The organism is Sulfitobacter sp. 1A10359, assembly GCF_043558145.1.
GTDB classification, from domain to species: Bacteria; Pseudomonadota; Alphaproteobacteria; order Rhodobacterales; family Rhodobacteraceae; genus Sulfitobacter; species Sulfitobacter faviae.
Map to the genome: position 1 here is coordinate 113284 of NZ_JBIFGB010000005.1, position 95982 is coordinate 209265.

The 95982-nt window shown below is 62.9% G+C and carries 89 protein-coding genes (1 of these 89 only partly in view); 49 read left to right on the forward strand and 40 right to left on the reverse strand.

All coding sequences use genetic code 11. The features are described 5' to 3' along the window. Nucleotides 1-1910: the 3' portion of a catalase gene (locus ACGYK2_RS12830; RefSeq protein ID WP_271690225.1), read on the forward strand. The gene continues 154 nt to the left of window position 1, outside the view; 1910 of the gene's 2064 nt are visible here — the last part of the coding sequence; its start codon lies off the left edge, out of view; it ends in the stop codon at nt 1908-1910. A gap of 39 nt (nt 1911-1949) precedes the next feature. Here ACGYK2_RS12830 and ACGYK2_RS12835 read toward each other — a convergent pair whose 3' ends face one another. Continuing rightward, nucleotides 1950-2732: an IclR family transcriptional regulator gene (locus ACGYK2_RS12835; RefSeq protein WP_271690226.1), complete on the reverse strand. Its 783-nt coding sequence runs from the start codon at nt 2730-2732 to the stop codon at nt 1950-1952. 164 nt (nt 2733-2896) lie between these two features. Here ACGYK2_RS12835 and ACGYK2_RS12840 point away from each other — a divergent pair, with 164 nt between their 5' ends. From ACGYK2_RS12840 to ACGYK2_RS12870, 7 genes are all read left to right on the forward strand, one after another. Further along, nucleotides 2897-4414, forward strand: a complete 1518-nt coding sequence (locus tag ACGYK2_RS12840; RefSeq protein ID WP_067265130.1) for an ABC transporter substrate-binding protein — start codon at nt 2897-2899, stop codon at nt 4412-4414. 114 nt (nt 4415-4528) lie between these two features. Continuing rightward, nucleotides 4529-5446 (forward strand): ABC transporter permease, encoded by a 918-nt coding sequence (locus ACGYK2_RS12845; RefSeq protein WP_136720362.1) that lies wholly within the window; start codon nt 4529-4531, stop codon nt 5444-5446. 1 nt (nt 5447) lies between these two features. Continuing rightward, nucleotides 5448-6350, forward strand: a complete 903-nt coding sequence (locus ACGYK2_RS12850; protein WP_271690227.1) for an ABC transporter permease — start codon at nt 5448-5450, stop codon at nt 6348-6350. 3 nt (nt 6351-6353) lie between these two features. Then, a complete protein-coding gene (locus ACGYK2_RS12855; protein WP_271690228.1) occupies nt 6354-7352 on the forward strand; it encodes an ABC transporter ATP-binding protein in 999 nt (332 codons plus the stop codon). Then, the gene (locus tag ACGYK2_RS12860; RefSeq protein WP_271690229.1) at nt 7349-8344 is read left to right on the forward strand and encodes an ABC transporter ATP-binding protein; all 996 of its coding nucleotides are present in this window, start codon (nt 7349-7351) and stop codon (nt 8342-8344) included. The genes ACGYK2_RS12855 and ACGYK2_RS12860 overlap by 4 nt, the downstream gene beginning before the upstream one ends. Before the next feature lie 4 nt (nt 8345-8348). Continuing rightward, nucleotides 8349-9938, forward strand: coding sequence for a gamma-glutamyltransferase (locus tag ACGYK2_RS12865; protein WP_271690230.1), 1590 nt, complete (start codon nt 8349-8351; stop codon nt 9936-9938). Continuing rightward, the gene (locus tag ACGYK2_RS12870; RefSeq protein WP_271690231.1) at nt 9935-11329 is read left to right on the forward strand and encodes a M20 family metallopeptidase; all 1395 of its coding nucleotides are present in this window, start codon (nt 9935-9937) and stop codon (nt 11327-11329) included. The genes ACGYK2_RS12865 and ACGYK2_RS12870 overlap by 4 nt, the downstream gene beginning before the upstream one ends. A gap of 36 nt (nt 11330-11365) precedes the next feature. On the opposite strand, the gene ACGYK2_RS12875 is transcribed toward ACGYK2_RS12870, so the two are convergent. From ACGYK2_RS12875 to glpD, 9 genes are all read right to left on the reverse strand, one after another. Beyond that, nucleotides 11366-12493, reverse strand: a complete 1128-nt coding sequence (locus ACGYK2_RS12875) for an iron-containing alcohol dehydrogenase (protein ID WP_394374311.1) — start codon at nt 12491-12493, stop codon at nt 11366-11368. Between the two features lie 8 nt (nt 12494-12501). Continuing rightward, nucleotides 12502-13998 (reverse strand): glycerol kinase GlpK, encoded by a 1497-nt coding sequence (glpK, locus tag ACGYK2_RS12880; RefSeq protein WP_271690233.1) that lies wholly within the window; start codon nt 13996-13998, stop codon nt 12502-12504. 76 nt (nt 13999-14074) lie between these two features. After that, nucleotides 14075-15787 carry an ABC transporter substrate-binding protein gene (locus ACGYK2_RS12885; protein ID WP_271690234.1) on the reverse strand — a complete coding sequence of 571 codons (1713 nt, stop codon included), beginning with the start codon at nt 15785-15787 and terminating at the stop codon, nt 14075-14077. Nucleotides 15788-15857: 70 nt separating this feature from the next. Then, a complete protein-coding gene (locus tag ACGYK2_RS12890; RefSeq protein WP_067268456.1) occupies nt 15858-16130 on the reverse strand; it encodes a DUF2160 domain-containing protein in 273 nt (90 codons plus the stop codon). A gap of 15 nt (nt 16131-16145) precedes the next feature. Beyond that, nucleotides 16146-17033 (reverse strand): carbohydrate ABC transporter permease, encoded by an 888-nt coding sequence (locus ACGYK2_RS12895; protein ID WP_271690235.1) that lies wholly within the window; start codon nt 17031-17033, stop codon nt 16146-16148. Beyond that, nucleotides 17033-17905: a carbohydrate ABC transporter permease gene (locus ACGYK2_RS12900; RefSeq protein ID WP_067268460.1), complete on the reverse strand. Its 873-nt coding sequence runs from the start codon at nt 17903-17905 to the stop codon at nt 17033-17035. The genes ACGYK2_RS12895 and ACGYK2_RS12900 overlap by 1 nt, the downstream gene beginning before the upstream one ends. After that, complete coding sequence (locus tag ACGYK2_RS12905) at nt 17902-18987, reverse strand: ABC transporter ATP-binding protein (protein ID WP_271690236.1); 1086 nt, start codon at nt 18985-18987, stop codon at nt 17902-17904. The genes ACGYK2_RS12900 and ACGYK2_RS12905 overlap by 4 nt, the downstream gene beginning before the upstream one ends. After that, nucleotides 18987-20072, reverse strand: coding sequence for an ABC transporter ATP-binding protein (locus ACGYK2_RS12910; protein ID WP_271690237.1), 1086 nt, complete (start codon nt 20070-20072; stop codon nt 18987-18989). Before ACGYK2_RS12910 ends, ACGYK2_RS12905 begins: the two co-directional genes overlap by 1 nt. A gap of 13 nt (nt 20073-20085) precedes the next feature. After that, on the reverse strand, nt 20086-21675 hold the full coding sequence (glpD, locus tag ACGYK2_RS12915) for a glycerol-3-phosphate dehydrogenase (protein ID WP_271690348.1): 1590 nt from the start codon (nt 21673-21675) through the stop codon (nt 20086-20088). A gap of 220 nt (nt 21676-21895) precedes the next feature. Here glpD and ACGYK2_RS12920 point away from each other — a divergent pair, with 220 nt between their 5' ends. Then, the gene (locus ACGYK2_RS12920; protein ID WP_271690349.1) at nt 21896-22663 is read left to right on the forward strand and encodes a DeoR/GlpR family DNA-binding transcription regulator; all 768 of its coding nucleotides are present in this window, start codon (nt 21896-21898) and stop codon (nt 22661-22663) included. 9 nt (nt 22664-22672) lie between these two features. Here the strand turns inward: ACGYK2_RS12920 and ACGYK2_RS12925 are convergent, their stop codons facing one another. The 3 genes from ACGYK2_RS12925 to ACGYK2_RS12935 form a co-directional block, all read right to left on the reverse strand. Then, entirely contained in the window at nt 22673-24076 is a 1404-nt protein-coding gene (locus ACGYK2_RS12925; protein WP_271690238.1) for a trehalose-6-phosphate synthase, read from the reverse strand. A gap of 163 nt (nt 24077-24239) precedes the next feature. Beyond that, the gene (locus ACGYK2_RS12930; protein WP_271690239.1) at nt 24240-24836 is read right to left on the reverse strand and encodes an exopolysaccharide biosynthesis protein; all 597 of its coding nucleotides are present in this window, start codon (nt 24834-24836) and stop codon (nt 24240-24242) included. A 93-nt stretch (nt 24837-24929) separates the two neighbouring features. Further along, on the reverse strand, nt 24930-25904 hold the full coding sequence (locus ACGYK2_RS12935; protein WP_271690240.1) for a DNA topoisomerase IB: 975 nt from the start codon (nt 25902-25904) through the stop codon (nt 24930-24932). A 198-nt stretch (nt 25905-26102) separates the two neighbouring features. Here ACGYK2_RS12935 and otsB point away from each other — a divergent pair, with 198 nt between their 5' ends. Together otsB and ACGYK2_RS12945 are read left to right on the forward strand one after the other, a co-directional pair. Then, complete coding sequence (gene otsB / locus ACGYK2_RS12940; protein WP_271690241.1) at nt 26103-26849, forward strand: trehalose-phosphatase; 747 nt, start codon at nt 26103-26105, stop codon at nt 26847-26849. Nucleotides 26850-26894: 45 nt separating this feature from the next. Beyond that, nucleotides 26895-28670, forward strand: a complete 1776-nt coding sequence (locus ACGYK2_RS12945) for a glycoside hydrolase family 15 protein (RefSeq protein ID WP_271690242.1) — start codon at nt 26895-26897, stop codon at nt 28668-28670. Here the strand turns inward: ACGYK2_RS12945 and ACGYK2_RS12950 are convergent. The 7 genes from ACGYK2_RS12950 to ACGYK2_RS12980 all read right to left on the reverse strand — a co-directional run bounded on the left by ACGYK2_RS12950 (nt 28667) and on the right by ACGYK2_RS12980 (nt 36332). Further along, nucleotides 28667-29269: a LysE family translocator gene (locus ACGYK2_RS12950; protein WP_271690243.1), complete on the reverse strand. Its 603-nt coding sequence runs from the start codon at nt 29267-29269 to the stop codon at nt 28667-28669. The two genes, ACGYK2_RS12945 and ACGYK2_RS12950, sit on opposite strands and share 4 nt — an antisense overlap. 123 nt (nt 29270-29392) lie before the next feature. Continuing rightward, entirely contained in the window at nt 29393-30934 is a 1542-nt protein-coding gene (locus ACGYK2_RS12955) for an indolepyruvate oxidoreductase subunit beta family protein (RefSeq protein WP_271690244.1), read from the reverse strand. Beyond that, nucleotides 30931-33081, reverse strand: coding sequence for an indolepyruvate ferredoxin oxidoreductase subunit alpha (locus ACGYK2_RS12960; RefSeq protein ID WP_271690245.1), 2151 nt, complete (start codon nt 33079-33081; stop codon nt 30931-30933). Before ACGYK2_RS12960 ends, ACGYK2_RS12955 begins: the two co-directional genes overlap by 4 nt. 9 nt (nt 33082-33090) lie before the next feature. After that, complete coding sequence (locus ACGYK2_RS12965; protein WP_276154480.1) at nt 33091-33570, reverse strand: MarR family winged helix-turn-helix transcriptional regulator; 480 nt, start codon at nt 33568-33570, stop codon at nt 33091-33093. A gap of 3 nt (nt 33571-33573) precedes the next feature. Then, nucleotides 33574-34365 (reverse strand): cyclase family protein, encoded by a 792-nt coding sequence (locus tag ACGYK2_RS12970; RefSeq protein ID WP_394374307.1) that lies wholly within the window; start codon nt 34363-34365, stop codon nt 33574-33576. 174 nt (nt 34366-34539) lie between these two features. Beyond that, nucleotides 34540-35502 carry a dihydrodipicolinate synthase family protein gene (locus ACGYK2_RS12975; RefSeq protein ID WP_271690247.1) on the reverse strand — a complete coding sequence of 321 codons (963 nt, stop codon included), beginning with the start codon at nt 35500-35502 and terminating at the stop codon, nt 34540-34542. A gap of 131 nt (nt 35503-35633) precedes the next feature. Beyond that, complete coding sequence (locus ACGYK2_RS12980) at nt 35634-36332, reverse strand: GntR family transcriptional regulator (RefSeq protein WP_271690248.1); 699 nt, start codon at nt 36330-36332, stop codon at nt 35634-35636. A 345-nt stretch (nt 36333-36677) separates the two neighbouring features. On the opposite strand from ACGYK2_RS12980, the gene ACGYK2_RS12985 reads away from it, so the two are divergent. The 17 genes from ACGYK2_RS12985 to ACGYK2_RS13065 all read left to right on the forward strand — a co-directional run bounded on the left by ACGYK2_RS12985 (nt 36678) and on the right by ACGYK2_RS13065 (nt 53841). After that, a complete protein-coding gene (locus ACGYK2_RS12985; protein WP_271690249.1) occupies nt 36678-37685 on the forward strand; it encodes an ABC transporter ATP-binding protein in 1008 nt (335 codons plus the stop codon). Next, nucleotides 37682-38791, forward strand: coding sequence for an ABC transporter ATP-binding protein (locus tag ACGYK2_RS12990; RefSeq protein ID WP_271690250.1), 1110 nt, complete (start codon nt 37682-37684; stop codon nt 38789-38791). Before ACGYK2_RS12985 ends, ACGYK2_RS12990 begins: the two co-directional genes overlap by 4 nt. Nucleotides 38792-38832: 41 nt before the next feature. After that, entirely contained in the window at nt 38833-40347 is a 1515-nt protein-coding gene (locus ACGYK2_RS12995; RefSeq protein ID WP_271690251.1) for an ABC transporter substrate-binding protein, read from the forward strand. Between the two features lie 66 nt (nt 40348-40413). After that, the gene (locus ACGYK2_RS13000; RefSeq protein WP_067264018.1) at nt 40414-41358 is read left to right on the forward strand and encodes an ABC transporter permease; all 945 of its coding nucleotides are present in this window, start codon (nt 40414-40416) and stop codon (nt 41356-41358) included. Further along, on the forward strand, nt 41358-42257 hold the full coding sequence (locus ACGYK2_RS13005) for an ABC transporter permease (protein WP_209219184.1): 900 nt from the start codon (nt 41358-41360) through the stop codon (nt 42255-42257). The genes ACGYK2_RS13000 and ACGYK2_RS13005 overlap by 1 nt, the downstream gene beginning before the upstream one ends. Nucleotides 42258-42268: 11 nt before the next feature. Continuing rightward, nucleotides 42269-44062: a gamma-glutamyltransferase family protein gene (locus tag ACGYK2_RS13010; protein ID WP_271690252.1), complete on the forward strand. Its 1794-nt coding sequence runs from the start codon at nt 42269-42271 to the stop codon at nt 44060-44062. A 3-nt stretch (nt 44063-44065) separates the two neighbouring features. Continuing rightward, nucleotides 44066-44827: a DUF1028 domain-containing protein gene (locus ACGYK2_RS13015; RefSeq protein WP_271690253.1), complete on the forward strand. Its 762-nt coding sequence runs from the start codon at nt 44066-44068 to the stop codon at nt 44825-44827. A 4-nt stretch (nt 44828-44831) separates the two neighbouring features. Further along, the gene (locus ACGYK2_RS13020; protein ID WP_271690254.1) at nt 44832-45674 is read left to right on the forward strand and encodes a sulfite exporter TauE/SafE family protein; all 843 of its coding nucleotides are present in this window, start codon (nt 44832-44834) and stop codon (nt 45672-45674) included. Then, nucleotides 45671-46384 (forward strand): FadR/GntR family transcriptional regulator, encoded by a 714-nt coding sequence (locus ACGYK2_RS13025; RefSeq protein ID WP_209219188.1) that lies wholly within the window; start codon nt 45671-45673, stop codon nt 46382-46384. Before ACGYK2_RS13020 ends, ACGYK2_RS13025 begins: the two co-directional genes overlap by 4 nt. A gap of 188 nt (nt 46385-46572) precedes the next feature. Next, nucleotides 46573-47553: a phosphate/phosphite/phosphonate ABC transporter substrate-binding protein gene (phnD, locus tag ACGYK2_RS13030; protein ID WP_271690255.1), complete on the forward strand. Its 981-nt coding sequence runs from the start codon at nt 46573-46575 to the stop codon at nt 47551-47553. A gap of 55 nt (nt 47554-47608) precedes the next feature. Beyond that, complete coding sequence (gene phnC / locus ACGYK2_RS13035; RefSeq protein ID WP_271690256.1) at nt 47609-48382, forward strand: phosphonate ABC transporter ATP-binding protein; 774 nt, start codon at nt 47609-47611, stop codon at nt 48380-48382. Then, nucleotides 48379-49173, forward strand: coding sequence for a phosphonate ABC transporter, permease protein PhnE (gene phnE / locus ACGYK2_RS13040; RefSeq protein ID WP_271690257.1), 795 nt, complete (start codon nt 48379-48381; stop codon nt 49171-49173). Before phnC ends, phnE (ACGYK2_RS13040) begins: the two co-directional genes overlap by 4 nt. Continuing rightward, nucleotides 49170-49979 (forward strand): phosphonate ABC transporter, permease protein PhnE, encoded by an 810-nt coding sequence (phnE, locus tag ACGYK2_RS13045; RefSeq protein WP_271690258.1) that lies wholly within the window; start codon nt 49170-49172, stop codon nt 49977-49979. The genes phnE (ACGYK2_RS13040) and phnE (ACGYK2_RS13045) overlap by 4 nt, the downstream gene beginning before the upstream one ends. After that, a complete protein-coding gene (locus ACGYK2_RS13050) occupies nt 49976-50881 on the forward strand; it encodes an HAD-IIA family hydrolase (RefSeq protein WP_271690259.1) in 906 nt (301 codons plus the stop codon). Before phnE (ACGYK2_RS13045) ends, ACGYK2_RS13050 begins: the two co-directional genes overlap by 4 nt. Before the next feature lie 115 nt (nt 50882-50996). Further along, a complete protein-coding gene (locus ACGYK2_RS13055) occupies nt 50997-51980 on the forward strand; it encodes a TRAP transporter substrate-binding protein (RefSeq protein WP_271690260.1) in 984 nt (327 codons plus the stop codon). Nucleotides 51981-52046: 66 nt separating this feature from the next. Next, nucleotides 52047-52565 carry a TRAP transporter small permease gene (locus tag ACGYK2_RS13060; protein ID WP_271690261.1) on the forward strand — a complete coding sequence of 173 codons (519 nt, stop codon included), beginning with the start codon at nt 52047-52049 and terminating at the stop codon, nt 52563-52565. After that, nucleotides 52558-53841, forward strand: a complete 1284-nt coding sequence (locus ACGYK2_RS13065) for a TRAP transporter large permease (RefSeq protein WP_271690262.1) — start codon at nt 52558-52560, stop codon at nt 53839-53841. The genes ACGYK2_RS13060 and ACGYK2_RS13065 overlap by 8 nt, the downstream gene beginning before the upstream one ends. Nucleotides 53842-53908: 67 nt before the next feature. On the opposite strand, the gene ACGYK2_RS13070 is transcribed toward ACGYK2_RS13065, so the two are convergent. Beyond that, entirely contained in the window at nt 53909-55405 is a 1497-nt protein-coding gene (locus ACGYK2_RS13070; protein ID WP_271690263.1) for an aldehyde dehydrogenase, read from the reverse strand. 180 nt (nt 55406-55585) lie between these two features. On the opposite strand from ACGYK2_RS13070, the gene ACGYK2_RS13075 reads away from it, so the two are divergent. Then, nucleotides 55586-56458 carry an NAD(P)-dependent oxidoreductase gene (locus ACGYK2_RS13075; RefSeq protein WP_271690264.1) on the forward strand — a complete coding sequence of 291 codons (873 nt, stop codon included), beginning with the start codon at nt 55586-55588 and terminating at the stop codon, nt 56456-56458. A gap of 10 nt (nt 56459-56468) precedes the next feature. Here ACGYK2_RS13075 and ACGYK2_RS13080 read toward each other — a convergent pair whose 3' ends face one another. Genes ACGYK2_RS13080 through ACGYK2_RS13115 form a run of 8 tightly spaced genes read right to left on the reverse strand, consistent with a single transcriptional unit; the run spans nt 56469 to nt 64774 of the window. Further along, complete coding sequence (locus ACGYK2_RS13080; RefSeq protein WP_271690265.1) at nt 56469-57194, reverse strand: SDR family NAD(P)-dependent oxidoreductase; 726 nt, start codon at nt 57192-57194, stop codon at nt 56469-56471. Beyond that, the gene (locus tag ACGYK2_RS13085; RefSeq protein ID WP_271690266.1) at nt 57191-57973 is read right to left on the reverse strand and encodes a cyclase family protein; all 783 of its coding nucleotides are present in this window, start codon (nt 57971-57973) and stop codon (nt 57191-57193) included. Before ACGYK2_RS13085 ends, ACGYK2_RS13080 begins: the two co-directional genes overlap by 4 nt. Then, a complete protein-coding gene (locus ACGYK2_RS13090; RefSeq protein WP_394374308.1) occupies nt 57970-59217 on the reverse strand; it encodes an SDR family NAD(P)-dependent oxidoreductase in 1248 nt (415 codons plus the stop codon). Before ACGYK2_RS13090 ends, ACGYK2_RS13085 begins: the two co-directional genes overlap by 4 nt. Next, entirely contained in the window at nt 59214-60383 is a 1170-nt protein-coding gene (locus ACGYK2_RS13095; RefSeq protein ID WP_271690268.1) for a thiolase family protein, read from the reverse strand. The genes ACGYK2_RS13090 and ACGYK2_RS13095 overlap by 4 nt, the downstream gene beginning before the upstream one ends. After that, nucleotides 60380-62005 carry an AMP-binding protein gene (locus ACGYK2_RS13100; RefSeq protein WP_271690269.1) on the reverse strand — a complete coding sequence of 542 codons (1626 nt, stop codon included), beginning with the start codon at nt 62003-62005 and terminating at the stop codon, nt 60380-60382. Before ACGYK2_RS13100 ends, ACGYK2_RS13095 begins: the two co-directional genes overlap by 4 nt. Further along, entirely contained in the window at nt 62002-62481 is a 480-nt protein-coding gene (locus tag ACGYK2_RS13105; RefSeq protein WP_271690270.1) for an aromatic-ring-hydroxylating dioxygenase subunit beta, read from the reverse strand. The genes ACGYK2_RS13100 and ACGYK2_RS13105 overlap by 4 nt, the downstream gene beginning before the upstream one ends. Continuing rightward, nucleotides 62478-63812 carry an aromatic ring-hydroxylating dioxygenase subunit alpha gene (locus ACGYK2_RS13110; protein WP_271690271.1) on the reverse strand — a complete coding sequence of 445 codons (1335 nt, stop codon included), beginning with the start codon at nt 63810-63812 and terminating at the stop codon, nt 62478-62480. The genes ACGYK2_RS13105 and ACGYK2_RS13110 overlap by 4 nt, the downstream gene beginning before the upstream one ends. An 11-nt stretch (nt 63813-63823) precedes the next feature. After that, nucleotides 63824-64774: a PDR/VanB family oxidoreductase gene (locus tag ACGYK2_RS13115; RefSeq protein ID WP_271690272.1), complete on the reverse strand. Its 951-nt coding sequence runs from the start codon at nt 64772-64774 to the stop codon at nt 63824-63826. Nucleotides 64775-64911: 137 nt separating this feature from the next. Here ACGYK2_RS13115 and ACGYK2_RS13120 point away from each other — a divergent pair, with 137 nt between their 5' ends. The 5 genes from ACGYK2_RS13120 to ACGYK2_RS13140 all read left to right on the forward strand — a co-directional run bounded on the left by ACGYK2_RS13120 (nt 64912) and on the right by ACGYK2_RS13140 (nt 69583). Beyond that, the gene (locus ACGYK2_RS13120) at nt 64912-65406 is read left to right on the forward strand and encodes a MarR family winged helix-turn-helix transcriptional regulator (RefSeq protein WP_067266533.1); all 495 of its coding nucleotides are present in this window, start codon (nt 64912-64914) and stop codon (nt 65404-65406) included. Between the two features lie 138 nt (nt 65407-65544). Next, complete coding sequence (locus ACGYK2_RS13125; RefSeq protein WP_271690273.1) at nt 65545-66564, forward strand: TRAP transporter substrate-binding protein; 1020 nt, start codon at nt 65545-65547, stop codon at nt 66562-66564. Between the two features lie 58 nt (nt 66565-66622). Beyond that, complete coding sequence (locus tag ACGYK2_RS13130; RefSeq protein ID WP_067266537.1) at nt 66623-67126, forward strand: TRAP transporter small permease; 504 nt, start codon at nt 66623-66625, stop codon at nt 67124-67126. Continuing rightward, nucleotides 67123-68436: a TRAP transporter large permease gene (locus ACGYK2_RS13135; protein WP_271690274.1), complete on the forward strand. Its 1314-nt coding sequence runs from the start codon at nt 67123-67125 to the stop codon at nt 68434-68436. Before ACGYK2_RS13130 ends, ACGYK2_RS13135 begins: the two co-directional genes overlap by 4 nt. Nucleotides 68437-68530: 94 nt before the next feature. Continuing rightward, the gene (locus tag ACGYK2_RS13140; RefSeq protein WP_271690275.1) at nt 68531-69583 is read left to right on the forward strand and encodes a M42 family metallopeptidase; all 1053 of its coding nucleotides are present in this window, start codon (nt 68531-68533) and stop codon (nt 69581-69583) included. A 29-nt stretch (nt 69584-69612) separates the two neighbouring features. Here ACGYK2_RS13140 and ACGYK2_RS13145 read toward each other — a convergent pair whose 3' ends face one another. From ACGYK2_RS13145 to repA, 4 genes are all read right to left on the reverse strand, one after another. Further along, complete coding sequence (locus ACGYK2_RS13145; RefSeq protein ID WP_271690276.1) at nt 69613-71583, reverse strand: cache domain-containing protein; 1971 nt, start codon at nt 71581-71583, stop codon at nt 69613-69615. Nucleotides 71584-71724: 141 nt separating this feature from the next. After that, on the reverse strand, nt 71725-72876 hold the full coding sequence (gene repC, locus ACGYK2_RS13150; RefSeq protein ID WP_271690277.1) for a plasmid replication protein RepC: 1152 nt from the start codon (nt 72874-72876) through the stop codon (nt 71725-71727). A gap of 178 nt (nt 72877-73054) precedes the next feature. After that, nucleotides 73055-74050 (reverse strand): plasmid partitioning protein RepB, encoded by a 996-nt coding sequence (gene repB, locus ACGYK2_RS13155; protein ID WP_271690278.1) that lies wholly within the window; start codon nt 74048-74050, stop codon nt 73055-73057. Then, a complete protein-coding gene (repA, locus tag ACGYK2_RS13160; RefSeq protein WP_271690279.1) occupies nt 74050-75225 on the reverse strand; it encodes a plasmid partitioning protein RepA in 1176 nt (391 codons plus the stop codon). Before repA ends, repB begins: the two co-directional genes overlap by 1 nt. A gap of 452 nt (nt 75226-75677) precedes the next feature. On the opposite strand from repA, the gene ACGYK2_RS13165 reads away from it, so the two are divergent. From ACGYK2_RS13165 to ACGYK2_RS13175, 3 genes are read left to right on the forward strand one after another with little or no spacing between them, the layout of a single operon-like run. Then, nucleotides 75678-76382 carry an ABC transporter permease gene (locus ACGYK2_RS13165; protein WP_271690280.1) on the forward strand — a complete coding sequence of 235 codons (705 nt, stop codon included), beginning with the start codon at nt 75678-75680 and terminating at the stop codon, nt 76380-76382. Beyond that, complete coding sequence (locus tag ACGYK2_RS13170; RefSeq protein WP_271690281.1) at nt 76379-77092, forward strand: ATP-binding cassette domain-containing protein; 714 nt, start codon at nt 76379-76381, stop codon at nt 77090-77092. Before ACGYK2_RS13165 ends, ACGYK2_RS13170 begins: the two co-directional genes overlap by 4 nt. Then, entirely contained in the window at nt 77089-77901 is an 813-nt protein-coding gene (locus ACGYK2_RS13175) for a substrate-binding domain-containing protein (RefSeq protein ID WP_271690282.1), read from the forward strand. Before ACGYK2_RS13170 ends, ACGYK2_RS13175 begins: the two co-directional genes overlap by 4 nt. 42 nt (nt 77902-77943) lie before the next feature. Here ACGYK2_RS13175 and ACGYK2_RS13180 read toward each other — a convergent pair whose 3' ends face one another. The 5 genes from ACGYK2_RS13180 to ACGYK2_RS13200 are packed head-to-tail and all read right to left on the reverse strand — an operon-like array spanning nt 77944 to nt 82409. After that, entirely contained in the window at nt 77944-78429 is a 486-nt protein-coding gene (locus ACGYK2_RS13180) for a DUF6505 family protein (RefSeq protein ID WP_271690283.1), read from the reverse strand. Then, nucleotides 78426-79142 (reverse strand): biotin/lipoate--protein ligase family protein, encoded by a 717-nt coding sequence (locus tag ACGYK2_RS13185; RefSeq protein WP_271690284.1) that lies wholly within the window; start codon nt 79140-79142, stop codon nt 78426-78428. The genes ACGYK2_RS13180 and ACGYK2_RS13185 overlap by 4 nt, the downstream gene beginning before the upstream one ends. Next, nucleotides 79139-80209 carry an iron-sulfur cluster carrier protein ApbC gene (gene apbC, locus ACGYK2_RS13190; protein ID WP_271690285.1) on the reverse strand — a complete coding sequence of 357 codons (1071 nt, stop codon included), beginning with the start codon at nt 80207-80209 and terminating at the stop codon, nt 79139-79141. The genes ACGYK2_RS13185 and apbC overlap by 4 nt, the downstream gene beginning before the upstream one ends. Then, nucleotides 80206-80418 (reverse strand): DUF6494 family protein, encoded by a 213-nt coding sequence (locus ACGYK2_RS13195; protein ID WP_271690286.1) that lies wholly within the window; start codon nt 80416-80418, stop codon nt 80206-80208. Before ACGYK2_RS13195 ends, apbC begins: the two co-directional genes overlap by 4 nt. Nucleotides 80419-80444: 26 nt before the next feature. Next, on the reverse strand, nt 80445-82409 hold the full coding sequence (locus tag ACGYK2_RS13200) for a 4Fe-4S binding protein (protein WP_276154482.1): 1965 nt from the start codon (nt 82407-82409) through the stop codon (nt 80445-80447). Nucleotides 82410-82790: 381 nt separating this feature from the next. On the opposite strand from ACGYK2_RS13200, the gene ACGYK2_RS13205 reads away from it, so the two are divergent. The 12 genes from ACGYK2_RS13205 (at nt 82791) to ACGYK2_RS13260 (ending at nt 93748) form a co-directional block, all read left to right on the forward strand. Beyond that, nucleotides 82791-83330, forward strand: coding sequence for a DUF3305 domain-containing protein (locus ACGYK2_RS13205; protein WP_271690341.1), 540 nt, complete (start codon nt 82791-82793; stop codon nt 83328-83330). Further along, the gene (locus ACGYK2_RS13210; protein WP_271690288.1) at nt 83327-83959 is read left to right on the forward strand and encodes a DUF3306 domain-containing protein; all 633 of its coding nucleotides are present in this window, start codon (nt 83327-83329) and stop codon (nt 83957-83959) included. The genes ACGYK2_RS13205 and ACGYK2_RS13210 overlap by 4 nt, the downstream gene beginning before the upstream one ends. Further along, the gene (locus tag ACGYK2_RS13215) at nt 83956-84564 is read left to right on the forward strand and encodes a molecular chaperone (protein WP_067266571.1); all 609 of its coding nucleotides are present in this window, start codon (nt 83956-83958) and stop codon (nt 84562-84564) included. The genes ACGYK2_RS13210 and ACGYK2_RS13215 overlap by 4 nt, the downstream gene beginning before the upstream one ends. A 65-nt stretch (nt 84565-84629) precedes the next feature. After that, a complete protein-coding gene (locus ACGYK2_RS13220; RefSeq protein WP_067266573.1) occupies nt 84630-84842 on the forward strand; it encodes a twin-arginine translocation pathway signal protein in 213 nt (70 codons plus the stop codon). A 101-nt stretch (nt 84843-84943) separates the two neighbouring features. Continuing rightward, the gene (locus tag ACGYK2_RS13225) at nt 84944-87931 is read left to right on the forward strand and encodes a formate dehydrogenase subunit alpha (protein ID WP_271690289.1); all 2988 of its coding nucleotides are present in this window, start codon (nt 84944-84946) and stop codon (nt 87929-87931) included. Between the two features lie 12 nt (nt 87932-87943). After that, nucleotides 87944-88537 (forward strand): formate dehydrogenase FDH3 subunit beta, encoded by a 594-nt coding sequence (gene fdh3B / locus ACGYK2_RS13230; RefSeq protein ID WP_067266580.1) that lies wholly within the window; start codon nt 87944-87946, stop codon nt 88535-88537. A 67-nt stretch (nt 88538-88604) separates the two neighbouring features. Further along, nucleotides 88605-89804 (forward strand): formate dehydrogenase subunit gamma, encoded by a 1200-nt coding sequence (locus ACGYK2_RS13235; RefSeq protein WP_271690290.1) that lies wholly within the window; start codon nt 88605-88607, stop codon nt 89802-89804. Nucleotides 89805-89838: 34 nt separating this feature from the next. Continuing rightward, nucleotides 89839-89964: a hypothetical protein gene (locus tag ACGYK2_RS13240; RefSeq protein ID WP_259950196.1), complete on the forward strand. Its 126-nt coding sequence runs from the start codon at nt 89839-89841 to the stop codon at nt 89962-89964. A gap of 17 nt (nt 89965-89981) precedes the next feature. Beyond that, complete coding sequence (locus ACGYK2_RS13245) at nt 89982-91337, forward strand: sigma-54 dependent transcriptional regulator (RefSeq protein ID WP_271690291.1); 1356 nt, start codon at nt 89982-89984, stop codon at nt 91335-91337. Between the two features lie 243 nt (nt 91338-91580). Next, entirely contained in the window at nt 91581-92339 is a 759-nt protein-coding gene (locus ACGYK2_RS13250; RefSeq protein ID WP_271690292.1) for an amino acid ABC transporter substrate-binding protein, read from the forward strand. A gap of 3 nt (nt 92340-92342) precedes the next feature. Beyond that, nucleotides 92343-93017: an amino acid ABC transporter permease gene (locus tag ACGYK2_RS13255; protein WP_271690293.1), complete on the forward strand. Its 675-nt coding sequence runs from the start codon at nt 92343-92345 to the stop codon at nt 93015-93017. After that, nucleotides 93014-93748, forward strand: a complete 735-nt coding sequence (locus ACGYK2_RS13260) for an amino acid ABC transporter ATP-binding protein (protein ID WP_271690294.1) — start codon at nt 93014-93016, stop codon at nt 93746-93748. The genes ACGYK2_RS13255 and ACGYK2_RS13260 overlap by 4 nt, the downstream gene beginning before the upstream one ends. A 249-nt stretch (nt 93749-93997) precedes the next feature. Here ACGYK2_RS13260 and dctP read toward each other — a convergent pair whose 3' ends face one another. Together dctP and ACGYK2_RS13270 are read right to left on the reverse strand one after the other, a co-directional pair. Further along, on the reverse strand, nt 93998-95086 hold the full coding sequence (gene dctP / locus ACGYK2_RS13265) for a TRAP transporter substrate-binding protein DctP (protein ID WP_067266589.1): 1089 nt from the start codon (nt 95084-95086) through the stop codon (nt 93998-94000). 19 nt (nt 95087-95105) lie between these two features. Next, nucleotides 95106-95982 (reverse strand): TRAP transporter large permease subunit (locus ACGYK2_RS13270; RefSeq protein WP_394374309.1); only part of this gene is annotated, 877 nt, incomplete at its 5' end.

The window sequence follows — 95982 nt, forward strand, 5'->3', positions numbered from 1 at the left end:
TATTCCGCGAGAAGATGTTTCACTTCGACCACGAGCGCATTCCAGAGCGTGTCGTTCACGCCCGCGGCTACGGCGTGCATGGGCATTTCGAGCTAAAGGAAGCGATCCCCGAACTGTCCTGCGCCGATATCTTCCAGCGCGTCGGCGAAAAGACCCCGACCTTCACCCGTTTCTCCACCGTGGCAGGCAACAAGGGCTCTTTCGATCTGGCCCGCGACGTGCGCGGTTTCGCGACGAAGTTCTACACGCAAGAAGGCAACTGGGACCTCGTCGGCAACAACATCCCCGTGTTCTTTATCCAAGACGCGATCAAGTTCCCCGATCTCATCCACTCCGTCAAACCCGCTCCTGACCGTGGCTTCCCGCAGGCGCAGTCGGCGCATGACAACTTCTGGGATTTCGTCTCGCTCTCGCCCGAGGCGATCCATATGACGCTGTGGCAGATGTCCGACCGGGCGATCCCGCGCTCGTTCCGCTTTATGGAAGGCTTCGGCGTGCATACCTTCCGGCTGGTCAATGCCGAGGGCAAATCGCATTACGTGAAGTTTCACTGGAAGCCGAAGCAGGGTCTGCAATCGGTGGTCTGGAACGAGGCGCTCAAGATCAACGGCGCGGACCCGGATTTTCACCGCCGCGACATGTGGGATGCCATCGACGCGGGCGACTATCCGCAGTGGGATCTGGGCATTCAGGTCTTTGACGATGAATTCGCCGATAACTTCGAGTTCGACATCCTTGACGCCACCAAGATCATCCCCGAAGAGCAGGTGCCGGTGCGCATCATCGGCACGCTGACGCTCGACGCCAATGTCGACAACTTCTTTGCCGAGACCGAGCAGGTGGCTTTTTGCACCCAGAACATCGTGCGCGGGATCGACCACACGAACGACCCGCTGCTACAGGGGCGGAACTTCTCCTACCTCGACACGCAGCTTAAGCGTCTCGGCGGGCCGAACTTCACCCATATCCCGATCAACGCGCCGAAATGCCCGTTCCACCACTTCCAGCAAGATGGCCATATGGCGATGCACAATCCCAAGGGCCGCGTGAACTACGAGCCCAACAGCTGGGGCGAGGATGGCGGCCCGCGCGAGAACCCCGAGATCGGGTTCAAAAGCTACCCCGAAGAGGTCGAAGGCACGAAACAGCGCGTGCGGTCCGAGACATTCGCCGATCACTACAGTCAAGCGCGGCAGTTCTACATCAGCCAGACTGAGATCGAACAGCAGCACATCGCGACGGCCTATACCTTTGAGCTGTCGAAATGTCAGGAAGAGCGCATTCGCCTGCGGATGCTCTCGCATCTGATGAACGTGCATGACGATCTGGCGAAACAGGTGGCCGAAGGCTTGGGCGTGACCGAGATGCCGGAACCCGCCAAACCCGCGCGGGAGCCGATCACCGATCTGCCGCCGTCGGATGCGCTCAGCATTCTAAAGAACGCGCCGAACAGCTTCGCGGGCCGCAAGTTGGGTCTGTTCCTGACCGAAGGCGCGGATGCCTCTGTTGTGGAAGCCTTGGAAAAAGCCTTTGCCGATGAAGGCGCGATGGTCGCCATCGTGACGCCGCATATCCAAGGGGTGACCCTCTCGGACGGCAGCATCCGCGAAGCGGATGAGAAGATCGACGGTGGCCCGTCGGTAGTCTTTGACGCGGTGGCCTTGGTCTTCGGGAATGAGAAAGCCGACAAGATCGCCAAGAACAAACCGGCGCAGGATTTCGTCTCGGACGCCTTTGCGCATAACAAGTTCATCGCATGGACCACAGCCGCCGATCCGCTGCTCAATGCCGCCGGGATCGAGAAGGACGAGGGCACGATGGAGGTCTCTGCCAATAATGCGGACGCGTTCCTTCAGACCTGCCGGAAACTTCGGTTCTGGCAACGCGAAGAAAAGCTAAACTGGGAATAAGAGAACACCGGGCCGGGGCGGCGATGCCCCGGCCCTTTTCTAGCGCCGATGCACCTGTGATGAGGGCGAAATCGCGTTCGCCGTGTCCTGAAGGCGCGGCAGAATCTCGGCCCTGATCCGCTCCCGCGTCCAGGTATGCGCCGAGACCGAACATTGCACCGCCGCAAAGGCCCGCCCATCGGGGCCGGTAATCGGACAGGCCACCCCGATCTCGGACAAAATCATCTGATCGCTGGAGATCGCATAGCCCTGCTGCACGGCCTCACCGATGCTGTTGCGGATCGTGGCGCGGTCCATTGTGGTGCGCGCGGTAAAGGGTTTGAGCGGCCAAGTCTCGATCGCGTCTTCCCGGTCCTCGGGCGAGAACGTCGAGATGATCGCCCGCCCCGCTGACGTCGAAAGCGCTGGCAGCCGCCGTCCGATCACCGTCGCCGCGAAATAGGTTCGCTGGCAGGGCAATCGGCTGACGTAGATGATATGATCGGTCGAAAGCTCGGCGAGGTTCACCGTCTCCCCGATCTCTTGGCTAAGATCGATCAGCTTGGGAATCGCCTGTCCGACCAATTGATCCGACCAGTAATAGGCATAGGCCAGCTCCAACCAAGCATGAGACGGGCGGTAGCGCCGCGTGGCCGGATCCTTTTCCAACATGCCCTCGATATGCAGCGTATTCGCCAGCCGCTGAACCGCGCTCTTGTCCAATCCGCTGCGGGAGGCAAGCTCAACCAGCGACAATTCCGTATGCGATTCATCGAAGGCGCGAAGCAGCCGCAGCCCCTTGGCAAGCGACCCGACGTAGAGGGTATTTTGCTTCTTTTCCAATCACCTACCCCGAAATCTAGCCCAATTGTTCAAACCGGGGCTTGACGTATGTCGATCTGATTGCGTTTATTAATCGTATTGCGATATCAAGTATTATTATATGATACGAGACGCAAGTCAAAAAGATACGGAACCGAATTCGTTAACCAGCAGGGGAGTTGACCATGAAATCCACGGTCCTGAAATCAACCATCACCGGGCTTGTCTTGGCCGCCGCCACGGGCGCGGCTTGGGCGGACAAAGCCAATGACACGCTGAATGTCGCCTTCACCAAAGAGCTTGAGAACGTCGACAGCTACTTCAACTCGTCCCGCGAAGGCGTGGTGCTGCAACGCGCGGTCTGGGATGGTCTGATCTACCGCGATCCGGTCACCAACGAATACATGGGCAATCTCGCCACCGAATGGGAATGGATCGACGACACGACCATCGAATTCAAACTGCGCGAAGGCGTGAAATTCCACGACGGGTCGGACTTCACCGCCGATGACGTGGTCTTTACCGTGAACTACGTCGCCGATGAAGCCAACGGCGTGAAAACGCAGCGCAACGTGAACTGGATGAAATCGGCCGAGAAAGTCGACGATTACACCGTGCGCATCATGCTGAAAGAGAAGTTCCCGGCGGCGATTGAATTCCTCTCTGGCCCCGTCTCGATGTATCCCAGCGACTACTACGAAGAAGCCGGCCCCGAAGGCATGGGCCTGAAACCCGTCGGCACCGGCCCTTACAAGGTGACCGAAGTCGTCCCCGGCCAGCACTTCAAACTGGAAGCCTATGAGGGCTACCACGACAGCCCCAAGGGCAAGCCCAGCATCAAGAACATTGACATCCGCACCATCCCGGATGTGAACACGCAGATGGCTGAACTGTTCAGCGGCTCGCTTGATCTGATCTGGCAGGTGCCTTCGGACCAAGCCGAGAAACTGGCCGAGCGGGATGAATTCCAAGTCTCCAACGAATCCACCATGCGCGTGGGCTATCTGACGCTCGATGCGGCAGGCCGCTCCGAGGACAGCCCCTTCACCGACGTGCGCGTGCGCAAGGCCGTGAACTATGCGATCAACCGTCAGGAACTGGTCGACGCGCTGCTCAAAGGCAAATCCAAAGTCGTCTACACCCCTTGCTTCCCCAGCCAGTTCGGCTGCGACGAAGACGCGGCGGTGAAGTATGAATACAACCCCGAGAAGGCCAAGGAATTGCTGGCCGAGGCGGGCTACGAAGACGGTCTGACCATCGACTTCTACGCCTACCGCGACCGCGAGTATGCCGAGGCGATCACCAGCTATCTGAACGCTGTGGGCATCGATACCAACTTTAAGATGTTGCAGTATTCCGCCCTGCGTGAGCAGAACATGAAAGGCGAAACCGCCGTGTCGTTCCAGACATGGGGCAGCTATTCGATCAACGACGCCTCCGCCATGGTCAGCCAGTTCTTCAAACATGGCTCGCTCGACTACGCGATGGACGACGAAACGCTCGAATACCTCAACATCGCCGACAGCTCGACCGATCCCGAGGTCCGCAAAGAGAACTACTCCAAGGCGATCGAACGCATCACCGAGGAAGCCTATTGGGCGCCAATGTTCTCCTACAACACCAACTATGTGACCACCAACGAGGTGGAATACACACCCACAGCCGACGAAGTTCTGCGCTTCACCACGGCCAGCTGGAAGTAAATCAACCGGCGGGGGCGCCGTCACCGGTGCCCCTGTCCTTCTCCCCTTCCGCACCCAACCCAGACCCACGCGGCAGGCCCTCGCCTGCGGCGCAGCCTCAAGGTAGTTGCACCCGTGCTTCAATTCATTCTCAAACGATTGGGACTGGCCCTTCTCGTGGCCTTCACCGTGTCGTTTATCAGCTTTAGCCTGCTGTTCCTGTCGGGCGACCCCGCTGCCGCTCTGGCCGGTGAAACCGCCAGCGGCGAAGATATCGAGGCCCTGCGCCGTCTCTATGGTTTTGACCGGCCCATGCTGGTGCAATATGGCGAATGGCTGTTCTCGGCCCTTCAGGGCGATTTCGGCGAAAGCTACTATTTCCGCCTGCCCGTCGCCTCGCTCATCGCCGACCGATTAAGCGTGACCATGACGCTCGGGGTCTGCGGGATCACCTTCGCGTTGCTGACCGCCGTGCCCTTGGGCGTGGTCGCCGCGATCCGCCCCAATTCGATCATCGACCGTGTGGCCCTGTTCATCTCGGTCGCCGGCCAAGCGATGCCGAGCTTCTGGTTCGGCCTCATCCTAATCGTCGTCTTCGCCATCCAACTGGGCTGGCTGCCACCTTCGGGCACCGACACATGGCGGCATTTCATCCTGCCGACCGTGGTGCTGGGCTATTACGCCATGCCCGCCATCATGCGCCTGACGCGCGCGGGCATGCTGGACGTGCTGAACTCCGACTACATCCGCACCGCGCGGGCCAAGGGTGCGAACGAGCGCCGGGTGCTGTTCCGCCACGCCCTGCGCAACGCGATCATCCCCGTGGTCAGCCTCGCCGCCGTGCAGATGGGCTTCATGCTGGGCGGCTCCATCGTGGTCGAATCGATCTTTGCGCTACATGGCGCGGGCTATCTGGCGTGGGAGAGCATCGCGCGCAACGACCTGCCCACCGTGCAGGCGCTGATCCTGATCTTCTCGATGTTCTACATTGTTTTCACCTTCCTCGCAGACGTGCTGAACGCATGGCTCGACCCCCGCATGAGGAGCAGCTGACATGGCCACGGCAAGTACACATGACAGCCTTTTGGACGAAATCACCGGCCCGACCCCCGGCCAGATGCTGCGCAAGCGCATCTTCGGGCACCAAGGTCTGCTGATCGGGGCGGTCGTTCTGATCATCCTCACGATCATCGCGATCCTTGCGCCTTGGATTGCCCCGCATGATCCCTATGCCCAAAGCCTGATGACCCGGATGGAGCCCCCCGTGTTCATGGGCGGCACATGGGAGCATCCCTTGGGCACCGACCATCTGGGCCGCGATTACCTGTCGCGTCTCATCTACGGTGCGCGGATTTCGCTGCTGATCGGGGCCGTGGCGGCGCTGATCTCGGGTCTGATCGGGACCGCGATGGGCGTGGCCGCGGGCTACTTCGGCGGCAAGGTCGACGCGGTCGTAACCTTCCTCATCAACGTGCGTCTCGCGATGCCGGTGGTACTGGTGGCGCTGGCCGTGGTGGCGATCCTTGGCGGATCGCTGCAAGTGGTGATCATGGTGCTGGGCCTGCTGCTGTGGGACCGTTTCGCGGTGGTCATGCGCGCCTCCACCATGCAGGTGCGGCGGCGCGAATATGTGGCCGCGGCACAGGTCATCGGCGCCTCCACCCCGCGCATCCTCTTGTCCGAGATCATGCCCAACATCGCCAACAACCTGATCGTCGTCGTCACGCTGGAGATGGCCCATGCGATCCTTCTGGAAGCGGCACTCTCGTTCCTCGGCCTTGGGGTGCAACCGCCGACGCCGAGCTGGGGGCTGATGGTCTCCGAAGGCAAGAACATGATGCTGTTCGAGCCGTGGCTCGTGCTGATCCCGGGCGCCGTGCTTTTCGTGCTGGTGCTGGCGATCAACCTGATGGGTGACGGTCTGCGCGACGTCACCGCCCCCGAAAACCGGAGCTGACCCATGACAGAACCACTTCTGAGCGTCCGCAACCTGCGGCTCGATATTCCCACGGGCGGCGGCACCCTGCATGCGGTGCGCGGGATCGACTTCGACCTCAACCGTGGCGAGACCCTGTGCATCGTCGGCGAAAGCGGCTCGGGCAAATCGCTCACCTCGCTGGCGCTGATGGGGCTCTTGGGCAGATCCATCAAGCGGAACGCAGATCGGATGACCTTTGACGGGATCGAGCTGACCACCGCCAGCCAAGGCCAGATGCGCAAGCTGCGCGGGGCGCGGATGTCGATGATCTTCCAAGAGCCGATGACCTCGCTCAACCCGGCCTACACCATCGGCGACCAATTGGCCGAGGCGCTGCTCTTGCACCGCAAGGTCAGCCGCCCACAGGCGCGGGACCGGGCGATTGAACTCTTGGAGAAGGTCGGCATCACCGCCGCCGAGAGCCGCTTGTCGCAATACCCGCACCAGCTTTCAGGCGGGTTGCGCCAGCGCGTGATGATCGCCATGGCGCTGATGTGCGAGCCGGAACTGATCATCGCGGATGAGCCGACCACCGCGCTCGACGTGACCATTCAGGCGCAGATCCTGCGGCTGCTCCACGATCTGGGGCGCGAGATGAATATGGCCGTGATCCTGATCACCCATGACCTCGGCGTGGTGGCCCGCGTGGCCGACAAGGTTGCGGTGATGTATGCGGGTGAATTGGTCGAAACTGGCCCGGTGGGCGATATCTTTAACGCGCCCTCGCATCCCTACACCCGCGGACTGCTGCGCTGCATCCCGCTCCCGGGCAAGACCGACCGCGGCGCGAAACTGGGCACCATCCCGGGCATCGTGCCCTCGCTGGTGGGCGAGGTTGAGGGCTGCGTCTTCCGTACCCGCTGCCCGCATGCCGTCGCAGAATGCCGTGGCGACATCCCCAAACGCGAGGACGGCAACCACGCCTTCCGCTGCATTTTCCCCGATGGCAAACGCCAGTCCGAGAAGGAGCTGACCGTATGAAGGACAGCGTGAACACACCCCCGGTGCTGGAGCTTTCCGGCGTCAGCAAGACCTACCGGGTGAAACAGGGCATGTTCGGCAAGGTCAAACCGCTCACGGCGGTGAATGACGTGTCGCTGCAATTGGGCAAGGGCGAGGTGCTGGGCCTCGTCGGAGAATCCGGTTGCGGCAAATCCACCCTCGCCAAGATCCTCTTGGGGCTGGAACAGCCCACCGCCGGTCACGTCAAGATCGACGGCGAAGAGATCACCGAACAGGGCCGTCTGGCGCTGGCGCGGCGGATCCAGCCGATCTTTCAAGACCCCTATTCCTCGCTTAACCCGCGCAAGAGCATTTATGACGTGATCTCTCTGCCGCTGCGGGTGCACAACATCGGTGACGAGGAAAGCCGCAAGAAAAAGGTCAAAGAGATCCTCGACGTTGTGGGCCTGCCGCAACGGGTGATCAACACCTACCCCAGCCAGATGTCGGGCGGCCAGCGCCAGCGTGTGGCCATCGCCCGGGCGCTCATCATGAAGCCCGAGGTGGTGATCTGCGATGAGCCGACCTCGGCGCTGGATGTGTCGGTGCAGAGCCAGATCCTCAACCTTCTGGGCGAGCTGCGCGAAGAGTTTGGCCTTACGTATCTCTTCATCAGCCATGATTTGGCGGTGGTCGAACACCTCGCCACCCGCGTGGCGGTGATGTATCTGGGCGAGATCGTCGAGCAGAACTCGGTCGCCGGTCTCTTCGACGCACCACGTCATCCCTACACCAAGGCGCTGTTGAAATCCGTGTTGACGCCCGAGCCGGGCTTGGGCGTGCCGGACACCCAGCTTGGCATGGCCTACCCCAACCCCATCGCACCGCCGCCGGGTTGCCATTTCCATCCGCGCTGCCCGCGCGCGACGGATCTTTGCAAACAAAAGGCACCGCGTCACACCCCGATCCCGCAGGGGCATGTCGCCTGCCATCTGCACGATCCGGAAACCCCCATGTACGAACAAGAGTAATCCCATGTCATCGAACCTGTCGCACAGCAGTCAAACCCGCAAAACCGTCATCGAAACCGAACATGGCGTTGTCGCCGCGCAGCATCGGTTGGCAGCAATCGCGGGGGCCGAGGTGCTTGCGGCAGGGGGCGACGCGGTGGATGCGGCTGTGGCCACCTCCTTCGTCATCGGCGTGTTGGAACCTTGGATGAGCGGCCCTGCGGGCGGCGGGGCGATGATGCTCTGGCGCGCCGAAGAAGGCCAAGCCCATGCACTGAACCACGGCATGCGCAGCCCCGGCGCGCTCGACCCGGCGAATTATCCGCTGAGCGGGCGGGGCAAGGCGGGCGATCTCTTCCCATGGGAGCATGTGGAGGGGGACCGCAACGTCCAAGGCGCCACCGCCATCGCCGTGCCCGGCGTCGTTGACGGGCTGGGCCAAGCCCATGAACGGTTCGGCAAGATGCCTTGGGGCGAGCTGCTTGCCCCGGCGGTCGATCACGCCCGCAAGGGTCTATTGGTGGATTGGTATGCCGCGCTGGTCATCGCCTCTTGCACGCGCGCCCTTGCGCAGGATGCGGATGCGGCGGACCTCTTTCTGGAAGACGGGCAATGGCCGACGATCAGCGGCTGGACCGCGCTGGCCGAAAAGCGGCTGGACCAGTCGCGCATGGCCGACAGCCTTGACCAGATCGCGCGGCACGGGGCGCGCGCGCTCTATGATGGTGACCTCGGCGCCACGATGGCGCGGGATGTGCAGGACAAGGGCGGCTGCCTCAGCCACGACGACCTGCAAGCCTACCGCGCCGAATTCAGCGCGCCGCTCGACTTTGCCTACCGCGACGCGCGCTTCCATGTCGTGCCAGGGCTGACCGCCGGGCCGACCTTCCGCGACACTTTTACCTCTCTCGCGACCGACGACCTCGGGAACGCCCCCGGCCCCGACAGCTATGCCGCCATGGCCGAGGCGCTCAAAGGCGCCTATGCCCGCCGTCTGGGCTCCATGGGCGATACCGGCGAAAGCCCCGAGGCACCGGGCTGCACCACCCATTTCTCGGTCGTCGACCGTCACGGGAATATGGTGGCGCAGACCCAGACGCTCTTGTCGATCTTCGGCTCCCGCGTCGTCTCGCCCTCCACCGGCTTTTTGATGAACAACGGCATCATGTGGTTCGATCCGGTTCAGGGCCGCCCGAACTCGCTCGGCCCGAACAAGCGCTGCCTGATGAATGTCTGCCCGGTGATCGGCGAACAGGGCGACAAACGCTTTGCCTTCGGGGCCTCCGGCGGGCGCAAGATTCTGGGCGCGGTGGCGCAACTGTCCTCCTTCGTCACCGATTTTGACATGTCGCTCGAAGACAGCTTCCACGCGCCGCGCATTGACGCTTCGGACGCCAACCAGCTCATCGCCGATGAAAGCCTGCCGCGCGATGTGCTCGACCGTCTGCGCGAGAACAATGAGGTCGCCGAGACCAAACGCACGATCTTTCCCTACGCTTTCGCCTGTCCCGCAGGCGTGATGCGCGCGGGCGGGCAGAATTCCGGCTGCACCGAGATCATGTCGCCTTGGGGCGACGCCATTTCTGAAGATATGACAAAGGACATTGAAGCATGACCCGCGATCAAGCGATCGAAGCGATCTCGACCTATTTCGATGAGGGGACGTTCCAAGCCGAACTGGCCAACCTCGTCTCCTACGAGACCGAGAGCCAGAACCCCGACCAAGCCACCGAACTGAAACGCTATCTGGTCGAGACGATGGAGCCAAGGCTAACGGCGATGGGCTTTGCCTGCAGCTTTCACGACAATCCTGACCCGCGCGGCGGCCCCTTTCTGGTGGGCGAGCGCCGTGAGGGGGATGACCTGCCGACCGTGCTGACCTATGGCCACGGCGACGTGATCCGCGCCCAGACCGACCAGTGGCGCGAGGGGCTGCATCCTTTCAAACTGGTCGAAGAGGGCGACAAGCTTTATGGCCGAGGCACCGCCGACAACAAGGGCCAGCACCTGATCAACATCGCCGCCATCGAAGCGGTGCTGAAAACCCGCGGCAAGCTGGGTTTCAACTGCCGCATCGTGATCGAGATGAGCGAAGAGACCGGCAGCGCGGGTCTGCCCGAGTTCTTTGCCGAACACCGTGAGGAACTGACCGCCGACGTGCTCATCGCCTCCGACGGGCCGCGGCTGCAACCCGAAGTGCCAACCATGTTCATGGGGTCGCGCGGGGGCGTGTCGTTTGATCTGATCGTCGACAAACGCGAAGGGGCGCATCACTCGGGCAACTGGGGTGGCTTGCTGGCCGATCCTGCGATGATCTTGGCGCAGGCGCTGTCGACCATCACCGACAAGCGCGGGCAAATCCAGATCCCCGAGTGGCGGCCCGACAGCCTGACCCCCTCGGTCCGCGCGGCGTTGAAAAACCTGCCGATCGAAAGCGACGATGGCCCCGCCATCGACACCGATTGGGGCGAAGAAGACCTGACCCCGGTCGAGCGCGCCTACGGCTGGAACAGCTTTGCCATTCTCGCGATGAAAAGCGGCGTGCCCGAGGCGCCGGTCAACGCGATCTCGGCCCATGCGACGGCCACCTGCCAATTGCGCTATGTCGTCGGCACCGATCCCGAAGACATCCTGCCAGCGCTGCGCCGTCACCTCGACAAAAACGGGTTTGAGGATGTGCGGATCGAGCCGCATGACCGTGGCTTCTTCCGCGCGACGCGGTTGGGTGCAGATCACCCTTGGGTGAAGTTCGTGGCCATGTCCCTGACCGAGACCGCAGGCAAAGCGCCGCATATCCTGCCCAATCTCGCAGGCTCACTACCCAACGACAGCTTCAGCGAAATTCTGGGTCTGCCAACGGTCTGGGTGCCGCATTCCTATCGAAGCTGTTCGCAGCACGCGCCGGATGAACATGTGCTGAAACCCGTCTGCCGCGATGCGCTGCGGGTGATGGCGGGCGTGTTCTGGGACTTGGGCGAAGGCAACACGCCGCCACGCAACGCGTAAAACCTGCCGGGCGGGGACCTTGTGCCCCTGCCCGTTCTACATCGCCGCGCGGATGCAGGCTTCGAGCGCTTCCGTCTCAAGCACGCAAGGATTGGCGCGCATGGAGGAAGATGCCGCCGCTTCGCGGGCAGTCTCACCAAGGTCCGCCTCTTCGGGAATCCAGCGGTCCAAACGGTCCAGCCCCCAGTTATCAAGCAGATCGGAAAGCGCGTCGAATGTGCCTGTCTGGGGCAGATCGAACCCGTCCGACAGCCACCTCTGCACTTCCGTGAAGCGGGCCGAGACCCCGAGCACATCCGCGTTCGCGGCCAGAACCGGCCCCAACAGCCGCCCGCAGATCAGCCCATGCGGCGCAGCGAAACGCCCGCCGATCACACCTGCCAGCCCATGCACGGCCCCGAGGCCCGCATTGGCCAGCGCCAAACCGCCCGATAGGCTAACATAGGCCAGCGCATCCCGCGCGGCCTGATCCTCTCCCGCAGCCAGACGTTTAAGCGCAGCGATGCCCTGCGGGATCGCGGCGCGGCAGAGGGCATCGGTCAGCGGGTTGGCCTTGCTGGACAGATAGGGCTCGATCACCTGCACCAAAGCGTCGAGACCGGAGCCCAAAGTCACCCCGCGTGGCGCGCCATCGGTCAACGCGGGGTCGACCAAGGCCAGACGCGGCAGCATACGGTCGTCGCGCAGGCTGACTTTTCGCGCGGCCTCCGGCACGGCGATGACGGCGTTTTTGGTCACCTCGGCCCCTGTGCCTGCGGTAGTGGGGATCGCGATCATCGGCAGGGGATCGGCCTGCAAGGGCTTGCCCGCGCCCACGACTTCAAGATGCTCCATCACGTCGCACTCCGACGGGATCAGCGCCGCTGCCGCCTTGGCAAGGTCGATCACCGCGCCGCCGCCCGCGCCCAGCACCACATCCGCGCCGCGCCCCGCCGCCACGGCGGCGCGCACGTCTTTGACCGACGGCTCGCCGCTGCCGCGCGACTGGGTCACCTCGCAGCCCGCCGCCGCCAAATCGCGCGCCAGTTCATCGACCCAAGCGACCGAGCCGCCGCGCAGCAAAAGCACCTGCCGCCCATAGGCCCGCGCGGCTGAGGCCGCTTCACCCGCGACACCGCGACCAAAGCGGATGCGCCCGGCGGTGGCGAAACCGAAAGGGGAAATCCTCTGCATCAGAACTGCAACGTCGCCTGAACAGCCCGCTGCCAAGCGCCGTATTTCTCTTCGCGCGCGGCCTCGTCCATCTCAGTTTCAAACCGCCGATCAAGCGCCCATTCGCGGGCGAAACCCTCCATATTGGGGTAGATGCCCGCCCGCTGCCCGGCCAACCATGCGGCCCCAAGTGCTGTGGTTTCCAGCACATCGGGGCGGTCCACCGAGGCGCCGATCACGTCCGAGAGGAACTGCATCGCCCAGTCACTGGCGCTCATCCCGCCGTCGACGCGCAGGGTCGCAATCTCGCCCGGTTGGCCTTGGGCGGCCCAATCGGCCTGCATGGCTTCCAAGAGGTCACGGGTCTGGTAGCCCACGCTTTCCAGCGCCGCCCGCGCGAGTTCCGCAGGGCCGGAGTTGCGCGTCAGCCCGTAGATCGCACCACGGCATTCGGCGTTCCAGTAAGGCGCACCGAGGCCCACGAAAGCAGGCACCAGCACCACGTTCTGATGCGGATCGGCCTGCTCGGCCAGCGCTTGGGTCTCGCCCGCCTCGCGGATCATTTTCAGCCCGTCGCGTAGCCATTGCACCACGGCCCCGGCGACGAAGATCGAGCCTTCGAGCGCATAGGTCGGTTTGCCATCAAGCTGGTAGGCGATGGTGGTGAGCAACCGGTTGGTCGAGGTCACCGCCGTCTCGCCCGTATTCAGGAGGGCGAAACAGCCGGTGCCATAGGTCGATTTCATCATGCCGGGCTGGAAACAGGCTTGCCCGATGGTCGCCGCCTGCTGGTCGCCCGCGACGCCGAGGATCGGGATCTCGCGGCCAAAGAGATCGGGGCGCGTGGTGCCGAAATCGGCGGCGCAGTCCTGCACCTCGGGCAGCATTTCGAGCGGCACGTCGAACATCTTGCAGATCGTCGTGCTCCACCGGCCCTTGTGGATGTCATAAAGCATGGTCCGTGCGGCGTTGGTCGCATCGGTCACATGGCGCGCGCCGCCGGTGAGCTTCCAGATCAGGTAGCTGTCGACGGTGCCGAAAAGCAGCTCGCCCGCCCGCGCCCGTTCGCGCGCGCCCTCGACATTGTCGAGGATCCATTTCAGCTTGGTGCCCGAGAAATAGGGATCGGCCAGAAGGCCGGTGCGTTCGGTGATGATCTTGTCGTCGCCGCTTTCGCGCAGCGCGCGGCAGAAATCGGCGGTGCGGCGGTCTTGCCAGACGATGGCGTTGTGGACGGGCGTGCCGGTTTTCGCGTCCCAGACCAGCGTCGTCTCGCGTTGGTTGGTGATGCCGATGGCGGTAATGTCATCGGGGCGCAGACCGGCCTTTTCGATCACCGCGCGGCAGGTGCCAGCCGTCGTCGACCACAGGTCGCCCGGATCATGTTCGACCCAGCCGGAACGGGGGAAATGCTGCGGAAATTCTTCTTGGGCCGTGGCCGTCACCGACATGTTGCCGTCAAAGATGATCGCCCGCGATGAGGTGGTTCCCTGATCAATGGCGAGGATATGGGTCATGGCGCGGCCCCCGGATGTTGGATGAAACGAAAAAGGGGCCGGAACGCTGCTGCGCCCCGGCCCCCGAAAGTTTGGCTTACTGCCAGGACTTGATCAACTCTTCGTAGCTGATGGTCTCGGGCTCGGGGTCTTCGTTGTCGAGCTTGGCAACGGGCGAACCTTCCTGCTCGAGCCAGTAGGAGGCTTCACGCTCCTCGTTCATTTTCGGACCCAGATCACCTTGGACGCCTGCGCGCTCAAGACGTTCCATGACCTTTTCCTGCTCGGCGCAGAGGCTGTCGAGCGCTTCCTGAGGTGTTTTCGCACCCGACATCGCGTCGCCGATGTTCTGCCACCACAGCTGCGCCAGCTTGGGGTAATCCGGCACGTTCGTCCCGGTGGGCGACCATGCGGTACGCGCGGGTGAGCGGTAGAATTCCACCAGACCGCCGAGCTTCGGCGCACGTTCGGTGAAGCTTTCGTGCTGGATGGTCGACTCGCGGATGAAGGTCAGACCGGCATGGGCCTTTTCCACGTCCACGGTTTTCGAGGTCACGAACTGCGCATAGAGCCATGCGGCCTTGGCACGGTCGACGGGCGTGCTTTCCATCAGCGTCCAGCTGCCCACGTCCTGATAACCAACCTTCTGGCCTTCTTTCCAGTAGGCGCCATGCGGGCTGGGGGCCATGCGCCACTTGGGCGTGCCGTCTTCGTTCAGCACGGCCTTGGCGCTGTCGTTCACCATGTCGGCAGTGAAGGCGGTGTACCAGAACATCTGCTGGGCGATGGCACCCTGCGCAGGCACCGGACCGGCTTCGCCGAAAGTCATGCCAGCGGCTGCGGGGGGCGTGTACTTCTCAAGCCATTCGATGGATTTGGTGATCGCATAGACCGCCGCCGCATCGTTGGTGGCACCACCACGGGTCACACAGGAACCGACGGGCTGCGAGTTTTCGTTGACGCGAATGCCCCATTCGTCGACCGGCAGGCCGTTGGGCTCACCCACATCGCCGCCGCCCGCCATGGAGAGCCACGCATCGGTGTAGCGCCAGCCAAGGCTCGGGTCTTTCTTGCCGTAGTCCATGTTGCCATAGACTTCGACGCCGTCGATGGTGCGGCCGGTGAAGAATTCGGCGATGTCTTCGTAAGCGGACCAGTTGACCGGCACGCCCAGGTCATAGCCGTATTTCTCTTTGAACTCGGCCATCAACTCAGGATCGGTGAACCAGTCCTGGCGGAACCAGTAAAGGTTCGCGAACTGCTGATCAGGCAGCTGATACAGCTCGCCATCGGGCGAGGTGGTGAAGTCGAGGCCGATGTAGTCATCGAGATCGAGACCGGGGTTGGTCACGTCTTTGCCTTCGTTCGCCATCCAGTCGGTCAGGCTGCGCGCCTGCTTGTAGCGCCAGTGGGTGCCGATCAGGTCAGAGTCGTTGATATAGGCGTCGTAGATGTTCTCGCCCGACTGCATCTGCGTTTGCAGCTTTTCAACCACGTCGCCCTCGCCGATCAGGTCGTGGGTGATGTTGATGCCGGTGATCGCGCTGAAGGCCGGGGCCAGCACATTGGCTTCGTATTCGTGGGTTGTGATGGTCTCGGACACGACTTTGATGTCCATGCCTTTGAACGGCTCGGCCGCGTCGATGAAGAATTGCATCTCCGCTTCCTGCTCTTCGCGGCTCAGCGCGGAGCGTTCGATTTCCTCGTCGAGGAACTTCTTCGCGGCTTCCATATCCGCGAATGCTGGCCCGGCGAGCAGACCGAGCGTGACCGCCAAAGCGGTACTCGATTTCATGACAGATCGTTTCATTATGTCCTCCCTAGACATTTGGTCGTGTCGTATGGCGGCCCCGGTTGCCCGGGGTCCGCCGTGATAGCGCCTAGACCCAGCGAAATACGGCTGCGGCATAGGCAAGGCAGACCAGCAGCGCATAGGGCTGCGGACCCGCCTCGAAACCCAGCCAGATCAAATTGATAAAGGCCGAGCCGAGAAGCGTGATGAACAGACGGTCACCACGGGTTGTCTCAATCCTGAGAATGCCTACACGGGGCGTCTCAGGGAATTTGATCGCGAGGATCGTGAAGGTCACGAGTAACAGCGCGATGACACCGAAGAAGATCGCGGTGGGCATGGTCCAAGCCATCCAAGACATGGGCGGTCTCCTCTCTTATACCCGCCCGAGGGCAAAGCCCTTGGCGATGTAGTTGCGGACGAAATAGATTACCAGCGCACCCGGCACGATGGTCAGCACACCCGCCGCGGCCAAGACCCCCCAGTCGAGGCCAGAAGCGGAGACGGTACGGGTCATGGTAGCGGCGATGGGTTTGGCATCGACCGAGGTCAGCGTGCGCGACAGCAGCAGTTCCACCCATGAGAACATGAAGCAGAAGAAGGCCGCGACCCCGATGCCGCTGGCAATCAGCGGGGTGAAGATGCGGATGAAGAAACGCGGGAAGGAATAGCCGTCGAGGTAGGCCGTCTCGTCGATTTCTTTCGGCACGCCGCGCATGAAACCTTCGAGGATCCAAACCGCGAGCGGCACGTTGAACAGGCAGTGTGCCAGCGCCACGGCGATATGCGTGTCAAAGAGGTTGACCGAAGAATAGAGCTGAAAGAACGGCAGCGCGAAAACGGCGGGCGGCGACATGCGGTTCGTCAGCAGCCAGAAGAACAGGTGTTTGTCGCCCAGAAACGTGTAGCGCGAGAAAGCATAGGCCGCCGGCAGCGCCACGGCGAGCGAGATCACCGTGTTCATCACCACATAGATCAGGCTGTTCACATAGCCCATGTACCAGCTCGGATCGGTGAGGATCTTGGCATAGTTCGCCAGCGTCAGGTCCCGCGGATAGAGCGAGAAGGACCCGAGGATTTCGGCGTTGGTTTTCAGGCTCATATTAATGAGCCAATAGATCGGCAGCATCAGGAACAGCAGGTAGAGCGTCATCACCACCACAGACCCTTTGGGCCGGAAGCGGCCGCGTCGGGCGCGTTTGGCGGTGGTCACGTCGCCCGGAATGGGCGCGGCGCCGGGGGCTTGCACGGTTGTGTCGGTCATCACACACCATCCCTTTTGTCGAGGTTGACCATCACGGTGTAGAACACCCACGAAATCAACAGGATCACGAGGAAATACATCAGGCTGAACGCCGCTGCGGGGCCGAGGTCAAACTGGCCGATGGCCATTTTCACCAAGTCGATGGAGAGGAAGGTCGTGGCATTGCCCGGCCCGCCACCCGTCACGACGAATGGCTCGGTATAGATCATGAAGCTGTCCATGAAGCGCAGCAGAATGGCGATCATCAGCACGCCCGCCATCTTGGGCAGTTCGATGTAGCGGAACACGGCCCAACGGCTGGCTTGGTCGATCTTGGCCGCCTGATAGTAGGCGTCCGGAATGGATTGCAGACCGGCATAGGCCAAGAGCGCCACGAGAGAGGTCCAGTGCCAGACATCCATGACCACAACCGTGATCCACGCCGAGGTGATGTCTTGAGTGTAGTTATAGGTGATGCCCAGCTTGTCGAGCGTATAGCCCAGAAGCCCAATGTCGACGCGACCAAAGATCTGCCAGATGGTGCCGACCACGTTCCACGGGATCAGCAGCGGCAGGGACATGAGGACAAGGCAGAAGCTGGCCCAGAACCCGTTCTTGGGCATGTTCAGCGCGACGAAAATGCCAAGCGGAATCTCGATCGCCAGAATGACCCCCGAGAAGATCAACTGACGGCCAAGCGCGTCCCACATCCGGTCGCTGTCGAGCATGTCGGAAAACCACTCGAGCCCGGCCCAGAAGAATTCGTTCCGGCCAAAGGTGTCTTGCACAGAGTAGTTGACCACGGTCATCAGCGGGATCACGGCCGAGAAGGCCACGAGGATCAGCACCGGCAGGACAAGGAACCATGCCTTTTGGTTGACGGTCTTGTTCATGCGGCCTCTCCCTCTGCGCTGATGCGCCAGTCGTCGTCATAGACGTTGATGCCCGCCGGATCGAAACTGATCGCGGTGTTTTCGGTCGGCACTGTCGCGCCCTCCTCAGCGATGGCGCTGACCTGCTGGCCTGCCACGTCGAGACGGATAATCTTGTGACGGCCCACATCCTCGACACGGGTCACCTTGGCCGGAAGGCCCAGACCTTCGCCATTGATCCTAACGAATTCGGGCCGGACGCCCAGTTGCGTTTTCTGGCCCTTGGGGGCGTAGGTCTTGTTCAAATTGACGCTCGTGCCCGCGACCTGCGCCGCATTGCCCGCGATCTGCGCGTCAAAGAGGTTCATCCCCGGCGAGCCAATGAAATAGCCCACGAAAGTATGGGCAGGCCGCTCGAAAAGCTCCTGCGGCGTGCCGATTTGCACCACGCGGCCATCATACATCACCACCACCTTATCGGCGAAGGTCAGCGCCTCGGTCTGGTCGTGGGTGACGTAAATCATCGTGTGGCCGAATTCGTGATGCAGCGATTTGAGCTGCGTGCGCAGTTCCCACTTCATATGGGGGTCGATCACCGTGAGCGGCTCGTCGAACAAGAGCGCGTTCACGTCCTCGCGCACCATGCCGCGGCCCAGCGAAATCTTCTGTTTGGCATCTGCTGTGAGGCCCCGCGCCTTGCGGTTCAGCTTATCCTCCATGCCGATCATCTTGGCGATCTGCTGGACCCGGGACGCGACATAAGAGGCATCCGCGCCACGGTTGCGCAGCGGGAAGGCCAGATTGTCATGCACGGTCATCGTGTCGTAAACGACCGGGAACTGGAAAACCTGCGCGATGTTGCGCTCGGCTGTCGGCGCATGGGTGACGTCTACGTCGTTGAACAGGATGCGCCCCTGCGAAGGCTGCAAAAGCCCCGAGATGATGTTGAGCAGAGTGGATTTGCCACAGCCCGAGGCGCCCAAAAGCGCATAGGCTTCGCCGTCGATCCAGTCGTGGTTCAATTCCTTGAGGGCGAAATCATCCTCACCGCTGGGATTGGGCAGATAGGAATGGGCGAGGTTATCAAGCGTGATCTTGGCCATTATGCCGCCTCCGCATAGGGCGCGGCCGAGACGAGCGCCCCGTTCGCGTCAAACAGGTAGATATGCGCCGGGTCTAGATAGACCGGCAGCGGCTGGCCGGGCTGCAAATGCTGGATGCCATGCACCAGACCGACCCATTTCGCACCGTGGTAATCGAGGTGGATAAAGGTCTCCGACCCCGTGATCTCGGTCACGTTCAGCACGGCGTCAAAGCCGATGGCCTCGGGCGCCTGCGCGCTTAGCGTGAGGTGGTTGGGGCGGAAACCGGCGGTATATTCGCCGTCGCGCAAGCTCGCCATCGTTGCGGGCGCCGCCATCTCACCGCCGTCGAACCGCAGCGTATCGCCCAATTTGGTCATGCTGAGGAAGTTCATCGGCGGGTCAGAGAACACCCGCGCCGTGGTCGCATTCTCGGGCCGGCGGTAGACACTCGGCGTCGGGCCGAATTGCGTAACGCGGCCTTCCCAGAGTGTCGCGGTATTGCCGCCCAGAAGCAGCGCTTCTTCCGGCTCGGTCGTGGCATAGACAAAGATCGACCCGGCCCGTTCAAAGATACGCGGAATTTCGGCGCGAAGCTCTTCGCGCAGCTTGTAGTCGAGGTTGGCCAGCGGCTCATCCAAGAGCACCAGCCCGGCATTCTTGACCAGCGCCCGCGCCAAGGCGCAGCGCTGCTGCTGGCCGCCCGAAAGCTCCAGCGGTTTGCGGTCAAGCATCGGGGTTAGCTGCATCAATTCAGCGGTTTCGCGGACGGCGCGGTCGATCTCATCCTTCGACTTGCCCACCAGCTTCATCGGAGAGGCGATGTTGTCGTAAACCGTCATCGAGGGGTAGTTGATGAACTGCTGATAGACCATGGCGACCTTGCGGTCCTGCACCCGCATGCCGGTCACGTCTTCGCCGTTCCAGATCACCTGCCCCGTGCCCGGCACATCGAGCCCCGCCATCAGCCGCATCAGCGACGTCTTGCCCGAGGATGTAGGCCCCAAAAGCACGTTCATCGTGCCTTTTTCCAAGGTCAGGTCGGTCGGGTAGATATGCGTTTGGCCGCCTACCGTCTTCGACACGTTCTTCAGGATCAAACTCACGTTCGACCTCCCCTCATTCCGCCGCAGAGGCGGCTTGTTTCGCCGCGCGCATCTGCATCCATTCATCAAGACGCGCGATCTGCGTCTCGTCCATTCGCAGGCCCAGCTTGCTGCGGCGCCAGACGACGTCCTCTGCGCTGAGGGCATATTCCTTGTTCATCAGCCAAGCGACCTCGCGCGCGGTGAGCGTGGCCCCGAAATGCTCGCCCATATCCGCCAGAGTCTTGGCCTCGCCCGCCATCGCCCAAGCATCCGTACCATAGGCCCGGATCAGCCGTGCTGCCCAGCTTTCATCCAGAAAGTCATAATCCGCTTTCAGCCGCGCGATCAACTGCGCCACGCCGTCCACCGGGAAATCACCGCCAGGCAGGGCAACGCCCGCGGTCCAATGGCTCGACAGCCCGTCGAAATGCGGCGCGATCAACTCCAGCGCGTCTTCGGCCAGCTTGCGGTAGGTCGTGATCTTGCCGCCAAAGACATTGAGGATCGGCGCGCCGCCGGTTTTGTCGACCTTGAGCGTATAATCCCGCGTCGCCGCCGTGGCGCTGCTGGCCCCGTCGTCATAAAGCGGGCGCACCCCGGAATAGGTCCAGACGATATCTTTGCGGGTGATGTCCTGCTTGAGATAGCCGTTCACGAAGTCGATCAGGTAGTCCTGCTCTTCGGGCGTGCATTCCGGGGTGACGGACGGATCGGGGTGATCCGCGTCGGTGGTGCCGATCAGGGTGAAATCCTGCTCATAGGGGATCGTGAAGATGATCCGCCCATCGGTGCCTTGGAAGAAATAGCATTTGTCGTGATCGTAGAGCCGCTTGGTCACGATATGGCTGCCGCGCACCAGCCGCACCCCTTCGGAGGAGTTCAGCCGCGCGGTGTTATGGATGATGTCGCCGACCCACGGGCCACCCGCGTTGACCAGCATCTTGGCGTGGATCACCTCGCGCCGGCCATCCGCGCCATGCTCTACCGTGACCGCCCAGCCATCGGCGCTGCGGTCGGCAGAGACGACTTTGGTCCGGGTCATGATGCGCGCGCCGCGCAGTTCGGCGTCGCGGGCGTTCAGCACCACAAGGCGCGAGTCTTCGATCCAGCAATCGGAGTATTCAAAAGCCTTCTCGAACCGATCCTCCAGCGGCGCCCCTTCGGGCGTACCGCGCAAAGAAAGGCTGCGTGTGGCGGGCAGGATTTTTCGCCCGCCGAGATTGTCATAGAGGAACAGGCCCAACCGGATCAGCCACGCCGGGCGGCGGCCCCGCATCCACGGCATGAACAACCGCAGCAGCTTAGAGGTCGGCGTGTCGCCCTCGAACCGCATGTCGCGGTGATAGGGCAGCACGAAACGCATCGGCCAAGAGATATGCGGCATCGCCTTCAGCAGCACCTCGCGCTCGGTCAACGCATGGCGCACAAGGCCGATCTCAAAATACTCAAGGTAACGCAGCCCGCCGTGGAAAAGCTTGGTCGAAGCGGAAGAGGTCGCCGAGGCGAGATCGTTCATCTCGGCCAAGGTCACGCTCAGACCCCGGCCTGCAGCGTCGCGCGCGATCCCGGCGCCGTTAATACCACCACCGATGACGAATAGATCGACCGGGGCAGCGGCCATATGGCTATCGGGCTGTTGGTTCACGATCCGGCCCTCCCCCAGCTCAGACTGTCCAATTTGGGGCAGTGTTACGAAACGACTCTCATCTGCACAAGAATTATTTTCGTTTATGTTCGTTTCACCAGCATAGCGAACATGTTAAACGTGTCTTGCTGCGCGATTGCTTGCGTTAGCCAAAACACTGGAGATAATGCGCCAACAGCAGGCAGGAGCGACGCCCATTTCACAGACATTCCGCCATCCCGACATCCTTGAAATCGCCCGGCGCGAAGGCAAAGTCACCGTCGATGGGCTGGCCGAACATTTCGGCGTGACCCATCAGACCATCCGCCGTGACCTTACGGAACTGGCCGACAGCGGTAAGCTTGAGCGGGTCCATGGCGGTGCGGTGCTGCCCTCGGGGGCCAGCAACATCGGCTATGCCGAGCGGCGCAATCTGCATGAAGAGGCCAAGAATCGCATCGCCCGCGCCTGCGCCGAACATATCCCCGACGGCTGTTCGGTCTTTCTAAATATCGGGACCAGTACCGAGGCAGTGGCCCGCGCCCTGCTTCACCACCGCGATCTGATGGTGGTAACGAACAACATGAACGTGGCCAATATTCTGGTCGACAACCCCGAATGCCGCATCGTGCTGACCGGCGGCGCACTGCGCCGGATGGACGGCGGTCTGGTCGGAAACTTGACGATCGAGACGATCCGCCAGTTCAAATTCGACATCGCGGTGATCGGCTGTTCGGCCATGGATGCGGATGGTGATCTGCTCGACTTCGACATCGAAGAAGTGGGCGTCAGCCAATGTATCATCGCGCAGTCGCGCAAGACTTTTTTGGTGACCGATCATTCCAAATTCAAACGCTCTGCCCCCGCGCGCATCGCCTCGGCGCGGGAGGTGGATATGTTCTTTACCGATCTGTCGCTGCCTGCGGGCCTCGCCGAGAAATGCAACGGTTGGGAGACTGCAGTGGTCTATGCGCCGGAAGAGTGACCCCCGCCGCTAGGCGTCTGTCCATTCCCGCGCCCGGGGCTTGACCACGAGCGTCGGCTTGCAGGCTTTCAAAGCGTCGACGAAATGCTGGCTCCAAAGGTTCACATCCGTGGCCCGCACCTGCGCCATGCAGCTTGCATGGCGGCGCTTGCGCTCTTCCAGCGGCAAGGCGAGCGCGGTCTTGAGGGCCTCGCTCATGTCTTCGATGTCATAGGGGTTGACCTGAATCGCATCCGCAAGGTCCTCGGCAGCGCCGGCCATATGCGACAGGATCAGCACGCCGGGGTCTTCGGGGTCTTGCGCGGCGACATATTCCTTGGCCACAAGGTTCATCCCATCGGCGAAGGGCGTCACGATCCCGACCCGCGCCCGGCGATAGAGGCGGGCCAAAAGGTTGCGATCAAGGTTGCGGTGGATATAGCGCAGCGGGGTCCAGTCGATCTCTCCATGCTCCCCGTTCACGCGACCGACAAGCTCTTCCAACTCGTAGCGTAACTCGCGATAGGCGGCGACTTCCTCTCGGCTGGGCGGGGCGATTTGGACCATGCTTACCCGGCGTTCCCGCTCATCCCGGGTTTCGAGATAGCGGCCAAAGGCGCGGAAGCGGTTGGGCAGACCTTTGGAGTAATCGAGCCGGTCGACGCCGATCACGATGTCACCCGCCATATCGTCGGCCAAACGGTCCTGCGCGCTGCCGCCCTGCGCGGCCTGCACAAAGGTCTCCACGTCGATGCCGATGGGGAAAGACCGCAGCGCCACCGCGCGGGAGCCGCATTTGATCGTGCCATCCATCAGGAATTCGGAATCGGTCTCGGCCCGGAACATCTCAAGACAGCGGGCCACGTCGGCGCGGGTTTGCAGGCCTACGAGGTCATAATCCGCCAGCCAATGCGCCAGATTGGCCTCCCGCGGGAGTGCGCCCATATCGCCCAAGGCGGGAAAGGGAATATGCAGGAAAAACCCGATCTTGCCGGTGAAACCCAGCTTGCGCAGCTCTGTAGCGAGAGGGAAGAAATGATAGTCGTGAACCCAGATCATATCGTCGGGCTCGGCCACCTCCATCACCTGCCGGGCAAGGCGGGCGTTGACGGCGCAATAGCCCCGCTCGAACCCGCGGTCGAGCTTGACCAGATCGCCGCGGCGGTGACAAACAGGCCAAAGCACGGAGTTCGAGAAGCCGAGGTAGAAATTCTTGTAATCTTCGGGGGTTAGGCTAAAGCTCAGCCGGGTGTAATTGCCCTGATCGCCATATTCGCTGAGACTGTTGGCGGGGGTATCCGTGGTTTCGGGGTGCGACCCGATCCAGATGCCGCCGATCTTGCGCAGGGTTTCATGCAGCGCATAGACCAGCCCACCGGAAGGGGCGGCCTCCGATGGGATGCGATTTGAGATTACAATTAATCTGCCAGCCATTTTATGCCTCGGGAACAATCATTTTCGGTCGCCGAGCCTGATTAGGCGGAACGCCGACCACCACTAACGGTTTAATGGTTTAGGTCGGTAAAGGTTCCCAGCTTGAGCGCCTTTGGTCAAATCTTTTGCAGGTGCAGCATGGCCAAGGGCGGGAATTATTTTCTCAGCGCCCAAGAAAGAACCACGCGACCCCCACAGGCAGCAGCGACATCAGGATCATCGACAGGATGACCACCCGCCCGTCGCGCATCAGATAGCCCGCCGCGAAGACGGCGATCATCGCCGACGCGATGGAGCCGGAGGTGGGCACGACCTCCATGAAGGGCATAAACATCGACAGGGCCATCACCATGAACAGGGGCAGGTAAATCCACGGGCGGTGCAGGATGAAGGTCGAGCGCTCGTGCAGATAGCGGTCCACGAAATCCACCGGGCGGCGCAGCCACCGCACCCCCTCGCGGAGTTTTTTTGCCGCGATGTCGCGGCGCATGACGAAACCGGGCAGCCAGAGGCTGTCGCGGCCAAAGATCATCTGCACCACCAGAAACAGCACCACCAAACCGATGAAAGCCGTGATCCCCGGAATGCCGCTGGCCGGCGAGGTTGAGATCAGGCTGAAAGCGAGGATGGTTGAGGCAAAAGAATGTTTGCCCAGACAATCGATGATCTCTTCCACGGTGATTTGCCGATCCGCGCCGCCGGAAAGATGCTCCATCTCATCTAGGACGCCGCTGAGGGTTGGCCGACCTGTATCGCTCATGAAATTCTAGTCCTTCTAACGTCGGGCGATAGCGCTACTCATGTTAACAATGCGTGAGCGCGGTGAAAGTTCACCCGAATTGTCAGTTCAAGTTCACGTCTTCGCGCGCAGAAAGGCCAGCAGCCCCCGTTCGGCTTGGGTCATATCGTCGATATCGGGCGGGTCCGGCAAGTCTTGCGGGGTCTGGGAAAGTTCGATCACCTGCGGATGGATATAGCTGTTACGCGCGATGGTGGGCGTGTTGTGCAACCGTTCGGCGGCGGCTTCGGCCATGGCTTTGATGCTGGGCTTGTCCTCCTTCAGCGCAACGTCGAAGGCGGCGACGGACCCGGCCCAAGTGCGAAAGGTCTTGGCCGAGAAGCCTTCGGTGCCAGCGGCCTCGGCAATGTAGTCGTTCAGCGCGGTGGAGGTCAGACTGCGCGGCTGCCCCTCTTCGTCGAGCCATGTCAGCAGGTCCGCGCCGGGCAGGTCGCGAATTTTCTCAAGCGCGCGCATTAGGGTGCGGTTGGCGATCTGGCGGCGAACCCGTTTGCCGCCCTTCGCCATGAAGGACGCCTGCAACTTGCCGTCGCGCAGGACCAGATGCCGCCGTTTCAGGGTCAGCGTGCCATAGGTGCGGTTGGTTTCGGCATAGACGTGATTGCCAACGCGCAGCGACAGCCGGTCGATCATCGCCACGGCGGCGGCCAGCGCAAAATCACGTTCGCCCAACTCCTCCTTGAGATCACGGCGCACGCGGCGGCGGATGCGCGGCAGAGTCTCGGCAAACTCGGGCAGACTTGCGTATTTCTCCTGCGCCTGCGCCTCGGACCAGAGCGGATGGTAACGGTATTGCTTGCGGCCCCGCGCATCGAAGCCGGTCGCCTGAAGGTGCCCATTGTCATAGGGGCTGATCCAGACCCGCTCATAGGCCGGGGGCACCGCCAGTTTCACCAGCCGCGCCCGCTCGGCCTTGTCCTTGATGCAGCGGCCATCGGGCGCGTGATAGGAAAACCCCCGCCCGCAGCGCCGCCGAGCGATGCCGGGTTTGCTGTCGGGGTAGTACCTGAGCGTCGACGGTGCGGTCATCTGGGCTTCCGATTGCGATAGGCGGGGTGGCGCCTGGGGCCTGCCCCCGTTTTGATCAACGCGGGCGCATCGGCTGGGTTCCCGCGGCGCACATCGCGCATCTCTGCGCAGTTGCAGCATAAATCCGTTGATTTCGCTGCGCTGGCGCATAGGTTTCTGGGGGAACGCCCGTGCAACGAAACGGATAGACCGGACCCTATGGATACCGCCCTGTCGCCCCGCAATCTGCCGCCCGTGATCCCGGTCGAGCGCCATGCGTTCTTCCTTGATCTCGACGGCACGCTCGCCCCCATTGTCGACAACCCCGAAGACGCCTGTCTGCCGGAGGCGACGCGCCATCTTCTGACCCGTCTCGTCGCAAAGACCGATGGGGCGGTGGCGGTGATCTCTGGCCGGGCCATGGCGGATGTGGACCGTATCTTGGGCGCGCTGCGCCTGCCGGTCTCAGGATCGCATGGGCTGGAGCTGCGGCTCAGCACCGCTGAAGATCACGCGCCGGAGCAGAGCGCGGGCATCCCCACCCCGGTCATCGACCGGGTCGAGGAATTCGCCGTACTGCATGGGGTAACATCCGAGCGCAAGCCCGGCGCGATCGCGCTGCATTACCGCAAGGCCCCGGAGCAAGAAGACGCCTGTCGCGGCTTCGTCGATACGCTGATCGGCGAAGACTCCAGCCTGCGCGGTTTGCATGGCAAGATGGTCAGCGAGGTCGCCTTGAAAGGTGTCGACAAGGGCGGCGCGGTGGCGCGGTTCATGGCCTCCCCCGCCTTCGCAGACCGTCTGCCCGTGATGGTCGGCGATGACGTGACGGACGAAGACGGCTTTCGCGCGGCGCAGGCCATGGGTGGCTTTGGCATCAAGATCGGCCAAGGGCCGACCGAGGCCCAACATCGCATCGAAGACGTGGCCGGTTTTGCCGATTGGCTGGAAGAGATTTTGCGCTGATCCGGCCCGCCCGGCAGTCGCATCATGAATAGAAAAGAGGGACTTATGGATCTGGGTGTCATCGGGAATTGCGCGGTTGCGGCGCTGGTCAGCCGCGAAGGGGCGATCAACTGGTTCTGCCTGCCGCGTTTCGACGGCGATCCGGTCTTTCACAGCCTGATGGGCCATGGCGCGGGCGAAGAGGGCGACGGGGAATTTGCCGTCGAACTCGAAGATATGACCGAGAGCGAGCAGAGCTACTTGCCCAATACCGCGATCCTGCGCACCATCCTGCGCAGCCCCAAAGGCGCGGTCGAGATTGTCGATTTCTGCCCCCGCTTCACGGCCTATGGCCGCAGTTTCCGCCCTCAGATGCTGGTGCGGCAGGTGCGGCGCACTGAAGGGTCACCCCGTGTACGGATGCATCTCAAACCACGCTTTCAATGGGGGGAGGTCGCCCCAACCCTCACCCGCGGCTCGAACCATGTGCGTTTCGTCGGGCCAGAGCAGAACATGCGCCTGACCACCGACGCGCCGATTGACCATGTGCTCGACGGGCGGATGATCAACCTCGAAGGTGAGATGACCTTCATCCTCGGCCCCGATGAGACCCTGTCGGACAGCCCTGAGCAGATCGGCACCACCTTTCGCACCAAGACGACCCGCTATTGGCAGCGCTGGACGCAGCGTTTGGCGATCCCTTTCGAGTGGCAGGAGGCCGTCATCCGCGCCGCGATCACGTTGAAACTGTGTAGCTACGAGGCCACGGGCGGGGTGATCGCCGCGATCACCACCTCCCTGCCTGAGGCGCCGGATTCGGGGCGCAACTGGGATTACCGCTATTGCTGGGTGCGCGATGCGTTTTTCACCGTGCGCGCCCTCAACAGCCTCGCCGCCACCCGCACGTTGGAGCATTATTTCCAATGGCTGATGAACGCTGTGGCCGATGCCGAGGGCGGGCATATCCAGCCGGTGCTGGGGCTGGGGCTAGAGACGGCGCTGACCGAACGTATCTCGCCCAGTCTACAGGGGTTCCGTGGCATGGGGCCGGTGCGGATCGGCAATCAGGCGCATGAGCATTTCCAGCATGACACCTATGGCAATATCATCCTCGGCGCCGCTCCGGCGTTTTTCGATCACCGGCTGCCGATGAACACAGGGCGCACCGCCTATGAGCAGTTGGAGCCCCTCGGCGAACAGGCGTGGGAGCTGCACGACCAGCCCGATGCGGGCATTTGGGAATTGCGCAGCCGCGCGCGGATTCACACCTCGTCGTCCCTGATGTGCTGGGCCGCCTGCGACCGTCTGGCCAAAATTGCGCGGCATCTGGACTTGGACGAGCGCGCCGCTCTTTGGGCCGAGCGGGCCGAGGTGATCCGCGACAAGATCCTCGACAACGCATGGTCCGAGGAACGCGGCGCCTTTGTCGAAAGCTTTGGCGGCAGCACCCTCGACGCGAGCGTTTTGCTGATGGGCGAGGTCGGCTTTCTGCCGCCGAAAGACCCGCGATTCATCGCCACGGTCGAACGTCTATCCGAAGTGCTGGGCCGCGGCCCCTTCATGCTGCGTTACGAAGAGGCCGACGATTTCGGTGTGCCGGAGGTGGGCTTTAACGTCTGCGCCTTCTGGCGCATCGACGCGCTGGCACGGATTGGCCGCGAAGAGGAAGCACGCAAACTGTTCGAAGAGTTGCTGGAGGCCCGCAACCACCTTGGCCTGATGTCCGAAGACACTGCCTTTGCCACTGGTGAGGGCTGGGGCAACTTCCCGCAGACCTACTCCATGGTGGGCATCATCAACGGCGCCATGCGCCTGTCGCGCCGGTGGGAGGCCGAGCTTTAACGCGCAAGCAGCAGCCGCAGCCCCAAAAGCCCCAGCACAGCCGAGGCAATGCGGTCGAAATAGACCTTCGCGCGCAGGTAGCCTTGGCTGACGGCGGGGCGGCTCATGCCGAAGGCCAATGCGGTGTAGAAGGCCAGTTCGATGATCAGGTGATTGGCGACGATCAAGAGGTTCTCGCTCAGCCGCATCCCCTCGGGGAAGATGACGACCAGCACCGCGGCGGCGAAAAGCACCGATTTCGGGTTCAGGATGTTGATCATCAGCCCCTGCCGGAAGGCATGGCGGGCGGGTGTCACCGTGCTGGTCACCGGTGCCCGCGCCCCGCGCCACATGCCGTAGGCCACATAGAGAAGATAGGCCGCGCCCACGGTTTTCACGATGGCATAGGCCCATGGGAAGGCGAGGAAGACAGCCTCCAACCCCAAGAGCGCGGCGAGGGTCCAGAACGACGCCACAAGGCCGAGGCCAGCCCCCACGGCAACGCCCACCTGCCGCCCCGAACTCAGCGTTGTTTTCAGCGCGATCAGAAAGGCCGGGCCGGGGCTGAGGATTGACGCGATGAGCGCGATGTTGAAGGCAATGAGATGCGATAGTTCCATGGCGGCGGTCCCCTGTGACTGCGCCCAGCTAGGCGCGGTGCTGGCCCATGGTCAACTGGGATGCAGGCGACCGGGGCCGCTCGGTGCGTGTTCGGCCCTGCGACCGCTTAAAAAGCGGGCACCTCAGACGAAGGAGCGCACCGTGGCGATGGCCCCGTCGAGCGCCTTGCCTTCCGCATCCTGCAACGCCGCCTCGCGCAGCCGCGCGATCCACTCCGCCGCGTCGTCGCGCCCGCGCAGCAGGTCGGCGGCATCCATCACGCGGTCGAACTTGCCCAGACCCCGCGCATGGGTGTCGGAGTAGCCCTTGATCAGGCGGCGGCATTTCACCAGTTCCACGGCGAGGGCGTAGTCACTCTCCACCTCCGCAAGGCAGCGGCTGAGCCAGTCCTCCAGATGCGCGACCTCAAGGGCATGGCGATGGGTGCGCAGCCGGTAGCCCTTCAGGCCGCCGAGGAAATGCAACATCAGGAAGGCGGGCAGCCGGTCGGTACGCAACCGGCGGCCCTTGTCGAACCAGCGGTTCAGCCGGGCCATCCACGTCTCGCTCGCCTCCACCTTGGCGCCGAGCCGCGCGGGCATGAGCCCTGCGATCTCTTCCGCGCGGGGGTGGAAGTACTCGGTCAGTTGCAGCAGGTTCTCGTCGCCCGCGCGCATCTCTTGACGGATGTGCGACAGACGCGGGGCGCGGGTCTTGAGGTCCGCCACGCGAATGATGTCGTCATAGGCCATGGCATTGGCGATGTATTTCGCCGCCGCCGCCGAGAGCGCCCAGCCCTGCGCGGCGTCATCGCGGGCCAACACGGTATCGAGCCGGTCGAGATAGAGCGCGCCATAGGCGCAGTCTTGAAAGTTCACCACCTTGGCGAGCCCGGCGAGCGCGAGGTCACGCACCGGCTCAGGCAGACGGTCGGCCCGGTCCACCAGCGCGGCCCATTCGGCCTGCAACTTCTCCGGCCCGACAAGGCTGAACGGTTTGATCTCTTCCTCGGGCGCCTGCGGTGATTCGGGCAGCTTGCCCTGTGCCGCGTCAAAGCCCACAGCGAAGGCGCGCAGCGAGGGTTCGACCCCCTTGCCGCCGGCACGGATCGCATTCTCATAGGCCTCACGCGGGAACGGCAGCGCGCCGGAGCCTGCAAGCGCGCCGAAGAGCGAGGCCGAGATGACCGAGCCCGCGCCGACGGCCAGCCCTTCCATATCTTCGAGCACCAGTTTCTGCGCCGCGATCTCGGCCGCCGCGCGGACCTCATCGGCATCGGCAATGCCGTCGCCCGGCGCCATCTTCTCGCTCACCGCCAGCGCGCGGTGGGTCGAGCCGATCAGCGTCGTCCGGTCCGGCGTCACGAAACCGCGCATCACGGCGCGGCCCACTTCCATCATCTCGGCGGCAATCAGCACGTCCACGTCGCCCGCCGCCGGGGCAAGCGCGAAAACCGGGTCGAGCGCGCCCTTGGGCGCCATCTCGACGTAGTAGATGGTGGCCCCGGTACGCTGCGCCACGCCGGCGACCGAGGTCGCCTGACAGACATAGCCCTCGGCCCGGGCCATCGCCTCGATCCAGCCGGTGAGCACGCCGCCGCCCTGCCCGCCCACGGCCATGACGGCAAGCTTGATGATCTTCTCGACCCGCGCATCGGGGGTCTTTTGCGGCAGCACCATGTTCATGTGGCCACTCCTTCGTTGCGCAGTCGTTTCGCATCGCGTCGGTCTTGCAACCAGCGAATGATTTGGCCGGTCTTCTCGGCCCGCCAACGCTCGAACTTCGTCGGGTTGTGCACCACGTCGGCCTGATAGAAGGACGGGCAGAGGACGGCGGTATCCGCCACTTCGCCGCAGTTGCCGCAGCCGACGCAGGTCTGGTCGATATGCGCCACCGGGTCATCGCGCAGCGGATCGTCGAGCCGTTTCAGCGACAGCGACGGGCAGCCCGAGAGGCGGATACAGGCGTGATCGCCGGTGCAGACATCCGCATCGACGCCAAAGCGCGGCACCTCCATGCGGCGGCCTTCCTTGATTGCCTGATTGCGTTTCGGCTTCTCACGGCGCTGCTTGTTGAGCATGCATTCTGAAGAGGCCACGATCACCTTCGGCCCCTTGTAATCGGTGGTCAGTGCCTCGCGCAGCACCTCGCGCAGCTTGCCCACGTCATAGGTCCGGTCGATCTGTCGCACCCATTCCACGCCCACGCCCTTCAGCGCCTTGGAGATCGGGTTGTTGGTGCTTTTCGTGTCGTTATGCGCGCGCGACGACATCACGTCCTGCCCGCCGGTGGCGGCGGAATAGTAATTGTCTACGATCACCGCGACGCTGTCGGACTTGTTGAACACCATGTTGCCGATCGAGGTCGACAGACCATTGTGCCAGAAGCCCCCGTCGCCCAGAATCGAGATCACCCGCTTGTCGCCGCCGCCGTCAAAGGCCGCGTTGGAGGCGGGGCCAAGGCCATAGCCCATGGTCGAGCCGCCGATCTCGAAGGGCGGCAGGCAGCCGAAGAGGTGGCAGCCGATGTCGCCGGTGATCTGATGTTTGCCCAACTCCTGCTCGGTCAGTTTCATCGCGGCGAAGATCGGGCGTTCGGGACAGCCGGTGCAGAACCCGGGCGGGCGGATCGGCACGGTCTGCGACAGGTCCGGGATCGCGGGCGCTTCGGCATTGGGAGCACGTACCGCGCCGGGCAGCATCTCGGGGGCGGCGATCTTGAGAAAGGCCGTTACCCCGTCGAGCAGCACCTGCCCGGTGTATTCCCCGGCCATCGGCAGCACGTCCTTGCCGTGCAGCTTCACCTTCCGCTCGAGCTTGTAGAGGTAGGAGCCAAGCTGTTGTTCGATATGATCCGGCTGGCCTTCCTCGACCACCAGCACATGCTCTTTGCCCGCGCAGAAATCATCGAACTCGTCCTTGAGCAGCGGGTAAGTCACGTTCAACACATAAAGCGGCACCTCGGTCTGGCCGTGGATGTCCGCCAGCCCCAGCCGCTGCAGCGCGCGGATCACGCTGTTGTACATGCCGCCCTGCACCACGATGCCCAGAGGCGCCTTCTCGGGGCCGAAGAATTCGTTGAGCTTGTTGTCGCGGATGAACTTTTCGGCCGCCGGCCAGCGGTTCTCGATCTTGTCCTTCTCGTGCAGGTAGGACATCGGCGGCAGCACCACGCGGTTGAAATCCGACTGCGGGTTGGCCGCAGCCTCGGCCACCGTGAGCGGCGGGCGCTGGTTGTCGCGGGTCTCGAAACTCCCGGTCACATGGCAGGACCGGATGCGCACCATCAGCATCACCGGCGTGTTGCTGGCCTCGGAAAGCTCAAACCCGTCCTTCACTGCCTTGGTGATCGAGGGCAGGTTCGGACGCGGGTCGAGCATCCAGAACTGCGATTTCATCGCGAACCCGTGGCTGCGCTCCTGCATAATCGAGGAGCCTTCGCCGTAGTCCTCGCCCACGATCACAAGCGCGCCGCCGGTCACGCCCGACGAGCTGAGATTGGCGAGCGCGTCTGAGGCCACGTTCACCCCCACCGGCCCCTTGAAGGTCACCGCCCCCCGGATCGGGTAGTGCACGGACGCGGCCAGCATCGCCGCCGCCGCGGCCTCGGAGGCATTGGCCTCGAAGCGCACGCCCAACTCGCCCATCAGCTCCTCGGCGTCGGCCAGCACGTCCATCAGGTGGCTGATCGGCGCGCCCTGATAGCCGCCGACATAGCCCACGCCGTTCTCCAAGAGCGCCTTGGTGATCGCAAGGATGCCCTCGCCGGTGAAGACGTCGCCGTCTCCCTTGCGCAGATGTTCCACCTCTGCTTTGAACGAACGTTCGGCCATCGGACCCTCTCAGAAATCGTGTTTTCGAATGTTGCGCAGCATGGTCTGCAAGGTGGCCACGAAGGCCGCCTTCTCCTCGGTACCGATGCCCTTGAACATCGCCTCATAGGCCTGCGCCATATGCGGCCAGAGCCGCGCATAGGCCTCGCGCCCCTGATCGGTCAAGTAGACCCGCGTGGCGCGGCTGTCGTTGGCGTCGGTCTCGCGCCGGACCAGACCGTCGCGCACCAGCGCGTCGAGCGCGCGGCTCAGCGTCGATTGCTGCACCACCGCATAGACAGCCAATTCGCGGATCAGGATGCCATCGGTCACCGACAGCACCGCGAGCGAGCGCATCTGCGGCGTGGTCAGGCCGAGTGCCGCCATCTCCGCCGACAGGGCGGCATTGTACCGCCCCATGATCCGGTTCATCAGATAGGGCGCGAAGTTATCAAGCCCCATCCGATCCAGCGGCGCGTTCTCGGCCTTGGAAGGTGGTGTATCTGTCACCGATCAGCCCTTCGGCACCAGTGCCAGCGCCCGAATGGGGCTGCCGGTGCCGTTCTTGATCTTCAACGGCGCGGCGATCAGGATCGCCCCCTTCGGCGGCAGTTTGTCGAGGTTGGCCAGTGACGCCAGACCGAAACAGTTGTTCTTATGCAGCAGGTTATGCGCCGGATAGGGCGGCTCCATCCCGCCCGCTTGCCCCGCATCGGTGCCGATGCACTGGGTGCCCCAGCCAACGATCTTCTTGTCCATCAGATATTCGATGGCATCCGGGGTCGGACCGGGGCTGTGGGGGCCGGTCTCATCCGCTTTGAGGAACCGCGCCTCGTCATCGACGCGCGCGTCCCAATCGGTGCGCATGACAACCCATTCGCCCTCGCCGATCTCGCCATACTCCGCTTCCCACTCCTTGATGCCCTTAGCGTCGAGCAGAAAGTCGGGGTCTTCTTGAGATTGCTGCGAACAGTCGATCACATTGACCGGCGCAACCAAACGCTGCACGTCGAGCGTATCGGTAAAGCCGTCGTCGTAATCCTTACCGGTGATCCAATGATGCGGCGCGTCGAAATGCGTGCCCGAATGCTCACCCAGCACCATCCAGTTCCAAGCAAAGAAGGGGCCGTCTTCGTCATATTCGCTGATCTTGTGAATCTCGACCTTCGGCGTCGGCTTGGCGAAATCGGCAGGCAGTTGCAGGATCGGCGTATCCGGCCCCAAAACGCCTGAGCAATCCACGACCTCGACCCCGCCCGAAGCCAGCATCGCGCCGAAATCGCGCATTAAATCCGTAGCACTCATTTCAATTAATCTCCCTCAAATGGCGCACCCACTCCCGATGCGTTGTCCCTGCAAAGATGCTAGTCACATTTATATGCGTTTGCAATTATCTTCTTCGAAAGGCTTGCCCGGAACGCAAAAGGCCCGCCGCAAATGCGACGGGCCTGCCCGGCCGGGGAGAGGTGGCTAAGGGGTTTAGGCGGCGTATTTAGCGACCGCCCCGCCCTGCTGGCTCCAACCGGCATACCATGTGCGGAAAAGCTTATACTGCGCCTCGGCATAGCCGCGCTGGCTGTCGGTCAGCGCGTCGGTCTCATTAAAATGCAACGCATATTCCGCATGGCCTTCGAGGACCATCAGATGCTTATAATAAAGCACGAGGTCCGGCCCCTCATCGAAGGAGGACAGAACACCAAGGGCCGCATCAAGCTCCTGCGCCCGCTGACGTGCTTCGGCATCGCCCGCCGCCGCGGCTTGGCTGAGGGCGACCAGATGCAACACTTCGCGCGGCAGCACATTGCCGATCCCGGTGATCGCGCCGGTGGCGCCGCAATTGACAAAACCGTGGAAAACGGTGGTATCCACACCGATCATCAGCGTGACCTCATCATCCCGGCTGGTGATATTCTCCGCCGCATAGCGCAGATCATCCGCGCCGCCGAACTCCTTGAAACCAACGAGGTTGGAATGCTCGGCCCGCAGCGCAAAGAAGAGATCAGCCCGGGTGGCAAAACCGTAATACGGGCTGTTGTAGATGACGGCAGGAAGCTCAGGCGCCGCTGAGAGAACCTTTTTGAAGTGATCCTTCTGCGCGGCGACCGATGTGCCGCGCGACAGGATACGGGGGATCAACATCAGCCCCTTGGCGCCGACCTTCTGCGCATGGGCCGCATGTTCGGCGGCCAGCTTCGTATTCACGGCCCCCGTGCCCACAACTACCGGCACGCCCGCTTCGACCAGACGTTCGACGCCTTCCATCCGCTCTGCATCGGTCAGCAGCGGCCAATCGCCCATGGACCCACAGTAGACCACCGCGCTCATACCATCGGCGATGAGCTTTTTGCCCATGCGCACCAAAGCGTCGAAGTCGGGTTTCCGGTCTTCAGTGCAGGGGGTCATCAGGGCCGGGATGCAGCCGGAAAAAATCGAAGGGGTCATATATCTCTCCATCATAGAAACCGGCCGCGATACCGCCGGGCTTAGCCGCATCTTAGCTATTGTATTTTATTTGTCGACATAAAATCTGCACGGCCCCTAGGACGGCCCGTTAAAGGCGCATTTACCTATGGTTAAAGGTCGATATGCTGCCGCCGGTCTCGTGAAATCAGCGCCTGAATCTGCCGCACGATCTGATCCGCATGGGTCGCGGCCAAAGAATCTGCCAAGGCAATGTCGCGCGCCTCGATGGCCGCGATTAGATCCTCATGCTCTTGCACATACTCGCTGGGAAGCTGATCGTCGAAGGACTGGTAATACATCCGCAGCAACCGGCGCCCCTCATCCAACAGCCGCAGACAAAGCGATTCGTAATAGGGGTTGCGCCCCGCACGGGCGATCTCGGCATGGAACTCCCGGTTCGTGGCGATCATCGACAGCGCGTCCTGCGCCGACACGGCCTTGGCGAACTCCACCTGCCGCGCGCGAATATTGGCCATATCCGCCGGCGTATGAAACTGCGCCGCAAGACGCGTGGTGACACGGTACATCAAGGTCATCGCGTCAAAGAAGGTGTGCAGGTTCATGAAGTCGATATTCGACACGACCGTCGAACGGTTGGGCAGCGTGGTCACCAACCCCTCGCTCGCCAACCGCACCAATGCCTCGCGGATCGGCGTGCGCGACATCGACAGCCGCTCGGAAAGACGAATCTCGTCAATCGGACTACCCGGCAAGAGGGTCAGATCGAGTATCTCATCGCGCAGGATGGAATAGACAAATTGCGCCCCGGACCCGCGCTTGCGTTCCGCCGTTTTAGGTTTGCTGGTCATGCGGGGATGCCGCCCTTTCGATGTTCATGGCTCCCCCTCGATAAAGCAACAAATCCCCCGCCCTACAATAGCGCTATCGCCCCTAGAGCGCGCCACCCCCTTCATTTCATCCTTTCTCAAATACCTTCCGCACTCTCCCCAAACGCCACCCCGCGCCAACCGCCCACCCAACCGCCGCAACAGATCGCCTAATAATCAGGCATCACCGCCGATATATCAGGCACAATTCCCATCAAAAGACTGACCCAGAGAGGCTTTTTCAAAAACTGTAATCCCCGGATTGACAGCGCGAAAGCTGCAACCGCATACTCGACCAATCTGATATTGGTTCAAGAAAGCGGTCCATTGCCCAGCCCCGACACCGGTCCCGACAAGGTTTTGCTCGAAGTGCGTGACTTCAGCCTGCGCTTTCGCGGCGCGCCGAGCGACCAAATCAACCATGTGAATTTCACGGTCCACCCGGGCAAGACACTCTGTGTCGTCGGGGAAAGCGGCTGCGGGAAAAGCGTGACCTCGCTGGCGATGATGGGGCTGCTGCCGGCCGGTGCGGCGACAATCCGCTCGGGCGAAATGGTTTTCGAAGGTCAGAAGCTCGACCTTGCCGACCATACCGCCATGCGTAAACTGCGCGGCAGTCGGATGACGATGATTTTCCAAGAGCCGATGACCTCGCTCAACCCCGCCTTCCGCATTGGCGAGCAGATCACCGAAGCCGTGCGCGCGCATAGCGATGCCAGCAAATCCGAGGCCGAGGACAAGGCACTGGCGATCCTCAAGCGGGTCGGCATTCCGGCGGCGGAGAAGCGGATGCGCGACTACCCGCATCAACTTTCCGGCGGCATGCGCCAGCGGGTGATGATCGCCATGGCCTTGGTCAACGACCCCGCGCTTTTAATCGCGGATGAACCGACGACCGCCCTCGACGTGACCATTCAAGCGCAGATCCTCGAATTGATCCGCGACCTTCAGGCCGAGACCGATATGGGCACGATCATGATCACCCATGACCTTGGCGTGGTGGCCGAAATCGCGGATACCGTCGCCGTCATGTACGCGGGCACGATCGTCGAAACCGGCCCTGCGGAACGCATCTTTAACGACCCACAGCATCCCTACACGATCGGCCTCATGTCCTCGATCCCGCAGCTCAGCGGTCCGCGCGGACGCTTGGCGACCGTGCCGGGCATGGTGCCGACAACGCAGAACATGCCCCAAGGCTGCCGTTTTGCCACGCGCTGCCCCTTCGTCCAGCCCATCTGCGCGCAGGAGCCGCCGCTTGCACCGCTGGAGGGGGGCCATGCCGTGGCCTGCCATTTCGCCCCGCTGGAGACACATCTGGAGCAGAGCGCATGAGTGACACGATCCTGACAGCGCGCGGGCTGAAGAAACATTTCAAAACCTCGGGCGGCGGATTGGCCAAAGGGGCTACAGTCAAGGCGGTCGATGACGTTTCCTTTGACGTGCGCCGGGGGGAGACCTTTGCCATCGTCGGCGAATCCGGTTGCGGCAAATCGACCCTCGCGCGGCTCCTGATGCGCTTGCTGACCCCGACCGAGGGCGATGTGCAGTTCGACGGCGCGGATGTGCGCAGCCTTTCGGGGCGCGATCTGACCGCCCTGCGCCGGGACATGCAGTTCATCTTTCAAGACCCCTTTTCATCGCTCAACCCGCGCATGAGCGTCGGCAAGCTGGTCGGTGAGCCGCTTGAGACCCATTTCCCCCAGATGTCCGCCACCGAGCGGCGCGGCAAAGTGGCCGAACTGCTGGCCAAGGTCGGGCTGCGCCCCGAACATGCCGAACGCTACCCGCATGAATTCTCAGGCGGTCAACGTCAGCGGATCGGGATCGCGCGGGGACTGGCCTCGGCCCCGAAACTGGTGATCGGGGATGAGCCGGTCTCAGCCCTCGACGTCTCGGTGCAGGCGCAGGTGATCAACCTGCTTGGCGATCTGCGCGATGAATTGGGGCTCACATTGGTCATCATTGCCCATGACCTCGCCGTGATCCGCCATATGAGCGACCGCGTGGCGGTGATGTATCTGGGGCAAATCGTCGAACAGGGCGATGTCGACACGGTCTATAACCATCCGCGCCACCCCTATACCCGCGCGCTCTTGTCGGCCATTCCGGTGGCCGCCCATGGCGCGCGCACGCCGCAGACCGCGCTTGAGGGTGAGATGCCCAGCCCGGCGAACCCGCCCGCAGGCTGCCGCTTCCACACCCGCTGCCCCTTTGCCAAAGAACGCTGCGCGAGCGAGCCGCCCTCTCTGCGGGAGACCCGCGCAAGCGAGGGCCATGTCGCCGCCTGCCACTACTTCGAAGAGATCGCCGCCGCCACGCCGGACCTCGGCCTTGCCGATGCACCCGAACGCGCCCCCGGCGCTGCTGCGCGCTTTGCGCTTTACCAAGACGCCATGCGGGACCGGACCACGCTCCGCCCCCGCCAAAACCAAGAATAACAGGCTGAACCAGACTCATTGAAACGACAGGAGAGTTCGACATGACACTGACCAAAATGACACTTGCCGCTGCATTGCTGGGGGCCACAACCCTCGGCGCGCAGGCGGCTGACCTGCGCATCGCGCTGCAATCCGATGCCGATGTGCTGGACCCCGACCAGTCGCGCACCTTCGTGGGCCGCATCGTCTACGCGTCGCTCTGCGACAAGCTGGTGGACATCACACCCGACCTCGAAATCATCCCGCAGCTCGCAACCGAATGGTCTTTTTCCGAAGACGGCAAACAGCTGACCATGAAACTGCGCGACGATGCGGTCTTCCACGATGGAACGCCCTTTGATGCCGAGGCCGTGGCCGCCAACATCGACCGCAGCCAGAACATGGAGACTTCGCGCCGCAAGTCCGAGCTTTCCTCCATCACCGGCGTCGAAGTGCTGGGCAGCCATGAGATCCGCTTTGATCTGGCCGATGCCGATGCCACGCTGATGGCGCAATTCGCCGACCGCGCAGGCATGATGGTCTCCCCCACCGCTGCTAAGGCCGCGGGCGATGACTTTGGCCTGAACCCGGTCTGCTCCGGCCCCTACCAGTTCAAAGAGCGCGTGGCCCAAGACCGCATCGTGCTTGAGAAATTCGCCGACTATTACGATGCCGAGGAATACCACTTCGACACCGTCACCTATCTGCCGATCCCCGACACCACCGTGCGTCTGGCGAACCTGCAATCGGGTGACATCGACATGCTGGAGCGTCTGGCCGCGACCGACCTCGCGCAGGCCGAAGGTGACGACAGCATCAATGTCGAAAGCGCCGTGTCGCTCGGCTATCAAGGCATCACGATCAACGTGGCCAATGGCGAAAAGGGCGACAACCCTTGGGGCAACGACAAACGTCTGCGTCAGGCGCTGAGCTATGCGATCGACCGCGAGGCGATCAATCAGGTCGTCTTTAATGGTGCCTTCGCCGCGGGCAACCAGCCCTTCCCGCCAAACTCGCCTTGGTACAGCACCGACTATCCCGTGCCTGAGCGTGACGTGGAAAAGGCCAAGGAACTGCTGGCCGAAGCGGGCTTTGCGGATGGCATCGACCTTGAGGTGCAGGTGCCCAACACCACGATCCCGCTGCAACTGATGCAGGTCGTACAGTCCATGGCAGGCGAGGCGGGGATCAACATCTCGATCACTTCCAAGGAATTCGCGACGCTGCTGGCCGATCAATCGGCGGGTGACTATCAGGCAAGCCAGATCGGGTGGTCGGGCCGTGTAGACCCCGATGGCAACATCCACCAGTTCATGACCACCGAAGGCGGGATCAACGACTCCAAGTTCTCGAACCCGGAAGTGGATGAGCTGCTCGACAAGGCGCGCAAGTCCAACGACCAAGACGTGCGCCGCGAGAGCTATACCGCTGCCCGCGCGATCCTGAACGAAGAGATGCCGATCGTGTACCTCTACCACCAGACATGGATCTGGGCGCTGGATTCCGACATCACCGGTTTCACCCCCTATCCTGACGGCATGATCCGCCTTGCGGGCATGAAAAAAGAAGAAGGCTAACCCTTCTGCATCCGCACCGCCGGGCCGGTTCCGGCGGTGCCCCTCCCCTGAGCGAGACGTTTCAAAATGCTGTCCTTCATCCTGCGCCGTCTGGTGATCGCGATCCCGACGATCATCCTGATCTCGGTCTTTGTCTTCACCTTGCAAAAGCTGCTGCCGGGCGACCCGGTGCTGGCCATGGCCGGCGAAGAACGCGACCCGCAGGTGCTGGAGTTCCTGCGCGAGAAATACCGCCTGAACGATCCTATTCCGGTGCAATATTTCACTTGGATCGGCAACGCGCTGACCGGTGACTTGGGCATTTCGCTGCGCACCAACCAGCCGGTGCTGGAACTCATCGGAGAGAAACTGCCCGTGACCATCCAACTGGCCACGATGGCAATGATTTTTGCCCTGTTGATCGGCGTGCCTGCGGGCATCTTCTCTGCCGTCAAGAAGGGCACCGTGACCGATTATGTGGCCAATGTGGTGGCGCTGTCGGGCCTGTCGATCCCGAACTTCTGGCTCGGCATCATGCTGATCCTGCTGGTCTCGGTGAAATGGAAGCTGCTGCCCGCCTCGGGCTATGTGCCGCTGAGCGAAGACCCCATCCGCTCCATCACCGTGATGATCATGCCCGCCTTCGTGCTGGGCACGGCGCTGGCCGCGACGCTGATGCGCCACACTCGCTCGGCCATGCTGAGCGTGCTCAGCAGTGACTACGTCCGCACCGCCCGCGCCAAGGGTCTGGTCGAGCGGCGGGTGATCCTGAAACACGCCTTTCGCAACGCGCTGACGCCGATCGTCACCCTGACCGCCCTGCTCTTTGGTGAGCTGATCGCGGGCGCGGTGCTGACCGAACAGATTTTCACCATCCCCGGCTTTGGCAAGCTGGTGGTCGATGCCGTGTTCAACCGCGATTACGCCGTGGTCCAAGGTATCGTGCTCGTCACCGCCGTCGGCTTCATCTTTATGAACCTGCTTGCCGATGTTGCCTATGTGCTGCTGAACCCCCGCCTGAGGAAGCAATAATGGCTCAACCTGCCACACCCATCACCATCGACGCCGAAAGCGCCGCCGATCCGGTCCTCTCCGCCCGTCCCGAAAACCGGGTTTGGAAGAAGTTCCGCACCCATCGCAGCGCCATGCTGGGCGGCGTGCTGGTGGTATTCTTCTGCGCCATCGCGCTTTTGGCCCCGCTGCTGCCGATCCCCGACCCCGCCGCCACCGATTGGGGCGCGGTGCGCAAGGGGCCTTCGGCGGCGCATTGGATGGGCACCGATGAGTTGGGCCGCGATGTGCTGAGCCGTCTGGTCTGGGGCGCACAGGCGTCCTTGCTGGCCGGGGTTGTCTCGGTCGCCATCGCGCTTGGGCTTGGCGTGCCTTTGGGCATCGTGGCGGGCTACTTCGGAGGCTGGACCGACGCGGTGATCTCACGCTGCACCGAGGCGCTTCTGGCCGCACCCTTCCTGATCCTCGCCATCGCGCTTGCGGCCTTCCTCGGGCCGAGCCTGACCAACGCGATGATCGCCATCGGCATCTCGGCCACGCCGATCTTCATCCGCCTGACCCGCGGTCAGGTGCTGAGCGTCGCCGCCGAGGATTACGTTGAAAGCGCCCGCGCCATTGGTCTGAGCACGCCGCGCATCCTGCGCCGCTATATCTTCCCCAACGTGCTGCCGCCCGTGTTGGTGCAGGCCACGCTGACCGTCGCCACCGCCATCATCGCCGAGGCGTCGCTCTCCTTCCTTGGTCTTGGCCAGCAGCCGCCCGCGCCCTCTTGGGGGTCGATGCTGAACACGGCGAAGAACTTCCTCAATCAGGCGCCTTGGATGGCGCTCTGGCCCGGCATCGCGATCTTCATGGTCGTGCTTGGCTTCAACCTTCTGGGCGACGGGCTGCGCGACGCGCTCGACCCACGCGAACACTGACCGGAGACGACATGACCCCCTTCACCACCCGCCCCGAGATCCGCGGCTCCTTTGGTGTCACCACTTCGACCCATTGGATCGCCTCGACCGTGGGGTTCGGCATCCTTGAAAAAGGCGGCAACGCCTTTGACGCCGCTGTCGCCGCGGGCTTTGTCCTGCAAGTGGTCGAGCCGCATTTGAACGGCCCGGCGGGCGACCTGCCGATCATCTTTCACGACGCGGAGAAACAGGCGACCAAGGTCGTCTGCGCCCAAGGGGTCAGCCCCGCCGCCGCCAAGCTGGAGCATTTCGAGGGGCTCGGGCTGAAACTGATCCCCGGTTCGGGTCTTTTGTCGACGGTGGTGCCCGGTGCGTTTGACGGCTGGATGCTGATGCTGCGCGATCATGGCACCATGGGTCTGCGCGAGGTGATGCAACCGGCGATCGACTATGCCCGCGACGGGCATCCGGTGCTGCCGCGCGTGTCGAACACCATCAAGGGGCTGGCCGAATATTTCGCCGCCGAATGGCCCAGCTCCGCCGCGGTCTGGACGCCCGGCGGTGCAGCGCCTGAGCCGAACGCCAACTTCAAGAACCCCGATCTGGCCGCGACCTATGAGCGCTTGGTCAACGAGGCCGAAGCCACAGGCGAAGACCGCCGCGCGCAGATCGAAGCGGCGCGCAAAATCTGGTCCGAAGGTTTCGTGGCCGATGCGATTTTCGACTACCTCGAAGACGCCTGCGTGCATGACGTGTCCGAGCAAAAGAACAGCGCCCTTCTGGCGCGCGAGGATATGGCCAAATGGCAGGCCAGCTATGAGGACACGCTGACCTACGAATACCACGGCTGGACGGTGCATAAGACCCACGCATGGTCGCAAGGTCCGGTGTTCTTGCAGACCCTCGCCATCCTCAAACATTTCGATCTTGCCGCGATGGACCCGATGGGCGCCTCCTTTACCCATACGGTGATCGAGGCGATGAAACTCGCCTATGCCGACCGTGAGGCCTATTACGGCGACCCCGAGCAGAGCATCATCCCGATGGAAGAGCTGCTCTCTGATGCCTATAACGCGGAACGCGCGAAGCTGGTGAACGGCAAGGCATCGCTTGAGCAGCGCCCCGGCGTGATCGCGGGGCTGGAGCATCTGGCCGAGCGCTATATCGAACGCGCGGCCCGTGATTTCGGCGTTCAGAACGCCGCCCCGCAAGGGCCGACGATGGCGCATCTGACCGAGAAACGCGGCGATACCGTGCATCTCGATGTGATCGACCGCTGGGGCAATATGGTCTCGGCCACGCCCTCGGGCGGGTGGTTGCAGAGCAATCCGGTGGTGCCGGGGCTTGGTTTTCCGTTGAACTCCCGCGCGCAGATGTTCTGGCTTGAGCGGGGCCTGCCCACCTCCCTCGCCCCCGGGCGGCGTCCGCGCACCACGCTGACCCCCTCTTTTGCCGAACATGCCGATGGGCGGCAGTTGGTCTTTGGCACGCCGGGCGGCGACCAGCAGGACCAATGGCAGCTGATCTGGTTCCTGCGTTTCGTGCACCACGGCCTCGACCTGCAAGAGGGGATGGATGCGCCGCTGTTCCACACGCTGCACTTCCAAAGCAGTTTCTTCCCCCGCCAAGCCCTGCCCGGCGAGATGATGATCGAACCCAATGTAGGCCCCGCAGTGATCGACGCGCTGCGCGCCCGGGGGCATATCGTTACCGTGGCCGAGCCGTGGTCGGTGGGCCGAATGACCGCCGCGATGCGCAATCCCGACGGCAGTCTTCACGCCGCCGCGACCCCCCGCCTGATGCAGGCCTATGCCGTAGGACGCTGACCCATGACCTATTCCATCATCGCCCGTGATCCCGAAAGCAATGAAATCGGCATTGCCGTGGCCAGCCGCTTTTTCGCCTGCGGTGCCGCCGTGCCTTACATCGGGCGGCGCGTCGCCGTGGCCACGCAGGCTTTCGTCAACCCGCTCTGGGGGACCGAAGGCCGGCGCATGTTGGAAAGCGGCGACCCCGCCGAAGCACTGCTGAAGGAATTCGCCGCCCGCGATGCGGGGCGCGACATCCGCCAGTGTCACATGCTGGACGCCACAGGAAACTTCGCCGCGCATACCGGCGCGGCCTGTGTCGATTGGGCCGGGCACCGTGTAGGCACCATTCATTCCGTCGCGGGCAATATGCTGACCGGGCCGGAGGTGGTGGAGGCCACGTTCGAGACCTACACCGCGCGCCATGATCTGCCGATGGCCGAACGTCTGCTCGCCGCCATGCGCGCGGGCGAAGAGGCGGGCGGCGACATGCGCGGGCGCCAAGCCGCGGGGCTGGTGATCCACCGCGGACAGGACCACGCCTATCTCGACCTGCGCGTCGATGACCATGGCGACCCGCTGAGCGAGCTTGACCGGCTGCTCGACGTCGCCGGAGAGCGCTATCTGCATGTGGCCGAAGCGATGCCGAGCCTCGACAATTTCTCGGGCACCTCGGACCGCGCGCCGATTGATGCGGCAATCACCCGCGCCGAAGAGGCTCGCACGGCGGCGGGCAAGCCCAGCCGGTCGCTGGCGACAGATTTAGAGACAAAGAAAGATTAACCATATGAACGCGCTCGATTTCAGCCAGCTTCTGCCCCTTCTCGCCATTGCGGTTTCCGCCGGGGTCTTTGGCGGCATCCTTGCGGGGCTGCTTGGTGTGGGCGGCGGTATCGTGATCGTGCCCGCGCTTTATCTTGCGCTGTCGACGGCGGGGATGGACCCGGCGATCACCATGCAAGTGGCGGTGGGCACCTCGCTTGCGACAATCGTCTTTACCTCGCTGTCCTCGGGCTATGGTCACTTCAAACGCGGCGCGATTGATATGGACCTTTTGAAACTCTGGGCGCCGTCACTGCTGATCGGCGTCGTGATCGGCGCGCTTCTGGGGGGCTATGTCTCGGGGCTGATCCTTGTCGGCGTCTTTGCCACCGTGGCCGCACTCGTTGCCCTCGACATGATCTTTCGCAAGACCAAGGATGACCCCACGCCGCGCGGCTTTGCGAAACCGATCTGGGCGATCTTGGGCGTCGTCACCGGCGGGCTGTCGGCGATGATGGGCATCGGGGGCGGCACCATCGGCGTGCCGCTGTTGAACTTTCTCGGCTATGACATTCGCCGCGCCGTGGGCACCTCTGCCGCGATTGGCTTTATCATCGGGCTGCCGGGTGCCGTTGTCTATGCGCTCACCGGCCTTGGGGCCGAGGGGCTGCCGCCCTTCTCGCTCGGCTATGTGAACCTTGCCGCTGCGGCCATCATCATTCCGCTCACTTCCAGCTTTGCCCATGTGGGTGTGAAACTGGCCCATAGCATGCCGCGCCGGGCGCTTCGGTTTGCCTTTGGAATTTTCCTAATGGTAACCTCTCTGCGTATGTTCATTGATTTATTTGAAGCGTTTTCCAACTCATGACACAGCCCCCCCAGTCCGCCCCAAGTGAAGATGAATTGGCCGAGCGGCTGCGCGGAGCGATCCGCCAAGGGGACATCCTGAACGACGGGCGGATGCCGCCCGAACGGGCGCTGGCCGAGCATTTCGGCGTGAGCCGGGCGCGGCTGCGACTGGCACTTGGCCTGTTGCAAGAGGACGGCACGATCTATCGCCGCCACGGCCAAGGCACATTCGCCACACCGCCGCCCGCGACCAATGCCGACAGCCTGCGCCACCTTGCACGACAAGTCACGCCAAGCGACGTGATGGAAGTGCGGCTAGAGGTTGAGCCTGCCCTTGCCGCCCTCGCCGCCGACCGCGCCCGCCCGCAAGAGATCGAGCGGTTGGATCAGTTGATGCGCGCCACGCTGAACCTCAGTGACCCGGACGCCTATGAGGCGGCGGATGACATGTTCCACTACAAGATCGCCGAGATGGCGCGGAATCCACTGTTTCTTACGGTCTACGAATCCATCCGCGCGGTGCGCCGCGAAGTGGCATGGACCTCGCGCCGCCGCACCTATCACGCCCCCGAAACGCTACAGGTGCTGGGTGAGCAGCACATGACGCTGAACGACGCCATCGCCCGGCGCGATACGCTCGGCGCTGCCGCGGCGATGGAGCAGCATTTGCTGACCGTATCCAAAACCCTGCTGCGCGACCGGGTGCGCAAGATCGAACTCGATCTCTGAAGTCCCCGTTTCGATAGATTAAATCACGTTTTGACGCCCCGCTCTTTCTTGCGGGGTGTGTTACAGCTTTGTGACAAAATTGTCTGCCGACGCACCGGAACTGCTTGCAAACGAAACTGTTCGATGTTCGTATCTGCGCATTATTGTATTTCGCGCCAGATGCGCGGATTCTCAGGGAGGAGAACACAATGTCTCATAGATACCTATTCGCCGCAGGTCTCACCGCGGCCTTCACACTGACGGGCAGCCTTGCCTTCGCGCAAGAGAATTGCGAGCGCGGCGCCTTGGACAAGATGTTCTGCGACGCCGATGGCGATCTGGTCGCCGATGCGCCGACCGATCCTGATATGTTGAAAGCCCCCTCGACGCTGGTTTTCGCCTATACCCCCGTCGAAGACCCCGCGATCTACGAAGACATCTGGACCCCCTTCATCGAGCATCTTGAAGACGTGACCGGCAAGGACGTGCAGTTCTTCGCCGTGCAGTCGAACTCCGCCGAGGTTGAGGCGATGCGCTCGGGCCGCCTGCATATCGCCGGTTTCTCCACCGGTCCGACGCCGTTTGCGGTGAACCTCGCGGGCGTCGAGCCCTTTGCCATCATGGGCGCCGAGGACGGCCAGTTCGGCTACAAGCTGCAGGTCTACACACAGGCCGACAGCGACATCAAAGAGATGAAGGATCTGGCCGGCAAGCGCATCGCGCATACCTCGCCCACCTCCAACTCCGGGAACCAAGCGCCGCGCGCGCTCTTCCCCGATCTGGGCGTCGTGCCGGACGAAGACTACGAAGTGACCTATTCGGGCAGCCACGACCAGTCCATGCTGGGCGTCGTCGCGGGCGACTATGACGCGGCCCCGGTGGCCTCCGAAGTGGTCGACCGCATGGCCGAGCGCGGTCTTTACGACCCCGAGGACGTGCGCATCGTCTGGGAAAGCGATCCTTTCCCGACAACCTCCTACGGCGTCGCGCATGACCTCGCGCCCGAGCTGAAGGAAAAGATCAAGGAAGCCTTCTTCTCCTTCGACTTCGAAGGCACCGCACTGGGTGAGGAATTCGCGGGGGTGAGCAAGTTCGTCCCGATCACCTACAAGGACCAGTGGGCGGTGATCCGTCAGATCCAGAAGGCGAACGGCGTCGAGTACACGCCGCAGGGCCTCGCGGCTGAATAATCGTTCAACACCGGGGGCCGGCTTTGCGGTCGGCCCCACGTTTAAGGTACATTAAATGCTGAAAATTTCCGACCTCGTGAAACGCTATGGCAGCGGTGATCCGGTGCTGAAGAACCTCGATTTGACGATCGAGGGCGAAAGCGTCGTTTCGATCATCGGTTCCTCCGGCGCGGGCAAATCGACGCTGCTGCGCTGCATCAACCGACTGGTGGAGCCGACCTCGGGGTCGATCATGCTCAACGGCACCGAACTGACCAACCTGCGCGGCAAAAACCTGCGCGCCGCGCGGCGCAAGATCGGCATGGTGTTTCAGGGCTTTAACCTTGTCGACCGCCTCACGGTGATGGAGAACGTCCAGTCCGGTCGCTTGGGCTACATCTCGACATGGTCCGCCGTGACCCGCCGCTATGCCAAGGCCGACATCCGCCGCGCCTATGAGCTGATGGAGCGCGTCGGCATCGCGCAATATGCCAACACCCGCGCCGACCAGCTGTCGGGCGGCGAACGCCAGCGTGTCGGTGTGGTCCGCGCCTTGATGCAGGACCCCGACATTCTGCTGGCGGATGAGCCCACCGCCTCGCTCGACCCCAAGACCTCAGAGCAGATCATGGGCCTGCTGCGCGACCTCGCCGGTGAGCTAAAACTTCCGGTGCTGATCAACATCCACAACGTGACCGAGGCCAAGGAATACACCGACCGTATCGTCGGCATGCGCTATGGCCGGATCATTTTCGACGACGAGCCCGCAAAGCTCGACCAAGCGGCGATGGATCAGATCTACGCCGGCAGCCCCCATGCGGACCGCGCCAAAGATGGGGCCGCGGCATGAGCGCGCCGCGAGATACCTGGAAAAAACCACCCTTCATCGCCAACCCGGTGCTGCGGTGGGCGGTGATCTTGGGCGCGGTGGCCTATTTCGGCTGGGTCGGGCTGACCATGCCGATTGACTGGAACCGCGTGGCCGAAGGGCTGGGCCGTGCCGGGCGCATTTTTGGCGGGGCCTTCCCGCCCAGTTTCGAACGCTCGGGCCTGTTGATCGACGGCTTCCTCGAGAGCCTCAAGATCGCCATCCTCGCCACCGCGGGCGGGGTGCTTTTGTCGATCCCCATCGCCTTTATGTCCGCGCGCAACGTGGCGCCGAAGCCGATCTTCTACCTTGGCCGCGCCATCATCATCGTGGCGCGCAGCTTTCACCCGGTCATCGTGGCGATCCTCTTCGTCAAGGCCGTGGGCTTCGGCCCCTTCGCGGGCGTGCTGACGCTGATCGTCTATTCCATCGGCTTCGTCGCCAAGATGCTGGCCGAACGGATCGAGGAGATCGACTTCGGTCAGGTCGAAGCCATGCGCGCCGCCGGTGCGCCCTATTTCTCGACCCTGATCTACGCGATCTTTCCCCAGATCATGCCGCGCCAGATCGGCCTCACGATCTACCAGCTCGACAGCAACCTGCGCGCCTCGGCGGTGGTCGGCATCGTGGGCGCGGGCGGCATCGGGGCGACGCTCGCCAATGCCTTTGGCCGCTACGACTATGACTTCGCGCTGGCGATCACCATGGTCATCGTCGGTGTCATCCTTGTCTCCGAAGCCGTCAGCGGCGTGATCAGAAAGCGTATCCAATGACGACCCTTGCAGAGAAATTCGGCCGCGACGACTGGACCCGTTTCACCCTGCGCCAACGCCTCACGCGCTACGGCGTGCTTCTGGGCTGCGCCCTCGCCATCGCTTGGGCCCTGACTTCGATCGAGGTCATCTGGGCCTGGGTCTGGGGCGCGCCCGAGCAGATCGGCGACCTTTTTGGCCGCATGTATCCGCCCGACCCCAGCAACCTCGACACGATCCTCAAGGTGCTTTGGGACACGGTGAACATCGCCACTTTCGCCACCACCTTCGCGGTGCTGCTCTCGCTGCCGGTGGCCTATATCGCGGCGCAGAACACCACGCCCAACCGGGCCACGCTCTGGCTCGGGCGGCTGATCCTCGTGACTTCGCGGTCGGTGAACACGATCATCTGGGCGCTTCTCTTCGTGGCAATCTTCGGCCCCGGCGTAGTGGCGGGGATCCTCGCGATTATGTTCCGCTCCATCGGCTTCATCGGCAAGCTTCTGGGGGAGGCGATTGAGGAGATCGACCGCCGCCCCGTGGAGGCGCTAGAGGCCACCGGCGCCTCGCGTTTCAAGGTCATCGCCTATGCCATCGTGCCGCAGGTCATGCCGACCTTCTGGGCCGTGTCGATCCTGCGGTGGGACATCAACCTGCGTGAATCCACCGTTCTGGGCCTCGTCGGCGCGGGCGGCATCGGGATCATCCTGCAAGGTGCCATCGACACCTTCAACTGGCCCGAGGTCGCCACGATCCTCATCGCGATCATCGTGTTGGTGATCATCGGTGAGGTGATCTCGGCCTTCCTGCGCCGCCGCATCCTGTGAGTGTCGCCATAGACCCCGCGCAGGCGCTGGCCGAATACCAGCGCCTGCGCCCCCGCCTGCCCGACTGCGACAAGCTCGGCCATGGGACGGAAGCCGCCCGTTTCCTCGATATCGTCGCGCCCTATGAGTTGATCCTGTTCGACGCCTACGGCGTGCTGAACGTCGGCGAAACCGCGATCAAGGGGGCAGCGCAGACCATTGCCGCTCTGCGCGAGATGGGCAAATCGGTCATGGTCGTCAGCAACTCCGCCGCCTATCCCAAGGCGCATATGATGGACCGCTACGCGCGGCTTGGCTTTGATTTCGCAGCCGACGAGGTGGTCACCAGCCGCGAGGCGCTGCTGCACCGCGTCGCGACAGAACCCGCGCGCCGCTGGGGCGTGATGCTGAACCCCGATAAGGACATGGGAGAGATCGCCCGCCTCGGCGCGACCGTTCTGGCGGATGATCCGGCTGTCTATGACCGGGCCGAAGGTTTCCTCCTCGTCGGGGCGGATGGGTGGACAGAGGCGCGGCAGGCCCTGTTGGAGGCCAGTCTGAAACGCCAGCCCCGGCCCGTCTTCGTCGGCAACCCCGATCTCGTCGCCCCGCGGGAGGATGGTCTTTCGCTCGAACCCGGCTGGTTCGCGCATCGTCTAATCGACACGACCGGTGTGGCGGTGCATTTTTGTGGCAAGCCCTTCCCCGACATCTTCGATCTGGCCCTCGCTCGGGCAAAGCCCGTTGATCCGTCGCGCGTGCTGATGGTCGGCGACACGCTGCACACCGACATCCTCGGCGGGGCGCAGGCGGGTTTCGCCACGGCGCTGGTCACCGGCCACGGCTCCCTCTTGGGGTTGGAGGTTGCTGCGGCCATCCAAGGCTCGGGCATCGCGCCCGATCATATCGTCACGGAAATTTAGCGGCGCTTTGCTGTGGATTCATTGTCCACAAAGCGCCCCACCCCCATTGCCATTCTGAACATCCGCCGCTAGCAGTTTTCGTGACCTTGTTAATAAGATCGCTGGAGGATACAAAATGTTCAAAATCATCAAGCCCACGGCAATTTTCGCCACTTTGGCCGCGCTCACCGGAGGAGCCCTGAGCGCCGAGACCGAAGTCAAGATCGGCTACGCTCTCGCCCCCGACAGCCACTACGGCGTCGCGGCGCAGAAGTGGCAAGAGGTCGTCGAGGCCGAGACCGACGGCAAGTTCAGCTTCCGCCATTTCCCCTCCTCCGGTCTGGGTGGTGAGCGCGAGGTCGTCGAAGGCCTGCAACTGGGCACCGTCGAGGCGACCATCGTCTCCACCGGCACGCTGAGCAACTTCGTTCCCGCCACCGGCGTGACCGACATCCCCTTCCTGTTCCGCAGCCTCGACCACGCGCGCCGCGTGCTTGACGGGCCGATCGGTCAGGACATCTTGGCCGAGTTCGACGGCGCGGGCATGGTGGCCTTGGCTTGGGGCGAACAGGGTTTCCGCCACATCACCAACAACCGCAACGCCATTGAGACCCCCGAAGACATCGCGGGCATGAAGCTGCGCACCATGGAAAACCCGGTCCACCTCGAAGCCTTCAACGCCGCTGGCGCCGCCCCCACCCCGATGGCTTGGCCCGAGGTGATCAGCTCGCTGCAACAGGGCACCATCGACGGGCAGGAAAACCCGCTGTCGGTGATCGTCTCCGTCAAGCTCGACGAGGTGCAGAAGTACCTAACCCTCTCGGGTCACGTCTATTCGCCCGCCATGCTGTTGGTCTCCAAACCCTTCTGGGAAGGTCTGTCGGATGAGGACAAAGCCGCCTTTGAGAAGGGCGCGACCGAGGCCGTCTCCGCCATGCGCGCCTTCGTCGATGACGTGGAGCAAAGCGGCGTCGAGACGCTGAAAGAGCGCGGCATGGAAGTGAACGAACTGAGCGAAGAGCAGAAGGCCGCTTTCCGCGCCTCCATTGAAAGCGCTTATCAGGGTTACTACGAGACCTACGGCAAAGAGCTGATCGACCAGATCGCCGCGACCGAGTAAGCGCCGCGACGTAAAGACGGACGGCCGGGAGCAGTGCTTCCGGCCGTTTTGCACGGGAGGGAAACCATGCGCAGATTGGAACAGCTATTCGTCAAGGTGAACGCCGCCGTGGTGATCGCCTGTTTGACGGGAATGGTCTTGGTCGTGGGGGCCAATGTCGCCCTGCGGTTCAGCACCAACCATTCGTTGTCGTGGTCCGATGAATCCGCCCGTTACCTGATGATCTGGATGGCCTTTCTAGGCGCCGGGCTGGCGTTGCGACAAGGCGGTCATGTGGCCATCACCAATCTGCATGATGTGATGAACACCCGGACGCAGCGCATCCTGCGCGGGGTGATCGTTCTGATTTTGCTGTTCTTCTTTGCCTTCATGGTCAAAGTCGGCTGGGACTATATGCAGCGCGCACAGTATCAGATGACCCCCGCGATGCGCCTGTCGTTCCGCTATGTCTATGCCGCCATGCCAGTCGGCTTCACACTGCTGATCGTACATCTGTTGCTGATCGCGCGGCCCTTCATCATGGCGGGCCGTTATCACCAGCCCGAAGGTCAGACCGAAAACATGCCGGGAGCCGCCAATGGCTGAGATCCTCTTCATCTCGCTTTTCGTGCTCATGGTGCTAGGACTGCCCGTCGCCTTTGCCATGGCCATTTCCGTCTTTGCCGCCATCGGTCTGGGCAGTTCCTACCCACAGATCGTGGTGGTGAAGGAGATGTTCTCGGGCCTCGACAGTTTCCCGCTGCTGGCCGTGCCCTTCTTCATCCTCGCCGCCGAGATCATGACCGGCGGGGCAATCACCCACACGCTTTTGCGTTTCGCGGCGCAATTCGTGGGCCATCTGCGCGGGGGGCTGGGCTATGCCAATGTGATCTCCTCGACCATGTTCGCAGGCATCTCCGGCTCGGCGCTGGCCGATGCCGCGGGCCCCGGCGCAATGATGATCCGCATGATGGAGAAGGGCGGCTATGACCGCTCCTACGCCGGGGCGCTGACGATCTCTTCCGCCGTGGTGGGGCCGATCATCCCGCCCTCGATCGTGATGATCATCTATGCCTTGCAGGATCAGGAAGTCTCGGTCGGGTCGCTGTTCATGGCGGGTGTCATCCCGGGGCTGCTGCTCGCCGGAGGGAGCCTTGCGGCCAACGGTTGGGTCAGTTGGAAACGCGATTACCGCAGCGATGAGGCCCGGCCCGAGCGGGCGCAGATGTGGCGCAACAGCCTGATGGCGTTGCCCGCGCTTGGGCTGATCGTGCTGATCGTCGGCGGCATCCGGGGCGGTATTTTCACCCCGACCGAAGCCTCCGTGATCGCGGTGTTCTATGCGCTGTTTTGCGGGTTCTTCGTCTACCGCGCCCTGCGCCTGCGCGATCTGCCGGGGCTGATTCTTCGCGCGGCACTGATCTCATCCGCGGTGTTGCTGATCCTTGGGGCCGCGCGGGCTTTCGCATGGGTCTTGGTGATCGAGGGCGTGCCGCAGTTTCTGGCCGAGACGATCATCGCGTGGGAGCTTTCGCCGATCCTGTTCCTCTTGGCGGTGAACGTGCTGTTGCTGCTTTTTGGTCTGTTCATGGATCCGCTGCCGGGGGTGATGATCCTCGTCCCGATCCTCGCGCCGATCAGCCACGCGCTCGGCATCGCGCCGGATCATTTCGCCATCGTGGTGATCGTGAATCTGACGCTGGGGCTGACGACGCCGCCGGTGGGGAGCCTGATCTTCGTTGTCTCCTCGGCGGTGAACCTGAAGCCCGCCGCGCTGATCCGCGAGATGCCGCCGTTCTTTTTGGCGAATTTCTTGGTGTTAATGTTGCTGACCTTCGTGCCTGCTTTGAGCACGTGGCTACCGAGCATCAGCGGCTTCTAACTAGGTTCCGCCCGGCTAAAAGCCGGGCAGCACCACCCCGCGGGCCGGCGCTGCCCTCAGCGTTCAATCACTCCGTCTGAATCCAAACCGCCTTGGTATCCAGATACGCCTGCAGGTGCTCCACGCCGCCTTCCTTTCCGTAGCCCGACATCTTCAGCCCGCCAAAGGGCACCGCCGGGTCGATCGCGTGGTACATGTTCACCCAGACCGATCCGGCCTTCAGCTTCTTCACCGTCCGATGCGCCACCCCGAGATCGCGGGTGAAGATCCCCGCCGCCAGCCCATAGGGCGTGGCATTGGCGCGGGTCACGACTTGCTCCATCGTGTCGAAGGGCAAGACCGAGATCACGGGGCCGAAGATCTCCTCCTGCGCGATGGTCATCTCGTCCTTCACACCGGCAAAGATCACCGGTTCGAGGAAGTTGCCACCAGCATAGCCCTGCCCCTCGGGCCGACCGCCGCCGGTGACCAGCCGCGCGCCCTCGGCCTTTCCCTTGGCGATATAACCCTCGACCTTCTCGGTCTGCACGGCGTTGATCAGCGGCCCCAGATCGGTGCCTTCGTCGAGGCCATGCCCGATCTTCAGCCCGCGCGCGAAGGCGGTGAGCTTCTCGATAAACTCATCCTGAATCTCCCGCGCCACGAAAAGCCGCGAGCCCGCGATGCAGATCTGCCCCGAGTGGGCATAGACCGCCATCGCCGCCACCGGCACCGCCTTGTCGAGATCGGCATCTTTGCAGATGATCAGCGGCGACTTGCCCCCAAGCTCCAGCGTGATCCGCTTGAGGTTCTCCACCCCGGCCCGCGCGATGGTCTTGCCGGTGGCGGTGGAGCCGGTGAAAACCACCTTGTTCACGTCCGGATGCTCGGCCAGCCGCGCCCCGGCCTCGCGCCCCGTGCCGGTGACCACATTGACCACGCCGTCGGGCACGCCCGCCTCCTGCATCAGCCGCGCGATCATCAAGGGCGTCAGCGGCGCATCTTCGGAGGGTTTCAGAACCACGGTGCAGCCGGTGGCCAGCGCCGGGGCGATCTTCCAGATCGAGGCGGCGGTCGGGGCGTTCCAAGGGATGATCGCGCCCACCACGCCGACCGGCTCTCGGGTGGTGAAAGACAGCATCGACTGCGAGATCGAGTTCTCGATCACGTCACCATGCAGCGCCACGGCCTGACCTGCGTAGAAGCGCAGCATCCCGATCACCCGCCGCTTGTTCCCGAGCGTCCGCGCCAGCGGCAGCCCCATGTCGGCGGTGTCGGAGACACAGAGCTTCTCCCAATCCCGCTCCATCACATCGGCGATGCGCAACAGCACCTCCTGCCGGTCGTAGGGCGTGAAGGTGGACCAGACGCCTTCGAAGGCGCGGCGTGCGGCATCCACGGCCAGATCGACATCCCGCGCCCCGCCGCGCGGCACTTCCGCCAGCTTGCGGCCGGAGGCGGGATCGGTCACCTCGATCACCGTGCCGGAGTAGGCGGGCACGTCCTGACCATCGATGAACATCGGGCAAAACTGCCCATGGTAAAGCGTTTCGGCAATCTGGTGGGGGTCGCGGGTCAAAGTCATTTCAGCCTCATTCCATTGATGCGCCATTCCTATCAATCGAATTGTCGGTTTCAAATATACAAAGCCCTGTTTGGGCAAGAAAATCCGGCCCTGCCGCGTTGCACCGTGCTGGGTGGATCGCTAGACCTTTCCCCAAGGGAACCGCGCGCAGGGGTGGCGGTGGCAAGCGAAGGAAAATCCATGAAAATCGGTATGATCGGTGTCGGCCTGATGGGCCACGGAATTGCCCGCAATGTAATGCGGCGCGGGGGATTTGCGCTTGGCTATTTCGACCACCCCGGCAACCAGCCGACCGATGAGTTGGACGGGCTGGGGGCTACGGCCTTCGACAGTCTGAGCGATCTTGCCGCCGCCTCCGATGTGATCATCCTCTGCGTTACCGGCTCGCCGCAGGTCGAAGGGATCCTGACCGGAGAGGGCGGCGTCATCGCGGGGCTGAAACCGGGTGCTGTGGTCGTCGATTGCTCAACCTCCCTGCCCGCGTCGACGCTGAAGATGGCCGAGGCGGTCAAAGCGGCGGGGGGCGATTTCGTCGATGCGCCGATGACCCGCACCGCGCAGTTTGCCCATGAGGGGAAGTTGAACCTGCTCGTCGGCGGTGACGCGGCCACGGTCGAAAAGGTCTCTCCGGTGCTCGCCGCCTTCACCGAGGAGGTCAAACATGTGGGCGAGGTCAGCGCGGGCCACCGGTTGAAGCTGCTGCACAACTACGTCTCGGTCGGGTTCATGTCCCTGCTTGCCGAAGCCGCCGCGCAATCGGCGGATGCGGGGATCGATCCGCAGAGTTTCGTAGATGTCTTGGCCAGTGGCGGCGGTGCCAGTGTCGCGCTGGATCGGCTCTCGCCCTTCATCACCAGCGGCGACCGCGAGGCGCTGCCCTTCGCGATCAGCAACGCGCTGAAGGATTTCGACTATTACCGCCAGATGTCCGCCCAAGCGGGCGCGCAGGTCGAGATTGCCGACGGGGTCTATCGCGCCCTTTCCAAAGTCGTCGAAAAGGGCGCGGGCGATGCCTATGTCCCTGAATTGGTACAGCATTTCCGCAAGGGCTAAGCCCGAGGGGTCAGAGCGTCAGCGTCCCGATGCTCGACCCGCCGCAGACGAAAAGCGTCTGGCCGGTGACGAAACTACTGGCCGGATCGCAAAAGAAGAGGAAGGCGTTGGTCACGTCCTCCACCTGCCCCAACCGCCCCACGGGGATGCGTTTGGCCAGCGCGGCTTCGCGTTCGCTTTCTTTCGGGATGATGCCCCAGAAGTTATCCGTCTGCACCGGGCCGGGGGCCACGACATTGACGGTGATGCCATGCGGCGCAAGCTCGAGCGCCCAAGTGCGCGCCATGCCGATCATCCCCGCTTTCGAGGCTGAATAGGCCGTTCGCGTCGGCGCGCCCAAGGCGGCGCGAGAGGCGTTGAACATCACCCGGCCAAAGCCGCGTTCTTTCATGGCGGGTAGAAAGGCTTGCAGTAACGTCAGCGCCGAGCCGAGGTGCAGTTGCGCAAGGCCGGTGATGTCTTCGGGCTTGGCCTCCTCAACCAGATTGGGCCAGATCAGCCCCGCGTTATGCACCAGATGGGTCACCTCATGGCGCGCGGCGATATCCGTAGCAACGGCGGCGACGGAGGCGGGGTCGAGCAGGTCGGCTTCGATATGCTCGCAGCCTTCCGCCTCCCATTCCGGCTTGCCCCGCGCGATCGAGATCACGCGATAGCCTCGCCCCAGCAACCGCTGCGCAAGATCGGCGCCGATGCCCTTGCTACCCCCGGTGATGACGGCGGTGTATTCGGTCATACTCTCTCTCCCGGTATCAGCGCCAGCACCCGCAAGGGGCTGCCGGTGCCGCCTTTGATCTTGAGCGGCGGGGCGATCAGCATGGCCCCCGTGGGCGGCAGTTGGTCGAGGTTGCACAGGCATTGCAGCCCGTATTTGCCCGCCCCATGCAGCAGGTAATGCGCCGGGAAAGGCGGGTCGTAATGCATCCCCTGCCCCGCGTCGGTGCCGACCGTTTCCGTGCCAAAGCCGCGAATGCCGCGCTCTAGCAGCAGTTCGATGGCGGCGGGCGTCGGGCCGGGCGAATGGGCGCCATCCTCGCGCATGTTGAGGTAATCCGCGCCGCTGCGTTTCGACCAATCGGTGCGCATCAGCACCCAAGCGGCGGCGGGGATCGTCCCGTGCTGGGCCTCCCAATCGCGGATGATCTCGGGCGTCAGCTCAAAGTCGTCGTTCTGCGCCGCCCCCGCCGAGCAGTCGATCACCACGACCGGGCCGATGAAGGCTTCGGGCGGGATTTCATCCACCGCGCCATGGGCCACGTCCTTGCCCGAGACCCAGTGAATGGGCGCGTCGAAATGGGTGCCGGTGTGTTCGTTTAGCGTGAGGTTATGCCACTTCCACGCCGGGCCGCGGTGATCATAGGCCGAGACCTCCTCCATCCGGAACCGCGCACATTGGCCGAACTCTGGCGGCAGGACGATGACCGGGAAGTCCGGGTCGAGCCTATGGGTCAGATCGACGACCTTTGCCGCACCGCTTGCCAGTGCTTCGGCCAGTGTCGTGATTGCATCGCTCATGCGCCGCCCCCCCGCGTTTCGCGTTCCATCAAGGCCGGATCGTCCAGCCAGCGGGCCAGCGCGTCTTTGGCCACGTCACCGCAGGCGACCTCTTCCAACCCGTCGACCAACCCGCGCACCACTGTCCGCGCTAACGCGCGGGGGGCGACTTTGGGCGGCGGCAGAGGTTGGTGCCATTCGTCATCGACGGGGCCGGTGTAGACATTCATCACCCGCAGTCCCGATCCGGCAAACTCCGCCCGCATCGTCTGGCTGAGCGACCGCGCCGCCGCTTGCGAGGCATCGAAGCCGCCGAACCCAGCCTCGGGCGCCAAGGCCCCGACCGACAGGAGATTGACCCAAGCCACCGCGGCATTGACCCCATCCGCCGTGCGCGAGGCCATCGCGGGGCCAAAGCCCTGCGCCAAGCGCATCAGGCCCAGCACATTGGTCTCCATCCCCTCGCGGGCAAAGACCGTGTCACTGCCCAGCACCCCGCCGGGGCGGATGAATTGGGCGGTGTTGATCAGGATGTCGACCTTTCCACCGATCTCTGCGGCGAGGCGCGAGACCGAGGCCCCATCGGTGACATCGAGCGGCATGAGGCTGACCTTCTCCATTCCCTCGAAGGCCGCGCGGCCTTCCCATCGGCGCCAATGTTCCGGCTCCCCCAGGAATATCTCCGCCGCACCTGCGCTCAGGAGCGCTTGGGCCAGCGACAGGGCCAAGGGCGAGCGGGCATCGGTGATCAACACCCGCCGATGTTTCGGATCGCTCGACATTTCGCGCAGCATTGGATCGTCTTGCATCAATTCGCTTCCCTCTCGCGGCAGGGCCACCATGACCCCCTGCCCGGCCCGGTCCAGTTTCAACGCCAGCCGCACCGCATCACCGCGCCCGACTTCGCCGTGCAGATGGCACACCGCCACCGGCCCCGCGGCCAGTTGCACCGTGCCGATGCGCCACGGCAGCCGCTCACGAAAATACGGGTCGGGCGAGACGCGGATCGTGGTTTCGGCCAAGACTTCGCCCGCGCGGTCCGTCTCGCGCCAGTCCAGCGCGACGGACAGGCATTTGCAGCAGGCATCGCGGGGCGGGTATTGCACCGCCCCACAATCGGCGCAGTGCTGAAGCGCAAAGACACCGCGCCCGGCGGCGATGGCAAGGCCGAGGGCCGCGCGCGACCGCTGCGCGGGCGGCAGCGTCGGCACCCTACTGCGCTTTTGCGGGTTCTTCTTTCGGGGCGGCGTCAATGGATCGGTCATGGCGCGCCCCCTTCGATGATCGCCGCGGCAGAGCAGACGCCCCGGTCATAGTTGATCATACCAAAGCCCGAGACCAAGGCCCGCCGGGCGTTGGCAACCTGCGTGCCCTCGGCCTGCCCGGTCACCTGCCGGATCGCTTCCACGAGCCCCAGATAGCCGCCTGCGGCCCCGGCTTGACCGACCGACAATTGCCCGCCCGAGGTGTTGTGGGGGAAATCGCCGTGGATCGTCAGATCTCGCCGCCGGGTAAAGGCGGCCCCCTCCCCCTTGGCGCAGAACCCGAGGTCTTCGAACTGCATCATCGAGATCACCGGGTAGTCGTCATAGGTTTGCAGCAGATCGACCCCCTCCGGCCCATGGCCCGCCATCTCGTAGAGCTCACCGATATCCACGCCCCAGCCGCCGCGCAGTTGCATCGGGTCTTCGGGGTAGGCGTTGTGCCGCTCGATGGTGCCGCTGATCCGCGCGAAGGGCAGGTCGCGGCGCAGGGCCTCGTCCTCGCGCATGACCAAAAACGCCTCGGCCCCGGCGCAGGGCATGACGCAGTCGAAAAGCGCGATGGGGTCCGAGATCATCCGCGCATCGAGGTATTGGTCGAGAGTGAGTGGGGTCTTCATCAGCGCATCGGGATAGTGCAGCGCATTAGCGCGTTGGGCCACGGCGATTTGGCCAAAGTCCTCTCGCGTGGCGCCGAATTCCTGCATGTAGCGGTCCATCAGCAGGGCGAAACTCGCGTTCGGGCCGCCGAAACCATAGGGAAAGGTCGCATCCATCGAAAAGCGCGAAAAGCCGCTGAGCAGGCTGCGAAAGCTGTCGATCCGGTTCGCGTCCCCCGCCACGCAGGCCACCACGTCGACATCGCCCGCCTGCACCGCCCGCGCCGCGCGGCGCAGCGCGATGACCCCGCTGGCCCCGCCCGTCGGCACGGTATCGAGCCAACGCGGGCTGAGCCCCAAATGCTGGGTCAGCCCGACCGGCGTGTCCGGCGCGAGCGAGAAGCTGGAGACCGAGAACCCGTCCAGTTCGCCCGGCGCGATCCCAGCCTTGCCCAGCATCGCGCGCAGCGCGCGGGCGATCCACCAATGGGCGGTCTCATTGCTGTAGCGGGCATAGGGCACCGAGGTGGGCGCCGCGAGCGCGACGCCGCCATAGCCCCTGCGCCTCATGCCGCCGTCCGTTTCTTCATCCCGCGCAGGTCTTGCGTGGCGGGATCGTCCAGCAGATCGGCGGCCAGCGTTTTCAGCACCCCGCGTTGGAGTTTCTGCGTCGCCGTCAGCGGCAGCGCCTCGACAAAAGCGATAAAGCCGGGGGCTTTGTAATAGGCAAGTTGGGTCAGGCACCATTCGGTGATTTCACGGGCCAAGACGGCAGGGTCAGCACCGGCGTCCTGCGGCACGATACAGGCGAAAACCTCATCCCCGCGCACCGCGTCAGGCACGGCGGTCACTGCGGCGCTGGCCACGGCAGGGTGGCGCATCAGGGTCGATTCCACCTCGACCGCCGCGATGTTCTCGCCCGAGCGGCGGATCACGTTTTTCTTGCGGTCGACGAAATACATCGCACCATCCGGCGCGCGGCGCACGATGTCGCCGGTGTGGAACCAACCGCCCGCCCAAGCCTCATCCGTGGCTTCGGCATTTTTGAAGTAGCCCGCAAAGAACCCGCGCCGGGGTTCGGCACCGGCGCGGCGCACCAGCAATTCGCCTTGATCGGCCTCTTGCCCGGCATCGTCGCGCAGCCGGACCTCCAGCCCCCCTTCGGGCGCGCCGAGGCAGCTTTCGCCCACGCGGCGCGGTTCGCGGTTGGCGCAGATCACCGCCCCCGCGCCGGTTTCGGTCATGGCCCAAGCCTCGACCAATGGAAAACCGAAACGCGCCTCGAAGGCGGCGTGCAGTTTCGGGTCCACCCCCGCGCCGAAGCCAAAGCGAACGGCATGGTCGCGGTCAGCTTCGCTTGCCTCGGCCCCCATGAGCATCGACGGCATCACGCCGAGGTAGTGCAGACAGGTCGCCCCCGAGGCGCGGACCGAGGACCACCAACTGCGGGGGTGGAAGCGGTCAAGCGCGGTCAGGCAGCCGCCCACGGCGATCATCGCCATGAAGGAATAGGCCATCGCGTTCATGTGGAAGATCGGCAGGGGCGTGATCATGCGCTCGCCGTCTTGCGAGAGGGCGCAAAGCCCGCCGGTGTCGGCGTACCACCGCCCGGCGTCCAGAAAGTAGGTATTGGTCAGGATGCAGCCCTTGGGCTGGCCCGTGGTGCCAGAGGTGTAGAGCAATGCGGCCTCGGCCTCCTCCGCCCCGCCATGCCGTGCCGCGATGGTCTCAAGCGTTGCGGGTGCGGGCAGGGGTTCCTCCGGCGCGATCACCGGCATGTCGCGGCCCGCTCGCCGCGCCGCCGCGCGCAGGTCCTCACCCCGCGCGGGTATCGCCACGGCCAAGACCGGCTCGGCATGGTCGATCATATAGCTCAGCTCCGCCGCACGCAGATCGGGGTTCACCGGCACGACCGACAGGCCCAGACCGTTCAGCGCCAGCCACCAGAGGAAGAAGGCCGGGCGGTTCTCCATCAGCAGCATCACGCGCTGCCCGGGCAGATAGCCCGCCGCCGAAATGCGCTTGCGCAGGGCGGCAACCTCGCGCGCGGCTTCGGCATAACTCACCTCCCCCGCCGCGATGCCGTAGATGTCCGCCGTTTCCGGCAGGACATTCAGGAAACCCCGTTCGGGGTGCCGCGCGGCGGTGTCGTCAAACGCCGCGAAGACCGTCTCAGTCTCTGCCCCGATCATGGCAGCAACTGGATATTGCGGAAGGCCGCGTCGCAATTCACGATATCGACCCGTTTGTTGGCAATGCGGAGCCGCCCCTCGACCAGCGCCAACTCATGCCGCGCGGTGACGGCGAGCAATTGCTGCTCATCCAGCCGCGTCTCGACGTAGTGCATGAAGGTGGTCGTGATAAAGCGGCCGGCGTCCGTATCCATTTCATCCACGAAAGGGCGCTGGATCACATGGTGGCAGCGGCTTTTGGGTTTCTGGCTGAAGGTGCGCGCGCCGTTCAGACGTTCGACGCGCAGCTTGAGCATGAACATATCCTCATACATCAACGAGGTCTCGTTGATCGGGTCTTTTTGCTGATAGTCCAACGGCATCCAATAGTGCCCGTCCGGCAGCCAGAGGTCGAGCCATTCGGTATAGCGCCCCTCGTCCAGCATGCGCACTTCGTCATAGATGAAGTCGATCAGGCTTTCGCGCGTCACACTCATTCCGCCGCCTCCGTCTTTTGGCCCATGGTCATGAACTTGACCCATGCGTGGAATTGGTTGCGCATCTGCCGCTCTGTGGTGCCGTTCTCGACCGCTTCGACCTCGAAGTCTTCGTCTTCTTCGATCAGCCGTTGGATGTTCACCCATTCCAGCCCGTCGACCATCAGCCCTTCCTGCGCGCGCTCGTACATCTCCAGATCGTCATGGCCGACGATGGAGGTGGGCGCGTTGATCATGCGGTTGTACATCGCGGTGCGGGCGGTCAGCTCACCGGGTGCGTCGACAAGGCGGTAGATGTAGCTTTCCACCACGGTCCGGTCGGCGGCGATGGGGATGAAAACCCGCAATTGCTGGATCGGACCCTTGATCATGATGTTGGGGAAATAGACCGTGTTGTGGCGGTTCTCATCAAGGATCGCCTTGGCCTTCTCCTCTCCGTAGCTGTCGCAGAGCGCCTCAAAATAGCCGGGGATGGCGGAATAATCCGAGTGGATAGAGTGGTTTACGCCGGTGTGCCCATGCCCGTTGGGCCATGTGCGGATGCCCATGCCTTCGAAGAAATCGTAAGGCGACATGAAGGGGGCGATGATCTCCATCGCGGGGGGTTTGGGTGCGTCCTCAGGCAGGCCCAGTTCTTCGTAGAGCTTCACCGCCGTCCCGGCGGAGCTTTCATGCGCCACCATCGGGTGGCAGGTGTCGGTCTGGTTTTCGACCAGCATCTTCCAGTTGCAATGATGCATGTAGCGCAGCGGCGGGCCGACCACTTCGAGCCGTCCGGCGGGGGAGCGGTCAACCATATTATCGAGCGAGGACAGGCTTTCGCCAAAGAACTCTTCGAAGCTCATGCCCTCTTCGGCCAAACGGGCAAAGATGAAGCCGCGGTAGTTTTTCACATCGCCGACGCTGCGCATCCCCTTGCCGCTGTCGGTCTCTTCCAGCCCGGTGTTCTGGTAGCCCTTCTTGAGCGGGATCGCCAAGAGGCAGCCATCGGTCTTGAAGCTCCATGCGTGATAGGGACAGCGGAAGAATTTGCCGGTGTTGCCTTGCCGGTCTATCACGATCTTGGTGCCTTTGTGGGGGCAGCGGTTCAGCAGGACATGGATGTCGCCCGTCGAATGGCGCACCTGAATGACGGGCTGGGTGCCGATATGGGTGCTGAAATAATCGCCCTTATTCGGGGTCTGGCTTTCATGGCCGACAAAGACCCAAGCATTGGCGAAGAGATGCTTCATCTCCTGCTGGAACACCTCTGGGTCGGTGTAGATATCGCGGTGCACCTGATGTGGCTGCACGAGGGCGGCCAAGGCCGCCGGGCTGTCGTAACGTCCCATGAGTTCCTCCCTCAGATGTCGAGCACAAGGCGCGGAGATTTCGCGCGGCTGACGCAGATTTGCATGACATTGCCCGCCGCGCGCTCGGCCTCGGACAGGACCACGTCGCGGTGATCGGGGGTGCCGCTGAGCACATCGCATTGGCAGATGCCGCAGTCGCCGCGCTGGCAGTCGTACATGACATCGACACCGCCCGACTCCAGCACGTCGATGATCGACTGGCCGGGGGGAATGGTGAAAACCTCCCCGCTTGAGGCAACCTCAACCTCAAAGGCGCTGTCGCCCTCTTGCTCCTGCGGCGCGTCGAAGAGTTCGAAATGGATGCGCTCGGCGGCGACGCCCGCGGCTTCGGCCTTTGCCTTGGCCGCGTCGATCAATCCTTTGGGGCCGCAGACATAGAGATGCGCTTGGGCCCCAAGGCTGTCGATCACCGCGCCGAGGTCCAGCGCCGTGGCGTCATCATCGCAATGCAGATGCAGCGCATCGCCGAAATTGTCGCGCAGGGCATCGCGGTAGGCCATGACGGGCGCGCTGCGGGCCGTATAGTGAAAGGTGAAGTCCTGCGCCGCGGCCTTGAGCGTCGCCGCCATCGAGATCATCGGCGTGATGCCAATCCCCCCCGCCAGCAGCACGGCGGGCGCGTCCGGGGACAGGGGGAAATCGTTCTTCGGCGCGGCGCAGGTGATCTCTGCCCCCGGTTTCAGCCCGTGCATATGGGTCGAGCCGCCCTTGCCCTCGGGCTCACGCTGAACGGCGATGCGGTAGCTTTCGGGGGCCTTGGGGATCGGATCGAAGGTTATCAGGGAATAGGCGCGGCTGTCGCCATCGGGCAGATCGAAAAGCACATGCGCCCCGGCGTCCCAATGCGGCAACGGGCTGCCGTCGGCGGCTGCAATCTCGAATTCGCTGATGCGATCGGTCAGCGCTGTGACCCTGCGCACGATGGCGTTGATCTTCGACATGTGATGTCCTCCCCTGCCAAACAATATGATTTTTCATATAGTTTCAGTCAAGGGTTTTCTTGCCAAGCGCGAATTTGCCCGCCATTTAGGGAGGCCGAGGCGCAAGGAGCCCTCTTTCCATCAAAGGGTTAACTGGTGTGACGCAGCAAAAGACCGACGCAACCGCCCAAAAGGAGACGGGTCAGGAGGGGGGATTCGTCTCGGATTACCTGCTGTATCTCTTGGCGGCGGCCAGCGATGTGGCAAGCGCGCAGTTCCACGCGCAGGTGCGCAAAGCGGGGCTGCGGGTGCCGGAATGGCGCGTGTTGGCCTGCCTGTCGGACACTGATGGCGCGATGATCACGCAGCTCGCGCGCCGGGCGCTGGCCGAACAATCCCGCCTTACGCGGATCATCGCCCAGATGGAGGAACGCGGCCTGCTGCTTCGCCGCAGCGACCCTGCCGATGGCCGCCGCGTGCGGGTGTATCTGACCGACGCGGGCCGCGCGCTGGCCGCCGAACTGGTGCCGCAAGCGCGCCGCCATGAGGCGGCCTTGATGGAGATGCTGAAGGGCAATGAGGGGGCCCAGTTGAAGCCCGCGCTGAAATCGCTGCTCGCCGCTTTGGATGACACGGGCGATCTTCGCGGCTGATCACCGCCCTTGCCCCGGGCGCAAAAAATGGTTCCAATCGTGCTGTAAATGTGAATACATGAAAAAGCATATACTTGGCGATACGGGTTTGGGAGAACCCTGCCAAGGCATATCGAACGGTATGGGGAGGAGCCCAAAATGACCAAATTCACCAAGTTTCTCACGACGAGTGCGCTTGCGCTCTGCACCGCGACCGGCGCTTTCGCCGCCGAGACGCTGACCATTTCCACATGGCTGCCGCCAAGCCACCCGGTCAACACCGGCATGTTCACCCAATTGACCGACATGATGGCCGAGGCCAGCGATGGGCTGATCGAGACCGAGCTGAAAAACGGCCTCGCCCCGCCGCCCGCGCAGATGGACCTGCTGCTGGACGGTGCCGCCGATATCGCCATTCTGTTCCACGGCTACACGCCCGGTCGTTTCGTCGGCACGAAACTGGTGGAAATCCCCGGCTACGAAGGCAACGCCGAGGCCGCATCGGTTGCCCATTGGCGCGTGCATGAGGCGATGCTGTCTGAATTGGACGAGCACCGCGGCGTGAAGGTGATCGCGCTCACAACCCACGGCCCGGGGCAAATCCACTCCAACAAAGAGGTCAACACCCTCGACGATCTGCAGGGGCTGAAAACCCGCCTCGGCGGTGGTGTCTCGGCGGATGTGGGGGCGGAGCTTGGCCTCGTCGGCATTCAGGTGCCCGCGCCCAAGGTTTACGAAACACTCGATTCCGGGGCCGCCGATGCGGTGGCCATGAACATGGGCGAGCGGATCAGCTTCAAGCTCAACGAAGTGGCCAAGAACGTCTATGAAATGCCCGGCGGGTTCTACCGCGGTTCCTTCTCGGTCATCATGAGCCAAGAGACCTTCGACAGCCTGCCCGAAGACGTGCAGCAAAAGCTCGACAGCGAAGTCTTTGGCGAGACGGCGAGCCGCATGATGGGTGCGGTTTGGGACCAGAGCGACGTCGACGCGCGTGAGGCGACCGAGGCCGCGGGCGATAACAAGATCGTCACCGCCTCGGAAGAGGATCAAGCCCGCTTTGCCGAGATGGCCGCCAAAGTGCGCGACAAGGTGATCGCAGAGCTCGACGAGGCCGGTGTCGATGGGCAAGCCGCCTATGAGATGATGCGTGAGGAAATGGCGAAGGCCAGCCAATAACCCCCACCGCCAAAGGGGCCGGGCGCAAACGCGGTCGGCCCCCAGCCAGGGAACCGCCATGCGCTCTTTAATCCGCCTAACCACCGCCCTCTCGGCCCTGCCGATGACGATGGCCTCTCTCGCGCTCTTCGCGCTGATGGTGCTGACCTTTGCCGATGTCATCATGCGGTCGGTCTTCAACGCGCCCATCGAAGCCGCGACGGAGCTGATCCGCATCGGCATCGCGCTGATCGTTTTCTCTGCTCTGCCGGTCCTCTCGGGCCGCGAGGGGCATATCGCCGCCGATCTTTTGGACCGCCCCTTTGAAAACTGGGGGCTGCAACGCTGGCGCGACGGGCTAGTGACACTGGGCTGCGGGGTGATGTTGTGGTTTCCGGCAGGGCGGGTCGTCGACCTCGCCTACCGCGCGCTGAGCTATGGCGACGTGACCGAATATCTTGAAATCCCGACCTTCTACATCGGCATGTTCATCGCGGTGATGACCTATCTCACCGCTGTCGTGCTGATCCTGCGCGGGCTTCTGCGCCTCTTTGCGCCGCAACTTCTGGACCCTGCCACATGATCGCCTCTGCCATCGGCTTTGCCGCCGTTTTCGTCCTCGTCTTGCTGCGCTTGCCGATTGCCTTTGCCATGGGCCTCGTCGGGATGATCGGGCTGGTCTATGAGACCAGCTACCGCGCATCGATCTCCATGGTGTCGCGGCTGATCATCGACACCAGCCAAGACTACGGGCTGTCGGTGATCCCGCTCTTCATCCTCATGGGGCTTTTCGTCAACAAAGGCGGGATCAGCCGCGAGCTTTACCAAGTCTCCAACGCCTTTTTGGGCCACTTCCGGGGCGGTCTGGCGATGGCCACCATCGTCGCTTGCGGAGGCTTCGCGGCGATCTGCGGCTCATCGCTTGCCACCGCCGCCACGATGTCCAAGGTCGCCATGCCGGAGATGCGCAAATACGGCTATTCCGACAGCCTCTCGACCGCCTCCATCGCCGCCGGGGGCACGCTCGGCATCCTGATCCCGCCGTCGGTCATCCTCGTGATCTACGGCTTGCTGACCGAGACCTCGATCGGCGCGCTGTTCATCGCGGGCATCGTACCGGGCGCGCTTGGCATCTTTCTCTACCTCTGCGCGGTGCGCTTTTCCGTCGCCATGAACCCCGAGGCCGGCCCCGCTGGCCCCCGTGCCACATGGGGGGAGCGGCTGCGTGCGCTCAATCACGTCTGGTCGGTGCTGGCGCTTTTTGCGCTGGTCATCGGCGGGCTCTATGGGGTCTTGGACTTCTGGCCGATCCACCTCGCCTTCTCCCCGACCGAGGCCGCGGGCATGGGGGCGGCGGGGGCCTTCCTCATCGCTTGGGCGCGCGGCGGGCTCAGCTGGCGCGGCCTGCGTGAAGTGCTGGAGGAGACGACGCTCACCTCGGCCTCGCTCTTCTCGGTGTTGATCGGGGCGTGGATCTTCTCCAACTTCGTGAACCTCGCGGGGCTGCCCGAAGGGCTGCTGGCCTCCGTGACCGCGCTCGACCTCGGGCCTTGGGTGGTGATGGGGCTGATCCTCCTGATCTACATCGCGCTCGGCTGCATTTTCGAAAGCATGTCGATGCTGCTGCTGACGGTGCCGATCTTCTTCCCGCTGGTCACGAGCCTTGGCTTCGATCCGGTCTGGTTCGGCATTATCGTCGTCGTCGTGACCGAGATCAGCCTGATCACCCCGCCTGTGGGCCTCAATGTCTTCGTCCTCAAGGGCGTGGTCGGCGATGTTTCCACCGGCACGATCTTTCGCGGCGTCACCCCGTTCTGGCTGGTCGATATCCTGCGGCTGATCCTGCTGCTCGTCTTCCCCGCGCTCGTGCTGTTCCTGCCGGGTCAGATGTAGCCCCCTGCCCTCTCAGCCTCATCGCGCCGCGCCTGTTTGCACTTCGGCAGGCGCGGCGCGATAGTGCGGCCAAATCACCAAGGATGAGGCCAGCATGAACATCGACCTACTCAAAGACCTTTGCGAAACCCCCGGCGTTCCGGGGCGCGAACACCGCGTGCGCGATCTGATCACCCGTGAGATCGAAGGGCTGTTCGACAATGTAGAGACCGACGCGATGGGCTCCCTCCTCTGCCGCCGGGATGCGACGGCGGGCGATGGCAAAGCGCCCAAGATCATGCTGCTCTGCCATATGGACGAGATCGGCTTTCTGGTCAGCCATGTGTCGAAAGACGGGTTCCTCTACCTCCAGCCCGTCGGCGGTTTCGATCCGCGCAACCTCTTCTCGCGCCGGGTGCTGGTCTGCACCGATCAGGGCGATCTGAAGGGCGTGATGAACCCCGGCGGCAAGCCCATTCACATTTCCTCCCCCGAAGACCGTAAGAAGATCCCCGAAGTCTCGGAATTCTTCGTCGACCTCGGGCTGGGCGAGAAGGCGAAGGAGATCGTCAAGGTTGGTGACTTCGTGGTTATGGACGAGCCATTCCTTGAGATGGGTGAGCAGTTCGTCTCCAAAGCGCTCGACAACCGCGTGGCCTGCTGGCTGGGGATCGAGGCGATCCGCAAGCTGGCCGAAAAGGGGCGTGGCGCGGAGATTCATGTGGCCTTCACCTGTCAGGAAGAAGTCGGCCTGCGCGGCGCGCGCACGGCGGCCTATAAGGTACAGCCCGACATCGGCCTTGGCATCGACACGACGCTGGCCTGTGACACGCCCGGCGTGCCTGAGCACCTCTCGACCACGCGGCTCGGCAAAGGCTTTGGCCTGCACGTCCGCGACAGCAGCTTCATCGCCGATGTGGACCTCGTGCGCGACATCGAAAAGCTGGCCGAAGCCCGCGACATCCCCTTCCAACGCACCATGCTTGCCGCAGGGGGACAAGACGGCGCTGCGGCGCAGCAAGCCGCCGCTGGCGCGCGGGCCGTGGGGATCGTGGTCGGCACCCGCTACATCCACACGGTGACCGAGATGGTGTCGAAAGGCGACCTGCAAGCCGCACTCGACATCCTCGTGGCCTATCTTGAGGGCTTTGACGGCAAGGCGGCCTGATGCCCCCTGCCCCCCCTTGCGCGTCAGGTCTAGTCAGGGGGGGCCGCATCCTCGGGGGCTTGCGGCAACCAAACGGTAAAGGCCGCACCGCCTTCCTCCCGATTGCGGACCGTGATGATCCCCCCGGCCCGCTGGATCAGCGTCTGAGAGATCGACAGGCCCAAGCCCGTCCCCTCCCCCGGTTTGGTGGTAAAGAAGGGATCGAAAAGCGAGCCGAGCAACGCCTCAGGCACCCCCGGTCCGCTGTCATGCACCGACAACGCCACACCGGCCACGCCATCGCGGCTCTCAGGGCTAAGGTACAATGCCAACCGCCCTGCCCCCTGCATCGCCTGTACCGCATTGACCACAAGGTTCACCACGACCTGCTGAATCTCTCCGGAGTCCGCACGCACTGGCGGCACCTCGTCCAGATCGCAATGCACCTCGATCCCGCCCCGGCTGATGAGGTGATCGACCAGCACGAGACAGTCCTGCACCAAGGGCCGCAGCGCAATATTATGTTCACAATCAGAAAACTCGGATGGCGCGGCGAACTTGAGCAATTTGCCGACGATGACCTCGATCCGTGACAGCTGCCGGTCGATCAAGCCGAGTTCCGTGGCCACCGGTTCTGCATTCGCGCCAAGCGTCTCCCGGATGACATCGACATTGCCCATGATGACCGCGACGGGGTTGTTGATTTCATGCGCCACCCCCGCGGTGATTTCCCCGATGGAAGCGAGCTTCTCGCTCATCACCAATTGGCGAAAGGTCTGCTCCAGCTTCTCGTTCGCCTCGCGCAGTTCAGCAGTGCGCTGATCGACCCGCTGGTTCAACGCATCATTCCAGCTGCGCAGCTGCCGGTCGCGTTCCTGCACCTGCTCCAGCAACCAATCGAGGTGATGCGCCACCGCCCCGATCTCATCCCGCGCAGGGACCGCGCCGATCCGCGCCGAGAGTTCCCCCTTGCCGACGCGGTGCATGACTTTTGTCATCCGTTCAAGCGGCGAGAAGATACCGCGCGCCAGCCAAAGGAACACCGGCGCCGACAGCGCCAGCACGGCAAAGAAAGCAACTAGCATCCACCAGAACGCCTCCCGCTTCGCCTGTGCAAAGGGTGCTTCGAGGAAGCCGACATAGAGCATTCCCACCCGGTCGCCGAAACTATCCGTGATCGGCTGGTAGCCAGAGATGTACCAATCGTTCACCACGAAGGCCCGGTCGAGCCAAGTGCGCCCCTCAATCAACACGGCCTCCCTCACCTCTGCCGAGACCCGCGTGCCGAGGGCGCGCACATCTTCGAAAAGGCGCACATTGGTCGAGATGCGCAGGTCATCTAGGAAAAGCGTCGCCGTGCCCTGCCTGTCACCACCGGTCACCGCGTTGAGATAGACGAGGTCATTGATCGTATCGATAAAGTCGAGGTTGCGGTTCAACAGCATCCCGCCGACCAAGACCCCTTGCCTGCCGTCCAAGTTAACCGGGCTCGCGGCGTGAACCACCATGCCGCGGTCTTCGGTCTTTCGGTCCGTGGGCACGGCGGCGGGCGTATCGATCACCGGCACCTGCGCGCGGATCGCGAGGGCGTCGTTCAACCTTGTCAGCCGTGCGTTCCTAAATACGTCGATCTCCGCGCCGCTCTGGCCCCGCGCGGCGCGGGCGATCACCGGCCAATCCTCTCCGTCTTCGATGGCGGCCTCAATAGGGAGGAATTGCAGAAAATCCAAACCCAGCCGGTCCTGTATCTCGGCAAAGAGAGACGCCTGCTCTGCCGCCGGGCTATCAAGCTGCCGGGCGAATTCGACGGACCCCGCGACGGCGTCCAACTCATTCCCTGTCTGAGCCAACAACCGCGCGAGATACTGGTTGGCGATCCTCAGCTCGCTTTCAACATTCGCGATAAGGACTTCGTCATAATCCGCCGTCCAGCGGGACATGCCCAGAACCAACAGAAGCGGCATCAGCACAATGAGCGGTGTGAGCGCGAGGATAAGCAGGCGGAGGCGGACAGAGGTCATGGGTTTTCCCGGAGAGCTTCACCTAAGTTAGCCGTTGAGCCGAGGAGGGTGAAGCATATGGAGGGATTTTGCCGATAGAACGCTCAATTTCTTAAATTGCCAGGCGTAAGTTAACCTAAGTCACTGTAAAACCTATGTTTTTCAAATTGTCAGCTGACAATTTCGCCGGTTTGCCAAAGCTGAAACCATCGGACCAAGGGAAAACGCACCATTTCGGGCCATCTGCGTCAAACGCCTCAGATAAGCTCCGGGGCTACGGATCGTCGCGGCTTTCTCAAGCAAGCAAAGGACCGTCACAGCAGCGCTCTCCGCGCCCATGTCTCGTTTTGCCTCATTTAGCACAGGCGGGTCAATCCCCAGCATCGGCGCAATCCGGTCTCCGACCCGCACAACGTCTCCCCAGTTTTGCATCGCGTCTGGGAAAAAGATGCCAGCCTCTGTGCAGGCATCCACGACATCTGCGAATGATACGCTTTTTTCTTTCTCAGAATAATCAGGTTCGGATTTGTCAGCCGTACGCGGGTTCTTATTGCCTTGGCCGCGCTCTTCAGAGTCAAAATAGGATTTATCTGAATCCTGTATGTGCCGCTCATTTTCACCGTCGTTGGCGCTCATTTGGTCCGTGAGCGGGGCAGGGGGGACGGGTGCTGTTTCGCCCACAGGTTCTTCTCCACAGGCATTTTCAAGTGCTACACGGAGCGCCTCCTCAAGTTCAGACAACGCCATTTCATCCGGTTTGCGCCGCAGAACCCGGCCCGCCTCATCAGCCAATCCCTCGCCGCAACCCTTCCTGATCAGCGCATGGCGGAGGACCAGCACGCGGTCCCTCAGCGCCTGCAAACGTTCCCGCTCTGCCTCGGCTGCTTGAGCTGCCGTCTCAATCATCGTTGCCTGAACCACAAGAGGGGCGAGATCAAACCCAAAGGCCAGCGCAATTGCACCCCCCTGGTTTCGTGCAAAACGCTTTCGGTTGGGGCTATCATGTCGCGCAATCAGGCCCACGCGGACCAACTGCGCCAGATGCCGCCTTAGAGTGCTCTCCGGCATACCGTGAAGCCGTTCAGAGAGCCGGGCGTTTGAGGCAAATACAATGCCCGCCGCACCATCCGGAATATGCCGGCTTGGTAGGAAACTCAGCAAAGCCTTCAATACGGTGAGAGTGCGGTGCGACAGATCGAAGGCCTCTGCCGCGGTTGTCAGCCGGTCGAGCAAAGCCCATTTGTCCGGCCCCTCGCATTCCACTTGGGTAGCCGATTTCGGCCGCCCGAACGCAGTTCGGAACGTGTTTTCCATCTAAAATCACGAAAGACAACAAAATACCGGCCCTATCCCATCGGGTAGAGTTGACATCGATAAATCTTTGGGGCTATCTCGAAGGTGCAAAGTTTGAGAAGGGCCTTCCGGGATTTATCCTGGGGGGCTTTTCTTTTGTGGTCTTGGATGTGCCTCCTGTTGCTACTTCCTCAATGTCTCACGCGCGGGTCTTCTGCCAGCGGTCGTGAATCTCCTGCAAAAGCTCTTCTGCATGTGCATCGAGCCATTTATCAAAACCCTGCGCTGCGCGGGCGGGCACGGTGACCGTGACACCACGCTTGCCGCTGCGAATGTCCGCGAGCGCTTTGCCATCTCGGCTCCGCAGCGTGCGGGGTTTGGCCGATGGGGCAGGGGAGTCGGCAGACTTTTCAGGGGTCGTCAAAGCCTCGGCGAAAATCGCCTCAAACCGTTCATCCGAAGTGAACCTTTCCCAATCGGGCCGCGCCATTCGTTTTACTGCCCGTTCTTTCGCGCCCAGTTGTTCAAACAATTTGACCAGCGCCATCCAGCGATCACGCCCGATGGATGGCGCCGACCCGATCTGACGCAAAAAGGGCAGATCGAACGCATGGCCGACCTTGAGCATCCGGCTGACCATTGGCAGGTCGATCGAAAGCGCATCCGCGATTGTCTGCCGGTCATGGCCCCCCGCATCGAGTTGCGCCGCAAAACTGGCTTTTTCGATGAAAGAGAGATCCTGACGGGCCGTGTTCTCTTGGCCCTGCGCCATTACCAAAGCGTGGTCATCCAATTGACGCACCATCGCTTTAACCGGCATCCCAAGCGCTTTCAGAGCCTGAAGTCGCCGCCGCCCGTAGACAATTTCGAACCGGCCCGGGGTTTCCGGATGCGGCCGAACCAGAACCGGGACCTGCTGGCCATAGGTCTTCAGACTATCGTGAAGCTGTTTCTGAGCCTGCGTATCAGTCCCTAAGCGGTCTTCGACGCCGGCCATATCAATCAGACTGCCGTCCAATTCTTGAACTGCATTCTCTTGCATCCGGTTCAACGACGACTGAAGCGCCCCAACAGCCCCGCGGGGCATGACGCTAGGCTTGCTCCGGCTCTTATTCGGCTCTAACGCGGGCGTTTTCGGCGGCTCCGTCTTTAGAGGTTTCGTCGGAGCGGATGATAGAATACCTTTACGTGCCATTACCGCCCCCATGCTTTCTGGATCATGCTTTCGATCTCATCATTCACAAGATTAAGTGAATCCACCGCGCGGTCATAGGTCGTCCGATGAAACTGCGACCTGTCCACCTCATAAATGGTCTGATGGGTCAGCCCCGCGTCAGAAATCGCAGTGGATTTCAGCATCGAGGCCACCATGACTTCCTCGTCAAAGAGTTGCCGCAAGAAGGATAGAACCTGCTGTTGTGGCCCATCATTCGGCTCATAACGGTTGATAAGGAAGCGCAGGAAGTCGAACTCCATGCTCGCCCCTGCATTAGAGACGACATCAAGCAGATCGGCACTCATCTGTAGGAATTGCGACATGGATGCGACGTCGAGCATATTCGGAACCACTGTGATCAACACACCCGTCGAGGCGCAGAGCGCCGACATGGTCAGATAGCCCAATTGCGGTGGACAATCGAAGATCACCACGTCGTAATTCTGCTCTACATCCTGCAAGGAGGTCGCCAAACGCGCGAAAAACGGGGGCTGCGTGTTGTTGAGCAGTGCCTGAGGCGTTTCGTGCTCGAACTCCTGTAGCATCAATCCGCCGGGGGCAAGATCAATACCCGTAAAGAAGGTGTTTTGGATCACATCGGCCAAGGGGACGGGATCATCATAGCGGATCGCATCGTAAATGGTGCCAGAATTCAGGAAATCATACTCCGGCCGATAGCCAAACAGAGTTGTTAGAGACGCTTGAGGGTCGATATCGACACAGAGCACGCGGTAGCCTTTGAGGGCCAACCGCTGTGCCGCGTGGATCGCGCTCGTGGTTTTGCCGCTACCGCCCTTGAAGTTCAAAAAGGACAATACTTGAAGTTTGTCTCCCTCACGACGACCGCGTTGATAGGCGCCGCGGGTTTTAGCGGTGGATTCCAATGTCCGCCGGATCGAGAGCAGATCGTCCGCACTGTAGTGCCGCCTCCCGCCGGGGCTGGTCTGGACATCGACGATCTTATTATCGAAGTGGAGTTTGCGAAGGAAGCTCGTGGAAATGCCAAGCAATTCAGCCGCTTCCCCTGCGGAGAACCGGCGCAACTCCTTGCGCGCGTCGGGCGCAAAGACCTTCAGCATGTGACTTTCCAACGCCTCGGAAAGCGTTTCCGCATTACGGCGGATCCGTGTATTGATGTGTACCGTGTCCGTCACATCTGCCCTCGCTCTCAGTAACGCTATTATTCGGTAGCGCTTTTGTTTCCGTTACTTAATGCGATTGGAGCGAAGCTTGCAATAGATTCTTGCGGAAGGAGAGGGCAAGGCGGCATTAATTATCTGGGCCAAACGCAAAGATAGAATGTCCCACTCGACAGAAATGACTGTAAATAAATAATAAAATTATTCTTGCGGCAACAGGCCCTCGCCAACCACGAGTTAACCCCACGCGCGCGTCCGCTCCCCCTTGTTCGAGCCACATCCTTCCTTTCGCGGGAATCACAGGTGGGTCAACTTGACCTTCTGTTCTTCTGAGCGAGGTAAAATCAAAGTCAGCCTGTCTTCCTAGGTATTTTCACGCCGACAGGCTCTGGCGTCCGAATGATAGTCCTGACACTCTGCGCGGGCGATGGGGCCGGGGGCTCCTATTCGGGGGAGGCCTCCGCGAGATGGTCGATATTTGGAGCGGTATCACGCAGGCCTTTTGGCTTGTCTTTACCTTCGATGCCGAGTTGGTGGAGATCGCCGGCCGGTCCCTTCGTGTCACCCTCTCTGCTTTGGCTGTCGCCTGCCTGATCGCGCTACCCCTCGCGGCCTTAGTCGCCGTCAAACGGTTCCGCGCAAGGCGGTTGGTCATTGCCATATTGAACGCGCTCATGGGCTTGCCGCCGGTCGTGGTAGGGCTGATCGTCTATGTGGTTCTCTCCCGCTCCGGGCCGCTTGGGGTGTTTGGGCTGCTCTTCACGCCGACGGCGATGATCATCGCGCAGGTGATCATTATCGTGCCGCTGATTGCTTCCATCGCGCATCAGTCGATCCGTGAGCTTTGGCAGGAATATCATGACCTTCTAATCTCGATGAATGTCACGCAGGGCCAGAAGATACGCACCCTGCTCTGGGACTCGCGCCGCGCGTTGCTGACTGCGGCACTTGCGGGGTTTGGCCGCGCGATTGGCGAGGTGGGGGCCATCATGATCGTCGGCGGCAATATCGACCATGCGACGCGTGTGTTGACCACGGCCATCGCGCTTGAAACCGGGAAGGGGGAGTTCGCCCTGGCGCTCGCCCTTGGGTTTGTGCTGATCGGGTTGGCGGTGGCGGTGAACCTCGCCATCCATTGGCTGGGCCGGACGGAGCGGGAGGGCCGGTGGTGACGCAGCTTTTCCCGATGCAAGCCAAAGCGATCGAAAGCCGCAGGCGGGGGCAGCGGCTGGTGGGGCCGATCGATCTGACGCTGGACGGTCAGGGCGCTACGGTTGTGATGGGGCCGAACGGCGCGGGGAAGACCACACTGTTGCAACTGTTGCACGGCACGGCGCGGCTGTCGGCTGGAAAGATTGACTGGGCTTGCTCGACCGAGGAGGCGCGGCATCACCAAGCATTTGTCTTTCAGCGCCCGGTCATGCTGCGGCGGACGGTGCTTGAGAACCTCATCTACCCCTTGCGCCTGCGCGGAGTTGCAAAAGCCGAGGCGCGAAAAGAAGCCGAGGAATGGGCCGCCCGCGTCGGTTTAGGGCCGCTTTTAGGCCGCGCGGCCCCGGTGCTCTCGGGCGGTGAGCAGCAAAAGCTGGCTCTTGCTCGTGCGCTGATCTGCAAGCCTAAATTGCTGTTTCTGGATGAGCCCTGTGCCGCATTGGACGGGCGCGCGACGCGAGAGATCGAGGCGATTTTGCAATCGGCGAAATCGACCGGCACGCGGCTGATCCTATCGACACATGACCTTGGCCAAGCCCGTCGCTTGGCCGATGACGTTTTGTTTCTGCTGGGGGGCCGTCTGCACGAGGCCGGTCCCGCAAATGTGTTTTTCAACCGACCTGAGACCGCAGAGGCTCAGGCATTTCTAAGAGGAGATATCGTAGAATGAAACATTGGATGATCGGCGCAATTTCCGCGCTGGCGATGAGCAGTGCCGCGCAGGCCGCGGATGTGATGAAGATGGCGGTGACCACCTCGTTCAACAACTCGGGCCTTGCGGACGTGCTCTTGCCCGAGATCGCGGCTGACCTTGATCTGGACGTTCAACTGCTGGTCGTCGGCACCGGCCAAGCGATCAAACTGGGCGAGGCGGGCGACGTGGATGCGATCCTCGTCCATTCGCGCAAGGCGGAAGAAGCCTTTGTCGAAGGCGGCTTTGGCAGCCACCGAACCGAGATCATGTATAACGATTTCGTCTTCATCGGGCCGAAAGACGATCCGGCGGGCATCGAAGGGTCCGAGGCGGCCACGGCTGCTTTGGGCGCAATCGCCGAGGCGAAGACTGCCTTCGTGAGCCGCGGGGACGACAGCGGCACGCATAAGAAGGAACTGTCGCTCTGGGCCGAAGCGGGCCTTGACCCGGCGACGTTTGGGGATTGGTACAACGCTGTTGGCGCGGGCATGGGCGCCGCGCTAAACACCGCGTCGGGGATGCCCGCCTATGTCATGTCGGACCGCGCGAGCTGGCTGAACTTCGGAAACAAAGGCGATCTGGCGCTGCTCTACGCGGGCGATCCGGTCCTGTTCAACCAATATGCCTATCTGCCGGTGAACCCCGAGATGCATGGCCATGTGAAAAACGAACTGGCCTTGAAGTTGGAGGATTGGCTGACATCAGACCGCGCGAAAACCTTGATTAATGACTACAAGATCAACGGTGAGACGCTCTTTGTCTTCAACGCGGCAGACGCTGAATAGCCTTTGTTAGAGACCATCCGCGCCTGCCGGGGCGCGGGTGGCTCATTCGGGCAGATCGCCGTGGATCGCGAATTGCTCGAGGCCTGCGTCCTGCGGCTGGATCATGCGGAAGCTTTCGCGCACGCCCGCCTCGGTCAACTCGCGCGCCACGGTGAGCAGGCAGTTCGGCGCGTGGTCGGCGCAGAGGTCGACCATCTGTGCAAGCTCCTCTTTCGCCACGGGACGCGCGGCATCGACCGAGGGCGCGCCGTAGTATGTCACGAAATGCTGCGCCAGCAGGGCCGTGAGCGCCTCGACCTCGGCCTCTTCGATCTGGGTGACGGCGACGAAGGTGACGCGCCCAAAAGTTTCCAGCCCCAGCCAGCCGTTGGCGAAAGCTTGGCGTGCCTTGCCGGTGAGATCACCCTCGGTCCAGTCCGAGAACTCGAACCCGCCCGAGATGCACCATTCGCCGGTGCGGGCGGGGGAGGCGAAGACGTTGCGGTCGCTTTCGTCGAAATGGATCGCGCGGGCGAGTTTGAGGGTCATGGGGCGGGCTCCAATAGGGTGGTAAGCGGGATGAGGCTGGTGGTCTCTTTGTCCCGCAGTAACATGCCGAAATCCTCGTCGACACCGATGAATGTACCGCTTTGGCCCTGCACGGTCACCTGTGTGTCGAGGTCGAAGACCAGCCCGCGCCATTCACTATGCAGCGCTTTCGGGCCGAGGTCTTCCCAGCGGTTGATCCAATGCAAGCTGTGCCGCGCCCAGGATTCGATCAGGGCAGGGGGCTGCACTTCGGCGCAGCCCTCGGCATAAAGCGCGGTTTGATCGGGGGTAAGACCGGTTTGAGTCATCTCGGGATCGTCTTCAGGGTAGAGCGGCAGGGTGAAGCCCACGACGAGCCAGTCGGGCACCGTCTCAGCGTCACTCGTGGACGCCACCATGCGAAAGCGGCCACAGGAAGCGCCGTTCAGGCGGATGCCGCCGTCCCAGTCCAGCTGAACGGCCACCTCGGGCGGCGACAGCGCGCCGAGGGCGTTTTGAAATCCGACACCGCAGAGCGGCAGCATCGCCACGGCGCGCGCCAGCGGCACCTCGGGGGCGAAAACCAGCGCGGCCTCGATCTCCGTCTCGCCGAGCCGATAGCAAATCAGCCCCGCGTCGCAGCCTTCGGCCGCGCGGGCGCAGGCGGCGGCGAGGGCATCGCCCGTCACCGTCTCGCCCGACATCAACGGGGGAAAGGACAGGGTCTCGCTCATGCCGCGCCGCTGTCGACCAATGTCTTGGCGATTGCGTGGAAGGCCGCGGCTTGCTTGCTGTCGGGCTGGCTCACCGTGATTGGCGCGCCGCCGTCGGAAGCGAGGCGGATCTGCAGGTCGAGCGGCACCTCGGCGAGCAGCGGCACGCCCCATTTTTCCGCTTCCGAGGCGACACCGCCGTGACCGAAGACATGCTCTTCGTGACCGCAGTTCGAGCAGACATGGGTTGACATGTTTTCGATCATGCCGAGGATCGGCACCTTGAGTTGGTTGAACATGTCGATGCCCTTGCGCGCGTCGATCAGGGCCACGTCCTGCGGGGTAGAGACGATCACCGCGCCGTCGACTTGCGCCTTTTGCGCCAGCGTCATCTGCACGTCACCGGTGCCCGGCGGCAGGTCCACGATCAGCACGTCGAGCGCGCCCCATTGCACCTGCGTCATCATCTGCTGCAGCGCGCCCATCAGCATCGGCCCGCGCCAGACCACGGCCTGATCCTCGTTGGTCATGAGCCCAATCGACATCATGGTGACGCCATGGTTGCGCATCGGCAGGATGGTCTTGCCATCGGGCGAGGCCGGACGGCCCGAGACACCGAGCATCCGCGGTTGGCTGGGGCCGTAGACATCCGCATCCAGGAGACCCACACGGCGGCCTTGGGCCGCGAGCGCACAGGCGAGGTTCGCCGAAACGGTCGATTTGCCGACACCGCCCTTGCCCGAGGCCACGGCGATGATCCGCTCCACACCGGGGATCTTTTGCGGGCCCGCAGGCTCGGCCTTGCGTTGCGGCTTGAGGTCGGGCGGCGGGGCCTTCTCGCTGTGGCCGGTCAGCACGATGGAGACTTTCGAGACCCCCTCGACCTGTGCCAGCGCGGCTTCAGCCTGCGCCTTGGCGTCCTCGTAGGCCTTGGCCTGCGCGGGCGGGATTTCCATCACGAAACGCACCGCGCCGGCGTCGTCCACGTTGAGCGCGCGCATCACGCCGCTGGCCACGATATCGGTGCCCGTGGCCGGATCGGTCACGGTCTTCAAGGCGGTCAGGACCGCGTCTCTGCTGGCAGTCACGTCGCTGATGCCTCGCCCTTGTCCGCGCCGGCGATGGTGCCGTCGATGGTATGTTCCAGCCCCAGTTCGGGGATCGAGATCACGGCCTTTACCGGGAAGGTTTTGCCGCTCGTGTCATGCTCGCGCATGGCCTTTTCGATGGCCTGTTGCGAGGTCACGCCGACCTGCTTGAGAAACTTGCGCATCGACATGTTGAAGTCTTCGCTCATGGGTGGCTCCTGTGCTTGGGGGCGGCCTAGTGGTCGCGCCGTTTGGAGAGGTAATCGTCGGTGGTGCGGGGGCGGGGCCGCTCGGCGCCCGTCATCGGGTTATTGGTGCTGTGATACTGCGCATTGATGCGGCAGTCATCGCACATCTGGATCATCCGCAGCTTGGCCTCATCGGCGAACATGGAATGGCTGCGCAGCTTGTCGGTGATCCGCTCGACGGTGGATTTCACGCCGAAGAGGCTGCCGCATTCCACGCAGGCAAAGGGTTCTTCCTCGTTCAGCACACGCTGGCTCAGCGCCGTCTCGGTCAGGTCGAGCCGCGGCGCGAGGGTGATGGCATCCTCGGGGCAGACATTGGCGCAGAGGCCGCATTGCAGGCAGGCGTCTTCCTGAAAGCGCAGTTGCGGGAGGTCAGGGTTGTCGCCAAGCGCCCCCGAGGGGCAGAGCGACACGCAGGAGAGGCAGAGCGTGCAGGCGTCCTTGTCCACGAGCACGGCGCCGTAAGGAGCACCGGCGGGCAGTTCCAGCACCTCCGCCTCGGGGTTCAGCGCACGCGCCGATTGGCGGGCGATCTGGCGGCGGCTGCCCATGGGGCGCACGGGCTGGGCGACGGGGGCAGGGGCCGCGCCATCGTAGAGGATGTCGGTCAGCGCCTCGGGATCGGGCGTGTCGATGAGGGACATCCGCGCCTCGCCTGCGATGGCGCGGGCCAGCGCGGTCTGGGTCTCGATGGCATCCCGGTCGGCCTTGGGGCCGAGGAGGAGCGAGACATGGGCGAACCCGGCGGCGAGCGCGGCCAGCGCCTCAGCATGGCCGAAGGCGCCGAGCGCGTCGAGTTCCATCGGCACCACGTCCGCAGGCAGCCCGCGCCCGTGCCGCGCGGCGAGGCGGATCATCTCGGCGCCGTGGGCGTCGTGGACCAAGAGGCGCGGCGCGTCGCCGCCCGCTTCGAGATAGGCGCGCGCCAGCGTCTGCACTCGGCGCATGGTGAAATCGACGGGCGGCGCGTCATAGCTGATCGCGCCCGAGGGGCAGGCCGAGGAACAGGCGCCGCAGCCCGCGCAGATCATCGGATCGACGGTGACGTGATCGCCGTCGGGGGTGATCGCGCCGGTGGGGCAGAGGTCGAGACAGGCGGTGCAGCCTGTTTGCCCGGCGCGGGAATGGGCGCAAAGCAGCGGCTCGGTGCGGACGTAGAGCGGCTGCTCGAAGGTGCCGGTGAGATGCGAAGCGGCGAGCACGGCGGCGGCCACGGCGGGCGGATGGCCCGGATCTGCGCGCAGGTATCCTTCGCGTTTCTCATGCGCGGGGAAGAGCGGCGTCTCGCCGCGCAGGTCGAGGATGATGTCGCATTGGCTGCGCGCGCCGTCGCGCGGTTCGGTCCAGGTCAGCGGGCCACGGCCCCGCGGATCGACCTGCCGCAGCGCGTCGATCACCACCTCGAACTGGCCAAGCGCACCCTTGGCGCGGCGCAGCTTGCCGGAGATTAGGTCAAAATCGCGAACCTCTGGCAGGCTGTCCTCGGCCTCGGTCACCGCGTCGTCCATCAACAGCGTGACGCTGAGGTGGTCCTTGAGTTGCGCCGCCGCTTCCAGAGCCGCCGGGCCCCGCCCGACGATCAGGCAAAGACCTTCCGAGGCGACGTCGATGGTTTTTTCAGCTGGAACGTCCAACAGCGCTTCCGTCGCGAGGGCGGACATTTTGGGTAGTTTGTCCCGGGGGTCATCGGACCATCCGGCCCGGTCTCGCAGGTCCAAGAGGGGGGCAGGGGGCAGGCCCAATTCCTCGGCCAATTCGGTAAAGACCCGCTCTTCTTGGGTGCAGCATAAAATCGCATCGCCCGCGGTGAGCGCCTTGGCCGCGCGGTCGATCTGGATGGTGCAAAGGGCCGAACAGGGGGGGGAGACCGCCAAACCGCTACGCTCGGCCAATGCATCGGAATCGATACGCTGCGACCCTGCGCAATCGCATGTTATCAATGTCTTGGCCATGAATTTTCCCTTATCTCGCCCGTCAATCCGCGGCCTCTCCGGCGGCGGCTGAGGCCCCAAGCTAGACGGGATTTGCCACCCCCTACAACCGAAATTCGCCCCGCGACCGCGTCGCGACAGGGGCGATCGGCGGCGCGGCGCGGCTCCTTGCCGCCCGGGTGATTCGATATCGGCGATTTGCCTGTTTTCCGATCAAAATACTCAAGTTAGACAAATAGGCCGAGGCGCCATTGACGGGCAGAACCGGCGGGCCATCTTGTCTTGAAAGCCGGGTTTTTCGGGCCTCGGCGCGGATTAGCGCTTCCCCCGGACCGGGCTTTCCGGCGAAGGTCTTCGAAACGGAGGAGCGACTTGATTCACAACCCGACAATGTATCGGACGATGCCCTTGGGCATTGTGCTGCAGCGCGCGCCGGGTGTGACCCGTTGGGCCAAGTGGAGCTGGAAAGCGACCGCCGTGCTGCCCGGTGCTGAAAAAGCGGATTGGCGTGAGCTGCGTCGCGAGGGTGAGACCGTCGAATACCACGCCGCGACCCTCAAGCTGGAGCTCCACGGCGCAGAGACCGAGGGCTATGTGCACGGGCTGGGCGCGGATGTGCCATGTGTCTATGTCGTGATGCGCCCCATTCCCGGCGCGACAGACCGACCCTTCAAACTCGCCCTCGTCACGGCCTCGCCCTATGAGGCGCAGGACTATTGCGACAGCGCCGAAGAGGTCGTGGAAAAGGTCGCGATGACGCCGGGGTTGATCGCATGGGTGCAGGCATTCGTCGAAGAGTTCCATCAAGAGGAAGCCTTCGTCAAACGCCGCCGGGATCGTCTGCGCACCGATCGCAAGCAAGACGGTATCGGCGACCCGCGCATCGAAAAGCCCGCCGACATCTACGCCTCGCCCGCGTTGAAACGAAAGCGTCTGGCATGAGCGGTTTCTGGCAAAAACGCCGCGCCGCCGTCGCCGCTGAGGCGGAGGCCGAAGCGCGCCTTCAGGAAGCCCGCGCCGCTGCTGCCGAAGAGGCCGCATTGGCCGAGCGCAGCGATGATGATCTCTTGGCCGAGTTCGACCTGCCCGCGCCTGAGGATCTGGTGAACGGCGAACAGCTACGTGCCTTTCTCAAGGCGCAACTGCCGCAACGGCTCAAGACCCGTGCGCTGCGCAGTTTTTGGAAAACCAATCCGGTGCTCGCCTGCCTCGACGGATTGAACGACTATGACGACGATTACACAGCGGCAGCCACCGCTGGAAAGCCGGTCAATACGATCTACAAAGTGGGCCGGGGCATGGTCGCGAAGGTCGAAGAGGTGCTGACCGCCGAGGCCGACGCGCCGGAAGAGGTGGCTGAGGCAGAAGCGCCCGCGCTGGCACCGACCCATGATGTCGTCGTGCCGGGCCCGCGCCGGACCGAAACGGCTCTGGCTCAAGACGCGCGTTACGAGGCGCAGACGGTGACCCTCGAAGAAGACGCCGAGGCGCAGCCTGCGCCGACCCACCGCCGCATGCGGTTTCACTTCGCCAGCGATCTGGCACAGGACATGGAAGGTAGCAGCGCATGACCCAATTGGCCGCGACGCCCCTGCCCGAAGAAGACCGCCTGCGCGCGGACCTCTACAACTTCATGGGGCTTATCCTTTCCGGCCCGCCGGATCAGATCCTGCTGGATCAATGTGCCGCCCTGTCGGGCGATGACAGCGAATTGGGGCAGGGGTTTAAAGCGCTCTCCAAACTGGCCGCCAAGACCAAACCCGCAGGCGCCGAGAGCGAGTTCAACCGGCTCTTTATCGGTTTGGGCCGGGGCGAACTGTTGCCCTATGCCAGCTTCTACCTCACCGGCTTTCTCAACGAAAAACCGCTGGCGGCGCTGCGCCAAGACATGGTCGCGCGCGGCTTGGAGCGGGCGGCGAATGTGTTCGAGCCCGAAGACAACATCGCCTCATTGATGGAGATGATGGGCGCGATGATCGCAGGCCGTTTCTCGGCGCCTGCCACCGTGGCGCAGCAAAAGACATTCTTTAACCGGCATATCGCCCCTTGGGCCGGGCATTTCTTTGCCGACCTCGAAGGCGCGAAAAACTCGGTCTTCTATGCCCCCGTAGGCAAGATCGGCCGCGCCTTCATGCAGATCGAGGCCGAAGCCTTCCGGCTGAGCAAAGACGACTAGACCAAGCGGGATGAGACAGGCGGGGCCGCGCGCCCCTGAACGAGAGACGTAACAGGAGAGAGAAGATGACACGCAAGCCAGAGGGATCCACCGACACAGCCGTTCGCAAGGATCGGCGCGACTTTCTGAAATTCGCAGGCAGCGCCGCGCCTTTGGCCGCCGTCGCCGTGGCCACCACCGGGACCGAGGCCGAAGCGGCCAAGGCACCCGACCTGTCGTCGGACCGTATCCAAGACACCGAACACACGCGCGCCTATTACGCCGCTGCGCGGTTCTGACCAGATAACCGGGGCGCGGCCCCGAAAATTGGCAGGGCGACAACGCCCGCCGTTCAATAGCCACCTCAGGCGGGGCCAGCCCGCGCATAGGGAGTGAAGATATGTTGAGGAAAAAGACCAATGGGGTCGCGCGGTCTGCGCAGCGGACAGGCATCTTGTCCGATGTGGCGCGCAGCGGTATTGACCGGCGCGCGTTCCTGCGCGGCTCGGGACTTGCCATCGGTGGGCTTGCCGCAATCGCGGGCACCGCGGGCAGCGTGCAACAGGCCAGCGCCGCCACCGCCGCCGTCAGCGGCAAGATGGAAGTCAAGAAATCCGTCTGCACCCATTGCTCGGTCGGTTGTACCGTCATCGCCGAAGTGTCGGACGGTGTTTGGCTGGGTCAGGAACCCGGTTGGGACAGCCCCTTCAACCTCGGTGCGCATTGCGCCAAGGGTGCTTCGGTCCGTGAGCACGCCCATGGCGAACGCCGCCTGAAGTACCCGATGAAAAAGGTCGGCGGCGAATGGCAGCGGATTTCTTGGGATCAGGCGATCAATGAGATCGGCGACAAGATGCTGTCGATCCGCGACACCTCCGGCCCGGATTCGGTCTATTGGCTGGGCTCGGCGAAACACTCCAACGAACAGGCCTATCTGTTCCGCAAGTTCGCGGCCTACTGGGGCACCAACAACGTCGACCACCAGGCGCGGATCTGCCACTCCACCACCGTGGCGGGCGTGGCGAACACATGGGGCTACGGCGCCATGACCAACAGCTACAACGACATCCACAAGTCGCGTGCGATCTTCATTATCGGCGGCAACCCTGCCGAGGCGCACCCCGTTTCGCTTCAGCACGTGCTGAAGGCGAAAGAGGAAAACAACGCGCCGCTCATCGTCTGCGATCCGCGTTTCACCCGCACCGCGGCCCATGCCGACGAATATGTGCGCATGCGTCCCGGCTCGGACGTGGCGCTGGTCTGGGGCATCCTCTACCACATCTTCGAGAACGGCTGGGAGGATGAGGAATTCATCCGCACCCGCGTTTGGGGCATGGATGAGATCCGCAAGGAAGTCGCCAACTGGACCCCGGACGAGGTCGAGCGCGTCACCGGCGTGCCCGGCTCCCAGCTTGAGCGCGTCGCGCGCACGCTGGCCAACCACCGTCCCGGCACCGTGATCTGGTGCATGGGTGGCACGCAGCACACCAACGGCAACAACAACACCCGCGCCTACTGCATCCTGCAGCTGGCCCTTGGCAACATGGGCACCGCGGGCGGCGGCACCAACATCTTCCGCGGCCACGACAACGTGCAGGGTGCCACCGACCTTGGCGTTCTGGCCGATACGCTGCCGGGCTACTACGGTCTGTCCGATGGCTCTTGGGCGCATTGGGCGCGCGTTTGGGGCGAGGATCTTGAATGGATCCAGAGCCGTTTCGCCGCTTGGACCGATGGCGCAGGCGAAGAGCAGCGCATGATCAACCTCACCGGCATCCCGGTATCGCGTTGGATCGACGGCGTGCTTGAGGATCGTGAGAACCTCGAACAGCCCGACAACACCAAAGCGATGGTGCTCTGGGGCCACGCGCCGAACTCGCAAACCCGTCAGGGCGAGATGAAAACGGCGATGGAGAAACTCGACCTCTTGGTCGTGGTCGACCCATACCCCACCGTTTCCGCCGTTCTGCATGACCGCACCGAAGACACCTATCTTCTGCCGGCCTGTACGCAGTTTGAAACCTCTGGCTCGGTCACCGCATCCAACCGCTCGCTCCAGTGGCGCGAAAAGGTCGTGGAGCCGCTGTTCGAAAGCCTGCCCGACCACACGATCCTCTATAAGTTCGCCAAGAAGTTCGGCTTTGAAGATCGCATGTTCCGCAACATCGAGGTGAATGGTGAAGAGCCGCTCATCGAGGATCTGACACGCGAGTTCAACAAGGGCATGTGGACCATCGGCTACACCGGGCAGTCGCCCGAGCGGATGAAGATGCACATGCAGAACCAGCATACTTTCGACAAAACCACCCTGCGTGCCGTTGGTGGCCCGGCGGATGGCGATTACTACGGTATGCCGTGGCCCTGCTGGGGCACGCCCGAGATGAAGCACCCCGGCACCGCGAACCTCTACGACATGTCGCTGCCGGTGGCAGATGGCGGTCTGACCTTCCGCGCCCGTTTCGGCGTGGAACGTGATGGTGAGAACCTTCTGGCCGAGGGCGTCTATTCCAAAGGGTCCGAGATCAAGGATGGCTATCCCGAATTCACCATGCAGATGCTGATTGACTTGGGTTGGGACAGTGATCTGACAGCGGATGAGCGTCGCATCATCGAAGCCGTCGCCGGTTATGAAGCGCCGCAAAACGCCGATGACGGGCAGGCGGAAGTCGGTGAAACCTCGCAACAGGGTGAGATCGATTCCGATTACGTGGCCCAAGTTGGCGGCATCAACTGGAAGACCGACCTGTCGGGCGGCATCCAGCGGGTGGCGATCGCGCATGGCTGCGCCCCATTCGGCAACGCCAAGGCCCGCTGCGTGGTCTGGACCTTCCCCGATCCGGTGCCGAAACACCGCGAACCGCTTTATTCCAACCGGCGTGATCTGGTGGCGGATTATCCGACCTATGACGACAAGACCTTCTGGCGGGTGCCGACGCTCTATGCGTCGATCCAAAAGAACGACTTCTCGCAGGAATTCCCGATCATCCTCACATCTGGCCGTCTGGTCGAATATGAGGGCGGCGGGGATGAGACCCGGTCGAACCCATGGCTGGCCGAGCTGCAACAGAACATGTTCATTGAGATCAATACCCGTGACGCCAACAACCTCGGCGTGCGCGACGGGTCCGATGTCTGGGTCGAAGGCCCGGAGGGCGGCAAGATCAAGGTGATGGCGATGGTGACCGAACGTGTCGGCGAGGGGGTGGCCTTCATGCCCTTCCACTTCGGCGGGCACATGGGCGGCGTCAGCCTGCGGGACAAATACCCCGATGGGGCCGACCCGATCGTGCTGGGCGAAAGCACCAACACCGTGCAGACTTACGGCTACGATTCAGTCACGCAAATGCAGGAGACCAAAGCGACTCTCTGCAAGATCATGCCAGCGTAAGGAGACAAGAGAATGGCAAGAGCAAAGTTTCTCTGCGATGCCGAGCGCTGCATTGAATGCAACGCCTGCGTTACGGCTTGTAAGAACGAACACGAAGTCCCTTGGGGCATCAACCGCCGCCGCGTGGTGACCATTCAGGACGGCCAGCCGGGCGAACGCTCGATTTCGGTCGCCTGTATGCACTGCTCAGACGCGCCCTGCATGGCGGTCTGCCCGGTGGATTGTTTTTACCAGACCGACGACGGCATCGTGCTGCACTCCAAAGACCTCTGCATCGGCTGCGGCTACTGCTTCTACGCCTGCCCCTTCGGCGCGCCGCAGTATCCGCAGGCCGGCAACTTCGGCAGCCGTGGCAAGATGGACAAATGTACCTTCTGCGCCGGCGGCCCCGAGGAAAACCACAGCCAAGCCGAGTTCCAGAAGTATGGCCGCAACCGGATCGCCGAAGGCAAACTGCCGATCTGCGCCGAGATGTGTTCGACCAAGGCGCTTCTGGCCGGTGACGGGGACATGGTCTCGGACATCTACCGCGAGCGCGTTGTCGCACGCGGCTTCGGCTCCGGCGCTTGGGGCTGGGGCACGGCTTACGAGCAAAAGGGCCAGTAACGGCTTTCGGGGGCGGCCTGATCGGGCCGTCCCTTTTCTCCATATCTGTCTAGCCGGGGGATTTCCCATGCTGCGCCACCTGATGGCTCTTTTCATTCTCGCCTTGGCCGCGCTGCCGGTCAGCGTCACGGCGCAGGACGTGCGCCTGCCTGAGAACGCGACCCCTTTGGCCATCGACCGCGCCAGCACCGGCGGCGCGCAGAACTTGGCCGATATCGAACGGCGTCAGAACGGCGCAGAGATCGACGATGGGTTCAGGCGCAACAATCTGGGCGGCGATGCGGCCACGGTGCCAAGCCTTGGCCCGCTCGGCGGACGCTCCGACCCCGACCTCTGGCGCGGCATCCGCTATAACGAATTGCCCGTGCGCGTGAGCACGATGAACAAGACGGGCCGCGTCCTTGTTCAAGACAACGGGATGTGGTGGCAGCAATTCCGCGAAGGCCCACTTGCGACCTATGGCGCTTGGCTGCTCGCCGGAACGCTGGCCGTTCTGCTGCTCTTTTACCTTTTGCGGGGCCGGATCCGGATCGAAGGCGGAAAGGTCGGGCGCACCGTCACCCGCTTTAAAGCCATTGAGCGTTTCGCGCATTGGATGCTGGCGGGCTCGTTCATCCTGCTCGCGCTGACGGGCTTGGCCACGCTCTTTGGTCGCAAGGTCGTCATCCCTCTGCTGGGGCATGAGTTCAACTCGACCCTGCTGACCGGGTCGAAGTTCATCCACAACAACGTCTCATGGGCCTTCATGATCGCGCTCGTCATGGTCTTCGTCATGTGGATTTGGCACAATATCCCGAACAAGACGGATTGGGTCTGGATCAAACAGGGTGGCGGTTTCATCGGTGACAAACACCCGCCCGCCAAGAAGTTCAACTTCGGCCAAAAGATCGTCTTCTGGGCCGTGATCCTGCTGGGCTTCTCGGTCTCGCTCTCGGGGCTGTCGCTGCTCTTTCCCTTCGAGATCCAGCTTTTCGGTCATACCTTCGGCATCATCAACGACGTCGGCATGGCAGAATTGGCCGGCATGGGCCCACTGCAGGACGACCTGACCCCGCATGCCGAAATGCAATATGCCCAATTGTGGCACGCGATCATCGGCTTTTTGATGATGGCGGTGATCTTGGGGCACATCTATATCGGGACGCTCGGCATGGAAGGCGCCTTTGACGCCATGGGCAATGGCGAGGTCGATGAGCGTTGGGCCGAACAGCACCACTCGCTCTGGCTTGATGAGGTCAAACAAGACAAACGGACCCCCGCAGAATGACGGGCGGCGGCGTTCAAATCAAAGGAGTCGCGCGATGAAAGCCATGTTGGCAGGGTTTCTGGGCGTCGCGGTGATCGGCGTCGTGGCCTATTTCGGGCTGCATGAGATAGGCTTTTCCTCCGCCGAGGTCTATTCAGGTGAAAACGTCCGGCTGGACTGACACCAAAGAGGCATATCATGGTGGCAGGCGATGAATACGGCGGCACGCTCGAAGGCGCGTCGATCCTTGTGATCGACGATGAACCGGGGATGCGCCATTTCCTCACCAAGATATTGGAGCCCCGCGTCAAACGCGTGGCGCAAGCGGCCTCTCCTGCGGAGGCCACCAAACTCTTGGATGAAGCGCATTTCGATGTGGTCGTTCTGGACAACGTGATGCCCGGCAAAACCGGGTTGGAATGGGTCGTCGAACAGCGCCGCAAGGGGTTCTACGCCGACACGGTCCTGATCACCGCCTATGCCGATCTTGAAACCGCCATTGCCGCACTCCGGGCGGGCGTGAGTGATTTCGTGCTGAAACCCTTCCGGGCAAATCAAATCCTCGGCGCGGTGTCGCGCACATTGGACCGCAAGAACCTGCGCCGCGACAATACCCTGCTCAGGCGCGAGTTGCAGGGTGGCACGGCAGTGCAGATGCTCGGCAAGTCCGAGGCGCTGTCGAAGGTCCGCGGCATGCTCAACCGTCTAGCCCCGGTGCCGACGCCGGTGCTCTTCACCGGTCCCAGCGGCACGGGCAAGGAGTTGGCCGCGCGGCAGTTGCACCAAATGTCCGACCGCGCCGATAATCCCTTCGTCGCGGTGAACTGCGCCGCCATTACGCCGGACCGGATCGTGCCCGAACTCTTTGGCGCGGTGGAGGGGAACGAGACCCTGCAACCGGGGCTGTTCCTTTTGGCCGACGGCGGCACGTTGTTTCTGGACGAAGTGGCGCAGATGCCGGAGCAGCTACAGGCGGCGCTTTTGCGGGTGTTGGAAGACCAGCGCATCCGGCCCGACGGGGCAGAGCGGGAGATTCCGCTGAACCTGCGGTTCCTGTTCGCCACCAACGCCGACCTGCCCAAGGCGGTGGGAGAGGGGCGTTTTCGCGCCGACCTCTATCACCGCATGAACGTGGTTGAAGTCGCGATGCCGCCGCTCAAGGACCGGTCTGAGGATATCGTCGAACTGGCAGCGATGTTCATGCAGCAGTTTTCGACCGCGCTTGGCATGCCCGCGCTGCGTTTGGATGCGGAGACTTTGCTGAAACTGCGCCGTTACGACTGGCCCGGAAATGTGCGCGAATTGCGCAATCTGATCGAACGCTCGGTGATCCTCGGCAGCCTGCCCGAAGCCTTTGCGGGCCATGGCGCGGTCGATGGGCCGCGGGCGATTGAAGACCTCGAACTGGTCACGCAGCGCCATATGTTGCACATCCTTGATCTGTCGAATGGCAACCGGGCCGAGGCCGCGCGCCGCTTGGGCGTGTCTCGCAAAACCGTCGACCGCAAGCTCGCCGCTTGGGCTGCCGAAGGGTTGGATATCGAGGCGTTTTGACGGATAAAGCTATGCCAATTGCGCATATCTGTTCCGCATATGAGGAATCTGCTTCAAATTCGCAGAATATTGTTCCGTCACATACACTGTGACTGGGAGGGTATCCCCGACGGGGGCGCTCTCCTAAACCCGTTATTCCATCTGAACCGATCCTGCCCGTCAAACGTTCCTGTTTCAGCGACGGTGTTGAAGCGGGCGGCGCCCAGTGACATCTGAAGCGCAAGCGTTAGAGGAGTAAATTCAATGCTGAAACAGATCGTTACCGCCACCGCGCACGCCGCGGTTACCGGCACCGCAGCCTTTGCCCAAGACAATGACACGCTCCGCGTCGGCATGTCGGGCGGCTATTTCCCCTTCACCTTCGTGAAGCAAGACGTGCTTCAGGGTTTTGAAGTCGATGTCATGAACGCCGTCGGCGGAGAGGCGGGTTTTGAGGTCGAGTTCGAGACTATGGCGTTCTCCGGCCTGATCGGCGCGCTGGACGCAGGCCGCATTGACACGATCGCCAACCAGATCACCATCACGCCCGAGCGTCAGGAAAAGTTCGCCTTTACCGCGCCTTATGTCTTTGACGGTGCGCAGGTCGTGACCAAAGAGGGCAACGAAGAGATCGGCGGCGTCGAAGACCTGCGTGGCAAAACCGTTGCGGTGAACCTCGGGTCGAACTTCGAGCAGCTTTTGAACGAACTCGCCTTCGCGGATGAGATCGAGATCAAGACCTATGAGGCCAACATCGCCCAAGATACCGCGCTTGGCCGGGTCGATGCCTTTGTGATGGACCGGGTTTCTTCGGCGCAGCTTATTCAGGAAAGCCCCCTGCCGTTGCAACTGGCGGGCAAGCCTTTCTCTGAGATCCGCAACGCCCTGCCGTTCCAAGACAATGACGAAGGCCGCGCGCTGCGTGACCGTGTCGACACCGCGCTGGAATCCCTGCGCGAAGACGGTACACTGGCCAAAATCTCGGACAAGTGGTTCGGCACAGACATCACCAAAGCGGAGTAACCCATGCGGGCGCTAGACCTTGACTACATGCTGGGGCTGGTGCCCGTCATATTGGGCTACGTACCGCTGACCTTGTTCATGGCGGTGGCGGGGATGGTGTTCGCACTCATCCTTGCCTCGCTTTTGGCGGTTGAACGGGTTGTGAAAGTGCCCGTGCTCGACTGGCTCGTGATCGTTTTCATCAGCTTCTTCCGCGGCACGCCGCTGCTGGTGCAACTGTTTCTCTTCTACTTCGGTCTGCCGCAGGTGCTGTCGTTCCTGACCAATATCAGCGGTGTGACTGCCGCCATCATGGGGCTGACCCTGCATTTCGCCGCCTATATGGCCGAAAGCATCCGCGCCGCGATCATGGGGGTGGACCGCAGCCAATGGGAGGCCGCCCAGTCCATCGGCATGACCCAAGGTCAGATGATGTGGCGGATCATCCTGCCACAGGCCGCCCGGATCGCCGCGCCGACGTTGGTGAATTATTTCATCGACATGATCAAAGGCACGTCGCTCGCCTTTACCCTCGGCGTGACCGAGATGATGGGCGCGGCCCAGAAAGAAGCCGCCGGAAGTTTCCTTTATTTCGAGGCCTATCTCGTTGTCGCCATGATCTATTGGGTCATCGTCGAAGCGCTAAGCCAAGTGCAAAAGCGGCTTGAAACCTATCTGAATAAGGCGTTCGTGCGATGATCGATATCACTGGCCTGACCAAAGATTTCGGCGGCGCGCCGGTTCTGAACGGCATTGATTTGCAGATTGCCGAGGGCGAGCGGGTGGTTGTGATTGGCCCCTCGGGCACCGGCAAGTCGACCCTGTTGCGCTGTCTCAATTTTCTCGACGTGCCGCAAGAGGGGGTCATTCGCATCGGCGATGTGACCGTCGACGCCGCCAAGGCGCGCAAAGCGGATATTCTGGCGCTGCGCCGCCGGACGGCGATGGTGTTCCAGAACTACGCGCTTTTCGCCAATAGGACGGCGAAAGAGAACATCATGGAAGCGCTCGTCACGGTGCAGAAACGCCCCAAGGCCGAGGCCGAAGAACGCGCGCTCGCGGTTTTGGCTGAGACCGGCTTGGCCGATAAGGCTGACAGTTTCCCGGCGGCGTTGTCCGGTGGGCAGCAACAGCGTGTTGGCATCGGTCGCGCCATGGCACTCGGGGCGGAACTGATGTTGTTCGATGAGCCGACCTCGGCGCTCGATCCGGAATGGGTGGGGGAGGTGCTCGACCTTATGCGCGCGGTGGCGGAGCGCAAGCAGACCATGCTGATCGTGACTCATGAGATGCAGTTCGCCCGCGAGATCGCAGATCGGGTGATCTTTATGGACGGCGGGAAGATTGTTGAGAGCGGTGCGCCGTCGGAGATTTTTGGCGCGCCGAAGGATGCGCGTTTGCAGAAGTTCTTGAAACGGGTTGAGGGGTAGGGTGATTTTGCCACCCGGGCCCGGGACAAGCCGCAGGCGCCGGGCCATCGCCTGCCCGCCCCCCGGGTAGGCGATTTGGTGAGGCTGGGTGCAACCTCGCGAAGGCACATCATGGTTGAACCATGAAGTGCGACCGAACATCTGTCAGATCGCCGACCCGCGGGCAGGCGATGGCCCTCGATCTTCTTCCCCAAACGTAAAAAGGCCCGCCATTTGGCGGGCCTTTCCGTTTAAACCTGACGGCTCAAATCACTCCGCGCAGGCGCGGATCTTCTCGATGTCCGGTCCATTCGGCGTGCGGCCAAGGTTGAACGGAGCCGACGCGTCACGCCATTTGGCGTAGTCGTTCAGATACTCCAGCTGGCTCAGGTAGACCTTGGCGGAATCGGGATTCTCGCAGGCGGTCTCTTCGATGGTCTCGTTCGCCATCTCCTGAACCTTGGTCAGCGTCTCGTCATCATAGCGGTTGATTTCGATGCCCGCGTCGAGAAACTGCTGGTAGGCTTCGGTCGCGCGCTTTTCAGTGAAGGACAGCGACCAAACGAGGTTGGCCTGCGCCGCAATCTCAAGCGCTTCGCGGGTCTCGTCCGACAGGGCGTCCCATGCGCCTTTGTTGATCATCACGCCGAAGATCGAAGCAGACTGGTGCCAGCCCGGTGTCGCCCAGTATTTGGTGACCTGCTGGAAACCACCCGAGAAGTCGACGTTCGGGGTCGAGAATTCCGCGCCATCGATCACGCCGCGCTCAAGCGACTGATAGATTTCGCCACCAGCCATGGAGACCTGCGACCCGCCTAGTTTTTCCAACAGACGGCCCTGCTCCAGACCCGACAGACGCAGACGCTTGCCCTTGAGGTCTTCCAGCGTGACGATCTGCTCGTTGGTGCGGAAGCCGGATTCGTTGTTGGTCACGCCGTAGGGCAGATAGACCATGCCGAACTTGCCGTAGATTTCGTTATAAAGCTCTTTGCCGCCCCATTGCTCGATCCAGTTGACGTAGTCCACCGCGTTGAACAGGCTCGCCGTGGTCGCCAGCGGCGAGAAGGCAGAGTTGCGGCCCGCCCAGTAACCGGGCCAGTCGGCGCCAGCCTGCACGGTGTTGGATTCAACCGCGCCGAACACTTCGCCCGCGGGCACGAGGGAGCCGCCTTCGAAGAACTCGATGGTCAGGTCGTCGCCGGTCAGCTTGTTGGCCAGATCGACGAAATGCTTGTCGATCTCGATCAGTTCCAGCGAAGTGGGCCATGTGGTGGTCATGGTCCAGCTGTCTTGGGCCGCGGCCTGCGTGGCAACGCCCGCGCAGAGTGCCAGACCGGCAAGGGTTGATTTCAATTTCATAATCTCTCTCCTCCGTTGATTATTTTGTATAGAGCGTTTCCGGCAGCCAGGTGACAAGCTGCGGGAACAGGGCGATGGCCACGCACATCATCAGGATCAGACCGATGAAAGGCAGCACGCCGACGATGATATGCGACGTCTTGACCTCACGCGGGGCAATGGCGCGCAGGTAGAAGAGCGCATATCCAAAGGGCGGGGTCAAAAAGGACGTTTGCAGAACCACCGACATCAGGACGACGAACCACAACAGGCTCACGTCCATCTCCTGCACGATCGGCAGGAAGATCGGGAAGGACAGCAGCACGATGCCGGTCCAGTCGAGGAAGGCCCCGAGGATGAAGACGATGAACATCATCATCGCGATCAAGAGCCAAGGCGCCATGTCGAGGTTGCGGATGATCTCCTGCGTCGCGCGCAGACCCCCGGTGATGTTGAACACGCCGGTAAAGGCCGTGGCGCCCACGACGATAAACAGGATCATCGCCGAGGTGCGCCCTGTTTCCAGCATCGCGCCGTAGAAAGAGGCCCAGCTGAACTTGCCGCGCATGATGACGATGACCAGCGCCAGCGCCGCACCGATGGCGGAAGCTTCTGTCGCCGTGGCGATGCCCGCGAGCAGAGAGCCCAGAATGCCGAGGATCAGCACCAGCGGCGGCACGGCTTCGATCAGCAGCATGCGAACAAGCGCGGGTTTCGAGATTTTCTCATCCGGCTCGACGGCGGGGGCCATGTCGGGTCGGACCACGGCGACGACGAAAACCCAGACCGCATAGAGCAGCCCCAGCACCACGCCCGGCACCATGGCGCCCGCGAAAAGCTCTCCCACCGAGAGGGGGGAATAAGAGGCCATGAGGATCAACATGATCGACGGCGGGATCAGAATGCCCAAACAGCCC

Bases quoted from the DNA above. Each gene is read 5' to 3' on its own strand.
- ACGYK2_RS13140 (WP_271690275.1), top strand. From the start codon at position 68,531: ATGAACATCGACCTACTCAAAGACCTTTGCGAAACCCCCGGCGTTCCG.
- ACGYK2_RS13110 (WP_271690271.1), bottom strand. From the start codon at position 63,812: ATGGGACGTTACGACAGCCCGGCGGCCTTGGCCGCCCTCGTGCAGCCA.
- ACGYK2_RS13145 (WP_271690276.1), bottom strand. From the start codon at position 71,583: ATGACCTCTGTCCGCCTCCGCCTGCTTATCCTCGCGCTCACACCGCTC.
- ACGYK2_RS13085 (WP_271690266.1), bottom strand. From the start codon at position 57,973: ATGAGCGATGCAATCACGACACTGGCCGAAGCACTGGCAAGCGGTGCG.
- phnC (WP_271690256.1), top strand. From the start codon at position 47,609: ATGCTGAAAATTTCCGACCTCGTGAAACGCTATGGCAGCGGTGATCCG.
- ACGYK2_RS12885 (WP_271690234.1), bottom strand. From the start codon at position 15,787: ATGAAACGATCTGTCATGAAATCGAGTACCGCTTTGGCGGTCACGCTC.
- ACGYK2_RS12850 (WP_271690227.1), top strand. From the start codon at position 5,448: ATGGCCACGGCAAGTACACATGACAGCCTTTTGGACGAAATCACCGGC.
- repB (WP_271690278.1), bottom strand. From the start codon at position 74,050: ATGGCACGTAAAGGTATTCTATCATCCGCTCCGACGAAACCTCTAAAG.
- ACGYK2_RS12870 (WP_271690231.1), top strand. From the start codon at position 9,935: ATGACCCGCGATCAAGCGATCGAAGCGATCTCGACCTATTTCGATGAG.
- ACGYK2_RS12975 (WP_271690247.1), bottom strand. From the start codon at position 35,502: ATGACCCCTTCGATTTTTTCCGGCTGCATCCCGGCCCTGATGACCCCC.
- ACGYK2_RS13185 (WP_271690284.1), bottom strand. From the start codon at position 79,142: ATGAGCGAGACCCTGTCCTTTCCCCCGTTGATGTCGGGCGAGACGGTG.
- otsB (WP_271690241.1), top strand. From the start codon at position 26,103: ATGGATACCGCCCTGTCGCCCCGCAATCTGCCGCCCGTGATCCCGGTC.
- ACGYK2_RS13020 (WP_271690254.1), top strand. From the start codon at position 44,832: ATGAACGCGCTCGATTTCAGCCAGCTTCTGCCCCTTCTCGCCATTGCG.
- ACGYK2_RS13025 (WP_209219188.1), top strand. From the start codon at position 45,671: ATGACACAGCCCCCCCAGTCCGCCCCAAGTGAAGATGAATTGGCCGAG.
- ACGYK2_RS12890 (WP_067268456.1), bottom strand. From the start codon at position 16,130: ATGTCTTGGATGGCTTGGACCATGCCCACCGCGATCTTCTTCGGTGTC.
- ACGYK2_RS13165 (WP_271690280.1), top strand. From the start codon at position 75,678: ATGGTCGATATTTGGAGCGGTATCACGCAGGCCTTTTGGCTTGTCTTT.
- ACGYK2_RS13005 (WP_209219184.1), top strand. From the start codon at position 41,358: ATGGCTCAACCTGCCACACCCATCACCATCGACGCCGAAAGCGCCGCC.
- ACGYK2_RS12955 (WP_271690244.1), bottom strand. From the start codon at position 30,934: ATGAACATGGTGCTGCCGCAAAAGACCCCCGATGCGCGGGTCGAGAAG.
- ACGYK2_RS12970 (WP_394374307.1), bottom strand. From the start codon at position 34,365: ATGAGTGCTACGGATTTAATGCGCGATTTCGGCGCGATGCTGGCTTCG.
- ACGYK2_RS13225 (WP_271690289.1), top strand. From the start codon at position 84,944: ATGTTGAGGAAAAAGACCAATGGGGTCGCGCGGTCTGCGCAGCGGACA.
- ACGYK2_RS13250 (WP_271690292.1), top strand. From the start codon at position 91,581: ATGCTGAAACAGATCGTTACCGCCACCGCGCACGCCGCGGTTACCGGC.
- ACGYK2_RS13135 (WP_271690274.1), top strand. From the start codon at position 67,123: ATGATCGCCTCTGCCATCGGCTTTGCCGCCGTTTTCGTCCTCGTCTTG.
- ACGYK2_RS12895 (WP_271690235.1), bottom strand. From the start codon at position 17,033: ATGACCGACACAACCGTGCAAGCCCCCGGCGCCGCGCCCATTCCGGGC.
- ACGYK2_RS13210 (WP_271690288.1), top strand. From the start codon at position 83,327: ATGAGCGGTTTCTGGCAAAAACGCCGCGCCGCCGTCGCCGCTGAGGCG.
- ACGYK2_RS13180 (WP_271690283.1), bottom strand. From the start codon at position 78,429: ATGACCCTCAAACTCGCCCGCGCGATCCATTTCGACGAAAGCGACCGC.
- ACGYK2_RS13240 (WP_259950196.1), top strand. From the start codon at position 89,839: ATGAAAGCCATGTTGGCAGGGTTTCTGGGCGTCGCGGTGATCGGCGTC.
- ACGYK2_RS13065 (WP_271690262.1), top strand. From the start codon at position 52,558: ATGGCTGAGATCCTCTTCATCTCGCTTTTCGTGCTCATGGTGCTAGGA.
- phnD (WP_271690255.1), top strand. From the start codon at position 46,573: ATGTCTCATAGATACCTATTCGCCGCAGGTCTCACCGCGGCCTTCACA.
- repC (WP_271690277.1), bottom strand. From the start codon at position 72,876: ATGGAAAACACGTTCCGAACTGCGTTCGGGCGGCCGAAATCGGCTACC.
- ACGYK2_RS13010 (WP_271690252.1), top strand. From the start codon at position 42,269: ATGACCCCCTTCACCACCCGCCCCGAGATCCGCGGCTCCTTTGGTGTC.
- ACGYK2_RS12840 (WP_067265130.1), top strand. From the start codon at position 2,897: ATGAAATCCACGGTCCTGAAATCAACCATCACCGGGCTTGTCTTGGCC.
- ACGYK2_RS13220 (WP_067266573.1), top strand. From the start codon at position 84,630: ATGACACGCAAGCCAGAGGGATCCACCGACACAGCCGTTCGCAAGGAT.
- ACGYK2_RS12900 (WP_067268460.1), bottom strand. From the start codon at position 17,905: ATGAACAAGACCGTCAACCAAAAGGCATGGTTCCTTGTCCTGCCGGTG.
- ACGYK2_RS13100 (WP_271690269.1), bottom strand. From the start codon at position 62,005: ATGATCGGGGCAGAGACTGAGACGGTCTTCGCGGCGTTTGACGACACC.
- ACGYK2_RS13055 (WP_271690260.1), top strand. From the start codon at position 50,997: ATGTTCAAAATCATCAAGCCCACGGCAATTTTCGCCACTTTGGCCGCG.
- glpK (WP_271690233.1), bottom strand. From the start codon at position 13,998: ATGACCCATATCCTCGCCATTGATCAGGGAACCACCTCATCGCGGGCG.
- ACGYK2_RS12930 (WP_271690239.1), bottom strand. From the start codon at position 24,836: ATGAGCGATACAGGTCGGCCAACCCTCAGCGGCGTCCTAGATGAGATG.
- ACGYK2_RS13175 (WP_271690282.1), top strand. From the start codon at position 77,089: ATGAAACATTGGATGATCGGCGCAATTTCCGCGCTGGCGATGAGCAGT.
- ACGYK2_RS12945 (WP_271690242.1), top strand. From the start codon at position 26,895: ATGGATCTGGGTGTCATCGGGAATTGCGCGGTTGCGGCGCTGGTCAGC.
- ACGYK2_RS13070 (WP_271690263.1), bottom strand. From the start codon at position 55,405: ATGACTTTGACCCGCGACCCCCACCAGATTGCCGAAACGCTTTACCAT.
- phnE (WP_271690257.1), top strand. From the start codon at position 48,379: ATGAGCGCGCCGCGAGATACCTGGAAAAAACCACCCTTCATCGCCAAC.
- ACGYK2_RS13125 (WP_271690273.1), top strand. From the start codon at position 65,545: ATGACCAAATTCACCAAGTTTCTCACGACGAGTGCGCTTGCGCTCTGC.
- fdh3B (WP_067266580.1), top strand. From the start codon at position 87,944: ATGGCAAGAGCAAAGTTTCTCTGCGATGCCGAGCGCTGCATTGAATGC.
- dctP (WP_067266589.1), bottom strand. From the start codon at position 95,086: ATGAAATTGAAATCAACCCTTGCCGGTCTGGCACTCTGCGCGGGCGTT.
- ACGYK2_RS12855 (WP_271690228.1), top strand. From the start codon at position 6,354: ATGACAGAACCACTTCTGAGCGTCCGCAACCTGCGGCTCGATATTCCC.
- ACGYK2_RS13115 (WP_271690272.1), bottom strand. From the start codon at position 64,774: ATGTCGAAGATCAACGCCATCGTGCGCAGGGTCACAGCGCTGACCGAT.
- ACGYK2_RS12860 (WP_271690229.1), top strand. From the start codon at position 7,349: ATGAAGGACAGCGTGAACACACCCCCGGTGCTGGAGCTTTCCGGCGTC.
- ACGYK2_RS13205 (WP_271690341.1), top strand. From the start codon at position 82,791: ATGCCCTTGGGCATTGTGCTGCAGCGCGCGCCGGGTGTGACCCGTTGG.
- ACGYK2_RS13235 (WP_271690290.1), top strand. From the start codon at position 88,605: ATGCTGCGCCACCTGATGGCTCTTTTCATTCTCGCCTTGGCCGCGCTG.
- ACGYK2_RS12960 (WP_271690245.1), bottom strand. From the start codon at position 33,081: ATGGCCGAACGTTCGTTCAAAGCAGAGGTGGAACATCTGCGCAAGGGA.
- ACGYK2_RS12995 (WP_271690251.1), top strand. From the start codon at position 38,833: ATGACACTGACCAAAATGACACTTGCCGCTGCATTGCTGGGGGCCACA.
- ACGYK2_RS13215 (WP_067266571.1), top strand. From the start codon at position 83,956: ATGACCCAATTGGCCGCGACGCCCCTGCCCGAAGAAGACCGCCTGCGC.
- ACGYK2_RS13260 (WP_271690294.1), top strand. From the start codon at position 93,014: ATGATCGATATCACTGGCCTGACCAAAGATTTCGGCGGCGCGCCGGTT.
- ACGYK2_RS12990 (WP_271690250.1), top strand. From the start codon at position 37,682: ATGAGTGACACGATCCTGACAGCGCGCGGGCTGAAGAAACATTTCAAA.
- ACGYK2_RS13075 (WP_271690264.1), top strand. From the start codon at position 55,586: ATGAAAATCGGTATGATCGGTGTCGGCCTGATGGGCCACGGAATTGCC.
- ACGYK2_RS13130 (WP_067266537.1), top strand. From the start codon at position 66,623: ATGCGCTCTTTAATCCGCCTAACCACCGCCCTCTCGGCCCTGCCGATG.
- ACGYK2_RS13060 (WP_271690261.1), top strand. From the start codon at position 52,047: ATGCGCAGATTGGAACAGCTATTCGTCAAGGTGAACGCCGCCGTGGTG.
- ACGYK2_RS13090 (WP_394374308.1), bottom strand. From the start codon at position 59,217: ATGACCGATCCATTGACGCCGCCCCGAAAGAAGAACCCGCAAAAGCGC.
- glpD (WP_271690348.1), bottom strand. From the start codon at position 21,675: ATGGCCGCTGCCCCGGTCGATCTATTCGTCATCGGTGGTGGTATTAAC.
- phnE (WP_271690258.1), top strand. From the start codon at position 49,170: ATGACGACCCTTGCAGAGAAATTCGGCCGCGACGACTGGACCCGTTTC.
- ACGYK2_RS13000 (WP_067264018.1), top strand. From the start codon at position 40,414: ATGCTGTCCTTCATCCTGCGCCGTCTGGTGATCGCGATCCCGACGATC.
- ACGYK2_RS13015 (WP_271690253.1), top strand. From the start codon at position 44,066: ATGACCTATTCCATCATCGCCCGTGATCCCGAAAGCAATGAAATCGGC.
- ACGYK2_RS13245 (WP_271690291.1), top strand. From the start codon at position 89,982: ATGGTGGCAGGCGATGAATACGGCGGCACGCTCGAAGGCGCGTCGATC.
- ACGYK2_RS12865 (WP_271690230.1), top strand. From the start codon at position 8,349: ATGTCATCGAACCTGTCGCACAGCAGTCAAACCCGCAAAACCGTCATC.
- ACGYK2_RS13095 (WP_271690268.1), bottom strand. From the start codon at position 60,383: ATGAGGCGCAGGGGCTATGGCGGCGTCGCGCTCGCGGCGCCCACCTCG.
- ACGYK2_RS13200 (WP_276154482.1), bottom strand. From the start codon at position 82,409: ATGGCCAAGACATTGATAACATGCGATTGCGCAGGGTCGCAGCGTATC.
- ACGYK2_RS12935 (WP_271690240.1), bottom strand. From the start codon at position 25,904: ATGACCGCACCGTCGACGCTCAGGTACTACCCCGACAGCAAACCCGGC.
- ACGYK2_RS13255 (WP_271690293.1), top strand. From the start codon at position 92,343: ATGCGGGCGCTAGACCTTGACTACATGCTGGGGCTGGTGCCCGTCATA.
- ACGYK2_RS12925 (WP_271690238.1), bottom strand. From the start codon at position 24,076: ATGGCTGGCAGATTAATTGTAATCTCAAATCGCATCCCATCGGAGGCC.
- ACGYK2_RS12905 (WP_271690236.1), bottom strand. From the start codon at position 18,987: ATGGCCAAGATCACGCTTGATAACCTCGCCCATTCCTATCTGCCCAAT.
- ACGYK2_RS12980 (WP_271690248.1), bottom strand. From the start codon at position 36,332: ATGACCAGCAAACCTAAAACGGCGGAACGCAAGCGCGGGTCCGGGGCG.
- ACGYK2_RS13080 (WP_271690265.1), bottom strand. From the start codon at position 57,194: ATGACCGAATACACCGCCGTCATCACCGGGGGTAGCAAGGGCATCGGC.
- ACGYK2_RS12950 (WP_271690243.1), bottom strand. From the start codon at position 29,269: ATGGAACTATCGCATCTCATTGCCTTCAACATCGCGCTCATCGCGTCA.
- ACGYK2_RS13105 (WP_271690270.1), bottom strand. From the start codon at position 62,481: ATGAGTGTGACGCGCGAAAGCCTGATCGACTTCATCTATGACGAAGTG.
- ACGYK2_RS13195 (WP_271690286.1), bottom strand. From the start codon at position 80,418: ATGAGCGAAGACTTCAACATGTCGATGCGCAAGTTTCTCAAGCAGGTC.